The 112,831-nt window shown below is 65.9% G+C and carries 100 protein-coding genes and 1 tRNA gene (1 of these 101 cut by a window edge); 53 read left to right on the top strand and 48 right to left on the bottom strand.

The genetic code is table 11. The annotated features are described in order from the left end of the window. Window positions 1–431, top strand: the 3' portion of a protein-coding gene (locus ACYJP6_RS00505) for a substrate-binding periplasmic protein (protein ID WP_459472430.1). It extends 328 nt beyond the left edge of the window; 431 of the gene's 759 nt are visible here — the last part of the coding sequence; its start codon lies off the left edge, out of view; its stop codon occupies window positions 429–431. A gap of 50 nt (window positions 432–481) precedes the next feature. After that, complete coding sequence (locus ACYJP6_RS00500) at window positions 482–1,243, top strand: substrate-binding periplasmic protein (RefSeq protein WP_459472428.1); 762 nt, start codon at window positions 482–484, stop codon at window positions 1,241–1,243. 12 nt (window positions 1,244–1,255) lie between these two features. On the opposite strand, the gene ACYJP6_RS00495 is transcribed toward ACYJP6_RS00500, so the two are convergent. The 4 genes from ACYJP6_RS00495 to ACYJP6_RS00480 all read right to left on the bottom strand — a co-directional run bounded on the left by ACYJP6_RS00495 (window position 1,256) and on the right by ACYJP6_RS00480 (window position 5,415). Then, window positions 1,256–2,017, bottom strand: coding sequence for a divergent polysaccharide deacetylase family protein (locus ACYJP6_RS00495; RefSeq protein ID WP_459472426.1), 762 nt, complete (start codon window positions 2,015–2,017; stop codon window positions 1,256–1,258). Next, window positions 2,014–3,357, bottom strand: a complete 1,344-nt coding sequence (locus ACYJP6_RS00490) for a S41 family peptidase (protein ID WP_459472424.1) — start codon at window positions 3,355–3,357, stop codon at window positions 2,014–2,016. Before ACYJP6_RS00490 ends, ACYJP6_RS00495 begins: the two co-directional genes overlap by 4 nt. Before the next feature lie 29 nt (window positions 3,358–3,386). Beyond that, window positions 3,387–4,670 carry a murein hydrolase activator EnvC family protein gene (locus ACYJP6_RS00485; protein WP_459472422.1) on the bottom strand — a complete coding sequence of 428 codons (1,284 nt, stop codon included), beginning with the start codon at window positions 4,668–4,670 and terminating at the stop codon, window positions 3,387–3,389. Between the two features lie 133 nt (window positions 4,671–4,803). Beyond that, window positions 4,804–5,415, bottom strand: coding sequence for an NAD(P)-dependent oxidoreductase (locus ACYJP6_RS00480; RefSeq protein WP_459472420.1), 612 nt, complete (start codon window positions 5,413–5,415; stop codon window positions 4,804–4,806). Between the two features lie 180 nt (window positions 5,416–5,595). Between ACYJP6_RS00480 and ACYJP6_RS00475 the strand changes: the two genes are divergently transcribed. The 3 genes from ACYJP6_RS00475 to secB are packed head-to-tail and all read left to right on the top strand — an operon-like array spanning window position 5,596 to window position 6,802. Further along, on the top strand, window positions 5,596–6,015 hold the full coding sequence (locus ACYJP6_RS00475) for a rhodanese-like domain-containing protein (RefSeq protein WP_459472418.1): 420 nt from the start codon (window positions 5,596–5,598) through the stop codon (window positions 6,013–6,015). Window positions 6,016–6,055: 40 nt separating this feature from the next. Continuing rightward, entirely contained in the window at window positions 6,056–6,310 is a 255-nt protein-coding gene (gene grxC, locus ACYJP6_RS00470) for a glutaredoxin 3 (protein WP_140219081.1), read from the top strand. 27 nt (window positions 6,311–6,337) lie between these two features. After that, window positions 6,338–6,802, top strand: a complete 465-nt coding sequence (gene secB / locus ACYJP6_RS00465; RefSeq protein ID WP_059313278.1) for a protein-export chaperone SecB — start codon at window positions 6,338–6,340, stop codon at window positions 6,800–6,802. 228 nt (window positions 6,803–7,030) lie between these two features. Here the strand turns inward: secB and rarD are convergent, their stop codons facing one another. Then, on the bottom strand, window positions 7,031–7,951 hold the full coding sequence (gene rarD / locus ACYJP6_RS00460) for an EamA family transporter RarD (RefSeq protein ID WP_459472415.1): 921 nt from the start codon (window positions 7,949–7,951) through the stop codon (window positions 7,031–7,033). A 392-nt stretch (window positions 7,952–8,343) separates the two neighbouring features. Further along, window positions 8,344–9,318, bottom strand: coding sequence for a serine/threonine protein kinase (locus ACYJP6_RS00455; RefSeq protein ID WP_459472413.1), 975 nt, complete (start codon window positions 9,316–9,318; stop codon window positions 8,344–8,346). Window positions 9,319–9,575: 257 nt separating this feature from the next. Here ACYJP6_RS00455 and ACYJP6_RS00450 point away from each other — a divergent pair, with 257 nt between their 5' ends. From ACYJP6_RS00450 to ACYJP6_RS00440, 3 genes are all read left to right on the top strand, one after another. Further along, window positions 9,576–11,153 carry a BCCT family transporter gene (locus ACYJP6_RS00450; protein WP_459472411.1) on the top strand — a complete coding sequence of 526 codons (1,578 nt, stop codon included), beginning with the start codon at window positions 9,576–9,578 and terminating at the stop codon, window positions 11,151–11,153. 1 nt (window position 11,154) lies between these two features. Next, complete coding sequence (locus ACYJP6_RS00445; RefSeq protein WP_459472410.1) at window positions 11,155–13,164, top strand: CocE/NonD family hydrolase; 2,010 nt, start codon at window positions 11,155–11,157, stop codon at window positions 13,162–13,164. Window positions 13,165–13,234: 70 nt separating this feature from the next. Then, on the top strand, window positions 13,235–14,155 hold the full coding sequence (locus ACYJP6_RS00440) for a LysR substrate-binding domain-containing protein (RefSeq protein ID WP_459472408.1): 921 nt from the start codon (window positions 13,235–13,237) through the stop codon (window positions 14,153–14,155). Here the strand turns inward: ACYJP6_RS00440 and ACYJP6_RS00435 are convergent, their stop codons facing one another. The 3 genes from ACYJP6_RS00435 to ACYJP6_RS00425 form a co-directional block, all read right to left on the bottom strand. Then, on the bottom strand, window positions 14,156–16,045 hold the full coding sequence (locus tag ACYJP6_RS00435) for a PhoX family protein (protein WP_459472406.1): 1,890 nt from the start codon (window positions 16,043–16,045) through the stop codon (window positions 14,156–14,158). A 65-nt stretch (window positions 16,046–16,110) separates the two neighbouring features. Next, entirely contained in the window at window positions 16,111–16,848 is a 738-nt protein-coding gene (locus ACYJP6_RS00430) for a phosphoribosyltransferase family protein (protein ID WP_459472404.1), read from the bottom strand. Between the two features lie 58 nt (window positions 16,849–16,906). Beyond that, window positions 16,907–17,203 carry a hypothetical protein gene (locus tag ACYJP6_RS00425; protein WP_007159771.1) on the bottom strand — a complete coding sequence of 99 codons (297 nt, stop codon included), beginning with the start codon at window positions 17,201–17,203 and terminating at the stop codon, window positions 16,907–16,909. A gap of 112 nt (window positions 17,204–17,315) precedes the next feature. On the opposite strand from ACYJP6_RS00425, the gene ACYJP6_RS00420 reads away from it, so the two are divergent. Both ACYJP6_RS00420 and ACYJP6_RS00415 read left to right on the top strand, forming a co-directional pair. Beyond that, the gene (locus tag ACYJP6_RS00420) at window positions 17,316–18,017 is read left to right on the top strand and encodes an alpha/beta fold hydrolase (RefSeq protein ID WP_459472402.1); all 702 of its coding nucleotides are present in this window, start codon (window positions 17,316–17,318) and stop codon (window positions 18,015–18,017) included. Window positions 18,018–18,088: 71 nt separating this feature from the next. After that, window positions 18,089–18,676 (top strand): cupin domain-containing protein, encoded by a 588-nt coding sequence (locus ACYJP6_RS00415; RefSeq protein ID WP_459472400.1) that lies wholly within the window; start codon window positions 18,089–18,091, stop codon window positions 18,674–18,676. Here the strand turns inward: ACYJP6_RS00415 and ACYJP6_RS00410 are convergent. Next, on the bottom strand, window positions 18,673–19,095 hold the full coding sequence (locus ACYJP6_RS00410) for a DUF1810 domain-containing protein (RefSeq protein ID WP_459472398.1): 423 nt from the start codon (window positions 19,093–19,095) through the stop codon (window positions 18,673–18,675). The two genes, ACYJP6_RS00415 and ACYJP6_RS00410, sit on opposite strands and share 4 nt — an antisense overlap. 70 nt (window positions 19,096–19,165) lie before the next feature. Beyond that, window positions 19,166–20,500 carry an MFS transporter gene (locus tag ACYJP6_RS00405; protein WP_459472396.1) on the bottom strand — a complete coding sequence of 445 codons (1,335 nt, stop codon included), beginning with the start codon at window positions 20,498–20,500 and terminating at the stop codon, window positions 19,166–19,168. 164 nt (window positions 20,501–20,664) lie between these two features. Between ACYJP6_RS00405 and ACYJP6_RS00400 the strand changes: the two genes are divergently transcribed. The 12 genes from ACYJP6_RS00400 (at window position 20,665) to ACYJP6_RS00345 (ending at window position 35,672) form a co-directional block, all read left to right on the top strand. Then, window positions 20,665–20,988, top strand: a complete 324-nt coding sequence (locus tag ACYJP6_RS00400) for a thioredoxin family protein (protein ID WP_459472394.1) — start codon at window positions 20,665–20,667, stop codon at window positions 20,986–20,988. A 133-nt stretch (window positions 20,989–21,121) separates the two neighbouring features. After that, window positions 21,122–22,927 (top strand): phenylacyl-CoA dehydrogenase, encoded by a 1,806-nt coding sequence (locus tag ACYJP6_RS00395; protein ID WP_459472392.1) that lies wholly within the window; start codon window positions 21,122–21,124, stop codon window positions 22,925–22,927. 186 nt (window positions 22,928–23,113) lie between these two features. After that, a complete protein-coding gene (locus tag ACYJP6_RS00390; RefSeq protein WP_459472391.1) occupies window positions 23,114–24,883 on the top strand; it encodes an acyl-CoA dehydrogenase C-terminal domain-containing protein in 1,770 nt (589 codons plus the stop codon). 359 nt (window positions 24,884–25,242) lie between these two features. Next, the gene (locus tag ACYJP6_RS00385; protein ID WP_145008616.1) at window positions 25,243–25,401 is read left to right on the top strand and encodes a YqaE/Pmp3 family membrane protein; all 159 of its coding nucleotides are present in this window, start codon (window positions 25,243–25,245) and stop codon (window positions 25,399–25,401) included. A 263-nt stretch (window positions 25,402–25,664) separates the two neighbouring features. Then, a complete protein-coding gene (locus tag ACYJP6_RS00380; RefSeq protein WP_459472389.1) occupies window positions 25,665–29,201 on the top strand; it encodes a response regulator in 3,537 nt (1,178 codons plus the stop codon). Between the two features lie 3 nt (window positions 29,202–29,204). Next, the gene (locus ACYJP6_RS00375) at window positions 29,205–30,023 is read left to right on the top strand and encodes a CheR family methyltransferase (protein WP_459472387.1); all 819 of its coding nucleotides are present in this window, start codon (window positions 29,205–29,207) and stop codon (window positions 30,021–30,023) included. Window position 30,024: 1 nt separating this feature from the next. Further along, window positions 30,025–30,612, top strand: coding sequence for a chemotaxis protein CheB (locus tag ACYJP6_RS00370; protein WP_459472385.1), 588 nt, complete (start codon window positions 30,025–30,027; stop codon window positions 30,610–30,612). Continuing rightward, window positions 30,605–31,801, top strand: coding sequence for a hybrid sensor histidine kinase/response regulator (locus ACYJP6_RS00365; RefSeq protein ID WP_459472383.1), 1,197 nt, complete (start codon window positions 30,605–30,607; stop codon window positions 31,799–31,801). The genes ACYJP6_RS00370 and ACYJP6_RS00365 overlap by 8 nt, the downstream gene beginning before the upstream one ends. A gap of 97 nt (window positions 31,802–31,898) precedes the next feature. Further along, a complete protein-coding gene (locus ACYJP6_RS00360) occupies window positions 31,899–32,717 on the top strand; it encodes an NAD-dependent epimerase/dehydratase family protein (protein ID WP_459472380.1) in 819 nt (272 codons plus the stop codon). A gap of 8 nt (window positions 32,718–32,725) precedes the next feature. After that, window positions 32,726–33,604 (top strand): SMP-30/gluconolactonase/LRE family protein, encoded by an 879-nt coding sequence (locus tag ACYJP6_RS00355; protein ID WP_459472379.1) that lies wholly within the window; start codon window positions 32,726–32,728, stop codon window positions 33,602–33,604. 168 nt (window positions 33,605–33,772) lie between these two features. Then, window positions 33,773–35,032 (top strand): acyltransferase family protein, encoded by a 1,260-nt coding sequence (locus ACYJP6_RS00350; RefSeq protein WP_459472377.1) that lies wholly within the window; start codon window positions 33,773–33,775, stop codon window positions 35,030–35,032. A gap of 58 nt (window positions 35,033–35,090) precedes the next feature. Then, window positions 35,091–35,672, top strand: coding sequence for a DUF4337 domain-containing protein (locus ACYJP6_RS00345; protein ID WP_459472375.1), 582 nt, complete (start codon window positions 35,091–35,093; stop codon window positions 35,670–35,672). Window positions 35,673–35,860: 188 nt separating this feature from the next. On the opposite strand, the gene ACYJP6_RS00340 is transcribed toward ACYJP6_RS00345, so the two are convergent. From ACYJP6_RS00340 to rpsU, 6 genes are all read right to left on the bottom strand, one after another. Beyond that, window positions 35,861–36,394, bottom strand: a complete 534-nt coding sequence (locus ACYJP6_RS00340; RefSeq protein ID WP_459472373.1) for a HEPN domain-containing protein — start codon at window positions 36,392–36,394, stop codon at window positions 35,861–35,863. A gap of 1 nt (window position 36,395) precedes the next feature. After that, window positions 36,396–37,529 carry a GmrSD restriction endonuclease domain-containing protein gene (locus ACYJP6_RS00335; RefSeq protein WP_459472371.1) on the bottom strand — a complete coding sequence of 378 codons (1,134 nt, stop codon included), beginning with the start codon at window positions 37,527–37,529 and terminating at the stop codon, window positions 36,396–36,398. 425 nt (window positions 37,530–37,954) lie between these two features. Next, a tRNA-Ile gene (locus tag ACYJP6_RS00330) sits at window positions 37,955–38,031 on the bottom strand. Between the two features lie 103 nt (window positions 38,032–38,134). Next, window positions 38,135–39,991 carry an RNA polymerase sigma factor RpoD gene (gene rpoD / locus ACYJP6_RS00325; protein WP_459472369.1) on the bottom strand — a complete coding sequence of 619 codons (1,857 nt, stop codon included), beginning with the start codon at window positions 39,989–39,991 and terminating at the stop codon, window positions 38,135–38,137. Between the two features lie 78 nt (window positions 39,992–40,069). After that, window positions 40,070–41,977 (bottom strand): DNA primase, encoded by a 1,908-nt coding sequence (dnaG, locus tag ACYJP6_RS00320; RefSeq protein WP_459472367.1) that lies wholly within the window; start codon window positions 41,975–41,977, stop codon window positions 40,070–40,072. Between the two features lie 163 nt (window positions 41,978–42,140). After that, window positions 42,141–42,356 carry a 30S ribosomal protein S21 gene (gene rpsU / locus ACYJP6_RS00315; protein WP_007159750.1) on the bottom strand — a complete coding sequence of 72 codons (216 nt, stop codon included), beginning with the start codon at window positions 42,354–42,356 and terminating at the stop codon, window positions 42,141–42,143. Window positions 42,357–42,562: 206 nt separating this feature from the next. Between rpsU and tsaD the strand changes: the two genes are divergently transcribed. Further along, window positions 42,563–43,588 (top strand): tRNA (adenosine(37)-N6)-threonylcarbamoyltransferase complex transferase subunit TsaD, encoded by a 1,026-nt coding sequence (tsaD, locus tag ACYJP6_RS00310; RefSeq protein WP_459472365.1) that lies wholly within the window; start codon window positions 42,563–42,565, stop codon window positions 43,586–43,588. A 45-nt stretch (window positions 43,589–43,633) separates the two neighbouring features. Here tsaD and plsY read toward each other — a convergent pair whose 3' ends face one another. Then, entirely contained in the window at window positions 43,634–44,203 is a 570-nt protein-coding gene (gene plsY, locus ACYJP6_RS00305) for a glycerol-3-phosphate 1-O-acyltransferase PlsY (RefSeq protein WP_459472363.1), read from the bottom strand. A gap of 109 nt (window positions 44,204–44,312) precedes the next feature. Here plsY and folB point away from each other — a divergent pair, with 109 nt between their 5' ends. Both folB and folK (ACYJP6_RS00295) read left to right on the top strand, forming a co-directional pair. Then, on the top strand, window positions 44,313–44,666 hold the full coding sequence (gene folB, locus ACYJP6_RS00300; protein WP_459472361.1) for a dihydroneopterin aldolase: 354 nt from the start codon (window positions 44,313–44,315) through the stop codon (window positions 44,664–44,666). Beyond that, a complete protein-coding gene (gene folK / locus ACYJP6_RS00295) occupies window positions 44,663–45,196 on the top strand; it encodes a 2-amino-4-hydroxy-6-hydroxymethyldihydropteridine diphosphokinase (RefSeq protein ID WP_459472359.1) in 534 nt (177 codons plus the stop codon). Before folB ends, folK (ACYJP6_RS00295) begins: the two co-directional genes overlap by 4 nt. 222 nt (window positions 45,197–45,418) lie before the next feature. On the opposite strand, the gene ACYJP6_RS00290 is transcribed toward folK (ACYJP6_RS00295), so the two are convergent. The 11 genes from ACYJP6_RS00290 to ACYJP6_RS00240 all read right to left on the bottom strand — a co-directional run bounded on the left by ACYJP6_RS00290 (window position 45,419) and on the right by ACYJP6_RS00240 (window position 59,685). Further along, window positions 45,419–46,546: a multifunctional CCA tRNA nucleotidyl transferase/2'3'-cyclic phosphodiesterase/2'nucleotidase/phosphatase gene (locus tag ACYJP6_RS00290; RefSeq protein ID WP_459472357.1), complete on the bottom strand. Its 1,128-nt coding sequence runs from the start codon at window positions 46,544–46,546 to the stop codon at window positions 45,419–45,421. A 51-nt stretch (window positions 46,547–46,597) separates the two neighbouring features. After that, window positions 46,598–48,139, bottom strand: coding sequence for a SpoVR family protein (locus ACYJP6_RS00285; protein WP_459472355.1), 1,542 nt, complete (start codon window positions 48,137–48,139; stop codon window positions 46,598–46,600). Continuing rightward, window positions 48,136–49,407 carry a YeaH/YhbH family protein gene (locus tag ACYJP6_RS00280; RefSeq protein WP_459472353.1) on the bottom strand — a complete coding sequence of 424 codons (1,272 nt, stop codon included), beginning with the start codon at window positions 49,405–49,407 and terminating at the stop codon, window positions 48,136–48,138. Before ACYJP6_RS00280 ends, ACYJP6_RS00285 begins: the two co-directional genes overlap by 4 nt. A 76-nt stretch (window positions 49,408–49,483) precedes the next feature. Continuing rightward, window positions 49,484–51,406, bottom strand: a complete 1,923-nt coding sequence (locus ACYJP6_RS00275) for a PrkA family serine protein kinase (protein ID WP_145008636.1) — start codon at window positions 51,404–51,406, stop codon at window positions 49,484–49,486. Window positions 51,407–51,933: 527 nt separating this feature from the next. Further along, window positions 51,934–52,260, bottom strand: coding sequence for a thiosulfate sulfurtransferase GlpE (gene glpE / locus ACYJP6_RS00270; RefSeq protein ID WP_459472350.1), 327 nt, complete (start codon window positions 52,258–52,260; stop codon window positions 51,934–51,936). Continuing rightward, window positions 52,257–53,078 carry a symmetrical bis(5'-nucleosyl)-tetraphosphatase gene (locus ACYJP6_RS00265; RefSeq protein ID WP_459472348.1) on the bottom strand — a complete coding sequence of 274 codons (822 nt, stop codon included), beginning with the start codon at window positions 53,076–53,078 and terminating at the stop codon, window positions 52,257–52,259. The genes glpE and ACYJP6_RS00265 overlap by 4 nt, the downstream gene beginning before the upstream one ends. An 8-nt stretch (window positions 53,079–53,086) precedes the next feature. Further along, complete coding sequence (gene apaG / locus ACYJP6_RS00260; protein ID WP_459472346.1) at window positions 53,087–53,473, bottom strand: Co2+/Mg2+ efflux protein ApaG; 387 nt, start codon at window positions 53,471–53,473, stop codon at window positions 53,087–53,089. Between the two features lie 34 nt (window positions 53,474–53,507). After that, entirely contained in the window at window positions 53,508–54,299 is a 792-nt protein-coding gene (rsmA, locus tag ACYJP6_RS00255; RefSeq protein WP_459472344.1) for a 16S rRNA (adenine(1518)-N(6)/adenine(1519)-N(6))-dimethyltransferase RsmA, read from the bottom strand. Between the two features lie 334 nt (window positions 54,300–54,633). Further along, entirely contained in the window at window positions 54,634–55,629 is a 996-nt protein-coding gene (gene pdxA / locus ACYJP6_RS00250; protein WP_459472342.1) for a 4-hydroxythreonine-4-phosphate dehydrogenase PdxA, read from the bottom strand. 50 nt (window positions 55,630–55,679) lie between these two features. Beyond that, window positions 55,680–56,975 carry a peptidylprolyl isomerase gene (locus tag ACYJP6_RS00245; protein ID WP_459472340.1) on the bottom strand — a complete coding sequence of 432 codons (1,296 nt, stop codon included), beginning with the start codon at window positions 56,973–56,975 and terminating at the stop codon, window positions 55,680–55,682. Next, complete coding sequence (locus ACYJP6_RS00240) at window positions 56,956–59,685, bottom strand: LPS-assembly protein LptD (protein ID WP_459472338.1); 2,730 nt, start codon at window positions 59,683–59,685, stop codon at window positions 56,956–56,958. Before ACYJP6_RS00240 ends, ACYJP6_RS00245 begins: the two co-directional genes overlap by 20 nt. Before the next feature lie 119 nt (window positions 59,686–59,804). On the opposite strand from ACYJP6_RS00240, the gene ACYJP6_RS00235 reads away from it, so the two are divergent. The 3 genes from ACYJP6_RS00235 to ACYJP6_RS00225 are packed head-to-tail and all read left to right on the top strand — an operon-like array spanning window position 59,805 to window position 62,250. Continuing rightward, complete coding sequence (locus ACYJP6_RS00235) at window positions 59,805–60,827, top strand: aminoglycoside phosphotransferase family protein (RefSeq protein ID WP_459472336.1); 1,023 nt, start codon at window positions 59,805–59,807, stop codon at window positions 60,825–60,827. Further along, window positions 60,824–61,489, top strand: a complete 666-nt coding sequence (gene murU, locus ACYJP6_RS00230; RefSeq protein ID WP_459472334.1) for an N-acetylmuramate alpha-1-phosphate uridylyltransferase MurU — start codon at window positions 60,824–60,826, stop codon at window positions 61,487–61,489. The genes ACYJP6_RS00235 and murU overlap by 4 nt, the downstream gene beginning before the upstream one ends. Then, window positions 61,486–62,250, top strand: a complete 765-nt coding sequence (locus tag ACYJP6_RS00225) for a DnaJ domain-containing protein (protein WP_459472332.1) — start codon at window positions 61,486–61,488, stop codon at window positions 62,248–62,250. The genes murU and ACYJP6_RS00225 overlap by 4 nt, the downstream gene beginning before the upstream one ends. Here ACYJP6_RS00225 and ACYJP6_RS00220 read toward each other — a convergent pair. Then, window positions 62,225–63,238: a DUF3530 family protein gene (locus ACYJP6_RS00220; RefSeq protein ID WP_459472330.1), complete on the bottom strand. Its 1,014-nt coding sequence runs from the start codon at window positions 63,236–63,238 to the stop codon at window positions 62,225–62,227. The genes ACYJP6_RS00225 and ACYJP6_RS00220 overlap by 26 nt on opposite strands. 139 nt (window positions 63,239–63,377) lie before the next feature. Here ACYJP6_RS00220 and rpe point away from each other — a divergent pair, with 139 nt between their 5' ends. The 7 genes from rpe to ACYJP6_RS00185 all read left to right on the top strand — a co-directional run bounded on the left by rpe (window position 63,378) and on the right by ACYJP6_RS00185 (window position 70,953). Continuing rightward, window positions 63,378–64,055, top strand: a complete 678-nt coding sequence (rpe, locus tag ACYJP6_RS00215; RefSeq protein WP_027600735.1) for a ribulose-phosphate 3-epimerase — start codon at window positions 63,378–63,380, stop codon at window positions 64,053–64,055. Continuing rightward, a complete protein-coding gene (locus ACYJP6_RS00210; protein ID WP_459472328.1) occupies window positions 64,052–64,732 on the top strand; it encodes a phosphoglycolate phosphatase in 681 nt (226 codons plus the stop codon). Before rpe ends, ACYJP6_RS00210 begins: the two co-directional genes overlap by 4 nt. 241 nt (window positions 64,733–64,973) lie before the next feature. Continuing rightward, on the top strand, window positions 64,974–66,452 hold the full coding sequence (gene trpE, locus ACYJP6_RS00205) for an anthranilate synthase component I (protein WP_459472326.1): 1,479 nt from the start codon (window positions 64,974–64,976) through the stop codon (window positions 66,450–66,452). A 10-nt stretch (window positions 66,453–66,462) separates the two neighbouring features. Further along, on the top strand, window positions 66,463–67,056 hold the full coding sequence (locus tag ACYJP6_RS00200) for an anthranilate synthase component II (RefSeq protein WP_459472324.1): 594 nt from the start codon (window positions 66,463–66,465) through the stop codon (window positions 67,054–67,056). Further along, window positions 67,057–68,106 carry an anthranilate phosphoribosyltransferase gene (gene trpD / locus ACYJP6_RS00195; protein ID WP_459472322.1) on the top strand — a complete coding sequence of 350 codons (1,050 nt, stop codon included), beginning with the start codon at window positions 67,057–67,059 and terminating at the stop codon, window positions 68,104–68,106. Further along, window positions 68,103–68,927: an indole-3-glycerol phosphate synthase TrpC gene (trpC, locus tag ACYJP6_RS00190; protein ID WP_459472320.1), complete on the top strand. Its 825-nt coding sequence runs from the start codon at window positions 68,103–68,105 to the stop codon at window positions 68,925–68,927. The genes trpD and trpC overlap by 4 nt, the downstream gene beginning before the upstream one ends. 253 nt (window positions 68,928–69,180) lie before the next feature. Then, window positions 69,181–70,953, top strand: a complete 1,773-nt coding sequence (locus tag ACYJP6_RS00185) for a BCCT family transporter (RefSeq protein WP_459472318.1) — start codon at window positions 69,181–69,183, stop codon at window positions 70,951–70,953. 55 nt (window positions 70,954–71,008) lie between these two features. On the opposite strand, the gene crp is transcribed toward ACYJP6_RS00185, so the two are convergent. Next, complete coding sequence (crp, locus tag ACYJP6_RS00180) at window positions 71,009–71,653, bottom strand: cAMP-activated global transcriptional regulator CRP (protein ID WP_145008655.1); 645 nt, start codon at window positions 71,651–71,653, stop codon at window positions 71,009–71,011. Window positions 71,654–71,862: 209 nt separating this feature from the next. On the opposite strand from crp, the gene ACYJP6_RS00175 reads away from it, so the two are divergent. Continuing rightward, complete coding sequence (locus ACYJP6_RS00175) at window positions 71,863–72,285, top strand: OsmC family protein (protein ID WP_459472316.1); 423 nt, start codon at window positions 71,863–71,865, stop codon at window positions 72,283–72,285. Window positions 72,286–72,559: 274 nt separating this feature from the next. Next, complete coding sequence (gene speD / locus ACYJP6_RS00170; RefSeq protein WP_459472314.1) at window positions 72,560–73,354, top strand: adenosylmethionine decarboxylase; 795 nt, start codon at window positions 72,560–72,562, stop codon at window positions 73,352–73,354. 55 nt (window positions 73,355–73,409) lie between these two features. Here speD and ACYJP6_RS00165 read toward each other — a convergent pair whose 3' ends face one another. From ACYJP6_RS00165 to ACYJP6_RS00155, 3 genes are all read right to left on the bottom strand, one after another. Further along, window positions 73,410–74,669 (bottom strand): cation:proton antiporter, encoded by a 1,260-nt coding sequence (locus tag ACYJP6_RS00165; protein ID WP_459472312.1) that lies wholly within the window; start codon window positions 74,667–74,669, stop codon window positions 73,410–73,412. 195 nt (window positions 74,670–74,864) lie between these two features. Next, window positions 74,865–75,056 (bottom strand): hypothetical protein, encoded by a 192-nt coding sequence (locus tag ACYJP6_RS00160; RefSeq protein ID WP_459472310.1) that lies wholly within the window; start codon window positions 75,054–75,056, stop codon window positions 74,865–74,867. Window positions 75,057–75,144: 88 nt separating this feature from the next. Continuing rightward, the gene (locus tag ACYJP6_RS00155; RefSeq protein WP_459472308.1) at window positions 75,145–78,651 is read right to left on the bottom strand and encodes a bifunctional diguanylate cyclase/phosphodiesterase; all 3,507 of its coding nucleotides are present in this window, start codon (window positions 78,649–78,651) and stop codon (window positions 75,145–75,147) included. 372 nt (window positions 78,652–79,023) lie between these two features. Between ACYJP6_RS00155 and ACYJP6_RS00150 the strand changes: the two genes are divergently transcribed. After that, complete coding sequence (locus ACYJP6_RS00150; RefSeq protein ID WP_007159717.1) at window positions 79,024–79,383, top strand: BON domain-containing protein; 360 nt, start codon at window positions 79,024–79,026, stop codon at window positions 79,381–79,383. A 59-nt stretch (window positions 79,384–79,442) separates the two neighbouring features. Next, window positions 79,443–79,895, top strand: coding sequence for a PA2169 family four-helix-bundle protein (locus ACYJP6_RS00145; protein WP_459472306.1), 453 nt, complete (start codon window positions 79,443–79,445; stop codon window positions 79,893–79,895). 52 nt (window positions 79,896–79,947) lie between these two features. Here ACYJP6_RS00145 and acs read toward each other — a convergent pair whose 3' ends face one another. From acs to ACYJP6_RS00100, 9 genes are all read right to left on the bottom strand, one after another. Then, window positions 79,948–81,891, bottom strand: a complete 1,944-nt coding sequence (acs, locus tag ACYJP6_RS00140; protein ID WP_459472304.1) for an acetate--CoA ligase — start codon at window positions 81,889–81,891, stop codon at window positions 79,948–79,950. 268 nt (window positions 81,892–82,159) lie between these two features. Continuing rightward, window positions 82,160–83,824, bottom strand: coding sequence for a glucose-6-phosphate isomerase (gene pgi, locus ACYJP6_RS00135; protein ID WP_459472302.1), 1,665 nt, complete (start codon window positions 83,822–83,824; stop codon window positions 82,160–82,162). Between the two features lie 175 nt (window positions 83,825–83,999). After that, a complete protein-coding gene (gene panC, locus ACYJP6_RS00130) occupies window positions 84,000–84,851 on the bottom strand; it encodes a pantoate--beta-alanine ligase (protein ID WP_459472300.1) in 852 nt (283 codons plus the stop codon). Beyond that, entirely contained in the window at window positions 84,848–85,648 is an 801-nt protein-coding gene (gene panB / locus ACYJP6_RS00125) for a 3-methyl-2-oxobutanoate hydroxymethyltransferase (RefSeq protein ID WP_459472299.1), read from the bottom strand. Before panB ends, panC begins: the two co-directional genes overlap by 4 nt. Before the next feature lie 130 nt (window positions 85,649–85,778). After that, window positions 85,779–86,282 carry a 2-amino-4-hydroxy-6-hydroxymethyldihydropteridine diphosphokinase gene (gene folK / locus ACYJP6_RS00120; protein ID WP_459472297.1) on the bottom strand — a complete coding sequence of 168 codons (504 nt, stop codon included), beginning with the start codon at window positions 86,280–86,282 and terminating at the stop codon, window positions 85,779–85,781. Further along, a complete protein-coding gene (locus ACYJP6_RS00115) occupies window positions 86,279–87,670 on the bottom strand; it encodes a polynucleotide adenylyltransferase PcnB (RefSeq protein WP_145008665.1) in 1,392 nt (463 codons plus the stop codon). Before ACYJP6_RS00115 ends, folK (ACYJP6_RS00120) begins: the two co-directional genes overlap by 4 nt. Before the next feature lie 699 nt (window positions 87,671–88,369). Continuing rightward, complete coding sequence (locus tag ACYJP6_RS00110; protein ID WP_459472295.1) at window positions 88,370–89,785, bottom strand: sigma-54-dependent transcriptional regulator; 1,416 nt, start codon at window positions 89,783–89,785, stop codon at window positions 88,370–88,372. A gap of 115 nt (window positions 89,786–89,900) precedes the next feature. Then, window positions 89,901–92,849 carry a sensor histidine kinase gene (locus ACYJP6_RS00105; RefSeq protein ID WP_459472293.1) on the bottom strand — a complete coding sequence of 983 codons (2,949 nt, stop codon included), beginning with the start codon at window positions 92,847–92,849 and terminating at the stop codon, window positions 89,901–89,903. Continuing rightward, window positions 92,833–93,009 carry a hypothetical protein gene (locus ACYJP6_RS00100; protein ID WP_007159707.1) on the bottom strand — a complete coding sequence of 59 codons (177 nt, stop codon included), beginning with the start codon at window positions 93,007–93,009 and terminating at the stop codon, window positions 92,833–92,835. Before ACYJP6_RS00100 ends, ACYJP6_RS00105 begins: the two co-directional genes overlap by 17 nt. A 320-nt stretch (window positions 93,010–93,329) precedes the next feature. Here ACYJP6_RS00100 and ACYJP6_RS00095 point away from each other — a divergent pair, with 320 nt between their 5' ends. Next, window positions 93,330–93,530, top strand: coding sequence for a VOC family protein (locus tag ACYJP6_RS00095; RefSeq protein ID WP_459472291.1), 201 nt, complete (start codon window positions 93,330–93,332; stop codon window positions 93,528–93,530). Here ACYJP6_RS00095 and gluQRS read toward each other — a convergent pair whose 3' ends face one another. After that, a complete protein-coding gene (gluQRS, locus tag ACYJP6_RS00090) occupies window positions 93,531–94,421 on the bottom strand; it encodes a tRNA glutamyl-Q(34) synthetase GluQRS (RefSeq protein WP_459472289.1) in 891 nt (296 codons plus the stop codon). It lies immediately after the preceding gene. A gap of 68 nt (window positions 94,422–94,489) precedes the next feature. Then, window positions 94,490–94,933: an RNA polymerase-binding protein DksA gene (gene dksA / locus ACYJP6_RS00085; RefSeq protein WP_459472287.1), complete on the bottom strand. Its 444-nt coding sequence runs from the start codon at window positions 94,931–94,933 to the stop codon at window positions 94,490–94,492. Window positions 94,934–95,236: 303 nt separating this feature from the next. Here dksA and ACYJP6_RS00080 point away from each other — a divergent pair, with 303 nt between their 5' ends. The 6 genes from ACYJP6_RS00080 to deoA all read left to right on the top strand — a co-directional run bounded on the left by ACYJP6_RS00080 (window position 95,237) and on the right by deoA (window position 101,329). Next, window positions 95,237–96,412: a pyridoxal phosphate-dependent aminotransferase gene (locus ACYJP6_RS00080; protein WP_459472286.1), complete on the top strand. Its 1,176-nt coding sequence runs from the start codon at window positions 95,237–95,239 to the stop codon at window positions 96,410–96,412. Continuing rightward, window positions 96,409–97,116, top strand: a complete 708-nt coding sequence (gene sfsA, locus ACYJP6_RS00075; protein WP_459472284.1) for a DNA/RNA nuclease SfsA — start codon at window positions 96,409–96,411, stop codon at window positions 97,114–97,116. The genes ACYJP6_RS00080 and sfsA overlap by 4 nt, the downstream gene beginning before the upstream one ends. A gap of 105 nt (window positions 97,117–97,221) precedes the next feature. Further along, a complete protein-coding gene (locus ACYJP6_RS00070) occupies window positions 97,222–98,484 on the top strand; it encodes a NupC/NupG family nucleoside CNT transporter (RefSeq protein ID WP_459472282.1) in 1,263 nt (420 codons plus the stop codon). 160 nt (window positions 98,485–98,644) lie between these two features. After that, on the top strand, window positions 98,645–99,580 hold the full coding sequence (locus ACYJP6_RS00065) for a nucleoside-specific channel-forming protein Tsx (RefSeq protein WP_459472280.1): 936 nt from the start codon (window positions 98,645–98,647) through the stop codon (window positions 99,578–99,580). A gap of 13 nt (window positions 99,581–99,593) precedes the next feature. Continuing rightward, a complete protein-coding gene (locus tag ACYJP6_RS00060; protein ID WP_459472278.1) occupies window positions 99,594–100,007 on the top strand; it encodes a cytidine deaminase in 414 nt (137 codons plus the stop codon). 11 nt (window positions 100,008–100,018) lie between these two features. Further along, window positions 100,019–101,329, top strand: a complete 1,311-nt coding sequence (gene deoA / locus ACYJP6_RS00055) for a thymidine phosphorylase (protein ID WP_459472276.1) — start codon at window positions 100,019–100,021, stop codon at window positions 101,327–101,329. 180 nt (window positions 101,330–101,509) lie between these two features. Here deoA and ACYJP6_RS00050 read toward each other — a convergent pair whose 3' ends face one another. Next, entirely contained in the window at window positions 101,510–102,322 is an 813-nt protein-coding gene (locus tag ACYJP6_RS00050; protein ID WP_459472274.1) for a cyclic nucleotide-binding domain-containing protein, read from the bottom strand. 124 nt (window positions 102,323–102,446) lie between these two features. Beyond that, complete coding sequence (locus ACYJP6_RS00045) at window positions 102,447–104,000, bottom strand: bifunctional aminoglycoside phosphotransferase/ATP-binding protein (protein WP_459472272.1); 1,554 nt, start codon at window positions 103,998–104,000, stop codon at window positions 102,447–102,449. 153 nt (window positions 104,001–104,153) lie between these two features. Between ACYJP6_RS00045 and mrcB the strand changes: the two genes are divergently transcribed. Genes mrcB through ACYJP6_RS00030 form a run of 3 tightly spaced genes read left to right on the top strand, consistent with a single transcriptional unit; the run spans window position 104,154 to window position 107,607 of the window. After that, entirely contained in the window at window positions 104,154–106,496 is a 2,343-nt protein-coding gene (mrcB, locus tag ACYJP6_RS00040) for a penicillin-binding protein 1B (RefSeq protein WP_145008678.1), read from the top strand. 11 nt (window positions 106,497–106,507) lie between these two features. After that, a complete protein-coding gene (locus ACYJP6_RS00035) occupies window positions 106,508–107,281 on the top strand; it encodes a tetratricopeptide repeat protein (protein WP_459472270.1) in 774 nt (257 codons plus the stop codon). Then, the gene (locus tag ACYJP6_RS00030; protein ID WP_459472268.1) at window positions 107,281–107,607 is read left to right on the top strand and encodes a YqcC family protein; all 327 of its coding nucleotides are present in this window, start codon (window positions 107,281–107,283) and stop codon (window positions 107,605–107,607) included. The genes ACYJP6_RS00035 and ACYJP6_RS00030 overlap by 1 nt, the downstream gene beginning before the upstream one ends. A gap of 1 nt (window position 107,608) precedes the next feature. Here the strand turns inward: ACYJP6_RS00030 and ACYJP6_RS00025 are convergent, their stop codons facing one another. Beyond that, complete coding sequence (locus ACYJP6_RS00025; protein WP_459472266.1) at window positions 107,609–108,073, bottom strand: DUF4124 domain-containing protein; 465 nt, start codon at window positions 108,071–108,073, stop codon at window positions 107,609–107,611. Between the two features lie 398 nt (window positions 108,074–108,471). Here ACYJP6_RS00025 and ACYJP6_RS00020 point away from each other — a divergent pair, with 398 nt between their 5' ends. The 4 genes from ACYJP6_RS00020 (at window position 108,472) to pssA (ending at window position 112,753) form a co-directional block, all read left to right on the top strand. Further along, a complete protein-coding gene (locus tag ACYJP6_RS00020; protein ID WP_459472265.1) occupies window positions 108,472–110,196 on the top strand; it encodes an acetolactate synthase 3 large subunit in 1,725 nt (574 codons plus the stop codon). A gap of 2 nt (window positions 110,197–110,198) precedes the next feature. Further along, on the top strand, window positions 110,199–110,690 hold the full coding sequence (gene ilvN, locus ACYJP6_RS00015; protein WP_007159690.1) for an acetolactate synthase small subunit: 492 nt from the start codon (window positions 110,199–110,201) through the stop codon (window positions 110,688–110,690). 26 nt (window positions 110,691–110,716) lie between these two features. Next, window positions 110,717–111,733 (top strand): ketol-acid reductoisomerase, encoded by a 1,017-nt coding sequence (gene ilvC / locus ACYJP6_RS00010; RefSeq protein WP_007159689.1) that lies wholly within the window; start codon window positions 110,717–110,719, stop codon window positions 111,731–111,733. Window positions 111,734–111,898: 165 nt separating this feature from the next. Beyond that, complete coding sequence (gene pssA, locus ACYJP6_RS00005) at window positions 111,899–112,753, top strand: CDP-diacylglycerol--serine O-phosphatidyltransferase (protein WP_459472261.1); 855 nt, start codon at window positions 111,899–111,901, stop codon at window positions 112,751–112,753. Window positions 112,754–112,831: the final 78 nt, after the last annotated feature.

Here is a 112,831-nt window from a genome sequence, read left to right as displayed (position 1 = left end):
AGTGGGTCGGTCCCATAGGTCCGGACGACTGGGTGCTGCTCGGCCGGGCCGACAGCCATCTGCAGCTGCGCAGCCTGGACGACGTGCGCGCGCAGCAGCTCAAGATCGGCGCCTACAAGGGCGATGCCATCGCCGAGAGTCTCGCCCAGCAGGGTTTCCAGCCGGACCTCGCCCTGCGCGATCAGGAGAACGTGCAACGCCTGCTCAAGGGGCAGATCGACGTCTGGGCCACCGGGGATCCCGCCGGCCGCTACCTGGCGCGCCAGGAGAACGTGACCGGTCTCAAGACGCTGTTGCGCTTCAACACCGGCGAGCTGTTCCTGGCCCTGAACAAGCAGACACCCGACGAGGTGGTACAGAAGCTGCAAAAGGCGCTCGACGAGATGCGCCAGACCGGTGCGGTGCAGGCCATCTTCAATCGTTATCTGTGATCCTGCCCGGCCGCGTGCGCCGGGCCGGGTACCCATTCGAGGAGAGAGAGATGCGCAAGTCGTGGTTGGGGATCGCCGGTGTGCTCTTGGGTTGCGCCCTGGGCATGGGGGTGGCGCAGGCGGAATTGCCACCGGGCTATCGCGTCGTGCTGCTGACCGAGAATTTCCCGCCCTTCAACATGGCGGTCGACGACAAGAACTTCGCCCGCGATGACGCCATCGACGGCATCAGTACCGATCTGGTGCGCGAGATGTTCAAGCGCGCCGGGATCGACTACAACCTGTCGCTGCGCTTTCCCTGGGATCGCATCTACAACCTGACCCTGGAAAGCCCCAACTACGCCCTGTTTTCCGTGTCCCGCACCGAGTCGCGCGACCCGCTGTTCAAATGGGTCGGTCCCCTCGGCAAGACCCGCAAGGTGTTCATGACCCTCCCCGGCAGCACCGTCAAGGTGCCCGACCTCGCCGCCGCGGCCAAACTGCGCGTCGGCGCCTACAAGAATTCCGCGGTCAGCCAGATGCTCAAGGACAAGGGCATCATCGCCAGCGAAGCCCTGCGCGACCAGGAGAACATCGCCCGCTTGCAGAAGGGCGAGATCGACGTCTGGGCCACCACCGACGTGGTGGCGCGCTACCTGGCCAAGCAGGAGGGGGTCAGCAATCTGCAGACGCTGCTGAGCTTCCAGGAGTCCGAACTGTACCTGGCGCTGAACAAGGACACCCCCGACGAGGTGGTGACCCGGCTGCAACAGGCGCTGGACGCCATGCGCAAGGAAGGCCTGGTCGACAGCATCACCAACAACTACCTCTGAGGCTTTCCTGCGCTAGCGATAGCGACCATCACGGCCATGCCCGGGCATGGCCTGGTTGGCACGCAGGGCGATCATCTGCGGCAGGTCGATGACCTCCACCCCCTGGGCCTCGAGCTGCGGCAACTGCTGGGCCAGCACCGCCAGGGTCGCCGGGTGCGGATGGCCGATCAGCACGGCGCTACCCTGGCGCCGCGCCAGGCGGACGCCTTCGGCAAGCTGCGCGGCCACCGCCGCCGGGGTGGCGTCGTTGTCGAGAAAGACATCGCGCGAGACGCTGGCCAGGCCGATCTTCTGGGCTTCGGCCGCGGCCACGGTGGCGGCGCTGGTGCGGCTGTCGAGAAACAGCAGGTGCCGCTCCTGCAGCACCTGCATCAAGGCGGCCATGGCCGGCCGGTCCGCGGTCATGCGACTGCCTTCGTGATTGTTCACCCCATCCGCCTCCGGTACCCGCTCCAGCGCCCGGTCGAGTCGCTGCAGGCGCTCGGTCGAGGACATCTCCGGATGCCAGGCATAGGGTCCGCCAGCCGGGTCCATGGGCAGGTGCAGCAGGACCGTGCGCCCGGCACGATGGGCCAGGGCGGCCAGTTCGGCGGCGTGCTGGGTCTCGGGGATGATGGCCAGGACCACCGGCGCGGGCAGCGCCAATACCTGGCGATCCCGCTGGAGATTCTGCCCGAGGTCGTCGATGACGATGGTCAGCTGCGCCGTGGCGGCCTGGGCGAGAGCGCTGGCCAGGGCGAGTGCCCCGGCCAGCAGCCAGCGGCTGGTCCTCACGGGGTATGGGTGACGTTGAGCCCCTTGAGCAGCGACAGCGCCTGGGAGAGCTGGAAGTCGTCATCCTGCGGGCGCGGACTCTGGTTGGGCGCCTTGCTGCCGGTGGGCCGGTCGGCGCCGCCATTGCCGTTGCCCAGGTGGCCGGCGAGGTCGGCTTCGCGGAAGTACTCGTCGCCACCACTCTGGGGCGTGACCTTGGCCGGGGCCACGGCGATGTCCGGCGTGATGCCCTGGGCCTGGATGGAGCGACCGCTCGGCGTGTAGTAGAGCGCCGTGGTGAGCTTGAGCGCGCGATCGTTGTTGAGCGGCAGCACCGTCTGCACCGAACCCTTGCCGAAGCTGTCGGTGCCCATGAGGATGCCGCGCTTGGAGTCCTGCAGGGCGCCGGCGACGATCTCGGCGGCCGAGGCGCTGCCTCCGTTGATCAGCACCACCAGGGGCACCTTCTCGCTGGGATCGGCGGCATCCGCCGAGAAGCGCAGTTCGGAGTTGGGCAGGCGGCCCTTGGTGTAGACGATCAGGCCATGGGTCATGAAGGCGTCGGCCACTTCGACCGCCGACTGCAGGACCCCGCCAGGGTTGTTTCTCAGGTCGAGGATCAGGCCCTTGAGCTTGCCCTTGTTGTCCTGGCGCAGCTTGTTCAGCGCCTTGACCGTCTCTTCGCCAGTGTTGACCTGGAATTGCGAGATGCGCAGCAGGCCATAGCCGGATTCGAGCAGCTGGCTCTTGACGCTGTTGACCTTGATCACCGCTCGCGCCAGCTTGACGTCGAACGGCTGGCCGCCGCCGCGGACGATGGTCAGGGTGATGGGGCTGCCGGGCTTGCCGCGCATCTTGTCGACGGCTTCGTTGATGGCCTGGCCCTTGGTCGGCTGGCCGTCGATCTTGACGATCAGGTCGCCCGGCTGCAGGCGAGCCTTGGCGGCCGGGGTGTCGTCGATGGGCGAGACCACCTTGATGAAGCCATTGTCCTGGCCGACCTCCAGGCCCAGGCCGCCGAATTCACCGCTGGTGGTTTCCTGCAGCTCGGCGAAGTCCTTGGGTTCCAGGTAGGCGGAGTGCGGATCCAGGTTGCTGAGCATGCCCTTGATGGCGTTCTCCAGCAGGACCTTGTCCGACACAGGCTCCACGTAGGCGGCCTTGATGCGGTCGAACACCTCGGCGAAGGTGCGCAGCTCGTCCAGGGGCAGCGGCGCGCTGGCGGGGGCGGCGGGAGCGGTGCCCGGTGCGACCGGCGTCACCGCGGCCGGCGTGCTCTGCGGCGATTGCGCCTGGACGACTCCGACGCCACCGAACAACAGGGCGAGGACCAGGACGGTGGGACGAAAGCGATGCGGCATGTGCAGCTCCTAAACCGGGGTGTGTCGCGCTATCCCTGAGCACGACACCAGATGACCGGGTCCGTCGGGCGACCCTGTTGGCGGATGGCGAAGTACAAGGCGGAAGCTTCCTGACCGCCGCTGGCGCCGACGGTCGCGATGGCATCCCCGGCCTTGACCACGTCACCCGCAGACTTCAGCAGGCTCTGATTATGTCCGTACAGGCTGAGATAGCCATTCCCATGATCGATGATAACCAGTTGGCCGGCGCCTCTTAGCCAGTCGGCGAAGACCACCCGGCCATCGTGTACCGCCTTGACCCGGGTACCGGCTCCGGCCGCGATCAGGACACCGTCCCACTTCGCGCGGGGGTCGTCGCCACGCGCGCTGCCGAAGCGTGCCACCAGGCGGCCGTCGACCGGCCAGGGCAGCTTGCCACGGGCGCTGGCGAAGGCGCCGCCATAGGCAGGTGCAGCACTAGACACCGCCATCTCCGGGGCGTTCGAGGGCCGCGGGGCTTTCGTATCGCTTTGTGCCTGGCGCCGCGCCGCTTCCCGGGCCTGGGCCGCGCGAGCCTCGGCCAGCTGGCGCTGGCGGGCTTCCTCGGCTTCGCGGGCCTGGCGGGCGAGGGTTTCCTCGATGGTCTTGAGCACCTTGTTCAGCGCCGCCTGATCCTGCTCGCGGGCCTGGATCTCGCGACTCTTGTCGCGATAGTCCTCGTTGATCTTGGCCAGCGCCGCCTGCCGCTCCTTGCGCACCTCGGCCAGGTCCGCCTGGCGCTTCTCCAGGTCCTCGCGGCGGGCGACCAGCTCGCCCTGTTCCTGCTGGATGCCCTGTTCCACCTCGCGGAGTTCGCGCAGGGTGTCGTTGAAGGTGGCGAGCTGGTCCAGGCGGGTGCGATTGAGGTAGTTGTAGTAGGTCAGGGTGCGGCTGACCTTCTCGGGATGCTCCTGGTTGAGCAGCAGCTTGAGGTATTCCTGGCGACCGCTCTGGTAGGCGGCGCGGATCTGCACGGCGATCAGTTGCTGTTGCTCAGCGCGGGACTGGTCGAGCTTCTTCTTGCGCCCGTCCAGCTCTTGCAGCTTTTTTTCGCCGTTCTCCAGCTGCTTCTGCAGCGAGTCCACCTGCTTTTCCAGCTCGCCCATCTGGGTCTCGGTACCCTGCAGCTGCTTTTGCACGCCGGACTTCTCGGCCTGCACCTGCTTGAGCACCTTCTGCATTTCCTGGATTTCCCGGCGGGTCTGCTCGATCTGCCGCTGGGTTTCGGCGCGATCGTCGGCCAGGGCTGGAGCGAGAACGCTGGCGAGCAGGAGAAGGGCGAGAACACGGCGCATGCGAGGTCGTACGTTTCGAGGGCGAAGCGCCTAGTATGCCCGTCACATCCGGCAAAAAAAACGGCAAGGCACGCCGTTCAGCGTTCACAGCCCGACCAGGCGGCCAGGCTGCGAACGAGGGGGCATTTCCGGCCTAGTAGCCGACGGTGAAGCGGGTGCGGTGATGGGCAGGGCGCTCGACCTCGTCGAGCAGGGCCACGGCGAAGTCCTCGTAGGAGATCCGGCTGTCCCCGGCGGCGTCGAACAGCAGGGCGTCGTGGCCCAGGCGGAACTGGCCGGTGCGCTCGCCCGGCGCGAAGACCATCTGCGGGCTGACGAAGATCCAGTCGAGGTCGCTGACCTCGCGCAGGGCGTCCAGGGTGGCGATGCCGGCCCCGGCCTCGCTGCGATACTCGGCGGGAAAGGCCGGCGCATCGAAGAGGCGCGAGCCGTCCGGGAGCGCAAGGCTGGCGGCGCCACCGACGACCAGCAGGCGCGGGATGCCCGTGGCCCGGGCGAAGGCAATCAGGCTGGCCGGGGCGACGGTGGCGAATCTCAGGCTGCTGATCAGCACCGTGCAACCGGCCAGGGCCTGGGCGCTGGCCGGCTGGGTGACGTCGCCGGCGACTGGGCTGAGGCCGTTCCGCGCGGCGAGGCGGGCGGGATCGCGCACCAGGGCGGTGACCCTGTGGCCGCGGGACAAGGCTTCGTCGAGCAGGCGGCTGCCGACGTTGCCGGTGGCGCCGAGCAGGGCGATGGAGGTCATGGCTGGATTCCTCGGAGATGAAGGGAAGCCCAGCCTAGGCAGGCAGGCGAAAGCCGCCAAGGAGGCAGTTTCGCGTGTGCTGGTTACCCGCCGATAACCCGGGGACTGCGAGGGTATGGCGCCATCGGGGGGCTGTGTATACTGGCCGGCATTTTTAGCCCTTCTTGGATAGCTCCTTTCATGGAATTTCTCGGTCGGGTGGTCGAATTCGCCACCCATCATCCGCTGCTCGTCGCCGCCTTCCTCGCCATCGTCGCCCTGATGCTGTTCAACGAGACCCGCCGGGGCGGTCGCAGCCTGTCCACCGGCGAACTCACCACGCTGCTCAATCGCGAAGAGGGTGTCGTGGTCGACATCCGCCCGAGCAAGGACTTCGCCGCCGGGCATATCGTCGGCGCGCTGAACATCCCCCAGGAGAAAGTGGCCAGCAGCCTGTCTCTTCTGGAGAAGCACAAGGCCAAGACCCTGATCGTGGTGGACAGCGCCGGCCAGCAGGCCGGTGCCGTCTGCGGCGATCTGCAGAAGGCCGGCTTCACCGCCGCCCGGCTGAACGGCGGCATCGCCACCTGGCGTGCAGAGAATCTGCCGCTGGTGAAGTGACCCCTAGCGTGGCCGCGTCCGCGGCCACTGGAGACCGCGCATGACCGACGTCGTCATCTATACCAGCGCCTGGTGTCCCTATTGCCATCGCGCCAAGCACCTGCTCGATCGCAAGAACGTGGCCTACCGGGAAATCTCCGTCGACGGCCAGCCGGCGCTGCGCAGCGAGATGGCCCGCAAGGCCGGTCGCACCAGCGTGCCGCAGATCTGGGTCGGCACTACCCACGTCGGTGGCTGCGATGATCTCTATGCCCTAGACCGAAGCGGGCGCCTCGATCCGCTGCTGTCCGCCTGACCAACACTCATCACTCAAGGCCCTACCATGACCGATCAAGCCAATGGCGCCCAGGAAGACGGCGCTCAGTTCTCCCTCCAGCGCATCTACATCCGCGACCTGTCCTTCGAGGCCCCCAAGAGCCCCGAGATCTTCCGCCAGGAGTGGCAGCCGAACGTCAACCTGGACCTGGCCACCCGCCAGAAGACCCTGGGCGACGACTTCCACGAAGTGGTGCTGACCCTGACCGTGACGGTCAAGAACAACGAAGAGACCGCCTTTATCGCCGAAGTGCAGCAGGGTGGCATCTTCCTGATCAAGGGCCTGGACGCCGCTTCCATGGCCCACGCCCTGGGTGCCTTCTGCCCCAACATCCTGTTCCCCTACGCCCGTGAGGCGCTGGACAACATGGTGGTGCGTGGCTCCTTCCCCGCGCTGATGCTGCAGCCGGTGAACTTCGACGCCCTCTACGCCCAGGAACTGGCGCGCATGCAGACCGCCGGCGAAGCCTGATCGGCTCCTCCGCGGTACCGAACGCCCCTTGCCAGGGGCGTTCTGCTATCTGGCCTTCGGCGCCTGTTCGAGGTCTGCTGCGCCTCGGCCGAAGGGCGCTGCAAGACCCTGGATCGCCAGCCCCGCCCGGGCAGCCACGGCGCCCTGCTCATTGACCAGGCTTGGACCCGCACGCGGATCCGGTCGAGGGCGACTCCGATCCGCTTCCTCAGGTCTTTCCGCGGTCGCCTAGGCCTGGTTGGTCCCTGGCTCGCGAGCCTTGGGACAGGCTCTGAGCTTGCGGCTGGCGCGCCAGAGATCGAAGCTGAACACCGCGAGGCCGGCCCAGATGCAGAGAAAGGCGAACAGTCGCTCGCGCGGGAAGGGCTCGCCATAGAGCCAGACCGCCTGGATCAGCACCAGGGTCGGGGCGATGTACTGCAGGAAGCCCAGGGTCGAGTAGGGCAGCTTGCGCGCCGCGGCGTTGAAGCACAGCAGGGGGATCAGGGTGACGGGTCCGGCCAGCACGATCAGCAGGCCCAGGGACGACTGCCAGACCTCCGCCTGCAGGCTCACCCCCGGGGTCAGCAGCGGCAGGGCGATCAAGGCGATGGGCACCAGCATCCAGCTCTCCACCACCATGCCCGGCAGCGCGGCTACCGGTGTCTGCCGCCGCACCAGGCCATAGAAGGCGAAGGTCAGGGCTAGGGCCAGGGAGACCCAGGGCAGCTGTCCGAGGGTCCACAGCTGCTGGGCTACTCCCAGGACCGCCAGGCCTACGGCCAGCCATTGCAGTGGTCGCAGCCGTTCGCCGAGGAGCACCAGGGCGAGCAGGATGTTGACCAGCGGATTGATGTAGTAGCCCAGGCTGGCCTCGACCACGTGGGCATTGTTGACCGCCCAGATGTAGACCAGCCAGTTGCTGGCGACCAGGGTGCCGGACAGCGCCAGCCAGAGCAGCCGCCGGGGGTAAACACGCAATTCCGCCCACCAGCCACGGTGGCGCCAGACCAGCAGGAGCAGGGCACTGAACAGGGCCGACCAGAGGATGCGCTGGAACAGGATCTCGGTCGCCGGCAGGGCCGCCAGCAGCTTGAAGAACAGCGGAAACAAGCCCCACAGCCCGTAGGCGGTGAGGCCCAGGGCATAACCCTGGCGCAAGGCAGACATGAGGGATCCTTAGGCAGGCAACGTTCTTGTCCGGGCAGGATAGCTCAAGGAGCGGTGGGATGCTGGGATGAGGCGGCGCGCTGGCGATTTGCGCGTCACGACGTCAATCGCGGCCATGGCCGCGATCAGTCTTTTAGCGTGGAAAACGGCGCAGTCTTTTCCACTGAAGAGCTCATCGCTAGGCCTGCCCTCACCCCAGCCCTCTCCCAGAGGGAGAGGGGGCGTTGGAGCCCGTAGCGTGAAAACGGCGCGGCCTTTTCCACTGGAGAAGTCATCGCGAGGCTCACCCTCACCCCAGCCCTCTCCCTGCGGGAGAGGGGGTATCCGGGCCCCTGGCAGGAAGCCTGGTAGGGTGGAAAACCGCAAGGCGTTTTCCACGCGTCGCACGAAGGCTAGAACAGTCGCAACGGCGCCTCGTCCAGGGCGGCGCGCTGCTCGCGCAGGGTGAGGATCTGGTCGCCCCAATAGCGTTCGCTGCCGAACCAGGGAAAGCTCTTGGGAAAGGCCGGGTCATCCCAGCGCCGCGCCAGCCAGGCGCTGTAGTGCATCAGGCGCAGGGTGCGCAGCCCCTCGATCAGGGCCAGTTCGCGGGGCTGGAAGTCGTGGAATTCCTCGTAGCCGTCCATCAGTTCGGACAGCTGCGTCAACCGCTCCTGGCGATCGCCGGCCAGCAGCATCCACAGATCCTGCATGGCCGGGCCGTGGCGACAGTCGTCGAGGTCGACGATGTGATAGGCGTCGTCCCGGCAGAGCAGGTTGCCGGGGTGGCAATCGCCATGCAGGCGGATCACGTCGTAGCTGACGCCCTCGAAGAGTTCGTCGAGCCGCAGGAGTAGATCGCGGGCCACCGATTCATAGGCGGGCAGCAGGCTCTGGGGGATGAAGTTGCCGGTCAGCAGGGTATCCAGGGAGGCGTGGCCGTAGCCCTGGACGTCCAGCGTCTCGCGATGCTGGAAGGGTCGGCTGGCGCCCACCGCATGCAGGCGCCCGAGCAACTGGCCCAGGCGGTGCAACTGGTTGAGATCACCCGGCTCGGGCGCCCGACCACCGCGGCGGGGAAAGAGGGCGAAACGGAAGCCGGCATGGGTGAACAGCGTCTGGCCCTCACGCTGCAACGGCGCGACGACCGGTACCTCGCGTTCTTCCAGCTCGGCGGAAAAGGCGTGCTCCTCGAGGATGGCCGCGTCGGTCCAGCGATCCGGGCGATAGAACTTGGCGATCAGCGGGGTCTCGCCCTCGATGCCGATCTGATAGACGCGGTTTTCGTAGCTGTTGAGTGCCAGGACGCGAGCATCGCTGAGATAACCCAGGCTTTCGATGGCATCGATGACGAGGTCGGGGCTGAGATTTTCGAAGGGATGAGACATGGCGCGCTCCTCGGTCACGGGGACGATGGCGATTGCCACCCTGCATCCGGGAGATGCTAACGCAAGGTGACACCTTTGTGAGTTCGAGTTGGTTGCACCTCGTCCGTGCAATGGCGATCCGACCGGCGCGAAGCCGGTGCGCTATGCGTGCGCTGCATGACCTCATCCGTATTCGGCGATTGCATGGCGAGGGGACAGTCTCTTTAGTAAGGCAAGGCGTCGGCCCGGGCCGGCATGCACACGAGGGAGCGAATTCGATGCGACATCCGCTGCGTAATCTAGTGTTCTGGCCGACCTTCCTGACCCTGCTGGCTGCGGTGGTGGCCAGCTACGTCGACCTGCAGGGTTTCCTGGCCTTCACCCAGCGGCTCAACTCACTCCTGCTGGATGATTTTTCCTGGCTGTTCAGCCTGGCGGCGCTGGCCATGGTCGTCCTGACCGCCAGCGTCTATTTTTCGCCGCTGGGACAGGTACGCATCGGTGGCACCGAGGCCAAGCCGCTGCTCAACCGCTGGCGCTGGTTCGTCGTGACCCTGTGCTGCACCTTGGCAGTGGGCGTGCTGTTCTGGACCACCGCCGAACCGCTCTATCACCTGCATAGTCCGCCGACCAGCCTGGGCATCGAGCCAGGTAGCCCGGCGGCAACGCGTTTTGCCATGTCGACGATGTTCATGCACTGGACGCTGACGCCCTATGCCATCTACGTGGTGCCGTCGCTGGTGTTTGCGCTGGCCTTTCATAACCGCAAGCGGGCCTTCAGCATTGGCGCGATGCTCGAGCCGGTGCTTGGCGAGCGGTTGGCCCGGCGGTGCAGCGGTCTCATCGATACCCTGGCGATGTTCGCGCTGGTGGCGGGCATGGCCTCGTCCCTGGGCACGGGTGCTCTGACCCTGGCCGGTGGCCTGGGCCAGTACATCGGGGGCGAGACCACGCCGGCCCGGCTGGGTGTGGTCATCGCGCTGATCGTCGTCACCTACGTCGCCTCGGCCATCAGCGGCCTGCAGAAGGGCATCGTCTGGTGCTCGGTGGTCAACACCTGGCTGATGCTGGCGCTGGGCGCCTTCGTGTTGCTGTGCGGGCCGACGCTCTACATGTTCACCCTGGGCACCGAGGGCCTCGGTGACTACCTGCAGAATTTCTTCTCGCGCAGCCTGTTCACCGGTGCCTCCAGCGGCGACAAGTGGCCGCAGAGCTGGACCATCTTTTACTGGGCGGTATGGTTCGCCTGGGCTCCGGTCAGCGCCCTGTTCCTCGGCAAGATCGGGCGGGGCTACACGGTCCGGGAATTCATTCGCTATACCGCGCTCTACCCGGCGCTGTTCACCGCCCTGTGGATCTGTGTCTTCTCCGGCTTTGCCCTGCACGCCGATCTGGCCAGCGGCGGGGCGCTCAATACCCTGCTGGCGCAACGCGGTATCGAGCACCTGCTCTACGAGCTGCTCGACGAGTTGCCCGGTAGCGGTTGGCTGATCGCCCTGCTGTTGTTCGTGGCCTTCATTTCCTTCGTGACCGCCGCCGATGCCAATACCGACGTCCTGGCCAATCTCAGCGTGCACGGGGTCACCGCCGATGCGGCTGGCGGTAGTCCGCTGCTCAAGCTGCTGTGGGGCGCCATCGTCGGTATCGTCGGCTGGATAATGGTGGCCTTCGTCGGTGTGGATGGCATCAAGATGCTGAGCAACCTGGGCGGCTTTCCCGCGTTGTTCATCGTCATCGGAGCGGCCTGCGCCCTCCCGTACTGGATGAGCGATCCACGGCGCCTGGAGCCGCCGGTCGAGGTGCCCGAGGACGCCCCTGCTCATCCCTTTGGCCAAGTCCTGACGGAACCTGCCTGACATGCCTGTGAGAGAAACCTTCCCCCGGTCGATCCGGGAGATCGAGAACGCCTGGATCTCCCTGGCCGACGGTACACGCCTCGCGGCGCGGCTCTGGCTGCCGGAGGATGCCGAGACATGCCCCGTACCGGCGATCCTCGAATACCTGCCCTACCGCAAGCGCGACGGCACGGCGGTGCGTGATGCCTTGACCCATCCCTGGATGGCCGGGCACGGCTATGCCTGCATACGGGTGGACATGCGCGGCAATGGCGAGTCCGAAGGGCTGATGTTCGACGAGTACCTCAAGCAGGAGCAGGACGATGCCCTGGAGGTGATCGACTGGCTGTGCCGCCAGCCCTGGTGCGACGGCAACGTCGGCATGCAGGGCATCTCCTGGGGCGGCTTCAACAGCCTGCAGGTGGCTGCGCGCCGGCCGGCGGCGCTCAAGGCCATCATCACCCTCTGCTCCACCGACGATCGCTACGCCGACGACATCCACTACAAGGGTGGCGCCCTGCTCATGGAAAACCTGGGCTGGGCCGCCACCATGCTCAACTTTTCCGCCGCGGTGCCCGATCCACTGCTGGTCGGTGCGGCCTGGCGGGAACGCTGGCTGGAGCGCCTGGACAGGATGCCGATGCTGGCCGCCAACTGGCTGGAGCATCCGGTCAAGGATGCCTATTGGCGCCATGGCTCGATCAACGAGGACTATGCCGACATCCAGGCGGCCGTCTACTGCATCGGCGGTTGGGGCGATGCCTACCGCAATACGGTCGCCCGGATGTTCGAGCGACTGCCCGGCCCGAAAAAGGCCCTGATGGGGCCCTGGATTCACAAGTATCCCCATTTCGCCGTGCCCAATCCGGCCATCGGCTTTCTGCAGGAAGCCAAGCGCTGGTGGGATTACTGGCTCAAGGGCATCGACGACGGGATCATGGACGAAGCGGCCGGCGCCTTCTACCTGCAGGATGCTCTGCCGCCACGGCCCAGCTACGCCGAGCGTCCCGGTGCCTGGGCGCGGGTCGCTGCCTGGCCGCCGGAAGAGGGGGAGGAGCTGTGCTGGTCGCTGAGCGACACCGGCTTGGTGAGGGACCTCCGCTCCCTGGAGCAGCCGCGGACCTTCGCCTCGCCGACAACTACCGGCCTGGGTCAGGGGCGTTGGTGCGCCATCTGGTATGGCCCCGACGGCCCCACCGACCAGCGGCGCGACGATGCCCTGTCGCTGTGCTTCGACTCGCCCCCGCTGGACGAACCTCTCGATCTGCTCGGGGCGCCACGCCTGAACCTAACCCTCGCCAGCGACGGGACGGGTGGCCAACTGGTGGCGCGCCTCAATGCGGTGGCGCCCGATGGCCAGGTGCAGCAGATCACCTACGGGGTGCGCAACCTGGCGGTCAGCGATGACATGGCCGAGCAGCGCGCCTTGACCCCGGGCGCTCCCGTGACGCTCGAACTGGTCCTGGACCAGGTCGGTTACCGAGTGCCGGCGGGCTATCGCCTGAGAGTGTCGCTGTCCACCGCGAGTTTTCCGCTGCTCTGGCCCAGTCCGCGCCTGACCCGGCTGAGCCTGCAACCCGGACTGCAGACGCTGGTGTTACCCCGCTTTCATGGGGCGTTGGGTGACTCGCCCTTCGCCGAGCCGGAAAGCGCGCCGCCCGCGCGGTTGGAGGTACTGCGCCAGGCGCAGCCTGGCCGGGTGATCCGCGAGGATGTGGCCAGCGGCGAAATCCAGGTGGAAATCGACGATGATCTGGGCGCCGTGCGCTTTCTCGACCATGGGCTCGAGGTCGACCAGCGTTGCCGGGAACGGTATCGGACCTTGCCGGACGATCCCCTGGCGACCTCCGCCGAGATCCAGTGGCACTACCGTGCCGGCCGCACCGACTGGCAGGTGGAAGTGGACAGCCGCTTGGCCCTGAGCGGTGACACCGAGCACTTCCTCCTGGAGGTGGAGCAGGTCGCCCGCTGCGAGGGCGTCGAGGTCAGTCGGCGGACCTGGCAGCGCCGTCTACCACGGGGCCCCCACTGAGAAAGGAGTGGCTTGCCGCGGAGACGGTGGCGGCTTAGGGTGACTGGCTTCTCGTCCATCGAGTGCCGCCATGACGCTACGCAATGCCAACCTGCCGCCGCTGACCTGTCTGGAAGCCTTCGAGGCAGCGGCCCGGCATGGCAGCTTTACCCTGGCGGCGGCCGAGCTGAACCTGTCGCAGAGTGCCATCAGTCGGCAGATAAGGCGCCTGGAAGAGGACCTGGCCAGGCCGCTGTTCCGCCGTACCGCCCAGGGGATCGCCCTGACTCCGGGTGGCGAGCGCTATTTCGCCAGCGTGCAGCGCTGGCTGCGCGAGCTGGCTGGTGAGTCCGCGGCGCTCAGGCGCCGCAGCGGTGAGCGGCAACTCACCCTGGCCACCACTGCCACCCTGGCTGGGCATTGGCTGGCTGCCAGGCTGCCCGACCTGCAGCAGCGGCATCCGGAACTGGAGGTACGTCTGCTTTGCTGCGACGGTCCCGCGAGCCTGGAACTGAGCGAATTCGACCTGGGCCTGTTCTATCAGCTGGACGACGAACCCGCTCCTGGCGGGCTGACGTCGCTGCCATTGTTTGATCACGAAGGGGTGATCTGTGTCTGCGCGCCTGCCTATCGCCAGCGCCATGGTCTGCCGCGCGATGCTGCGCACCTGCTCGATGGCCACCGACTGCTGGTGCTGGAGGATCACTACCACGACTGGATGACCTGGTCGGACTGGTATCAGGCGCTGGGTCAGGTCTATAAGCCGCCGGCCCATAGCCTCAGAAGTAACAGCTATCAGCTGCTGCTACAGGGAGCCCTGTGCGGCCAGGGCGTGGTGCTTGGCTGGGAGCACCTGTTGCAGGCCGAGCTGGGCGAAGGGCGTCTGTGTCTGGCCCTGCCGGAGCGGGTGCCGAGCCGCGGCCGCTTGAATCTCATGCAGCCGCGCCATCGGCATGCCACCCCGGCCATGCGCCTGTTCCAAACCTGGCTGCTGGAGCAGGCGCAGGACTGATCAGGCGCCGATCACCCCGCCATCCTCGCGGGTGATGACCATCACCGAGGAGCGTGGCTGGCCGTTCGGCTGTTGTTCCGGGAACTGGGAGCCGCCTTCTTCGCCCGGGTGCTGGATGCCGACGAACATCGTCCTGTAGTCCGGCGAGAAGGCCAGGCCGGTGACCTCGCAACCCACCGGGCCGACCAGGAAGCGGCGCATCTCGCCACTGCGCGGATCGGCGCAGAGCATCTGGTTGTTGCCCATGCCCTCGTAGTCGCCCTTGTTGCTGTACTTGCCGTCGGTGAGCACCCAGAGCCGGCCGGCGGCGTCGAAGCCCAGGCCGTCCGGGCTGTTGAACATGTTCTCGGCGTTGATCTGCTGGGAGCCGGCCTCGGGCTTGCCGGCATGCACCTTGGGATTGCCGGCGATGACGAAGAGGTCCCAGTCGAAGGCCAGGGCGCCGGCGTCGTCGCCGTCTTCCCGCCAGCGCACGATCTGGCCATAGAGGTTGTTGGCGCGGGGGTTGGGGCCACCCACCGGCTGGCCGTCCTCGCCGCGCTTGGTGTTGTTGGTCAGGGTGCAATAGACCTGGCCGTCCTTGGGGCTGACGGCGATCCACTCGGGCCGGTCCATGCGCGTGGCGCCGACCTGGCTGCCGGCCTGGCGGGCATGGATGAGTACCTCGGCCTGACCGGCGAAGCCGTTGGCGGGGGTCAGGCCATTCTCGCCGTGGACCAGCGGCAACCACTGGCCGCGGCCCTTGGGGCGGTTCGGGTCGCGATCGCCCTCGTCGAAGCGGGCGACATAGAGGGTGCCCTGGTCGAGCAGGTTGCGATTGGCCTTGGGCTCGGCCTGGATAGGGTCGCGGCTGACGAACTTGTAGATGAATTCGCCGCGCTCGTCGTCGCCCATGTACACCACCGCGCGCCCATCCCGGGTGCGGGTGAGGGCGGCGTTCTCGTGCTTGAAGCGGCCCAGGGCGGTGCGCTTGACCGGCTTGCCCTCGGGATCGAAGGGGTCGATCTCGGTGATCCAGCCATGGCGGTTGAGTTCGTTGGGGTTCTGCGCCAGGTCGAAGCGGTCGTCGTGCAGGTGCCAGTCGTTCTCCACGCTGGCGTGCTTGACGCTATAGCGCTTCTGGGCGGCGTCGAACTTCAAGTTGGCGTCGCGGCTGCCGAAGACGTCGGTGAAGTTCTCTTCGCAGGTCAGATAGGTGTGCCAGGGCGTGGCGCCGCTGGAGCAATTCTGGAAGGTACCCAGGACCTCGCGTCCGGCCGGATCGGCCGCGGTCTTCAGCAGCTCATGGCCGGCGGCCGGACCGCTGACGGCGATGGGCGTATTGCCGTGCACCCGACGGTTGTAGGGCGAGCCCTGGACGAAGTGCCACTGGCCGTCCTTACGCCGTACCTCGATCACCGAGACGCCCTCGGCGGCCTGGGCCTTGCGGGTGTCTTCCAGCGACTTGGGCGGGGTGCCGTGGCTGAGCAGATAGCGGTAGTTGGTGTATTCGTTGTTGATCGCCATCAGCGCCCGCTCCGCATCGTCCGGGAAGGGGAAGAAGGCCATGCCGTCGTTGTTGTCGCCGAACTGCAGCGCCTGATCGGCGGCGCTCGGGCTGCCGTCGGGGCGGAAGGCCGGGCCATCGGTGTGCAGCGGCTGGCCCCAGCTGATGAGCACGCTGGCGCGATAGCCGGGCGGCACCACCAGGGTGTCGGCGGTGGAGGCGGGGATGTTGGCGAAGCCGATCAGCGGATTGCCACTGGCTTCGCTCACGGCATCGGCCAGGGCGCTGCGACCGAGCAGGCCGCCGCCAAGGAACAGGGCGGCACCGGCCAGGGCCCCGGCGCCGATGAAGCGGCGGCGGCTGAGATGGACGAGGCGTTCGAGATCGGTCTGTTCGCTGTGCATGCTGGAGGCTTCCTTACGGTGTGCAGGCGAGGCTAGTCAGACTGAATGACGTTTTGGTGACAAGGCTAGTCGCCGGGCGGCGGCGTTCGGGCCAGGCAATAGACATCGACCCGCCGGGCACCGGCGCGCTTGAGCAGGCGCGCCAGGCTGTCCGCGGTGGCGCCGGTGGTCAGGACGTCGTCCACCAGGGCCACGTGCCTGCCGGCCAGCGCCGCCTCGTCCAGCAGGGCGAAGGCCTGCCGGAGATTGCGCTGGCGTTCGCTGGCACTCAGCCCTTGCTGACTGTGCTGTTCCTGCACACGTTGTAACACTTTCGCGTTCACCGGCAATTGCACGGCCTTGCCGAGCCAGTCGGCCAGCAGGCCAGCCTGGTTGAATCCACGCTGACGCAGGCGTTGCGGTGAGAGAGGCACCGGCAACAGCAACTCCGGGCGTGGCTGCCCCTCGTCGAACAGGTGCTGCAGGTGCCGCGCCAGCAGGGTACCGGCCAGCCGGCCGAGACTGCCCTGGTCGCGGTGCTTGAACCTGTTGATCACGGCGTCGACCGGAAAGGCATAGCGCCAGGGCGCCAGCACCTGGTCGAAGGCCGGTGGCCTGGCCAGGCAGGCGCCACAGAGCAGGCCATCCACCGGCAGGGGCAGGGCGCAGCACGAGCAATGGGCGCCCAGCCAGGGCAACTCGCTGTCGCAGCCCTCGCAGAGGGGCAGGCCTGCGGGCAGCCAGGCGGCGCACAGAGCGCAACTGGTGCCCGGGCGCAGGCGCTGCCACTGGCGCTGCAGGACATGGCGGAGGGGTGGGGACATGGCGGCATCCGTGCCGTGGGAGATCCCTACTGTGCCAGGCCGGGCGCCTGGCCACCAGTCAGCCGCGGATCAGCCAGCTCATCACCATCAGCCCGAGGATCAGCCAGATCACGCCGCCCACCACCGAGCGGGCCATGAAGGCGCGCACCGCGGCATAGAGCAGCAGCAGGCCGATGGCCAGGACCACGAAGCTGATGTAGGAGTCGTCCATGCCGATGGAGCGAGCCATGCCATGGAGAAAGTCGTGCACGGCGTCGGCCAGGCCGCCCAGAACCGAGCCGAACAGATCGATTATGAAACGGATGACCTGGCCGAGCGCCGCGCCGAGCCAATCGAAGAAGCCTTCAGTACGCATGGGTGTTTCCGAGTCCTTGGCAATGTCCCTTGGAACCTGCGAAGCCCGCCGGGTTCGCCAGCGATCCGCGCTACACTGCGCGTTTTCCGCAATGTCCCTCAAGTCCCCCGTGATGATTGTTGCCGATTCGCTTCCCCTGGTCCTCTTGCCCGGCCTGCTGTGCGACGAGCGCCTCTGGACCACCCAGGCCGCCGACCTGGCCGATACCTGCGCTGTACACATCCCCGATCTCACCCGGGATGTCGGTATCGCCGCCATGGCTCGCCGGGTGCTGGCCGAGGCGCCGCCGCGTTTCGCCCTGGGTGCGCTGTCCATGGGCGGCTACGTCGCCTTCGAGATCCTGCGCCAGGCCCCGGAGCGGGTGGCGCGGCTGGCCCTGTTCGACACCATGGCCAGCCCGGACGCCCCCGAGCGCGCCGCCCAGCGCCGCGCCATGCTCGAGCTGGCGGAGCGCGGGCGCTTCCTCGGCATCAGTCCGCAGCTGCTGCCGCGGCTGATCCATGCCTCGCGCCTGGGCACGCCGGTCGCCGACACCGTACTGGCCATGGGCAAGGCGGTGGGCAAGGAGGCCTTCCTGCGCCAGCAGCGGTCGATCATCGAGCGGGTCGACTCGCGCCCGACCCTGGCGCAGATCCAGATACCGACGCTGATCGTGGTCGGCGCTCAGGACCAGCTCACCCCTCCGCCTGAGGCCGAGCTCATGCACGCCGGCATCCAGGATTCACGCCTGGTGGTGCTGGACGACTGCGGCCACCTGCCGCCGCTGGAGCTGCCGGAACGGACCACGGCGCTGTTGCGGGAGTGGCTGGCTTAGCCACCTGGTAGGCGCTACTGAACCCCGCCGCCAGGCGGGCCTCCATTGGCAAAGCCCTGGAGAAGCGCGCCATGTCCCGTCGCCTACCCCTGTCGATCCTGTCCCTGCTGCTGGGCCTGGCTCCTGCCGCCGTGGCCCTGGCCGCGCCGGTCGACGCGGGCCAGCCCGAACAACTGCACTTCGCCGATGACGGCGTCATCCCCAACAGTCGCCTGCCGGTGCTGCTCTATCGCCAGGTGCCCCTGGACGGCGCCGACCGCGCAGCGGCCTTGGAACGCCTGTTCGCCCGCCATGACTGGCCGCCGCAGTGGCGCTATGGCGTCTACGACTACCATCACTACCACCCCAATGCTCATGAGGTACTCGGGGTGGCGCGGGGTCAGGCGAAGCTGCGCCTGGGCGGCGAGCGGGGCCAGGACGTGAGCGTGGCGGCGGGTGACGTGGTGGTGCTACCCGCGGGCACCGGCCACCGCAGCCTGGAGTCCAGCGCGGACTTCCTGGTGGTGGGAGCCTATCCGCCGGGCCAGGAAGATTTCATCACCCAACGCGCCGATCCCGCGGCCCATGCCCGCGCGCTGGCGCTGATCGGCCAGGTACCCCGCCCGCTGACCGATCCGGTCACCGGGCAAGATGGTGCGCTACCCGACCTCTGGCGCTAGCAGAGCCGCGCCAGGGTGGCCTCATCCGGCTGGCCGGCGAAGAAGGTCTTCAGCGCCTGGCGGAAGGGTTCGGGATCCTCGGCCACGGCGGCGAAGAGGGTGAGGCTGGAGTGGAACTTGAGATCGTCCGGTTGCCCGAACAGGGCGGTAGGTGAGAGGTCGGGGTGCTCCAGCGCCGCCGCCGTGATCTCGCGCAGCCGCGGCCCCAACAGGGGATGCGCCACGTAGGCGCTGGCTTCGTCGCGCGAGGCGATGGCATAGCGCTGCGCAGTCTCACTCCGGCCGAGCCCGGCGATCTGCGGGAAGACGAACCACATCCAGTGGCTGCGTTTGCGCCCGGCACTGATCTCCGCCAGGGCGCTGGCATAGGTCGTCGCCTGGGCATCGACGAAGCGTTGCAAGTCGGGGGCGGTGGGCATGGGAAAACTCCGGGCCTTTTGCCTATCGGCAGGCTGGCCCGGAGGAAGTGCCGGCCATGAGACGAGCGGTCTAGCCGCGTACCGTCCGGTAGCCGGTCTCGCCGCCTTCGGGGATCTCGTCCAAATCGATCCGCGAGGTCTCGGGCAGGCTCAGGCCACCGACCAGGCCGAGCAGGGCGATCAGGATCAGGTAGAGCGCCGGGGAAAGATTGCTGCCGGTGGTGCCGATCAGCCAGGTGGCCATCAGCGGGGCGGTGCCGCCGAAGATGGTGTAGGCCAGGTTATAGGTGATGGCGCCCGCGGTGTAGCGGGTACGGGTCGGAAAGACCTCGCTGAGCAGGGGTGCCGTCACCACGTTGCACAGCACCGCGCCGGCGCCCAGCAGCAGCGAGCCCAGCAGGGCGCTGCCGAACTGGCCGCTACTGGCCAGCAGCAGCGCCGGATAGACGCCCACCGCCAGTACCAGGCTGGCCAGCACCGTGGTCATGCGCCGCCCGATGCGGTCGGTGACGCGCCCGAGTACCGGGCAGGCGGCCGCGGCGGCGAACAGGGTGATCAGGCTGATGGCCAGGGCCGCGGCCCGGTCGAAGCCGCCGGCCAGCTGCAGGTAGGTGGAGAAGTAGGTGGTGAACATATAGAAGGACAGCGCCGTCAGCGAGATGAAGGCGCCCAGGCGCAGGATGGAGCGACCCTGCAGCCGCAGCGTCTCGCCCAGCGGCGAGTGGCTGACCTCGTGGTCGGCCTCCAGCGCCTGGAAGGCCGGGGTCTCGTCCAGCTTGAGCCGCAGGTAGAGGCCGATCAGGCCCAGCGGCGCGGCGGCCAGGAAGGGGATGCGCCAGCCCCAGTCGGCCATGGCCGCGGCGCCCAGCAGCCGTTCCAGGCCCCAGGCGGTCAGCGCCGCACTGGCGAAGGCCAGGAAGGTGGAAACCGGCACGAAGCTGCCATAGCGCCCGCGGCGATCGCGCGGCGAGTGCTCCATCACGTAGGCGCAGGCACCGGCGTATTCACCACCGGCGGAAAAGCCCTGGGCGCAGCGGATCAGCGTCAGCAGGATCGGCGCCCAGATGCCGATGGTGGCGTAGCTGGGCAGGATGCCGATCAGCGCGGTGGCGCCGGCCATGATCAGGATGGTCAGCGCCAGGGTGCGCTTGCGGCCGATGCGATCGCCGAGCAGGCCGAAGACGATGCCGCCCAGCGGCCGGAAGGCGAAGGCCACGGCGAACACGGCGAAGGTCTTGAGCAGGCCGGCGGTCGCGTCGCCACTGGGAAAGAAGTGGGCGGCGAGCAGGGTGGCGAGAAAGCCGTACAGGGCGAAATCGAACCATTCGACGAAGTTGCCGATGGACGCGGCGGAGATGACCTTGCGCAGGGTGGCGGGTGAAACGGACGTCGCTGTCTGGCTCATGGCGGGCCTCAGGAAAAGGGAGGGGGCGGAGGCAGAAATGAAGCGCCTTGTCTTATCGTGTTGGAGTCGGGGCGTACCGCAGGTCGACGCTAGTCCTTTTCGCCTGACCGAGCAGTCCCGGCAGCGACTTGTCCACCGTTGGAACCGACTTCAGGAGTCTCGCGATGCCCATGACCCACGACTACGCCGCCCAGGAGCCCGCCCGGGCCGACGTCGATGCCCTGCCAGGGGTGACCCTGCTGGAATTCGGCGCGCCCTGGTGTGGCCATTGCCGCGCTGCCCAACCGATGCTCGCCCAGGCCCTGGAGGAGTATCCCGGCGTGCGCCACCTGAAGATCGAGGATGGCGCCGGGCGACGCCTGGGGCGCTCCTTTCGGGTCAAGCTTTGGCCCACGCTGATCCTGCTCAAGGACGGCCAGGAATTGGCGCGGCTGGTGCGCCCGAGCGCCGTGGCAGCGCTGAGCGAAGCCCTGGTCTTGACGGACTGACCGGTCGCTCCGCTCGTCTCCGCCCCGCTTGACAAGGACAGGGCTAGAACATAAGTTTCAAACAACTGTTTAAACGCTCGCGGGCAGCGGCCCGCCTTCCTCGACAACAAGCATTCGCAAAGAGGTAACAGTCATGCCCGATTACAAGGCCCCCCTGCGGGACATCCGCTTCGTTCGCGACGAACTGCTGGGTTATGACGCGCACTACCAGAGCCTGCCCGGTTGCGGCGATGCCACTCCCGACATGGTCTCCGCCATCCTCGAAGAAGGCGCCAAGTTCTGCGAGCAGGTGCTGGCGCCGCTCAATCGCATCGGCGATCAGCAGGGCTGCACCTGGAGCGAGGAGGGTGTGAAGACCCCCGACGGCTTCAAGGAAGCCTATGCCCAGTTCGTCGAAGGCGGCTGGCCGAGCCTGGCGCACAGCCCGGCCCACGGTGGTCAGGGCCTGCCCGAGTCGCTCGGCATCTCGCTGTCGGAAATGGTCGGCCAGGCCAACTGGTCCTGGGGCATGTACCCCGGCCTGTCCCACGGTGCCATGAACACCCTGGAACAGCACGGCACCGACGAGCAGAAGCACACCTACCTGGAAAAGCTGGTGACCGGCGAGTGGACCGGCACCATGTGCCTGACCGAACCCCACTGCGGTTCCGACCTGGGCATGCTGCGCACCAAGGCCGAGCCGCGCGCGGATGGCAGCTACGCCATCACCGGCACCAAGATCTTCATCTCCGCCGGTGAGCACGACATGGCCGAGAACATCGTGCACATCGTGCTGGCCCGCCTGCCCGACGCCCCCGCCGGCACCAAGGGCATCTCGCTGTTCATCGTTCCCAAGCGTCTGCCCGACGCCAGCGGCGCCGCCGGCGAGCGCAACGCCGTGCATTGCGGTTCCCTCGAACATAAGATGGGCATCCACGGCAACGCCACCTGCGTGATGAACTTCGACGGCGCCACCGGCTTCCTGATCGGCCCGCCGAATCGCGGCCTGAACTGCATGTTCACCTTCATGAACTTCGCCCGCATCGGTACCGCCCTGCAGGGCCTGGCCCATGCCGAGGTGGCCTTCCAGGGTGGCCTGAAGTACGCCCGCGAGCGGCTGCAGATGAGATCCCTGACCGGCCCCAAGGCGCCGGAAAAGCCCGCCGATCCCATCATCGTCCACCCCGACGTGCGCCGCATGCTGCTGACCATGAAGGCCTTCGCCGAAGGCAGCCGGGCGATGATCTACTACACCGCCAAGCTGGTGGACGTCCTCAAGTACAGCCAGGACGAGGAGCAGAAGCAGCAGGTCGAGACCCAGCTGGCCTTCCTCACCCCCATCGCCAAGGCCTTCATGACCGAGGTCGGCTTCGAGGCGGCCAGCCACGGCGTGCAGATCTACGGCGGCCATGGCTACATCGCCGAGTGGGGCATGGAGCAGAACCTGCGCGATGCCCGCATCGCCATGCTCTACGAGGGCACCACCGGCATCCAGGCCATCGACCTGCTGGGTCGCAAGGTGCTGATGACCCAGGGTGAGTCGCTCAAGGCGTTCACCAAGGTGGTGCACAAGTTCTGCCAGGCCAATGCCGAGAACGCCGAACTCAAGGCCTTCGTCGAGCCGCTTGCCAAGCTGAACAAGGAGTGGGGCGAGATCACCCTCAAGGTCGGCATGGCTGCCATGAAGGATCGCGAGGAAGTGGGCGCCGCCGCCGTCGACTACCTGATGTACTCCGGCTACTGCTGCCTGGCCTACTTCTGGGCCGACATGGCCCGGGTCGCCGCCGAGAAGCTGGCCGCCGGTACCGACGAAGCCGCCTTCTACCAGGCTAAGCTGGCCACCGCGCGCTTCTACTACCAGCGCCTGCTGCCCCGTACCCGCGCCCATGCTGAGGCGCTGCTGGCCGGCGCCGGCAGCCTGATGGCCCTGGCCGAGGAAGACTTCGCCCTCGGTTACTAAGCCGTCGCAGCTCCGCTGAAAACCCCGCCCTGGCGGGGTTTTTGCCTTTTCGCGGGGGCGAAAATCCGACACTGGGAGACCTCTGATCGGCTGACCGAAGGGTCAGATCATGAACCTATGTCTCCCTTCCGGTTCGGTCTTACACTCGAGTCATACCGACAAGAACACCTTCCGAGGAGACTCGACATGGCCGACTATACCCCGCCGCTTCGCGATATCCGTTTCGTGCTGGATGCCGTCCTCAAGGTCAAGGAACGCTGGAGCCAGTGGCCCGCGCTGGCCGAGGTGGTCGACGGCGAGACCGCCGATGCCATCCTCGAAGAAGCCGGCAAGCTGTGCGCCCAGGAACTGGCGCCGCTCAATCGCAATTCCGATGAAGAAGGCTGCCACTGGCAAGACGGCGAAGTGACCACGCCCCAGGGCTTCCGCCAGGCCTACCAGGCCTTCGCCGAGGGCGGCTGGGTCGGCGTCGGCGGTGATCCCGAATACGGCGGCATGGGCATGCCCAAGGTGCTCACCGCCCAGGTCGAGGAGATGATGCACGCCAGCTGCCTGGCCTTCGGCCTCTACCCGATGCTCAGCGCCGGTGCCTGCCTGGCGCTGCATGCCCATGGCAGCGAAGCGCTGAAGCAGGCCTACCTGCCCAATCTCTACAGCGGCCAGTGGGCCGGCTCCATGTGCCTGACCGAGCCCCATGCCGGTACCGACCTGGGGCTGATCCGCACCCGCGCCGAACCCCAGGCCGACGGCAGCTACCGGGTCACCGGCACCAAAATCTTCATCACCGCCGGCGAGCACGACCTCACCGAGAACATCATCCACCTGGTGCTGGCCAAGCTGCCCGACGCCCCGGCCGGTTCCAAGGGCATCTCGCTGTTCCTGGTACCCAAGATCCGGGTGGACGAGGCGGACAACCTGGGCGAGCGCAATGCCGTGGCCTGTGGCTCCCTGGAGCACAAGATGGGCATCAAGGGCGCTGCCACCTGCGTGATGAATTTCGACGGGGCGGTCGGTTACCTGGTGGGCGAGGTCAACAAGGGCCTGGCGGCCATGTTCACCATGATGAACTACGAGCGCCTGGGCGTCGGCATCCAGGGCCTGGGCTCGAGCGAGCGCTCCTACCAGAACGCCCTGGCCTATGCCCGCGAACGTCTGCAGAGCCGCTCGCCGGCTGGCATCCAGCAGGCCGCCAAGAATGCCGATCCGATAATCGTGCACCCCGATGTACGGCGCATGTTGCTGACCATGAAGGCGCTCAACGAGGGCGGCCGGCTGTTCTCCAGCTACGTCGCCCTGCAGCTGGACACCGCCAAGTACAGCCCGGAGCCGGTCGAGCGCGAGCGCGCCGAGGCCCTGGTGGCGCTGCTCACCCCGGTGGCCAAGGGCTTCCTCACCGATCTCGGCCTGGAGCTGTGCGTGCATGGCCAGCAGGTGTTCGGCGGCCATGGCTACATCCGCGAATGGGGCCAGGAGCAACTGGTGCGCGACGTGCGCATCACCCAGATCTACGAAGGCACCAATGGCATCCAGGCCCTCGACCTGGTCGGCCGCAAGCTGGCCGGCAGTCGTGGCGCCCTCTATCGGCCCTTCAGCGAAGAGATCCATGGCTATCTCGCCAGCCTGCCGGCGGACAGCGAATTCGCCGCGCCCCTGCGCCAGGCGCTGGATCAGCTGGACGGCGTGACCGAGTGGCTGCTGCAGGCCGGTGCCGCCGATCCTCACCAGCTCGGCGCGGCCTCGGTGGACTACCTGCACCTGTTCGGCTACGTCGCCTATGGCTATCTCTGGACGCGGGCCGCCGTGGCCGCCGCGGAGCAGGAAGCCAGCTTCGCCGAGGCCAAGCTGGCCACCGCGCGCTTCTATTTTGCCCGCCTGCTGCCGCGCACCCTGAGCCTGGCTGCCGCCGTGCGCAGTGGCGCGCAGCCGCTCTACGCCCTGGCCGAGGAGGCGTTCTAAGCGACTGAGCGGCAAGGTGATTAGCCATTCCGTGTAAGCCTTGGCTTACACGACGTCGCCGCGATAAGCCATCGCCCGGGCTCGGGGAGCTGCGTAATCTACACCCATCGGATCGCGGTACAGGATGTACCCAGCGCTCCAGGTGATTTCAAGGAAATGTGGCCAGGATGGCCCCCCGGCAAGGATGTCGGGCAGAGACTCTCAAGGATAGATGGCTAAGGATTGGCGGCCCGACACGGAAGTCGGGTTAAGTCTGCGAAACCCCGCTTCGGCGGGGTTTTTTATTGCCCGCCGGAACCTGATTCAGGGCCTGCCAGTCTTAGCAGCATCTTCTTGCCTGCCCTGTACTGGAGCCCGATATGGACCTCGTCCGCCTCATCTTCGCCATCATCCTGCCTCCGGTAGGCGTCTTCCTGCAGGTCGGCTTTGGCGGCGCCTTTTGGCTGAACATCCTGCTGACGCTGCTGGGCTATATTCCGGGTATCATCCATGCCGTCTGGGTGATTGCCCGTCGCTGATCGGTGCCCTGGGCGCGCCTCGCGCGTCCACTGTCGCTTAGCTGGCCGACAGGCCAGCGCCAACCGGGACGAAGGGGCCAGCGTGCACGACGTCCGCGCTAGGCGAAGGCACGCTGCGCAGCACCGTTCGAGGCAGTCCGGCCAATGGCTGGCAGGCGCCTCGACCGACTGCCGGTCGTGCTTCGGTCAGTGACGCCACCCCTCCGCAGGCAGAGGCTTCGCCGTCGCCGACCGTTTTGTCCCGTACAAGGCTTTCAGACCTTATGAATCGCGAGTCGCCCCTGGATCAGAAGCACTTCAGCCAGATCCTCAAACGCAACCTCACGCTGCCTCTAAGTATCGGCGTCTTCAGCGCGATCTTCTTCATCGCCATCATCTATTACCTGCTGAAGGTCACCCAGTGGGTCGAGCACACCGATCGCGTCATCAGCGAGGCCAATGCCAATTTCCGCCTGGTCGTGGACCTGGAAACCGGCATGCGCGGCTACCTGCTGAGCGGCAACACCGGCTTCCTGCAGCCCTATGAGCGGGCGCTGCCCAACGTCGAGCCGCAGCTCGACGAGCTGAAGAACCTAGTCAGCGACAGCGCCGTGCAGATTCGCCGTCTCGAACGCATCGAGGCGGTGCACCGCGAGTGGCGCCAGTACGCGAGCCAGGTGATCGAGGCGCGGCGAGTCGGCGGCGACTTCCAGACCCCGCTGAACGATGGCCAGGGCAAGAACCGCATCGACAGCATCCGCCGCGATTACACCGACTTCATCGCCTACGAAGAGCAGATGCGTGCCGAGCGCACCGAGACGGCCAGCCGGATGACGGTGATCTTCGTCGCGGCCTTCCTCATCGTCAGCCTGCTGCTCTCGGCCATCATGGCCTTCTTCGGTCGCCGCGAACTCATGCGGCTCTCCGCGACCTACACCCGGCTGCTCGACCAGCAGGCCGATCACACCGAGAACCTGGAGCGGCAGAGCTGGTTCCGTTCGGGCCAGAATCAGCTGTCCGAAGCCGTCATCGGCCAGGCGGCGCTGGCGCCCCTGGGGCAGAGCATCCTGCAATTCCTGGCGCGCTACCTGGGTGCCGCGGCGGGTGCCCTCTATGTGCGTCTCGACGACGGTTCCCTGGAACGGGTCGCGGATTACGCCCTGGACGATGAAGGTCGGCGCCGCCGCCAGCGCCTGGCTCCGGGCGAAGGCCTGGCCGGGCAGGCGGTACTGGAAGGTCGCAGCCTGGCACTGGAGCAACTGCCAGTCGACTACCTCAAGGTCAATTCCGCATTGGGCGAGCGTGAAGCCAGCGCGGCGCTCATCGTGCCCATCGAGAACGATGGCCGGGTGAACGGCGTGGTCGAGCTGGGCTTCCTGCGCGCCCTGCGCCCGCAGGACCAGGAGTTGCTGACGCTGATCGCCGACTCCATCGGTTCCTCGGTGGAGGCCGCGCGCTATCGCCAGCGGCTGCAGCAGGTACTGGCGGAAACCCAGCAGCTCAACGAGGAGCTGCAGGTCCAGCAGGAAGAGCTGCGCACCGCCAACGAGGAGCTGGAAGAGCAATCCCAGGCCCTCAAGGAGTCCCAGGTCAACCTGGAACAGCAGCAGGCGGAGCTGGAGCAGACCAACGAGCAGCTGTCCGAGCAGGCCCAGGAGCTGCTGCAGCAGCGCGACGTGCTGGACGACCGCAACAATCGCCTCAACGAAGCCCAGCAGCTGCTGGAGGACCGCGCGCGGGAGCTGGAGCGGGCCAGCCAGTACAAGTCGGAATTCCTGGCCAACATGTCCCATGAGCTGCGCACCCCGCTGAACAGCTCGCTGATCCTCTCCAAGCTGCTGGCGGACAACCCCGTCGGCAATCTCAGCGACGAGCAGGTGCGCTACGCCGAGTCCATCTATTCGGCGGGCAACGACCTGCTCACCCTGATCAACGACATCCTCGACATCTCCAAGGTCGAGGCCGGCATGCTGGAGATCCGCCCGGAGCAGATGTCGATGCGTCGCCTGGTGGAGAGTCTCAAGGTCGCCTTCGAGCCGGTGGCCCAGAACAAGGGCGTCGCCTTCGTGGTGGAGCTGGATGCGCGGATGCCGCCGGCCTTCTTCAGCGATCGCCAGCGGGTCGAGCAGATCCTCAAGAACCTGCTATCCAACGCCTTCAAGTTCACCGAGCACGGCCAGGTGACGCTGCGGCTGTCCCTGGAGGACGGCCAGCCCAGTTTCGCGGTGAGCGACACCGGTATCGGTATCGCTGCCGAGCAGCAGGAGCTGATCTTCGAGGCCTTCCGCCAGGCGGACGGCGCCATCACCCGGCGCTATGGCGGGACCGGGCTGGGGTTGTCGATCTCCCGCGACCTGGCGCTGTTGCTGGGTGGCACCCTGACCGTCACCAGCCAGCCGGGCGAGGGCAGCACCTTCACCCTGCGCCTGCCGCTGGAGTACCAGGAAGCCGCCGCGCCGACCCTGCCGGTGACGCCGGTCACCGCGCCGGCCGCGGCCAGCGCCCCGGCTGCGGCGTCCGTCGCCATGCCGGCCCTGGCCGCCACGGCGCGGCCGCAGTCGGCGCCGCCAGTCACCGAGGCCGCGGCCCCGGTGGGCAATGCCTTCACCGACGACCGCGACAGCTGGCCCTATCCGGATCGCCGGGTGCTGGTGATCGAGGACGAGGTGCCCTTCGCCCAGATCCTCTACGACCTGGCCCATGAGCTGAAGTACAGCTGCCTGGTCACCCATCGCGCCGAAGAAGGCTTCGCCGCCGCCCTGGAATACCGCCCGGACGCCATCCTGCTGGACATGGGCCTGCCGGACCACTCCGGCCTGACGGTGCTGGAGCGGCTCAAGGAAAACCCGCTGACCCGGCACATCCCGGTGCACGTGGTCTCGGCCTCGGATCGCATCGAGACCGCCATGCACATGGGTGCGGTCGGCTACGCCATCAAGCCCACCACCCGCGACGAACTCAAGGAGGCCTTCGGCCGCCTGGAAGCCAAGTTCGCCGCCGGTATCAAGCGGGTGCTGCTGGTGGAAGACGACGCCCTGCAGCGGGACAGCATCGCCAAGCTGATCGGCGACGTGGACGTGGAGATCACCGCGGTGGAGATGGGCAGCCAGGCACTGGAACTGCTGCGTGCGGAGGTCTACGACTGCATGGTCATCGACCTCAAGCTGCCCGACATGGAAGGCGGCGAGTTGCTCGAACGCATGGCCAGCGAGGACATCTGCTCCTTCCCGCCAGTGATCGTCTATACCGGCCGCAGCCTGTCGCGCGACGAAGAAGCCGCGCTGCTCAAGTATTCGCGCTCCATCATCATCAAGGGTGCCCGTTCACCGGAGCGCCTGCTCGACGAGGTGACGCTGTTCCTGCACAAGATCGAGGCCGACATGCCGCTGGATCGCCAGCGCATGCTGGAGAGCGCCCGCAGCCGCGAGAAGGCCTTCGACGGCCGCACCCTGTTGCTGGTGGACGACGACGTGCGCAACATCTTCGCCCTCACCAGCGCCCTGGAGCAGAAGGGTGCCAAGGTGGAGATCGCCCGAAACGGCCTGGAAGCCTTGGAGAAGCTCGACAACAGCGACACCATCGACCTGGTGCTGATGGACATCATGATGCCGATGATGGACGGCTACGAAGCCATGCGCGAGATCCGCAAGCGGCCGCACATGAAGAAGCTGCCGATCATCGCCATCACCGCCAAGGCCATGAAGGACGACCAGGAGCGCTGCCTCGCCGCCGGCGCCAGCGACTACCTGGCCAAGCCCATCGACCTGGACCGACTGTTCTCGCTGATCCGCGTCTGGATGCCCTCGCTGGAGCGCCTCTAGGTCATGAGCGAGCGGCTGCAGGACATCGAGCTGAGGTTGCTGCTGGAAGGCATCTTCCTCAGGTACAGCCACGACTTCCGCAACTACTCCAAGGCCTCGCTCAAGCGCCGGGTGCTGCAGGCGCTGGCGCGCTTCGAGTGCCCGAGCATCTCGGCGCTGCAGGACCGGGTGCTGCGCGATCCGGCGCTGTTCGCCGAGCTGCTGCAATTCATCACCATCCCGGTGAGCGAGATGTTCCGCGATCCGGGCTACTTCCTCGCCCTGCGCCAGCAGGTGGTGCCGGTGCTGCGCACCTATCCCTCGCTCAAGGTGTGGATCGCCGGTTGCAGTACCGGCGAGGAAGTCTTCTCGATGGCTATCCTGTTCCAGGAAGAGGGGCTGCTGGACCGCACCCTGTTCTATGCCACCGACATCAATCCGCGCTCCATGGACAAGGCCCGCCAGGGCATCTTCCCGCTGGAGCGGATGCGTGCCTACACCGCCAGCTACCAGAAAGCCGGCGGCACCCGGGCCTTCTCCGACTACTACACCGCGGCCTACGACGGCGCCTTGTTCGACAAGTCGCTGATCGCCAACGTGACCTTCGCCGACCACAGCCTGGCCACCGACAGCGTCTTTTCCGAGACGCAGCTGGTGTCCTGCCGCAACGTGCTCATCTACTTCAACAAGAATCTGCAGAATCGGGCGCTCGGGCTGTTCCACGAGTCCCTGAGTCACCGCGGCTTTCTCGGCCTGGGCAGCAAGGAGTCGCTGGACTTCTCCGCCTATGCCAGCCACTTCGAGCCGGTGGTGAAGCAGGAACGGCTGTTCCGCAGGCTCTAGCATGTTCCCGCCCGTCAAGCCGTTGCGCCTGATCGTCATCGGAGCCTCTGCCGGCGGGCTGCAGGTGCTGCTGCGCCTGCTCACCGCGCTGCCGGCCAGTTATCGCCTGCCGCTGGCGGTGGTGCTGCACCTGCCCGACGACCGCACCTCGCGGCTGGCCGAATTGTTCCAGACCCGTCTGGCACTGCGGGTGCGCGAGGCCGAGGACAAGGACGCTATACTGCCGGGCACCCTGTATTTTGCGCCGCCGGGCTATCACTTGCTGGTAGAGGACGACTTCACCCTGTCGTTGTCGCGCGACGAGCCGGTGCAATTCTCCCGGCCGTCCATCGACGTGCTGTTCGAAAGCGCGTCCGATGCCCTGGGCGGACAGGTCTGCGGCATCCTGCTGACCGGTGCCAACCAGGACGGTGCCAGCGGGCTGCACACCCTGAGCCAGAACGGTGGCGTCACGGTCGTCCAAGCGCCGAGTTCGGCCGAGGTCCCGACCATGCCCGAGGCGGCGCTGAAGAGATTCCACCCGGATTTCGTGCTGGATGTGCCGGGCATCCATCTATTGCTCACCGAGCTGGAACGCGACCATGGCTGATGTACCCGTCGAGCAGGCGAAGATCCTGCTCGTAGACGACCTGCCGGAGAACCTTCTGGCACTGGAAGCCTTGCTGCGTAGCGAGGAGCTGGAGATCTTCCAGGCCACCTCCGCCGAGGCGGCGCTGGAGCTGTTGCTGATGCACGAGTTCGCCCTGGCGATCCTCGACGTGCAGATGCCGGGCATGAATGGCTTCGAACTGGCGGAGATGATGCGGGGCCTGGAAAAGACCCGGCACATCCCCATCGTCTTCGTCAGCGCCGCCGGCCGCGACCTGAACTATGCCTTCAAGGGCTACGAGAGCGGTGCGGTGGACTTCCTGCACAAGCCCCTCGACGTCCATGCGGTGAAGAGCAAGACCCGGGTGTTCGTCGACCTCTACTGGCACCGCAAGCGCCTCGCCGAGCAGCTCGTGGCCCTGGAACAGAGCCGCCAGGAGCAGGAGGTCCTGCTCGCCGAGCTGCGCCAGACCCAGGTGGAGCTGCAGCAGGCGGTACGCACCCGCGACGACTTCATGTCCATGGTCTCCCATGAACTCAAGACGCCGCTCAACACCCTGATGCTCGAAGCCCAGCTGCGCCGCATGTACCTGGACAAGGGCAAGCTGGAGGCCTTCACCCCCGACAAGCTGGCCGGCATGGCCGAGCGTGACGAGCGGCAGATCCAGCGGCTGGTACACCTGATCGACGACATGCTCGACATCTCGCGCATCCGTACCGGCAAGCTGTCGATCCGTCCGTCCCAGTGCGACCTCGCCGCCCTGGTGAACACCGTGGTGGACAGCTTCGCCTCGCAATTCGCCGCCGCCGGCTGCGCGGTGGAGCTGCACGCCGAAGGCTCGGCCCCGGGCTACTGGGACGAATTCCGCATCGAGCAGGTGATCACCAACCTGCTGACCAACGCCATGAGATACGGTGCCGGGCGGCCGGTGGAAATCTCCCTGCGCAGCGATGGGGCCGACGTCGAGCTGAGCGTCAAGGACCATGGCATCGGCATCCCGGTGGAACACCAGGCGCTGATCTTCCGCCAGTTCGAGCGCGCCAGCGGCACCGAGAATATCGCCGGCCTGGGCCTGGGACTCTATATCGCCGACCAGATCGTCAAGGCCCACCGCGGCAGCCTGCACGTGGAAAGCAGCGCCGGGCAGGGGGCGACCTTCCGACTACGGCTGCCTTGCCTGGCGGCCTAGGGAGCATTGACAGGACCCCGGGGCGCCCGCGAGAATCAGGTAAAGAGGTGGGATGTCATACCTCTTGCCAGATAACTCCATAAGAAGGCGCCCGTCCATGTCCGAAGTCCGCTCGACCCGCTTCCATCGTCTGCTGCTGACCGGCGCTGCCGGCGGCCTCGGCAAGGAGCTGCGCCAGCGGCTCAAGTCCCATGCCGAGATCCTGCGGCTGTCCGACATCGCGCCGATGGAACCCGCTCAAGGCCCAGCGGAGGAGGTGGTGACCTGCGACTTGGCGGACAAGGCCGGCGTCCATGCCCTCGTCGAAGGCGTCGATGCCATCCTGCACTTCGGTGGCATCTCCACCGAGCATGCCTTCGAACCCATCCTCGAAGCCAACATCCGCGGCACCTTCAACCTCTACGAGGCGGCGCGCCGCCATGGCGTGAAGCGCATCGTCTTCGCCAGCTCCAACCATGTCATCGGCTTCTACCGCCAGGACCAGCGCATCGACGCCAGCGTGCCTCAGCGCCCGGACAGCTACTACGGCCTGTCCAAGGCCTTCGGCGAAGACCTGGCCAGCTTCTACTTCGACCGCCACGGCATCGAGACGGTGAGCATCCGCATCGGCTCCTCCTTCCCCGAGGCGCAGAACCGCCGCATGCTCGCCACCTGGCTGAGCTACGCGGACCTCACCGACCTCATCCTGCGCAGCCTGACCACGCCGGAAGTCGGCCACACCATCGTCTACGGCGCCTCCAACAACCGCGACAGCTGGTGGGACAACCGCCTGGCCGCGCACCTGGGCTTCCAGCCCAAGGACAGCTCCGAGCCATTCCGCGCCAAGGTCGAGGCCCAGCCGCTGCCGGCGGCGGACGATCCGTCGCTGGTCTACCAGGGTGGTGCCTTCGTCGCCACCGGCCCCTTCGACGACTGAGGCCGGCCATGACTGCCGAATTGCTGGTCGATGCCCGCAACGCCACCGGCGAGTGCCCGGTCTGGCACGTCGCCGAAGGGGCACTCTACTGGGTCGATATCCCCGCCCAACGCCTGCACCGCTGGACCCCGGGCGGAGCCCTGGACAGCTGGACCGCACCGGAAATGCTGGCCTGCATCGCTGTCCGTGAGAGCGGCGGCTGGCTGGCCGGCCTGGAAAGCGGTCTCTTCGCCCTGCAGACCCAGGCCACCGGTCAATTGACCGGCGAACGCCTGGTCACCCTCGACCACGCCCAGCCGGCGATGCGATGCAACGATGGTCGCTGCGATCGTCAGGGCCGCTTCCTGGTGGGCACCATGGTGCAGGACATGGCCCAGGGCGCCGCGGCGGGGCGTCTCTACAGCCACACGGCGGGCGAGGGCGCCCGGTTGCTGCTGGATGACCTCATCGTGCCCAATGGCCTGGCCCTGAGCCCCGATGGCCGCACCCTCTACCTTTCCGACTCCCATCCCAGCCGCCAGCTGATCTGGGCCTTCGACTACGACCCGGAGACCGGTACGCCCAGCAACCGGCGGCTGTTCGTCGACATGAACGCCCATCCCGGCCGACCCGATGGCGCCGCGGTGGACGTCGACGGCTGCTACTGGATCTGCGGCAACGACGCCGGCCTGATCCATCGCTTCACCCCCGACGGCCGCCTGGATCGCTCCCTGGCTGTTCCGGTCAAGAAGCCGGCCATGTGCGCCTTTGGCGGGCGCAACCTGGATACCCTGTTCGTGACTTCCATCCGTCCGGGTGGCGATCTGAGCGACCAGCCGCTCGCCGGTGGGCTGTTCGCCCTGGATCCCGGAGTACAGGGCCTGCCCGAACCCGCGTTCGCGGGCTGAGCGGCCGTCCGGTCAGGCGCGGTAGAGCGTCCTGCCAAGGGCGCGCCTGCGCCTCAACGAGTACACGGCCATGGCAGGACACCGGTTGTCATGCTTTTGTCATGATCGGCGCCGAGTCGGGAGCCTGGGCGACCTATAATGGGGCTTTAGTCGTCGTCCGCCGCCGTCATGACCACCTCGCCCGCGTTGCGCCCCACCACCCGTTACTACGGCCTGGAATGGTTGAGATTCCTCATGGCGCTGTACATGGTCGTCTACCACCTGGGCGGGCTCTACAGCGATCTGCCGGACGCCTTCCGCCGCCTGGCCGGCATGGGCTTCTTCGCCACCAGTACCTTCTTCCTGCTTTCCGGCTTCCTGCTGGCCCATGTCAGCCTGGATCGCCAGGGCGCGCTCAAGGGCAGCTCGCGCGGCTTCGTGCTGCGCCGCCTGTGCAACCTCTACCCCATCCACCTGCTCACCCTGCTGGTGGCCCTGGGCCTGGCCTACGGGCTGTCCCAGGACTCCTGGCTGGAACACGGGGTGCCGGTCTACTACAACCAGCACCCCTATCTGCAGCTGGAGGAGGGCAGCCAGCTGGACGAGCTGCTGCCGCTGTCCTGGCTGGCCGCGACCACCCATGTGCTCCTGCAACTGCTCCTGCTGCAATCCTGGGAGCCACGCTTTCTCTGGCTCAACGGCGCCGCCTGGTCGATCTCGGCGCTGCTGTTCTTCTACCTGCTGTTCCCGCTGCTCGGCCCGCGACTGATGCGCCTGCGCCGCTGGGCCCTGGCCGCCGCCGCGCTCTGGGGGCTCTATCTGCTCGGCCCGCTGCTGGCCACCTGGGCCCAGGCCTTCGATACCGTCACCGTGGGCGTCATCCACCGCAACCCGCTGATTCGCCTGCCGGAATTCCTGCTCGGCATCCTGCTCTATCGCGCGGTACAGGAGCCCTGGGTGGCCGCGACGACCCAGTGCCTGCGCCTGCCGCTACTGCTGTTCGGCCTCACCGGCCTCTGGCTCGGCGCCCTGCTGCTGGAGGGCGATGGCCGCCGCTGGTTCTACCTGGTCCACAACGGTCTGCTGACGCCCTTCCAGGCGGCGGTGCTGCTCGCCTGCGCCACCTTCGGCGAACCCGGGCGTGCCGGCGTACGCCGCCTGGCCCAGCGTCTTGGCGAAGCCTCGCTGTGCATCTTCGCCGTCCATACGCCCCTGATCGGCGTGCTCGAGCCCTGGACCCGCACCCTGCTGGGCTGGCTGCACCTGGCCGGCGACAGCCTCGAAGACCTGGCCGAAGACGTCGGCGAGGCGCTGGCACTGCCCATCCCCATTCCCGGCTGGATGCTGCCGCTGCACCTGGCGCTCATCGTCCTCCTTGGCCTGGCGATGCAGCGCTGGGTGGCCGGCCCGCTGCGGCGTTGGTTGCAGGCGCGGCTGCCCAAGTCTTAAGAGATCCTTAAGCCACCCTGGCTAGCCTCGCCGCAGGAATCCGCAGCGGAGCTGAGCCTTGTCCAGCGAATACGAAGTCCACGGCCCCCACGACCACGAGGTGGAACACGCCGCCCACGGCGCCCATCGCCGCGATAGCCTCACCGGTCGCATCGCCGTCACCACCGCCATCCTCGCCACCCTGGGTGCGCTCTGCGCCTACCAGGGCGGCAACGCCGAGAGCCTGGCGCTCTACTACAAGAACGAAGAAGCCATCGCCAAGACCGAAGCCGCTAACCAGTGGGGCTACTACCAGGCCAAGGGCGAAAAACAGAACCTTGCCGACCTCGGCGCCGCGCTCGCGACCAACCCCGACACCGCCCAGCGCTTCACCCAGGACAGCCAACGCTACGCCCAGCAGAAAGCCGAGATCCGTACCAAGGCCGAAGCCCTGGAAGCCAAGGTCGACGCCAACGAAGCCCTGAGCGAAACCCAGCTCCACCGCCACCACCGCTGGGCCCAGGCCACCATGCTGATGCAGGTCGCCATCTCCCTGGCCGCCATCACCCTGCTGACCCGGCGGCGGTGGTTGCAGGCGGCGGTCTATGGAGTGGCGGGGGCAGGGGTGGTAGTTGGGATACTAGCTTTACTACGGATCTGATAACTTTTGAGATTTATGTCGATGCTCTAAAATATTCAGTTCCTCTAGGGGGGGCTAAAAATGCTGGTGTGTGATCGTGGTTTTTGAAGGCTTGCTTGCCGTCTGTTTATAGACGGCAAGTCCAATCTAGGAAGGTTCGAAGCTGCTTGCATTCGGAAGACGAAAATTGCGAACTTAGGCCGGCTTGATTAGGAAATTTCGTCTGTGGGCTCGTCTTCTCCTTCTTCAAATTCGTGATGAACAACGTAGTCTAGTATTCGTAAAACTTCGCATCCTCCCTCGAAATAGCTTATGGTGTCGCAAATGTCTATATTTGGTGAGCCTCCATGCGCAAATTCATTACGCGCACCTACAAGTTTGGTCAGCGCTGTAACTAATTTAGGTTTGTCTCCTAGGCTAACTTGCTCTTCAAATTTTTTTCTCCACCGTATATCAAATTCAGATAGCACATTTTCTATTTGACCCATTTTAGGGTTTAACGAACTGTCCCTTATTTTCTTTTTGATAAAGCTTCGTACTTGGCTTGCGCATCCGGTATCTACTTTGTCGGCTATAATTTTTTTAAATCCGACTTCTATTGCTCCTGAGGCGCGTATTACTGCGTATCTGCGCATGTACGGTGTGGGGTTGGCGCCGTCGCCCATTCCAATAAGAAGTTGTCGAATTACTTGCAGTTCTTGGTTGCAGGTTTCTAATTGGGCTGATACCTCGCGGTTATTCATTTCAAATCTCCGCGAATAAGGCGCGATACATGCCTGAGACCCGGCTTCGGATTGAGTCAGTTCGCATTGTTTCGGAAGATAGGTAACGCTGAAATTCTTTTTCTTTTAATATCTTTTTTCTGCGCTCAGAAAGACCTTCTAAGTTTTTTTCCGCTATACGATTTTTGATTGCTAGGTCAATTGCTATTAATACCGAGTCAAATACAGTGGCGCTAAAAGAGGATACCAGTCTATCTGGATTCGTTGGGGATACATTGTGGAATGCATCTTTGCCTAAATGGTCGTGTACAAAGTGGATGGATTTCAAAAATCGATTTCTGAATCCATCACACAGGTTCTCATGATTGTTCAGGCCCATATACTGATTAAGATACTTCTTTAATGAAACTCTTGATGGGGATTTCTCAGGATCCTCATTAGCAAGATCTGCTAGCGCGAAGAATCTTAATATGCATTCTAGATCTCGCATGCGCGGATCAGGATTTCCTTGCCCCCATAATTCTCGCCATTTAGGATCTTTATTAAGCTCAAAAAGTAGAGAATTAAGAGGGCCCTGATATACGCAGTTTCTTATTTCCTGTGCCAGCAAAGATCTTCCGCCGGAGTTGATTCTCTCGAACACTTGAAACAGGCTTGTATCTTTCTCAGCGGGATGCTTCTGCATGAAAACTATGGCGTGAATAGTAGTGTTGCGGATTTTACGTTGATCTTCTGCGTTTAACTCAATGAAAGCTTTGCCCTTCCAGCGATCATGGATTTTTTCGCTTTTAGATAGTTTAAATACATTCCCATCTTTGCTAAATACCCCTTTCACATAGTCGCGTACAGTCATTAGTCTCTGATATCCATCTATTATCAGCAACTTTTCATCAGCGGTCTTAGCAAGGAATATACTCGGGATTGGAAGTCCGAGGAGTATGGAGTCTATGAATCTAGAGGCCTCCGATTTGTCCCAGACATAGTTTCTTTGTAGCTCTGGCTTTACTAATTCATCATCGTCATAGCGGCTGATTAGCTCTCTAAAGCTTAAGTCTGCACCCCAGGTCGATATTTCAAAAAGGTCATCGTCGCTATAATAATCTTCCGACTCGTCTTCAGGTATTACTATGTCAACGCTGTTTTGCTCTTCATTCATATTGGATCTCCTTATCTGGTGATGCGATCGGCATGCTTAAGTCTTTATTATGGGTTTTAAAATTTCTTCTCGTGCTTTAAGAATAAGGCTCTATATGAGCGCGCTGTTAATTTTGTTCTCCAGGTTCGTTGGTTTTGAATTGCTGATAGGGGTTTATGAAGGTGTTTTGACTTGCAGAAGGGGTTCAAGTAGTCAGGGAGAGCGTCTGGAAGACGATCTCAGAGAGAGGGGATGGGAGAGAGAAGAGGGGGGGATAGTGAAAACGAGCATGTCCCGATCCTTGGGCAACCCATAGGGTTAACGAACATTAGGCTAGCTTGATCTGGTGGCCAACATAACGCCGCTCAGGTAGTAATTTACTACCGGTCTTCAGATTGATTTTGATATCGGGCATAAAAAAGCCGCGCAGTGCGCGGCTTTGAAGGTGGTGGGCCCACACGGACTCGAACCGTGGACCAAAGGATTATGAGTCCTCTGCTCTAACCGACTGAGCTATAGGCCCTATAGCGCGGTGGAGTATACCGGGGTGGCGGGGGATCGCCAAACCCTTGTCAGGCATAAAAAACCGGAGCCTGGGCTCCGGTTTCTGGTGCAGCTATTGCGCCTTACTCGTCGAGGAAGGAGCGCAGGTGTTCGCTGCGGGAGGGGTGGCGCAGCTTGCGCAGGGCCTTGGCTTCGATCTGGCGGATACGCTCGCGGGTGACATCGAACTGTTTGCCCACTTCCTCGAGGGTGTGGTCGGTGTTCATGTCGATGCCGAAACGCATGCGCAGCACCTTGGCTTCACGGGCGGTAAGGCCGGAGAGCACATCGCGGGTGGCTTCCTTGAGGCTTTCGCTGGTGGCCACTTCGATCGGGGACTGCATGGTGCTGTCCTCGATGAAATCGCCCAGGTGCGAATCCTCGTCGTCGCCGATGGGCGTCTCCATGGAGATCGGTTCCTTGGCGATCTTGAGCACCTTGCGGATCTTGTCCTCGGGCATCTCCATGCGCTCGCCCAGCTCTTCCGGAGTCGGCTCGCGGCCCATCTCCTGCAGCATCTGGCGAGAGATCCGGTTCAGCTTGTTGATCGTCTCGATCATGTGCACCGGAATCCGGATGGTGCGCGCCTGGTCGGCGATGGAGCGGGTGATGGCCTGACGAATCCACCAGGTGGCATAGGTGGAGAACTTGTAGCCACGGCGGTATTCGAACTTGTCCACCGCCTTCATCAGACCGATGTTGCCTTCCTGGATCAGATCGAGGAATTGCAGACCGCGGTTGGTGTACTTCTTGGCGATGGAGATCACCAGGCGCAGGTTGGCCTCGACCATTTCCTTCTTGGCACGGCGGGCCTTGGCCTCGCCGATGGACATGGCGCGGTTGATGTCCTTGATCTGCGAGACTTTCAGCTCGTAGTCACGCTCCAGCTCGGCCAGCTGGGCCTGCTTGGCCTGGATGTCGGCCTGGAAGCGCTCGAGACCCTCGGCGTACTTGGGCTTGCCCTTGAGCAGGCCGGCGGTCCACTCGGTGTTGGTCTCGTTACCCGGGAAGTGACGCAGGAAGTCGGCACGCGGCATGCGGGCATCGCGCACGGCCAGCTGCATGATGGCGCGTTCCAGGCCACGCACGCGGTCCAGGGACTCGCGCACGCGGGTCACCAAGGCTTCGTACTGCTTGGGTACCAGCTTGATCGGCGAGAACAGCACGGCCAGGGCGACGAATTCTTCCACGGCGCGATCGTCGTCGCGGCCGTGCTTCTTCAGCACCTTCTGGGTCTTTTCCAGCTGCTCCGCCACGGCGCCGAAGCGCAGGCGGGCTTCTTCCGGATCCGGACCGCCGTCGCCTTCTTCCTCGGCGTCGTCGCCGTCGCTTTCTTCCTCGTCGTCCTTCTCGTCGTCCACGGCCTTGGCATCGGTGGCCTTGTTCGGGACGGGCAGGACATCGCTCTCGTTCGGCAGGGTGCCGTCGTCGGGATCGATGTAGCCGGCCAGGACGTCGGACAGGCGACCGCCCTCGGTGGTGACGCGGGTATATTCGCTGAGGATGTAGTCGACGGTACCCGGGAACTGGGCGATGGCGCCCATGACTTCGCGGATGCCTTCCTCAATGCGCTTGGCGATCTCGATCTCGCCTTCGCGGGTCAGCAGTTCCACGGTACCCATTTCACGCATGTACATGCGCACCGGGTCGGTGGTACGGCCGACATCGCTCTCCACCGCGGCCAGGGCGGCAGCGGCTTCTTCGGCGGCGGCTTCGTCGGTATCGGTCTCCGCCAGCAGCAGGGCATCGGCGTCCGGCGCGGTCTCGAATACGTTGATCCCCATGTCATTGATCATGCGGATGATGTCTTCCACCTGTTCCGGATCTGAAATATCCTCCGGTAGGTGGTCATTGACCTCCGCGTAAGTCAGGTAACCCTGCTCACGACCACGGGCGATCAATTCTTTCAGACGGGATTGCTGTTGCGCTTTTCCGGACATAGGTACCCTTCCACTGAAGGCATAGGCGGGCAAAAAATAAGCTGAACATTATAGCCGGTTAGACGGCGGCCGTGCCAGTTAGGTCACGGAGCCCGCCGGACGGCTGAGGAGTTCGCGTAGGCGGTCCTTGTCTTCGGAGCTCAGCTCGCTCTGTCGCGCCTTGCGTAGGAGTTGCTCCAGCGAGCGATCACGCTGGCTGGCGGCTAACCTCGTTATGGTGTCGAAAAACTGTTGTTCAAGGTTGTCGCCGGCAATCAGCCATTCTTTTTCCGCCAGGGCGCGTAGCAACCGCCCCTGTTCGGTGCCGTGCCAGCGGGCGATGAGTTGCAGGGTGCTCTGCCCGGGCTTCTTCTGCAGTGCCTCGACCAGGGCCACCAGCAGCTGGGCGTACTGGTCGCTTTCCTCGGCCAGGTTGCGGGCGTCCTGTACCGCCTGGGCCAGGGTAGGGTGATGCAGCAGGCTGCGCAGTGCGGCCAGCACCGGGGTTTCCACCTTGACCGGCGGCTGGCGCGGGATGCGTTCGCCGCCCCCCTTGCCGTTGAAGTCCTTTTTCCAGCCCTTGCCGTCGCGCCCGCCCTTGCCTTCGCGGCGTGGCGTCCACTGCTGCTGCGCCGGGACTTCCTCGGCCTGGGCATAAGCGTAGTCGCCATAGTCGGGCGGTGGCGCGTCCTGCGGCGGTGCGGCCGGTGCCAGCTGGCTCAGGGCCTCGTTACCGAGGCCGGTGAGTTCGCTCAGGCGCTGGCGCATCAGCAGGCGCAGGTTGTTGCCCGGGATCTTCTCGATCAGCGGCGCCGCCAGGGTGGCCAGGTGCGCCTTGCCTTCCAGGGTGGTCGGGTCCGCCTCGATCATCAGTTGCTGGAAGAAATACTCGGCCAGCGGCTGGGCCTGCTGGACGAAGCGTGCCTGGAAGGCATCCGCCCCCTCGGCACGCACCAGGGTGTCCGGGTCCTCGCCTTCGGGCAGGAACAGGAAGCGCACCCGGAAGCCGTCCTTGAGCACCGGTAAAGCCGATTCCAGGGCGCGCCAGGCGGCGCTGCGGCCGGCCTGGTCGCCGTCGAAACAGAACAGGATGCTCGGCACCAGGCGGAACAGCCGCTTGATGTGCTCTTCGCTGGTGGCGGTACCCAGGGTGGCCACGGCATTGCGGATGCCTTGCTGGGCCAGGGCGATGACGTCCATGTAGCCTTCCACGACGAGGATCTCGTCCAGGTCGCGGTTGTTCTTGCGCGCCTCGAACAGGCCGTAGAGTTCCTGGCCCTTGTGGAACACCGGGGTTTCCGGCGAGTTGAGGTACTTGGGCTTGTCGTCGCCCAGCACCCGGCCGCCGAAGGCGATGACCCGGCCGCGGCTGTCGCGGATGGGGAAGATCACCCGGTCGCGGAAGCGGTCGTAGCGTTTGCCGCTCTCGGCGTTCTCCACCAGCAGGCCGGCGTCGAGCATGGCCTTCTGCTGCAGGTCGTCGCCACCCAGGTGCTTGCCCAGGTTGTCCCAGCCTGGCGGGGCGAAGCCCAGGCCGAAGTCCCGGGCGATCTCGCCGGTGAGGCCACGCTTCTTCAGGTAGTCCACCGCCGCCTGGCGCTTGGGGTGATTGCGCAGCGCCAGGCGATAGAATTCGGCGGCGGCGGCCAGCAGCGGGTAGAGCGGGGAATCCGTGGGTTGCCGTGGCTTGCGTCGACCGCCGCTTTCTTCCCGTGGCACTTCCACGCCGGCGCGCTTGGCCAGCTCCTCGACCGCCTCGGGGAATTCGAGGTTGTCGTGGTCCATGATGAAGCCCAGGGCGTTGCCGCCGGCGCCGCAACCGAAGCAGTAGTAAAACTGCTTGTCGGGGCTGACGCTGAAGGAGGGCGTCTTCTCGTTGTGGAAGGGGCAGCAGGCCATCCAGTTCTTGCCGGCCTTCTTGAGCTTCACCCGCGCGCCCACCACTTCGACGATGTCGGTGCGGTTGAGCAGGTCGTCGATGAAGCCTTGCGGGATGAGTCCGGCCATGGTCAGCGTCTGGATAGGAGGGCGAAAAGCGGAGGATGAAGCAGGCCGGGTGGCCAGGAGGGCAGTCTAGCGCCAGAGGGCGCCAGGGCGAAGCAGGACTGTCAGAAACGAACAACCCGACCAGAGGTCGGGTTGTTTGATGACGCCAGAGGAGCGCTGTAACTCAGTACAGGCGCTCGCGACGGCGCTGCTCGCGCTGTACTTTCTTGGCGTGGCGCTTGACCGCGGCGGCAGCCTTACGCTTGCGCTCGGCGGTGGGCTTTTCGTAGAACTCGCGGCTACGAACTTCGGCCAGTACACCGGCCTTCTCGCAAGAACGCTTGAAACGACGCAGCGCTACGTCGAAGGGTTCGTTTTCTTTGACTTTGACGTTGGGCATCCAGGTCGTACCTTCAAAATTTACCGTGGTTTAATCCAACGCTAGCGGCAAAAGGGCACGGGAAGCGTCGGTTTTTAAGGGTTGCGGATAGTAACGCTTCAACTGCCCTGCTGCCAAGCCCCGGCGGACGAAAAGCGCTGGCCGGTGCTGGAAGCGGCGCTTATCATGCGCAGCCTGACATTCTATACCCTCGAAGGCTTATCTCCATGCGTGTTCTGGGACTGGAAACGTCCTGCGATGAAACCGGCGTCGCCCTCTACGACAGCGAGCGCGGCCTGCTGGCCGATGCGCTGTTCAGCCAGATCGATCTGCATCGCGTCTACGGTGGCGTGGTGCCGGAGCTGGCCTCGCGCGATCACGTCAAGCGCATGCTGCCGCTGATCCGCGAAGTGCTGGACGCGGCGGGCAGCCGCCCCGACGAGGTGGACGCCATCGCCTACACCGCCGGCCCCGGCCTGGTCGGCGCCCTGCTGGTGGGTGCGGCCTGTGCCCAGGCGCTGGCGCTGGCCTGGGGCGTGCCGGCCCTCGGCGTCCACCATATGGAAGGCCATCTGCTGGCGCCCATGCTCGAAGAGACACCGCCGCAGTTTCCCTTCGTCGCCCTGCTGGTCTCCGGTGGTCACACCCAGCTGGTGCAGGTCGATGGCATCGGCCGCTACACCGTGCTGGGCGAGTCCCTGGACGACGCCGCCGGCGAGGCCTTCGACAAGACCGCCAAGCTGCTGGGCCTGAGCTATCCGGGCGGGCCGGAGATCGCCCGCCTGGCCGAGCGCGGCGTGGCGGGACGCTTCGTCTTCCCGCGGCCCATGACCGATCGGCCGGGCCTGGAATTCAGCTTCAGCGGTCTGAAGACCTTCACCCTCACCACCTGGCAGCGTTGCCAGGCGGCCGGTGACGACAGCGAGCAGACCCGTTGCGACATCGCCCTGGCGTTCCAGACGGCGGTGGTCGAGACCCTGGCGATCAAGTGCAAGCGCGCGCTGAAGCAGGCCGGTCTCAAGTCGCTGGTGATCGCCGGTGGCGTCAGCGCCAACCGCGCGCTGCGCGAGAACCTGGAGCAGATGCTCGGCGAACTGGGTGGCCAGGTTTTCTACGCGCGGCCGCGCTTCTGCACCGATAACGGCGCCATGATCGCCTATGCCGGTTGCCAGCGCCTGCTGGCCGGCCAGCAGGAAGGCCCGGGCATCGCCGTCAAGGCGCGCTGGCCGATGGAGCAACTGGCGGCGCTCTGAGACGGGCGGGCGACGTCGCCGGGCAATCCTCGCCGGACCACAGGGTCAAAAATGACGCTCGGTGCCTTGGCGCAGGGCGCGCAGATTGTGTCTATGGCGGATCAGGATGAGGGCGGCGAGCAGCAGCATGGGCGCCAGTAGGTCCGGGCGCTGCCAGGCGAACAGCGGCAGGATGCCGAGCACGGCGACCAGAGAGGCCAAAGAGGCGATGCGCAGGCTGGCGAACACCCCGGCCCAGAGGGCCAGGCCCAGCAGGGCCGCGGGGGGATAGAGCCCCAGCAGCAGGCCGGCAGCCGTAGCCACGCCCTTGCCGCCGCGGAAGTGGAAATACAGGGGATAGAGGTGGCCGACCACGGCGGCGAGGCCGATCCAGGCCTGCTGCAGGGGCGCAAGCCCCACCTGCTGGGCGATCAGTACCGGGACCAGGCTCTTGGCCAGGTCACCGGCCAGGGTCAGCAGCGCCAGCTTGCGTCCGGCCAGGCGCAGCATGTTGCTGGCGCCGGGGTTGCCGGAGCCGTCGTGACGCGGATCGCGGGTGCCGAACAGGCGACTGAGCAGCACGGCGAAGGACAGCGAGCCCAGCAGATAGGCCAGCAGGAGCAGCAGCCAGAACATGGTAGGGTTCCGCGCCAGGAGAAGGCTCGATTCTACCGACAGCCCGCCGCCCGACGATAGGCCGGCGGTGACGAACACACAGAGCACGGCAAGGTGCGAGGCAAAGGCAGTGGACAAGGTTTTCATCGAGGGGCTCGAGGTCGACACCGTGATAGGGGTGTACGACTGGGAGCGTGACATCCGCCAGTGCCTGCGCATCGATCTCACCATGGGCTGGGATATCCGCGCGGCTGCCGAGAACGACGAGCTCGAACACACCCTCAATTACGCGGCGGTGGCCGAGCGCATCACCACCTTCGCCCACGAGACCGCCTTCGCGCTGGTCGAGACCTTCGCCGAGCGCCTGGCTGCCCTGCTGCAGGCGGAATTCAAGCTGCCCTGGCTGCGCCTGCGCATCACCAAGCCCGGTGCGGTGCCGACCGCCCGCGGCGTGGGCGTGGAGATCGAGCGGGGGCAGGCGTGACCAGGGTCTATCTGGGGCTGGGCAGCAACATCCAGCGTGAGCGGCACCTGGGCATGGCCCTCAATGAACTCGCGACGCTGCTGACCGATCTGCACTGCTCGCCGGTGTTCGAAAGCGAGGCCGTGGGCATTCGCAGTGCGCCCTTCCTCAATCTGGTGGTAGGGGGCGAGACTAATCTCGATCCCGCGGCGCTGAGCCAGCAGCTCAAGGCCATCGAAACCCGTAGTGGACGCTATGCGCCGGATCGCCAGGGCCTGCCGCTGGACATCGACATCCTGCTCTATGGCGACCTGACCGGCGAGATCGCCGGCCTGACCCTGCCCCGCGCCGAGATCCTGCGCAATGCCTTCGTGCTCTGGCCATTGGCGCTGCTGACCGGTGAGCGGCGGCATCCCGGCAACGGCCGGAGCTTCGACGAGCTATGGCAGGAGATGCGTGGCCAGACGACCCAGGTGCTGCGGCCGGTGGCGTTCCGCTGGAAGGAGGTCGAGCTGACACCGACGACGCTGCTCAACGCCGATCGAGTGTAGCGCGGCGGTCGATGGGCTTCGCTGCGCTCAGCCCAACCTACGGGAGCTCTTCCCTCTCTCCCTTTGGGAGAGGCTGGGGTGAGGGCCACTCGAGTGCATGGGGCTTCGCTACGCTTAGCCCGAGCCTACTAGTATAGGTTGGGTTGAGGCAGTTCTATCGTCGAAGCCCAACAAGAGGCTTCAACCTTGGGCAATGTTGGGCTTCGCTGCGCTCAACCCAACCTACGAAAGCTGCGCCAGGGCATCGATGCGGGCCTGCTTGAGGGCTTCGCCCAGGGCGGCACCCTTGAAGCCCTGGGCGACCAGCGGCTGGACCTCGACTCCGCGCACTACCTCGGCCGCCTGCCGCAGCAACGCCAGCGGCGGCTCGCCCTCGGCGGGCCTGACCGCTGCGGCGCAGGCGCAGGCCTGGAGGAACTCCTCGAAGCGCGCCGGGCGGCGCAGCACGTCGAAGCCCTGCAGCAGCTCGAACCAGGCCTCCGGTGTCAGCTGCGGAGCCTGCAGCGCCGTGGGCCAGTGGCGCGCCAGCAGCAAGGCCAGCTCGGCGGGATCGCGCGGTACCTTGAAGCGGGCGTTGAGGGCGGCGTGCTGCTCTTCCGGTACGTCCAGCAGCAGGCAGGCCCAGCGCACGTTCAGCGAGGCCTGGACTTCGGCGGTCTGGCGCAGGATGGCATGGACCCGGGCACCCGGCTCGGGCTGCTCGTCAGCGAACCCGGCAGCCACCTCCGGCAGCAGCACGGCCAGGGCACCGCAGTCGTGCAGTACGCGGATGAAGATATCGGGTCGCTCTTCGAGCAGGGCGCGGGAGATCTCCTTCCACAGCCGCTCAGCCGTCAAGGCATCGAGTTCGCCACTGGCGACCATTTCCCGCATCAGCAACAGCGTCTCGGGCGCCACCTGGAAGCCCAGGGCGCTATAGCGAGCGGCGAAGCGGGCGACCCGCAGCACGCGCAGGGGGTCTTCGGCGAAGGCCGGCGAGACGTGGCGCAACAGGCGCGCCTGGAGATCGGCACGACCGCCATAGGGGTCTATGACGTTGCCCTCAGCGTCCTCGGCCATGGCGTTGACGGTCAGGTCGCGACGGATCAGGTCCTGTTCGAGGGTGACGTCGGGCGCCGCGTGGAAGGTGAAGCCGCCGTAGCCGCGGCCGCTCTTGCGTTCGGTGCGGGCCAGGGCGTACTCCTCGCCGGTCTGCGGATGCAGGAAGACCGGGAAGTCCGCCCCGACCGGACGATAGCCCTGGGCGGCCAGGGCTTCAGCGCTGGCACCGACCACGACCCAGTCGACCTCGGTGACGGGGCGACCGAGCAGGCGATCACGGACGGCGCCGCCCACCTTGTAGATTTGCATAGAAAAAGACCTCCTTGCGGAGGTCTAGGATAGCCTGAAAGCACGGCCGGCTCAGATCGGCGAGGCCAGATCCAGCCGCCGGTCGTGGTCACGGCTCTCATGACGGGGCGGCACCTGGAAGCTCTGGGCGACATCTTCGCCTCTCATGCTTTCCAGGCGGATGTCGAAACCCCATAGCCGATGCAGGTGCCGGAGCACCTCTTCCGTCGAGTTGCCCAGCGGCTTGCGGTCGTGCTGGAAGTGGCGAAGGGTGAGGGAGCGATCGCCGCGCCGGTCGACGTTCCAGATCTGCACGTTGGGCTCGCGGTTGCCCAGGTTGTATTGGGCGGCGAGCTGTTCGCGGATCAGGCGATAGCCGCCGTCGTCGTGGATGGCCGCTACCTCCAGTTCGTCGCGCTGGTCGTCATCGAGGATGCTGAACAGCTTGAGGTCGCGGATCACCTTGGGCGAAAGGAACTGCAGGATGAAGCTCTCGTCCTTGAAGCTCTTCATGGCGAAGGTGACGGTGGCCAGCCAGTCGCTGCCGGCGATATCGGGGAACCAGCGACGGTCTTCCTCCGTGGGATCCTCACAGATCCGCCGGATGTCGCGGAACATGGCAAAACCCAGGGTGTAGGGATTGATGCCACTGTAGTAGGGGCTGTCGAAGCCCGGCTGGTAGATCACCCCGGCGTGGGACTGCAGGAACTCGAACATGAAGCCGTCGGTGACCAGGCCCTCGTCGTAGAGGTCGTTGAGCAGGGTGTAGTGCCAGAAGGTGGCCCAGCCTTCGTTCATCACCTGGGTCTGGCGCTGCGGATAGAAGTACTGGGCGATCTTGCGCACGATGCGGATCACCTCGCGCTGCCAGGGCTCCAGCAGGGGCGCGTGCTTTTCCAGGAAATAGAGGATGTTTTCCTGGGGCTCGGCGGGGAAGCGTGCGCCTTCCTCCAGCGCTTCCTTGCCGGCGATCTTGGGAATGGTGCGCCAGAGGTCGTTGACCTGGCGCTGCAGCTGTTCCTCGCGCTCCTTCTGCCGCTGGCGCTCCTCGGCGGCGGAGATGGGGTAGGGCCGCTTGTAGCGATCCACGCCGTAATTCATCAGGGCATGGCAGGAGTCCAGCAGGTCTTCCACGGCATCGATGCCATGGCGCTCCTCGCACTGGGTGATGTACTGCTTGGCGAACACCAGGTAGTCGATGATGGAGCTGGCATCGGTCCAGGTGCGGAACAGGTAGTTGCCCTTGAAGAAGCTGTTGTGGCCATAGCAGGCGTGAGCGATCACCAGGGCCTGCATGGTCACCGTGTTCTCTTCCATGAGGTAGGCGATACAGGGATCGGAGTTGATCACGATCTCGTAGGCCAGGCCCATCTGGCCACGGCTGTAGTGCTTCTCGGTGTGCAGGAAGTGCTTGCCGTAGGACCAGTGGTTGTAGCCGATGGGCATGCCGACGGAGGCATAGGCATCCATCATCTGCTCGGCGGTGATCACCTCGATCTGGTTGGGATAGGTGTCCAGCGCATAGCGCTTGGCGATCCGGGCAATCTCCCGGTCGTAGGTCTGGATCAGCTCGAAGGTCCACTCCGAGCCGGTGGAGATGGGCTCACGTTTCATGACACGAGTCTCCGCTGGAACAGTTCGCGGAACACGGGATAGATATCCCCCGCCGAGACGATCTGCTGCTGCGAGAAGGAATCCGGGAAGGCACCGCGGACGTTCTCGTATTCGTACCACAGCGCCTGGTGCTCGCGTGGGGTGATCTCCACGTAGGTGTAGTACTGCATGAACGGCAGGATCTGCTTGGTCAGGATCTCCCGGCAGATGGGCGAGTCGTCGTTCCAGTTGTCGCCGTCGGAGGCCTGAGCGGCATAGAGATTCCACTCGTTGACCGGATAGCGCTCGGCCATGACCTCCTGCATCAGCTTGAGGGCGCTGGAGACGATGGTGCCGCCGGTTTCGCGGGAGTAGAAGAACTCTTCCTCATCCACTTCCTTGGCGCTGGTGTGGTGGCGGATGAACACCACCTCGATGTGCTCGTAGTTCCGCTTGAGGAACAGGTAGAGCAGGATGTAGAAGCGCTTGGCGATGTCCTTGGTCGCCTGGGTCATAGAGCCGGAGACGTCCATCAGGCAGAACATCACCGCCTTGGAGCTGGGGCTGGGCTGCTTGGACAGCAGGTTGTACTTGAGGTCGAAGGTGTCGAGGAAGGGCACCTTGTCGATGCGCGCGCGCAGCCGCTCGATCTCGGCTTCCAGCGCCTGGATGTCGCCCAGGTTGTCGGGTTCTTCCACCCGCAGCCGTACCAGTTCGGCCTTGGCTTCGCGCAGCTTGTTGCGACTGCCGCCGGACAGGGCGATGCGCCGGGCATGGGAGGCGCGCAGGGTGCGGATGATGTTGATGCGGGCGGGGTTGCCCTCGTTGCTGATGCCGGCGCGTACCGTCTTGAAGGTGTCGGTACCGGTCAGCTGCTTCTTGACCAGGTTGGGCAACTCCAGGTCCTCGAACATGAAGTCGAGGAATTCGTCCTGGGTGATCTGGAAGGCGAATTCGTCCATGCCTTCGCCACTGTTGCTGGCCTTGCCCTGACCCTGGCCGCCACCGCCGCCCTGGGGGCGCGGGATGCGTTCGCCGCTGACGAATTCCTTGTTGCCCGGGTGGACGATGGTCTGGCGGCCGCCCTTGCCCTGGTAGAGGGCGGGCTCGTCGATGTCGCGGGCGGGAATGCTGATCTGCTCGCCATGCTCCATGTCGGTGATGGAGCGCCGACTCACGGCTTCCTCGACCGCCTTCTTGATGTGCTCACGGTACCGCCGCAAGAAGCGCGTACGGTTCACCGTGCTCTTGTTCTTGCCGTTTAGACGCCGGTCGATGACATAACTCATACAGGCCCTCCGGGCTATTGCAGGACACCGCGACGGCGCGTCTGGCGCGCCGTCGCGGGTTCAGCCTCAGGCTGCCTTACTGCGACTTGCGTACCCGTGAATACCACTCGGACAACAGCCGTACCTGCTTCTCGGTGTACCCGCGCTGGACCATGCGGGTGACGAAGTCGCTGTGCTTCTGTTGGTCTTCCTTGCTGGCCTTGGCGTTGAAGCTGATGACGGGCAGGAGCTCCTCGGTGTTGGAGAACATCTTCTTCTCGATCACCGCGCGCAGCTTCTCGTAGGACAGCCAGCTCGGGTTCTTGCCGTTATTGTTGGCACGAGCGCGTAACACGAAGTTGACGATTTCGTTGCGGAAATCCTTCGGGTTGCTGATGCCAGCCGGCTTCTCGATCTTCTCCAGTTCCTCGTTGAGGGAGGCGCGATTGAGGATCTCGCCGGTTTCCGGATCGCGGTATTCCTGGTCCTGGATCCAGAAGTCGGCGTAGAGCACATAGCGGTCGAAGATGTTCTGGCCGTATTCGCTGTAGGACTCGAGGTAGGCGGTCTGGATCTCCTTGCCGATGAATTCCACGTAGCGCGGCGCCAGGTACTCCTTGATGAATCTCATGTAGCGCTCGCGGGTCTCGGCCGGGAATTGCTCGGCTTCGATCTGCTGCTCCAGTACATAGAGCAGGTGCACCGGGTTGGCCGCCACCTCGTTGGCGTCGAAGTTGAACACCCGCGAGAGGATCTTGAAGGCGAAGCGGGTGGACAGGCCATTCATGCCTTCGTCGACGCCGGCACTGTCGCGGTATTCCTGGATCGACTTGGCCTTGGGATCGGTGTCCTTGAGGTTCTCGCCGTCGTAGACGCGCATCTTCGAATAGATATTGGAGTTCTCCGGCTCCTTGAGCCGCGAGAGCACCGAGAACTGCGCCAGCATCTTCAGGGTATCGGGCGCGCAGTGGGCATTGGCCAGGGAGCTGTTGACCAGCAGCTTGTCGTAGATGTGGATCTCGTCTGAGACGCGCAGGCAGTAGGGCACCTTGACGATGTAGATCCGGTCGATGAAGGCCTCGTTGTTCTTGTTGTTGCGGAAGGTGTGCCACTCGGATTCGTTGGAGTGGGCCAGGATGATGCCGCTGTAGGGCAGGGCGCCGAGGCCTTCGGTGCTGTTGTAGTTGCCTTCCTGGGTCGCGGTGAGCAGGGGGTGGAGGACCTTGATCGGGGCCTTGAACATCTCCACGAATTCCATCAGGCCCTGGTTCGCCCGGCACAGGGCGCCGGAGTAGCTGTAGGCGTCCGCGTCGTTCTGCGGGTATTCCTCCAGCTTGCGGATGTCCACCTTGCCGACCAGGGCGGAGATGTCCTGGTTGTTCTCGTCACCCGGCTCGGTCTTGGCGATGGCGACCTGGTTGAGGATCGAGGGGTAGAGCTTGACCACCTTGAACTTGCTGATGTCGCCGCCGAATTCCTGCAGGCGTTTGGCTGCCCAGGGCGACATGATGCTGCGCAGGTAGTGGCGCGGGATGCCGTAGTCCTCTTCGAGGATCTGGCCGTCTTCGTCCGGATTGAACAGCCCGAGGGGCGATTCGAACACCGGCGAACCCTTGATGGCGTAGAAGGGGACCTTCTCGATCAGGTGCTTGAGTTTCTCCGCGAGGGACGACTTGCCGCCACCCACCGGGCCGAGCAGATAGAGGATCTGCTTCTTCTCTTCCAGGCCCTGCGCCGCATGGCGGAAATAGGACACGATCTGCTCGATGCAGTCTTCCATGCCATGGAAGTCGGCAAAGGCGGGATAGCGACGGATGACCTTGTTGGAAAAGATGCGCGATAGACGTGAGTCACTGGCGGTGTCCACCAGTTCGGGTTCGCCGATGGCCATGAGCATGCGCTCAGCGGCACTGGCAAAGGCGGTACGATCCTTCTTGCAGATCTCAAGGTATTCCTGAAGGGAATACTCTTCCTGGCGAGTCGCTTCGAAACGCTCCTGGAAGTGACTGAAAATGCTCATGACGTCTCCTCGCTGGATACCCTGGACCAGCTTGGAATCGATGCCTGGAGCCTTGCCTTGCTACCGGTAGGGAGCGGTCATGCCGGGCGACGAAAGATAACGTCTGCAATACCTTCGCTGTCGTCTTGCCTAATCGATCCTTACACGCCTGCAGGTTAGGGTTGGGTTTCGAGAGACGCACGAAGGAGACCGATGGAGACGGTCCCCCTGGAATTCCCCCGAATCTCCAGTGGTTACACCGATGGTCCAAAGCCGGTTGTCGAACCCACCGTTTCCGGAGGGCCTGATCCCAGAATAGTCCTATCTGCGAGATGTGGAAGAGCCAATTCGGTTTATTCTTGTAACCACAGCGTCAATCGTCTGTGTTAAGGACGCGCCCGCTGGCTTGGAGCCCGTTCCGAGGCTCACGAGTCGAAGCGGAACAAGGCGAAAGGCCTGGGGAGGCGGAGTCCACGAGAGCTAGTGAGGACGCTCCAGGTCTGTTCGAGTCTGCTTGGCCGACCTGTAGCACCGCTTCGAGCGGACGCTCAGGCCTGGCCGCTCGCGGTCTCGTCGGGGTATTGGCTGCGCCAGTGTTCGAAGCCGCCATCGACGCTGTAGACCTGGCTGAAGCCCTGGCCGGCGAAGTAGGCCGCGGCGCTCTGGCTGGAATGGCCGTGGTAACAGAACACCAGCAGTGGCTCGTCGAGATCGGCGGCGGCGATGAAGTCGTGGATGTTCTGGTTGTCGACGCGCTGGGCGCCGGCGACGTGCAGGGTGGCGTAGCTGTGCGGATCGCGGATATCGACGATCCGAGCGCCCTGGCTACGCAGTTCCAGGGCCCGTTCGGGGGAGATACAGGTGAATTCGCTCATTTCTTCTCCTTGCAACTGCAGAGATGACGGCGGTTGCCGTCGACGTCGAGCAGGGTCATGTCGCCACCCCAGACGCAGCCGCTGTCGAGGGCCTCGACGTTGGGCGCCGCGCAGCGACCCTTGAGCGCGGCCCAGTGGCCGAACAGGATCCGCACGTCGCGGGTCAGCCGGTGGGCGTGGCTGAACCAGGGGGCGAAGCCGGCCGGGGCGCTGTCCAGGCCCTCCTTGCTCTTGAATTCCAGGCGCCCTTCGGGACTGCAGAATCTCATGCGCGTCAGGTAGTTGGTGATCAGGCGCAGGCGTTCCTGGCCCTGCAACTCATCTTGCCAGAGCGCCGGCTCGTTGCCATACATCTGCTCGAGAAAGGGCACATGGGCCTGGTCATCGCGCAGCACGGCTTCCACCTCGCCGGCCAGGCTCAGCGCCTGCTCCAGCGTCCACTGCGGCGGCAGGCCGGCATGGACCAGCACGCAATTGCGCTCGGCATCGTGCTGGATCAGCGGCAGATGGCGCAGCCAGTGCAACAGTTCGTCGCGGTCGGGTGCGGCGAGGATGTCGCTCAGGGTGTCCTGTTTCTTCAGTTTGGCGCCGCCGAAGGCCACCGCCAGCAGGTGCAGGTCGTGGTTGCCCAGCACGCTGACCACCGAATCACGCAAGGCGTACAGGTATCTCAGGGTTTCCAGCGACTGCGGGCCGCGATTGACCAGGTCGCCCACCAGCCAGAGGCGGTCCTGCGCGGGATCGAAGCAGACCTCGTCGAGGAGGCATTTGAGCGGGTCGAGGCAACCCTGGAGGTCGCCCACGGCGTACAGCGTCATCGGGACTCCTAGTGCAGCGAGCCGGGTACGGCCAGGCGGAAGGTGGGGATGGCGGCTTCGAAGCCATGGCCGTCGCTGGCGACCATCTGGTAGCTGCCACTCATGCTGCCCACCTGGGTCGGCATCAGGGTGCCGCTGGAATAGCTGTGGGTCTCGCCCGGGGCGATCAAGGGTTGCTCGCCCACCACGCCGGGTCCCCGTACCTCCTGCACCTCGCCATTGCCATCGGTGATGATCCAATGACGGCTGAGCAGTTGCGCCGGCAGACGGCCATCGTTGCGGATGCTCACGTCGTAGGCGAAGGCGTAGCGCTCCTGGCTGGCGCTGGATTGTTCGGGCAGGTAGCGGGTGGTGACCTGCACGGTGATGAGGTAGCGCGGATCGGGCTCGGTCACGGCGGGAGTCTCGGCGAGTAAGGGGAGAAAGGGCCTACTGGGCTGCCAGCTGATTGGCCAGGCGCACATAGGCGGCTAGGTCCAGTTGCTCGGGGCGTAGCCCCGGATCGACGTCGGCGGCCTCGATGGCGGCGCTGTCGAGGGTGCCCTTGAGGGTATTCCTGAGGGTCTTGCGGCGCTGGCCGAAGGCTTCGCGGACGACGCGTTCGAGCAGGGCCGGATCCCGGGCCACATGGGGCCGCTCGCTATGGGGCACCAGGCGCACGATGGCCGAGTCCACCTTGGGCGGCGGATTGAAGGCACCCGGGCCGACGTTGAACAGATGCTCCACGCGGCAGTGGTACTGCACCATGATCGACAGCCGTCCCCAGTCGCCATTGCCGGGCACCGCGGCCAGGCGCTCCACCACTTCCTTCTGCAGCATGAAGTGCATGTCGGCGATGACGTCGGCGAAGCTGAGCAGGTGGAAGATCAGCGGTGTGGAGATGTTGTAGGGCAGATTGCCCACCACCCGCAGCCGATCACTGCCGGCGATGCTGGCGAGGTCGTACTTCATGGCGTCACCCTGGTGCAGGGTGAACAGCGGATTGAGGCCGAACTTGAGCCTGAGCAGCGGGATCAGGTCCTGGTCCAGCTCGATGACATCGAGCTGGGCGCCACTGCTCAGCAGGCCCTCGGTCAGGGCGCCCTGGCCCGGCCCGATCTCCAGCAGCCGCTCGCCGGGTCGCCCATGGATGGCGCGCAGGATGCGATGGATCACCCCGGCATCGTGCAGGAAGTTCTGGCCGAACCTCTTGCGGGCGCGGTGTTGGTAGAGCTCGGTCATCAGGTGCTCCGGCGCAGGCGGCGGGCCTGCGATTTCAAGACGGCAAAGACCTGCCAGTTTAGCAGACCCTTGGCCGCCCCCGGAGCGCCCAGAGCCTAATCATAACCTGCTGCGCGTCGGCCAAACTGCGTTGAAAAGACCCTGGAAGGCCAGCCCCGCCTAGGCGGCCCCGTCGCAATGCTCATTTACCGTTTGTAAACTCGCGCGCGAGCCCGGTCCGCTTCCTCAGGTCTCTGATTCGCTGGCGCTCACCCTTCGGGCCAGCCTCTGGCTGTTACTCCCGTTGGTCGTTGCGCCTTGTTTGGCTCTAGCTCGCGAGGTTATGAATAGCCTCTTAAGTCGCCGAACGGCGATGGGTCGCCATGCTGTAGGCGGTATCGAGGGCGACCCTGAGGCTGCCGGTATCGATCTTTCCACTGCCGGCCAGGTCGAGGGCGGTGCCGTGGTCGACCGAGGTGCGGATGATTGGCAGGCCGAGGGTCACGTTGACCGCGGCACCGAAGCCCTTGTGCTTGAGCACCGGCAGGCCCTGGTCGTGATACATGGCCAGCACCGCATCGCAGTGGTCGAGGTGCTTGGGGGTGAAGAGGGTGTCGGCGGGCAGCGGCCCGACGAGGTCCAGCCCCTCGGCGCGCAGGGCGTCCAGGGCAGGTTCTATGACGTCGATCTCTTCGCGTCCGAGGTGCCCGCCTTCGCCGGCATGGGGGTTGAGGCCGCAGACCAGGATGCGCGGATGCTCGACGCCGAAGTAGCGTTGCAGGTCGCCATGGAGGATGCGGGTCACGTCCAGCAGGGTCTGGCGGTCGATGGCATCGGCCACGTCGCGCAGCGGCAGGTGGGTGGTGACCAGGGCGACCCTCAGGCCCGCAGTGGCCAGCAGCATCACCACCTGCGGAGTGTTGGTCAGCTCGGCGAGGAATTCGGTATGGCCGGAGAAGGCCACGCCGCCGTCGTTGATCACGCCCTTGTGCACCGGGGCGGTGATCATGCCGGCGAAGGTGCCATCCAGGCAGCCCTGGCCGGCGCGTGTCAGGGTCTGCAGGACATAGGCGGCATTGGCCTTGTCGAGCTGGCCCGGGGTGACGGCGGCACCCAATGGCGTATCCCAGACGTAGAGGGTGCCCGCTGGCGCTGGGCTGTCCGGCCAGGCGTTCGGTGCCACCTTGATCAGCTGGATGGTGAGGCCCAGCTCGGCGGCGCGCGCCGCCAGCAGGTCCTGGCTGGCGATGGCGATCAGGGCGTGGGGCTGGGATTCGCGGGCCAGCAGCAGGCAGAGGTCGGGACCTATGCCGGCGGGTTCACCGGGGGTGAGGGCGAAGCGCAGGACCATGCACAGCTCCTGAAACGAAAAGGCCGCAGGGATTGCCTGCGGCCTGGAGATTACGGCTTGATCTCGACGTAGGCTTCGTCGCGGATCTGGCGTAACCAGGTCTGCAGTTCCTGGTCGTACTTGCGGTTGCGCAGGAGGTTGAGCGCCTGCTGCTCGCGCGCTTGCTGGGTGTTGTCGGTGGCCCGACGCCCCAGGACTTCCAGGATGTGCCAGCCGAAAGAGGTGCGGAACGGCTGCGACAGCTGGTTAACCGGCGCACTGTTCATGACTTCGCGGAATTCCGGGACCAGGGACTCCGGATTGATCCAACCTAGGTCGCCGCCATTGAGTGCGGAGCCGGGATCTTCCGAGAAGCTCTTGGCCAGGGTGGCGAAGTTTTCACCGTTGAGGATGCGCTCGCGCAGTCGCGCCGCCAGGCGCTGGGTCTCGGCGTCGCTACGCACGGCATTGGGCTTGAGCAGGATGTGGCGCACATGCACCTCATCGACGATGCTGGCCTCGCCGCCACGCTTCTCTTCCACCTTGAGGATGACGAAGCCACCCGGTACGCGCACCGGTTGGGTGATTCCGCCCACGCCGACACTGCCGATCAGGCGGTCGAAGGGCGGCGGCAGCTGGGCCGCCTTGCGCCAGCCGATCTCGCCGCCGTCCAGGGCGTTGTCACCCGCCGAGCGGGCGATGGCCAGCTGGTTGAAGTCAGCGCCCTGGCGCAGCTGGTTGTAGGTGTCCTGGGCCTGGCGCGCGGCGGCGTCCAGACCGGCGGTACCGGCGTTGTCCGCCACCGGGATCAGGATATTGGCCAGGCGATACTCCTCGGACAGCTGCAGCTTGCCCAGGTCGGAGGCGAGGAAGTTCTGCACCTCCTGCTGGGTGACCTGCACGCGCTGACCGACCTGGCGCTGACGCACCCGGCTGATCATCATTTCGCGGCGGACCTGCTCGCGGGCGGCATCGTAGGAGAGACCGTCGCGGGCCAGGGCCTGGCGGAATTCGGCGACGCTCAGGCCATTGCGCTGGGCGATGGTGGCCACGGCCTGGTTGAGCTCATCGTCGGAGATCTTCACGCCCATGCGCCCGGCCAGCTGCAGCTGGATGTCTTCCAGGATCAGGCGCTCGAGCACCTGCTGACGCAGCTCGCCTTCCGGCGGCGCGGCAGCGCCCCGCCGGGTGATGTTCTGCTTGACCTCGTTGAGACGCTGATCGAGCTGGCTCTGCATGACCACGTCGTTGTCGACGATGGCCACGACCTTGTCCAGCGGTACCACGGCGGCCTGAGCCAAAGGGGTGAGGGCGAGCGCCGCGCCCAGGGCGAGCGGGCGCAGGGCGTTACATAGCTTGGTCTTCACGTTCACGATAGCCTTGAATGCCTCTGTCCAGGAAGCCTTCGGTCTTGCCGCCGAAGACGTTGCCGAGTCCCTTGAGCACGATCTGCAGGAAGATCCCGCGGTCGGCTTCGGAGCTCTGCGATGTGTAATAGACGTCGTCTTCGCTCTTGAGCCAGTAGCGGCTGATCAGACGCAGTTTCCAGCAGCAGTTGTCGTACTCGAAGCCACCGAAGGCTTCCAGGGTGCGGCTCTTGTTGTAGTCGAACTGCCAGCGGGCGATGGCGGACCACTGCGGCACGATGGGCCAGATGAAGGAGATGTCGTGCTGGTCGATCTTGTAGTCGTCGCTGTTGTAGGTGAAACGACCGAGGTTCGGATCGTAGACCCGCACGTTGTCACGATAGCGATAGCCGAGGTTCACGATCTTGCCCGGCTCGGCTTCCGGCTGGTAGTGGAACATGACGCTGCCGGAATCGGTGCGGTGCAGCACCGGATCCCAGTTGTACTCGCCATTCACCCGCCAGTCGCGGTTGAAGCGATACATGCCGGCCAGGGCATAGGGCGAACGCGAGGTGGTGGCATCGTCGGGCAGGTCGTCTTCCAGACCTGGCAGCTGGACCTCGCGGTCGCGGAAGTAGAACAGCTCGCCGAGACTGACGTTGGCGCGCTCGAAGCCGTTGGGCTCGATGAAGCGACTGGTGACGCCCAGCGCAACCTGGTTGGCGTCGCCGATGCGGTCGGCGCCGGTGAAGCGGTTGTCGCGCCACAGCGAGCTGTAGCTGAAGGTGTATTCGCCGGTATCGAAAACCGGGATATCGCTCTGGTCGCGGTAGGGTACGTACAGATACTTGGCGCGAGGCTCCAGAGTCTGTTTGCCACCCTCGCCGAACAGATTGGACGTACGGTCGAAGTAGAGGCCGCTGTCCAGGCTGAACAGCGGGACGCTACGACTGGGGCTGCTGTCGTAATTGCCACCCGACTGCGCGATCTGGTTCTCGCCCTGGGTATCCAGGTCCAGGTCGTACTGGGTGTAGTAGTAACGCACCGCCGGCGTCAGGAAGCCCCAGCTCTGGGTCATGGGCAACGCGATACCCGGCGCCAGGTTGTAGCGATTGCCGTTGGCGCGGGCCAGGCCGAAGATGTTGACGTCGGGACGGGTACGGAAGTTGGTCTGGTTGCCGTTATCGTCGATGTCGAAATAGGTGTTGTCGTCGAAGCTGCGTTCGAAGCGCACCGCCTCGGTGTCGTAGGTGAAGTCCAGGCCGCCCGGGTGGTAGGGCAAGGCGCCATTGACGGTCAGCTGCGGCAGGCGGTTGTAGGGCGTCACGTCGGAGACGGTCGCCAGCTGGTAGGCCTGCATGTTCAGCGCCGCGGTGAAGTCATCGCCACGGTAGGTCAGGCGGCCCTGCTGGTTCACGTAGGTCGGCTTGTTGATGCCGAGGTCGGTGTCCAGGTCCTGGAAGTAGTAGGGGTCGCTGATGCGGGTGTAGTCCACCTCGGCCATCAGGCGCGAATCCAGGCCGCTGCGGTTCTTCCAGCCGTACAGCCAGCGGTTGTCGGTGGCCTCCGGTTCGCCCTCGTGCTCCGGATCGGTGTCCTTGAGGTAGGAACCATAGACCTGGCCTTCGCTGCTGCGGGTCAGGTAGCGGAACTCGCCCTCGGTCTGCAGGCCGTGCTTGGCCATGTAGCGCGGATAGAGGGTGGCGTCGTAGTTGGGCGCCAGGTTGAAGTAGTAGGGCGTGGTGATCGCGAAGCCGGTATCGCTGGAGGTGCTGATCGAGGGCGCCAGGAAGCCGGACTGCCGACGGTCATCGATCGGGAAATAGATGAACGGCGTGTAGAGGACCGGAATGTCCTTGACTCTCAGGGTGGCGTTGGTCGCGTAGCCCAGGCCGGTAGCCGGGTTCAGGGTGACGGTATTGCCCTTGACCTGCCAGGCGTTGCTGCCCGGTTCGCAGGTGGTATAGGTGCCATCCTTGAGGCGGATGATGGCGTCGTCGCCGCGCTTGGCATAGAGCGCACTGCCGCGGGCATGGCTCTGGTGCATGACGAATTCGGCGTTGTCGACCTGGACCTGGCCGTTGTCCAGTTGCAGGTCGGCCTTGTCGCCGACCATCAGCAGGCCGTTGTCGCGGAATCTGACATTGCCCTTGAGCTCGCCGCGGTTCTCCAGCTGGTGCAGGTTGGCTTCCTGGGACTCCACCTGCATGCCGCCCTGGCGCAGCACCACGTCGCCGGCGAGGGTGGCCACCTGCTGCTCCTGCTCGTAGCGCGAGGCCTTGGCGGAGACGTAGGTCGGCGCCTTGGACGTCGGGGTGTCGTCGTTCATGCCCGGACGCTGCGGCTCGACATAGGCGCCGCTGCAGTAGGGGCCGGTCTCGGCCAACTGGGCCGGGGTCAGCTGGTCGCGCGGGACCCAGTCCAGGTGGCTGTAGTCGGCGCTGCGGGACTTCAGGGCGCGGCCCTTGCTCTCCGTCACCAGCACGGCATCGTCGCCCTTGCGCGCGGCGGGCTCCGCCGCGACGCCCTGGGTCTCACCCTTGCTGGGGCGGGGTGGAATGGCCGTGGTCGGTGCCTGGGTGTTGCACGACCAGCCACCGCCGGCCCCGGCGCTGCAGCTGAACTGCTCGGCAGGCGCGGCGATGAGGGCGGTGACGGGCTGCATGGCGAGCAGGCTGCCGGTTACCAAGAGGGGGAATTTTCTGCGAAACGCGGGGGTTTTCACGGCCATCCTTAAAGTCGTCCTGCACGCCGGCCATTAAGGGGCCGCGGCCTCTCGATGGGCTCAAAAAGATAGCGGATAATAAAACATGACCTGCGCATCGGCTAGGGCCGGGGGATCCGCTGTAAATGACTGAAGATGTTCGCTTAAACCAGATAGAAGACTGGCTGACCACCGTTCTACCGGAAATTTTCCGGGAGCAGGCCTGGGGCGAGGTGCCAGTCGGCAGCCTGACCGCGGCCAGCAGCGATGCCAGCTTCCGCCGCTATTTCCGCTGGGCCGGCGAGGGCCGCAGCCTGATCGTGATGGATGCACCGCCGCCGCAGGAGGACTGTCGTCCGTTCGTTCAGGTGGCGGCGCTGCTGGCCGAGGCCGGGGTGCATGTGCCGCGCATCCTGGCCCAGGATCTGGAGCGTGGCTTCCTGCTGCTGAGCGACCTCGGCACCCTGACCTACCTGGAGGTAATCAATCCGGCCAATGCCGACGATTATTTCCAGGCCGCCATCGAGGCGCTGCTGGCCTTCCAGGTCAAGCAACCGACGAACGGCAGTCTGCCGCTCTACGATGAGGCTCTGCTCGCCCGCGAGCTGAGCCTGTTCCCGGAATGGTACGTCGGCCGGGAACTTGATACGGCCTTGAGCGCCACGCAACGCGAACGCTGGCAGGCCATGTGCCGCCTGCTGATCGACAGTGCCCTGGCCCAGCCGCAGGTGCTGGTGCACCGGGACTTCATGCCGCGCAACCTGATGCTCAGCACGCCCAACCCGGGCGTGCTGGACTTCCAGGATGCGGTCATCGGCCCGGTGACCTACGACATCACCAGCCTGTTCAAGGATGCCTTCCTCAGCTGGCCGGAGCCGTTGGTACAGCGCTGGCTGCTGGGCTACTGGGAGCAGGCGCGCGCTGCCGGGGTGCCGGTGCAGGAAGACTTCGCCGACTTCCAGCGCGCCTCGGACCTGATGGGTGTGCAGCGGCATCTCAAGGTGCTGGGCATCTTCGCCCGCATCTGGCATCGCGACGGCAAGCCGCGCTACGTCGCCGACACCCCGCGCTTTCTCGCCTATATCCGCACCGTGGTGGCGCGACGACCGGAGCTGGCCGACCTGGAAGCGCTGCTGGACGAGTTGCACGCCGAGCGAGTCGACCCATGAAGGCCATGATCCTGGCGGCGGGCAAGGGCGAGCGGATGCGCCCGCTGACCCTGACTCTGCCCAAGCCGCTGATCGTGGTGAACGATCTGCCGCTCATCGAGCATCACATCCGGGCGCTGGTCGCCGCCGGCATCACCGAGCTGGTGATCAACCACGCCTGGCTGGGGGAGCAGCTGGAAGCTGCCCTGGGCGATGGCAGCCGCTTCGGTGCCGCCATCCGCTTCTCCGCCGAGCGGGAGCCGCTGGAAACCGGTGGGGGCATCTTCCAGGCGCTGCCGTTGCTTGGTAGCGAGCCCTTCGTGCTGGTCAATGGCGACATCCGTACCGACTTCGACTTTTCCACCCTGGCGCTGCCAGCCGGCTGCCTGGCGCATCTGGTGCTGGCCGATAACCCCCTGCATCACCCGCTCGGCGACTTCGGCCTAGTGGAGGGACGGGTCATCCTGGAGGGCGTGGGCAAGCGCACCTACAGCGGGATCGCCGTCTTGCATCCCCGGTTGTTCGAAGGCTGCACCGCCGGGGCTTTCAAGCTGGTCGATGTGCTGCGCCCCGCCATCGTCGCCGGGAAGGTATCTGGCGAGCGCCTCCACGATCGCTGGGTGGACGTGGGCACCGTGGAGCGTCTGGCCGAGGCGGAGCTGCTGTTCGGGTTCGCCCCGTGAGACTCTGGTTCTGGCCATTGACGCTGCTGGGCTTCCTGGCCGGCTGGGCGGTGGCCAGCATTCCCGGTGCGCTGCTGGTGGCGCTGCTCGCCCACGCCGCGGAGCGCCAGCTGGGGCTGACCTCCCTGGCCGGTTGGAAGGCGCGCTGGCAGGGGCGCCCTGGTCGCTTCGAGCACCAGGCGCAATTCCAGATGCTCGGCCGTCTGGCCAAGCGCGGCGGCCGGGTGCTTACCGCGCACATCCGCCAGGCGGAGGGGGAAATCGAGCGCCTGGGGCTGGATGGCGGTGAGCGCAAGCGTGCCATCGCCGCCTTCGAAGAGGGCAAGGGCGGCACGCTGCCGTCGACGGCCGAGCTGCAGCGGCTCAGCGAGCGCAGTGACACCATCCTGCGCGCCTGTTGGCGGATGGTCTGGATCAGCGGCAGCGTCCGCCCGGGCGATCGCGACGAGATAATCGGCTGGGGCCAGGCGATGGGGCTGGGCGAAGCCCAGGTCCTGGCGCTGCAACCGCCGGTGCAGACGCCGCCGCGGCAGCCGAGCAACGAGGAAACCTATCGCAAGGCCCTGCAACTGCTCGGCGTCACCGACGATGCCGATGCCGCTACCGTGAAGCAGGCCTATCGCCGGCTGCTCTCGCGCCATCACCCCGACAAGAAGGCCGGCGCCGGGGCTGGCCAGTCGGCGGTCTATGCCGCCGCCCAGCGCACCGCCGAGCTGCACGCCGCCTACCAGCTGATCAAGACGCGTCGGGGCTTCCGCTAGCGGCCGGGGGCAGGCGCTCCAGCCAGGCACGCAGGCGACGGAGGGTCTGCTCCTGCTCCGCGGCCCGGTCGCCGGAGATGACCGGCAGGTCGATCTGCCGATAGCCCTGGTTGGCCTTTTGCGCCGCGCGCTCCTTGCGCCGCTGGGCGGCCGCACCGGGCGCATGCACCAGGTCGGCGATCTGCAGGTCGGTCTTGCCCATGGTGGCCTCCAGCCGCGGCGGCAGGCCCTGGGGCTCACGACCGTCGATGAGCGCCAGTTGCTTGACCTCGGCCGGCTCCTTTTCCGCCAGGTAACGCGCCGCCCAGTAGGCACCGGTGCCGTGACCCACCAGCACGATGTGCCCGGCGCCCTGCTGCAGGGCCAGATCGATACCGGCGGCGATGCGTGCCAGCACTCGCGTTGCCTGGGCATTGGCCGCGGCCTCGGGATCGCTGGGGGCGACCGCCGCCTGGGCCGGCTCGCCACTGCCGGCTTCGGCCACCGACGGGGCCGCCGGCGCCGTACCGCTGCCACCGGTCACGGGTGGAGGAGTCTGCTCGCTGGTGGCCTGGGCGTCGGTGTCCGCCGGCGCGGTGGTACGCGCAATGGCCACCAGGGAGTCATAGGGATCGGGCAGGCTCAGGCTGATGGTCTGCCAGCCGTAGGTGGGCAACGCCTGGCGCAGGGGCGCGACCACGTTGGGCCAGTCGGCCGACTCGCCATCGCCCGGGACCAGCACCACCGTCCCGGCCGCCTTGGCGCGCCCGGCCGGCAACAGCAGGGCGAGAAAGGACTCGTCGCCGGCCTGCAGGGTCTTCTGCTGCTCGGCGGGCAGTTGCCGCATCAGCGCCTGCTGCTGTTCCTGGCTGCGCTCCAGCGCCGGCGCCACGGCAGCCGCCGGAGCCGTGGGCGCTTCCGGCGCCGGGGTAGGCGCCTCTTCGGCCAGGACCGGCGCGGCGAGGCCGAGCAGCAGGAGACAGAGCGGCAAGCGGGCAGGAGACGACATCGGGCGGAATCCTCGGCAAGGGGACGGTTGACCCCGGCGAGCCTACCGCCGTTCGCCCGGTCGGGGCAGTGGGAACGCCCTAGCCGCGGGCGGATCTCCGTTACAATAAGCGCCTTAACCTTCGCCGAGGCTATCCCCCATGCAACCCTTCGCCATCGCCCCCTCGATCTTGTCCGCCGATTTCGCCCGTCTCGGCGAGGAGGTCGACAAGGTCCTCGCCGCCGGTGCCGACATGGTCCATTTCGACGTGATGGACAACCACTATGTGCCCAACCTCACCATCGGGCCCATGGTCTGCAAGGCACTGCGCAACTACGGGGTGACCGCGCCCATCGACGTGCACCTGATGGTCAAGCCGGTGGATCGCATCATCGGCGACTTCATCGAGGCCGGGGCCACCGACATCACCTTCCACCCGGAAGCCTCCGAGCACATCGACCGCTCGCTGCAGCTGATCAAGGATGGCGGCTGCCGCGCCGGCCTGGTGTTCAACCCGGCCACCTCGCTGGATGCCCTCAAGTACGTGATGGACAAGATCGACATGGTGCTGCTGATGAGCGTCAACCCCGGCTTCGGCGGCCAGAAGTTCATCCCCGGCACCCTCGACAAGCTGCGCGAGGCGCGCGCCCTGATCGATGCCTCGGGCCGGCCGATCCGCCTGGAGATCGATGGGGGCGTCAACGTCAAGAACATCGGCGAGATCGCCCGCGCCGGGGCGGATACCTTCGTCGCCGGTTCCGCCATTTTCGGCCAGCCGGACTACGCCGCGGTGATCCAGGCGATGCGCGCCGAGCTGGCCAAGGCCCGTTCGGTATGAGTGCCCTGGTGCGACTCGGCGGAGGGCATCCCCCCGCCCTGGTGATGTTCGATCTCGATGGCACCCTGCTGGATTCCGCGCCGGACCTGGCGGCGGCGGTGGATGCCATGCTCGACCGCCTGGGCCGCCCGCCGGCCGGCCTGGCCAAGGTGCGGCTGTGGATCGGCAACGGCGCCCGGGTGCTGGTGCGCCGGGCCCTGGCGGATGACATGCGGCATGACGCCGTGGACGATGCTGCCGCTGACGAGGCCCTGGCGCTGTTCATGGAGCTCTATGGTGGCAGCCATGCCCTGACCCGCGTCTATCCCGGCGTGCTCGACAGCCTGGCGCTGTTGCGCACGATGGGCGTACGCCTGGCGGTGATCACCAACAAGCCGGAGCGCTTCGTCGCGCCACTGCTGGCCGACATGGGCCTGGGTGAATTCGACTGGATCGTCGGCGGCGATACCCTGCCGCAGCAGAAGCCCGATCCGGCTGGCCTGCTGCACGTGATGCGGCAGGCCGGCGTGTCGGCCGCGCAGGCGCTGTTCATCGGCGACTCGCGCAACGACATCCGCGCCGCCCGCGCCGCGGGGGTCGGCTGCGTGGCCCTGAGCTACGGCTACAACCATGGCGAGCCCATCGCCAGCGAGCAGCCGGACCTGGTCGTCGACGATCTGCGCGAGCTGTTCATCTAGCACGCCGAAGTGGCCGGCCGGTTGCCATGCCGCGCCGGCTAGGCTAACGTGGCCCTTCAACCCCGCCCCAAGAGCAAGAGATCGCATCGTGGTGGTCACCCGCACAGGCTCCTCGCGAGCATGGATGAAAGTCATCAAGGCCCTGGCCCGTTGGCGCTGGCGCGCCTGATTTCGTCCTGGCCGGTATCGGACCGGCACGCTGTGCACCCGACCTTTCGTTTTCCTCGCCACGAGGCTGATCATGACCCGCGACGACTTCCTGCGCCTGGCCGCTCAAGGCTATAACCGCATTCCCCTGGCCTTCGAAACCCTGGCCGACTTCGACACCCCACTGTCCCTCTATCTCAAGCTGGCCGATGCCCCTAACTCCTATCTGCTGGAGTCGGTGCAGGGCGGCGAGAAATGGGGCCGCTACTCGATCATCGGCCTGCCCTGCCGGACCCTGCTGCGCGCCCGCGGTTACCAGGTCACCGTGCACGAGGGCGAGCAACAGCTCGAGGCCGCTACCGTTGAGGATCCGCTGGCCTTCGTCGAGGCCTTCAAGGCGCGCTATCGTGTGCCGGTCGTCCCCAACCTGCCGAAATTCGATGGCGGCTTGGTGGGATACTTCGGCTATGACTGCGTGCGCTACGTGGAAAAGCGCCTGGGTGCCAGTCCCAATCCCGATCCGCTGGGTACCCCGGACATCCTGCTGATGGTGTCGGACGAGGTGGTGGTCTTCGACAACCTCGCCGGCAAGCTGCACTGCATCGTCCTCGTCGATCCTAGCCAGCCCGAGGCTTACGAACAGGGCCAGGCCCGCCTGGCCGCACTGCGCGAGCGCATTCGCCAGCCCATCGCCCCGCGCCTGGGCCTGGATTTCGCCGCGGTGGGCACCGGTAGCGAGCCGGCGTTTCGCTCCAGCTACAGCCGCGCCGACTATGAAAACGCCGTGGAGCGGATCAAGGACTACATCCTGGCCGGCGACTGCATGCAGGTGGTGCCCTCGCAGCGCATGACCATCGATTTCCAGGCGGCGCCCATCGATCTCTATCGGGCGCTGCGCTGCTTCAATCCCACGCCCTACATGTACTTCTTCAACTTCGGCGACTTCCATGTGGTCGGCAGTTCGCCCGAGGTGCTGGTGCGGGTGGAGGATGGCGAGATCACCGTGCGCCCCATCGCCGGTACCCGTCCGCGCGGTGCGACCGAAGAAGCCGACCTGGCGCTGGAGCGTGATCTCCTGGCCGATGCCAAGGAGCTGGCCGAACACCTGATGCTGATCGACCTGGGCCGCAACGACGTGGGCCGGGTGTCGGCCACCGGCAGCGTGACCCTGACCGAGAAGATGGTCATCGAGCGCTATTCCAACGTGATGCACATCGTCAGCAACGTCACCGGTCGGCTCAAGCCCGAGCTGAGCGCCATGGACGCCCTGCGCGCCATCCTGCCGGCCGGCACCCTGTCCGGGGCGCCGAAGATCCGTGCCATGGAGATCATCGACGAACTGGAACCGGTCAAGCGCGGCATCTACGGCGGCGCCGTGGGCTACCTGGCCTGGAACGGCAACATGGACACCGCCATCGCCATCCGCACCGCGGTGATCAAGGATGGCGAACTGCACGTCCAGGCGGGCGGCGGGATCGTCGCCGACTCCCAGCCGGCCGCGGAGTGGGAAGAGACCCTCAACAAGCGTCGCGCCATGTTCCGCGCCGTCGCCCTTGCCGAACAGTCCGTCTGAGGAGCCTGCCATGTTGCTGATGCTGGATAACTACGATTCCTTCACCTACAACCTGGTGCAGTACCTGGGCGAACTGGGCGCCGAGGTCAAGGTGGTACGTAACGACGAGGTCCCGGTCGAGGCGATCGAGGCACTGGCGCCGGAGCGCATCGTCGTCTCCCCCGGTCCCTGCACGCCCAACGAGGCGGGCATCTCCCTGGCCACCCTGGAGCGCTTCGCCGGCAAGCTGCCGGTGCTGGGCGTCTGCCTCGGCCACCAGAGTCTGGGCCAGGCCTTCGGCGGCGAGGTGGTGCGGGCGCGCGAGCCGATGCACGGCAAGACCAGCCCGGTCTACCACAACGGCGAGGGCGTCTTCGCCGGCCTGCCCAATCCCTTCACCGTGACCCGCTACCACTCGCTGGTGGTCAAGCGCGAGACCCTGCCCGAGTGCCTGGAGATCACCGCCTGGACTCAGCACCCGGACGGCAGCATGGACGAGATCATGGGCCTGCGGCACCGCGAGTTCATGATCGAAGGGGTGCAGTTCCATCCCGAGTCCATCCTCACCGAGCACGGCCACGACCTGCTGGCCAACTTTCTCCAGCAGCAGGGAGGGCACCGCTAGATGGACATCAAGCAGGCCCTGAACCGCATCAGCGGGCAACTCGACCTCAATGTGGCCGAGATGCAGGCGGTGATGCGCCAGATCATGACCGGCGGCGCCGACGAGGCGCAGATTGGTGCCTTCCTCATGGGCATGCGGATCAAGAGCGAGACCATCGACGAGATCTGCGGCGCGGTGAGCGTGATGCGCGAACTGGCCACCCCGGTGGTGCTGCCGAGCCTCGACCATGTGGTCGACGTGGTGGGCACTGGCGGCGACGGTGCCAACATCTTCAACGTCTCCTCGGCCTCGGTGTTCGTGGTGGCGGCGGCGGGTGGCAAGGTCGCCAAGCACGGCAACCGCGCGGTGTCCGGCAAGAGCGGCAGTGCCGACCTGCTGGAAGCCGCCGGCATCTACCTGGAGCTGACGCCCGAGCAGATCGCGCGCTGCGTCGAGCAGGTGGGGGTGGGCTTCATGTTCGCCCAGTCGCACCACAGCGCCATGCGCCATGCCGCCGGGCCGCGGCGGTCCCTGGGGCTGCGTACCCTGTTCAACATGCTCGGCCCCCTGACCAACCCGGCCGGCGTACGCCACCAGGTAGTCGGGGTGTTCAGCGCCGCCCTATGCCGGCCGCTGGCCGAGGTGCTGCAGCGCCTGGGCAGCCAGCACGTGCTGGTGGTGCATTCCCGCGATGGCCTGGACGAATTCAGCCTGGCCGCCGCCACCCAGGTGGCGGAACTCAAGGACGGCGGCATCACCGAGTACCAGGTGCTGCCGGAAGACCTGGGCATCAAGAGCCAGACCCTGGTGGGTCTGACCGTGGATGGCCCGGAGGCCTCCCTGGCGTTGATCCGCGATGCCCTGGGGCGGCGCAAGACCGAAGCCGGGCAGAAGGCCGCCGACATGATCGTGCTCAACGCCGGCGCGGCGCTCTATGCCGCCGATCTCGCCCATAGCCTGCACGAGGGTGTGCTGCTGGCCCACGATGCGCTATACAGCGGCCTGGCGCGGGAGAAACTGGACGAGCTCGCCCATTTCACATCCGTCTATCGCGAGGAGGGTCGCCTGTGAGTGTGCCAACCGTGTTGCAGAAGATCCTGGCCCGCAAGGCCGAGGAAATCGCCCAGCTGAAGGCCCGGACCACCCTGGCCGAGCTCGAGGCCCAGGCCCGTGCCGCCGACGCCCCCCGTGGCTTCGCCCGGGCGCTGCAGGCCCAGGTGGCGCGCAAGGAAGCGGCGATCATCGCCGAGGTGAAGAAGGCCTCGCCGAGCAAGGGCGTGATCCGCGAACACTTCGTGCCGGCCGAGATCGCCCGCAGCTACGCCCAGGGTGGCGCCACCTGCCTGAGCGTGCTCACCGACGTCGACTTCTTCCAGGGCGGCAACGCCTACCTGCAGGAGGCGCGCGCCGCCTGCAGCCTGCCGGTGATCCGCAAGGATTTCCTCGTCGATCCCTTCCAGGTGGTGGAAGCCCGCGCCATCGGCGCCGACTGCATCCTGCTGATCGTCGCGGCGCTCGACGATGGCCTGATGGGGGAACTGGCTGCCACCGCCAAGGACGTCGGGCTGGACGTGCTGGTCGAGGTGCATGACGGCGCCGAGCTGGAGCGGGCGCTGAACGTGCTGGATACCCCGCTGGTGGGCGTCAACAATCGCAACCTGCACACCTTCGAGGTCAGCCTGGAGGCTACCCTCGATCTCTTGCCGCGCATCCCCCAGGACCGCCTGGTGATCACCGAGAGCGGCATCCTCAACCGGGCCGACGTCGAGCTGATGGAAATCAACGAGGTCCGGGCCTTCCTGGTCGGCGAGGCCTTCATGCGCGCCGACGAGCCCGGCCAGGAGTTGCAGCGGCTGTTCTTCCCGGAGCGGCGTTTCCCGCTCGACGCCTGATCCTGGCGCGTGCCCAGCCGAGGCCCTGGTGAAGACACTGGGGCCTTGTCCATTCCGTCGGCTGACCCAGGTCGACCGCTGCCCACCCCGGACGGCGGGAGCGACCTCCGTGTGTCCACAGCCGACGCAGGGCTTTGTTCTACCGGCATAAACCCCGTTAATGACGTCCGATTCGCTGAACCCTGGCGAATCCGGAGCAGTCTGGCCGTCGCTCCTGAGCATCAGGCCATCCAACACTGGGGCATGTAGAACCATGGCAACGGAAGAAAAGAGCGCAACGCTCGACATCAGCATCACCGATCCCTCCCGAACCGAGGAGGCCCGGCGCGACAGGCGCCTGGCCGGCACCACGGACTGGGTCGTCTTCGGCGTGACCAGCATCGCCGCGCTCGCCTTCGTCATCTGGGGCTTCGTCAGCCAGGCGAGCCTGGCGGCGAGCGCCTCCGTCGCCCAGGGCTGGGTCATCACCCGCTTCGGCTGGCTGTTCGTGCTGACCTCCACCGGCTTCGTGGTCTTCGTCATCTGGCTGGCCGCCAGTCGCTATGGGCGCATACCCCTGGGGCGGGACGACGAGCAGCCGGAATTCCGCACGCTGTCCTGGGTGGCGATGATGTTCAGCGCCGGCATGGGCATCGGCCTGATGTTCTTCGGCGTGGCCGAGCCGCTGTCGCACTATCTCAATCCGCCCCCCGGCTCGGCGCCGGGGCAGACCAGTGCCGCGCTGCAGGTGGCCATGGCCACCACGCTGTTCCACTGGACCCTGCACCCCTGGGCCATCTATGCGGTGGTTGGCCTGGCCATCGCCTATGGCACCTATCGCCGGGGGCGCTCGCAGCTCATCTCGGTGGCCTTCCGCCCGCTGATCGGCGAGCACGCCAACGGTCCCTTGGGGCGCGTCATCGACATGATGGCGATCTTCGCCACCCTGTTCGGCTCGGCGGCGTCCCTGGGGCTGGGCGCCCTGCAGATCGCCGGTGGCCTCGAGCACAACGGCTGGATCGAGCAACCGGGCAAGCTGCTCTACATCGGCATCATCACGGTGCTGACCATCGCCTTCATCGTCTCCGCCGTGTCCGGCGTCGAGAAGGGCATCCAGTGGCTGTCCAACACCAACATGGTGCTGGCGGTGGTGCTGGCGCTGTTCGTCTTCGTCGCCGGTCCCACCCTGCTGATGCTCAACCTGTTGCCGACCGCCATCGGCGACTACATCAACCTGCTGCCGGAAATGATGGCGCGGACCAGCGCCAGCGGTGGCGAGGCCATGGGCAACTGGCTATCCAGCTGGACGGTGTTCTACTGGGCCTGGTGGATCTCCTGGACGCCCTTCGTCGGCATGTTCATCGCCCGCATCAGCCGTGGCCGCACCATCCGCCAGTTCGTCAGCGGGGTGCTGCTGGTCCCGAGCCTGGTCAGCGTGGTCTGGTTCGTCATCTTCGGCGGCGCCGCGGTCGACGCCATGCGCCTGGGCGCCTTCACCCTGGTCGATGGCGCGGTGAACAGCAACTTCGCGCTCTATGACCTGCTGGCCAGCTATCCCTGGGCGTCCGTGACCTCGGTACTGGTCATGGTGCTGGTGGCGATCTTCTTCGTCTCCGGCGCCGATGCCGCGTCCCTGGTGATGGGTACCCTGTCCGAGCGCGGCACCACCGAGCCCTCGCGGCGCACGGTGATCTTCTGGGGCGCCCTGACCGGGGCCGTGGCGGCGATCATGCTGGCCATCGGCGACCCGGGCAATCCGGGCGCCGCGCTCAATGGCCTGCAGAACCTGACCATCGTCGTGGCGCTGCCCTTCGTGGTGGTCATGGCGTTGCTCTGCCTGGCCCTCTATCGCGACCTGCGCTGCGATCCGCTGATGCTGCGCCACCTGCGCGGCACCGAGCTGATCGAGAAGGCGGTGCTCTATGGCGCGGCCAAGCACGGCGAGGAATTCCACTTCGTGGTGGGCGAGCCGAAGTCGGCCCAGGCCAAGGAAGCGGAGGCTGGCGGCAAGGTCACGGTGAAGGTGGAGAAGGAGGTCAAGGCCTGATGCCGTGACGGGTAGGGCGGCCCCCGCCGGCTGGCAGGGGCGCGTCGGGCAGGGCTCAGCGGGTGCCGAACACCACCATGGTCTTGCCCTTGACGTGGACCAGACCCTGCTCTTCCAGGGATTTCAGGACGCGGCCGACCATCTCGCGCGAGCAGCCGACGATACGACCGATCTCCTGGCGGGTGATCTTGATCTGCATGCCATCCGGATGGGTCATGGCATCGGGCTGCTTGCACAGGTCGAGCAGGGTGCGGGCCACGCGGCCGGTGACGTCGAGGAAAGCCAGGTCGCCCACCTTGCGGGTGGTCTGCCGCAGCCGCTCGGCCATCTGGCGGCCCAGGGAGAACAGCATGTCCGGATCCTGCTGGCTCAGTTCGCGGAACTGGCCGTAGCTGATCTCGGCGACTTCGCACTCGGTACGGGCGCGGACCCAGGCACTGCGCTCGGGCTCGCTGCCTTCCTTGGAAAACAGCCCCATCTCGCCGAAGAAATCGCCGGCGTTCAGGTAGGCGATGATCATCTCGCGGCCTTCATCGTCCTCGATGAGGATGGTGACCGAACCCTTGAGGATGAAGAACAGGCTTTCGCTGTTGTCGCCAGCGTAGATGATGGTGGTTTTTGCCGTGTAGCGGCGACGCGAGCAGTGCGCTAGCAGCTTGTCGATGTGCTGTAACTTCGCGGGTGGGATGATAGCGGCCATGCTGATTCCTGAGGTTGAAAGCTAACCTGAGTCGGGGGCACCGAGGTCCGAACCGGTGCATGCACAGGCTGCGCCGGTTCCGATTCAAAGACCGGATGAGAACATGCGCAGCTTAAATGCGAGCTGAATAACCCTACACTGCCAGCCAGTTTACGCCATTCAGCATGTTAAGCTGATCACCATTTGCATATATAAGTAGGACGAAAGCGATGAAAGCGCGCATTCAGTGGACGGGCGAGGCGATGTTCCTCGGCGAATCCGGCAGTGGCCACGTGGTGGTCATGGATGGTCCTCCGGAGAGTGGTGGTCGCAACCTCGGCGTGCGGCCGATGGAGACCGTGCTGATCGGCCTGGGCGGCTGCGCCAGCTACGACGTGGTCAGCATCCTGCGCAAGGCCCGGCAGCCGGTGGAAAGCTGCGAGGCCTTCCTCGACGCCGAGCGCGCCGAGACCGAGCCCAAGGTGTTCACCAAAATCCACCTGAAATTCGTGGTCAAGGGCCGTGGCCTCAAGGAAGCCCAGGTCAAGCGCGCCATCGAATTGTCTGCAGAAAAGTACTGCTCCGCGTCCATCATGCTCGGTCGGGCCGGTGTCGAGATCAGCCACAGCTACGAACTGGTCGAGCTCGGCTGAAGCCTTATCCCGCCTGCGACGCCCATCCGGGCGTCGCGCCTGGCGCGCCCGCGCCGCTGCCGTCGACATCAATTCATCACCTGGGCCCGGCAGACTCTGGCCCCAGCCGCTGCCGATCTGCATAATGCGCCGCTCTTAAGGGGCCCCAGCCCCGACAAGTACAGCCAATCGCCATCGCGAAGAGGTGTTCGTCGCCCTACGCAGCTTGCGCCAGCCGCAACTGACGGGCATTCAGGACCGCGGTCAGAGACCGCACGACGGGAGCTTTACCACCGTGAAAAGCAAACTCAGGCTCCATGGTTTCAACAACCTGACCAAGACCTTGAGCTTCAACATCTACGACATCTGCTACGCCGAGACGTCGGAAGATCAACAGGCCTATGTCCAGTACATCGATGAGGAGTACGACGCCGAGCGTCTGACCCAGATCCTGACCGACGTGGTCGACATCATCGGGGCCAACATCCTCAACATCGCCCGCCAGGACTACGATCCCCAGGGTGCCAGCGTGACCATCCTGATCTCCGAGCAACCGGTCGAGCCGACCGAGAGCCAGATCGAGGAGTCGCCCGGTCCGTTGCGCGAGACCATCCTCGGCCACCTGGACAAGAGCCACATCACGGTGCACACCTATCCGGAGATCCATCCGGACGACGGCATCGCCACCTTCCGCGTCGACATCGACGTCTCCACCTGTGGCGTGATCTCCCCGCTGAAGGCGCTGAACTACCTGATCCACCAGTTCGACTCGGACATCGTCACCGTGGACTACCGGGTGCGCGGCTTCACCCGCGACATCGAGGGGCGCAAGCACTTCATCGACCACGAGATCAATTCGATCCAGAACTACCTGTCCGAGGACACCCGCGCGGCCTACCAGATGACCGACGTGAACGTGTACCAGGACAACCTGTTCCACACCAAGATGCTGCTCAAGGAGTTCGAGCTGGACAACTACCTGTTCGGCGACGCCTCCCGCAGCCTCTCCACGGAGCAGCGCCAGCAGGTCACCCAGCGTCTCAAGCACGAGATGCGCGAGATCTTCTCCGGGCGCAACCTGCCGCGCTGATCGCTCGGCTGTTGCGCAGAGAACCCCGCCACGGCGGGGTTCTCTCGTTTTGGGATCAGTGGTGGTCGTCGCGGACGACCGGGGCGCCGCCGGTGACGCTCTTGACTACCCGGCCGATGGTCAGGCCCTGGCCGAGGATGGAAACCAGCACCACGATGTAGGTCAGCGCCAGGATCAGGTCCCGCTCGGGGCCGGCGGGCAGGCTCAGCGCCAGGGCGACCGAGACGCCACCGCGCAGGGCGCCCCAGGTGAGGATGCGCGCCGTGCCGCGGGTCATGTTGCGCCAGTGCGGACTGAGCAGTACCACCGGCGCCACGCTGATCCAGCGGGCGAAGAGGATCGCCAGGGTGACCATGAAGGCCGCGCCGAGGTGGGTCCAGCTGAACGGCAGCACCAGCAGCTCCATGCCGATCAGGGCGAACAGCAGGGCATTGAGGATCTCGTCGATCAGTTCCCAGAAACCATCCAGGTAGCGCCGGGTGAAGTCGTTCATGGCCTTGGTGCGGCCCAGGTTGCCGATGATCAGGCCGGCGACCACCATGGCGATGGGACCGGAGACGTGCAGGTGGCTGGCCAGGGTCGAGCCGCCGATCACCAGGGCCAGGGACAGCATCACCTCGATTTGGTGCTGCTCGATGCTCAGCATCAGCCAGTAGCAGAGGAAGCCGATCACCAGGCCGAACAGGATGCCGCCACCGGCCTCTTCAAGAAACAGCCAGAGCGCGGCATTGACCGTAGGCGCCTCACCTAGCTGGATCACCCCCAGCAGCACCGAATAGACCACCACGGCCACGCCGTCGTTGAACAGCGCCTCGCCGACGATGGTGGTCTCCAGCGATTTGGGCGCGCCAGCCGAGCGCAGGATGCCGAGCACGGCGATGGGGTCGGTGGGCGAGATCAGGGCGCCGAAGATCAGGCAGTAGAGCAGGTCGATGTGCCAGCCCAGCCAGCCGAAGATCCAGAAGGTCAGGTAGCCGATCAGCACCGTGGAGATGACCACGCCGAGGGTGGCCAGGCCGCCGATGGCCCACTTGTAGTCGCGCAGGTCCTTGAGATTGACGTGCAGGGCCCCGGCGAACAGCAGGAAGCCGAGCATCCAGTTCATCAGCAGGTCGTTGAAGTCGATCTGCCCGAGCAGCTCGCCGATGCGGTGCTCGAGGCCGGGAAAGCCCAGCCAGGACAGGCTCTGCAGGCCGACCGAGAAGATCAGCGCGATGACCATGACGCCGATGGTGGGCGGCAGGCCGACGAAGCGGAAATTGAGGTAGGTGAGCAGCGAGGTGAAGCAGATGAAGGCAGCAGCGAGTTCGAGCATGGGCGTTCCAGATCCATCAGACAACGAGACCCCGCGAGCGCGGGACCTAGGGGTAGGATGGGGCTGGGGCAGCAAAAGTTACATCATCGATAGCCGGCTATCCGATTACCTGGAGAAAACCAGCGTGGATCGTCGCTGCCCTGGCATTCGCCGCTGACGCCGGGACGATCCACCTGGACCAAGGGCGGCGGCTGGCTAGAGCGGCGCCGCTACGGCTGGCGCGGCCTCGCGCAGGGGCAGCGGATGGGGCGCGGCGATACGGGCTTCCAGGGTCGCCACGTAGCTACGGGCGTCGGCTTCGCTGAGAAAGGTGATGGCCTGCTTGTCGAGGCACACCTGCCAGGCACTGGTGGTGGACTTGCGCAAAGGACGAACCACGATCTTCATGCTGGTACCCTCGGGGACAGACGGAAAGTGGAGTTCCGATTCTAGAGGGGTTTTGATTGCAGGACAGTGACATTCGTCGGTCTGGACGCTAGGCGCGTGCCCTCTGCCGTTCGGCATACCAGGCTTCGAAGTCCTTGGGCGCCAGGGGCGGGCTGAACAGGAAGCCCTGGCACTGCTGGCAACCCAGCTTGCGCAGGATGTCCCACTGCTCGGTGGTCTCCACCCCCTCGGCCAGCACGTTCAGGTCCAGGCCATGGCCCAGGGCGACGATGGCTGCGGCGATGGCCTGGGTACCGTGGGTGCCACTGTCGCTGCGCAATTCGTGCATGAAGCTCTGGTCGATCTTCAGCTTGTCGAGGGGGAAGCGCCGCAGATAGGCCAGCGAGGAGTAGCCGGTGCCGAAGTCGTCCACGGCAATGCGTACCCCCAGCGTCTTGAGGGTGGCCAGGGACATCAGCGCCTCTTCGACGTTGTCCATCAGGGTGCCCTCGGTGATCTCCAGCTCCAGATGCTCGGCCGGGAGGCGGCTGCGCGCCAGGGCGCGGGAGATGGTGCTGGCCAGGTCGCGCTTGGCGAACTGGCGCGGCGAGATGTTGATCGCCAGGGTGCCCAGCTCGAATCCCAACTCCAGCCAGCTGTGCATCTGCTGGCAGGCCGTCTCGATGATCCAGTCGCCCAGCGGCACGATGAGTCCGGTTTCCTCGGCCAGCGGGATGAATTCGGTGGGCGGGATGAGACCCAGCTCGGGATCCTGCCAGCGCACCAGGGCTTCCACGCCGATGGCCTGGGCCGTGCTCACGCTCATCAGCGGCTGGTAGTGCAGGACGAAATCGCCCCGCTTGAGCGCCGTGCGCAGCCGTGACTCCAGGTTGAGGCGGCGCCGCGACTGCTCGGTGAGGGCCTGGGTATAGAAGCGGAAGGTGTCGCGTCCCTGGTCCTTGGCCTGGTGCATGGCGGTGTCGGCATTGCGGATGAGGTCGTCGGCGCTGTTGCCATCGTCGGGAAAGAGGCTGATGCCGATGCTGGCGCTGAGATAGATGTCGTGATCGCCCAGGGGGAAGGGCTGCTCCAGCTTGCTAAGCATCGCCTGGGCGATCTGGGCGGCGAACTCCGGGCGGTCCACCCGTTCGATGATGACCAGGTATTCGTCGCCGCCGAGGCGGGCCAGGGTGATGTCCTCGCTGAGCAGGGCGCGCAGGCGCGCGGCGAATTCCACCAGCAGTTCGTCGCCGAGGGCGTGGCCGTGGCTTTCGTTCACGGTGCGGAAATGGTCGAAGTCGAGGATCAGGACCGCGACCAGGTGCTCCTGGGATTCGGCGAGGGCCAGCGCGTGCTCGAGATGGGTACGCGCCAGCAGGCGATTGGGCAGGTCGGTCAGCGGATCGTGGTGCGCCAGGTGGCTCAGGCGCGCCTCGCTTTCCCGCAGTCGGGTGGTATCGCTGACCGTGACCGTGTACTGCCGGGTTTCCCGAGGATAGAGGGTGTCGATGGCGGTCCAGGCGGGGAAGGTGCTGCCATCGACCCGTGGCCAGAGCAGTTCGCCTTCCCAGCGCCCCTCGCGGCGCACCGTCCGCCATAGCTCGCGATAGAAGCGCGGGTCCTGTCGCCCGCCGCCGGGCAGGCCCAGGCGCTGCCCGAGCAGGGCGCCCTCCTGGGTACCCAGCAGCCGGGCGAAGGCCGGATTCACGGCCAAGACCCAGCGGCGCTGATCGAGCAACAGCAGGCCATCGCGGCTGTTCTGGAACATCGCCGCGGCCTGGCGCAGGCTTTCTTCCTGCTGCTTGCGCAGGGTGATGTCCTGGGCGGTGCTGATGAAGTATTGGGGCACGCCGTGGTCGTCGCGGATCAACCGGGTGGTGACATTGGCCCAGACCGGCTGGCCGCTACGGTGCAGATAGCGTTTCTCCAGGGTGTAGCGATCCTGGCCGGTGTCGATCAGCTGTTTGCGCAGGGCGGCGCCCAGGCCGCGTTCGTCCGGATGGGTAACCGCGGCAGCATCCTTTTGCAGCAATTCCGGTTGCGAGTAGCCGAGCATCTGGCAGAAGTGATGATTGACGCTCAGCCAGCGGCCTTCCAGGTCGCTGAGCATGATGCCGGTGTAGGCCTGCTCGAAGATGCCGCGGTAGCGCGCCTCGCTGGCGCGCTGGGCCTGGACGACGCGCTGTTGGCGGATCGCCAGCACCGCCAGGCGGGTGAATTCGGTGATCAGCGCCTGGGTTTCCGGTTCGGGCAGGCGCGCCTCGCCGTAGTAGATGCCGAGGGCGCCGACGGCACGTTGCTGCTCGTCCTGCAACGGCAAGGCCCAGGCGCCACGGATGCCGGCCGCCAGGGCCGCCGGCAACAGCGGCTGCCAGGCGGGATCCAGCTCGACATCGATGGTGAACACCGGCGCATTGCTGGTGACGGCGCTGCAGCAGCCCTGGTCGTGACGCTGCCGGGGTACGCTTTCCAGGGCTGCCTGGAAGGCCGGTGGCAGGCTGGGCGCAGCGGCCACCCGGAGGTGCTCGTCCTGGTCATCCAGCAGCAGGGCGACGCGCATCTCGGGATAGATCCGCTCCAGCCGCAAGGCGATGCCCTGCTGGATTTCCGCCAGCGGCAGGCCGCTGAGCAGATCATCGAGGACGTCGCTCCGCGCCTGCTGCAGCTGCTGGGCCTGGTAGTCGTGGTGGATGTCGGTCAGGGTGCCCTGGATCTCGCCGTCCAGTCCCGCCCGCAGTTCCATCTGCATCCAGCGATGACTTTCCACCGACAGTCGCAGCCGTACCACGCCATTCCAGTGCAGGCGTTGGGCCGCGGCGAAGTCGGCCACCAGCTGGCGCAGCCGGGCGCCATCCTGGGGGTGGAAGGCCTGGTGCAGCGGCTGGTTGAGTTGCTGGGTCGCGGCTTGGCCGGTGAGGCTCTCCCAGGCCGGGTTGAGAAACTGCCAGCGCCCGCGGTGATCGCTGGCGAACACCACCAGCGGTAGGTGCTGGACCAGCTCGCGATAACGCCGCTGGCTGTCCTGCAGCGCCTGCTCGGCCAGCTTGTGGCTGGTGATGTCGACCAGGGCGCCGCGGGTAATCCCGGCTTCGTCGAAGTCACTCTGCCAGTTGAGCCAGCGCCAGCTGCCCGCGCCGTCGGCGAAGTGCGCGGAGAAGTTCAGCGGGCCCTGCATGTGCTGCAGGCGTTCGAGCATGCTGCGCACATGGTCGCGGTCATCGGCGCGCGCGCAGGCGACGATGGTGGCGAAATCGAGAGGTCCACTGGTCAGCGGCTGGTGGAGCATCACCAGGCTGCGATCGGAGCAGAGCAGGCGGCCATTCGCTAGCAGCTGCCAGTCACCGGTGTTGGTCAGCCGCTGAATGAAGTCCTGGGTTTCGCGCTGCCGTTGCAGCGCTTGAATGACGCCTTCCCGGTGCTTGAGCTGGCGCTGCATCAGCACATAGAGCACCAGCGCTATGAGACTGACGAAGCCCAGGCCCTTGAAGGTCTGCCAGGGATAGTGACTGGCCCGCTCGCCGATCAGGGTCTGCAACAGGACATCGCTGCCGATCACCCAGAGGGCGCTCAGCACCAGGTACGTCAGGGCAATGCGCGCGGGGGAGGGGAGCCGCATCCCGGATCCTCGATGGCCCGATCGTAGCTGTCGGGTTCAGTTCAACTCTGACCTGTTAACGGTGCCGCAGTTCTGGTTCAGCCCAGCAGAATTGCTGCTCGTCGGAAGCCTCGTCCTGCACCGCGGGAACCTGGGTGAAGAGGGCATTCCAGACAGCCCCGGCAGGGTCGTCCGATCTCGTGCAAATTACCAGGCGGTTTTACCACTACCTTGCAATTTGCCCGCTGGTTGGTTCCGCTGTTTTTATATAAGTCATTGATTTGAAACGTCTTTAATTGTCTTTGGAATTCGGCGCAAGCGTTGCGCTCTACATCTAGGTCGCTGCTGCCAGGACCTGGGCGCAGTACAACCAAGGAAAACAGGAGTCATCTCATGAAAAAGACTTTCGGTACCTTTGCCCTCGCTGCCGTCACCGCTTCCGTACTGAGCCTGCCGCTGGCCGGCGGTGCTTTCGCTGCCACCAGCCAGAACATGACCCTGGCGGCCAACAACACCGTGGACAAGACCGAAGAAGCCGCGTCCGACACCTGGATCACCAGCAAGGTGAAGGCGTCCTTCCTGGCTGACGAACACATCAAGGGCACTGCCATCAAGGTCGAGACCAACAAAGGCGTCGTCTCCCTGTCCGGCACCGTGGCCACCGAAGCCCAGCGCGACCTGGCGATCAAGGAAGCCAAGGCTATCAAGGGCGTCAAGGCCGTCTCGGCTGATGCGCTGAAAGCCGCTCAGTAACACCCGAGGACGATGGCGGCGCCGGTCGCTGCCATCTCCCTTCACCCCGGAGAACCGTCATGACCAGCACGACCGAAACCCTCAACGATCTGATCGAGATCGCCCGTGATGGCAAGAATTTCTATGAGCACGCCCTCACCGAAGTGAAGAACCCCGAATTGAAGGCGCTCTTCACCGAGATCGCCCAGAGCAAGGCCGAGATCATCAGCGCCTTGAGCAGCCAGGTATCGGCTGCAGGTGACAAGCCTGCCGAGCAGGGTACCTTCGCCGGCAGCTTCCGCAAGTACTACACAGACGTCAAAACCTCCTTCGCCAGCAAGGAGCGGGAAGAGGTCACCTACGTCAGTGAACTGGAAGAGCAGGAAGACCGCCTGCTGCATGCCCTGGAACGCGCCGTCAACGAACACGCCACGCCGGATGCCCAGACCAGTCTGCGCAGCCAGCTGGAAAAGGCCCGTGCGACCCATGATCGCATGCGTGACCTGAAGCACCGGATGCAGGCCGCCCACTAAGGCAACCGGTACGAAAAAGCCCCGCCAAGCGGGGCTTTTTTTCGCCCTGGGTTCAGCCGTTGGTCGCGCGGTTGAGGCGTGCCTCGATCAGGCTGTCGACCACCGAGGGGTCGGCCAGGGTCGAGGTATCGCCCAGGCTGTCCAGTTCGTCGCAGGCGATCTTGCGCAGGATGCGTCGCATGATCTTGCCGGAGCGGGTCTTGGGCAGGGCGGGGGCCCACTGCAGGAATTCCGGCTTGGCGAAGCTGCCGATCTGGTCGGCCACCTGCTGGCGCAGCTGCGCCTTGAGTTCATCGCTCGGCGTCACCCCACCCTTGGTGGTGACGAAGGCGTAGACCGCCTGGCCCTTGACCTCGTGGGGGCAACCCACCACCGCCGCCTCGGCCACGTCGGGATGCTCGGTGAGCACGCTCTCCACCTCGGCGGTGCCGATGCGATGGCCGGAGACGTTGAGGACGTCGTCCACGCGGCCGGTGATCCAGTAGTAGCCGTCCTCGTCCCGCCGGGCACCGTCGCCGGTGAAGTAATACCCCGGATAGGCGCTGAAGTAGGTATCGATCAGCCGCTGGTGATCGCCGTACACGGTACGGATCTGGCTCGGCCAACTGGCCTTGATCGCCAGCACGCCGCTGCCAGGCCCCTCGATCTCCTGGCCCTGCTCGTCGAGCAGCACCGGCTGCACGCCGAAGAAGGGCAGGGTGGCCGAGCCGGGCTTCAGCGCCAGGGCGCCGGGTGGCGGGGCGATGAGGATGCTGCCGGTCTCGGTTTGCCACCAGGTGTCGACGATGGGGCAGCGACCCTCGCCCACCACCCGGTGATACCACTCCCAGGCCTCCGGGTTGATCGGCTCGCCGACACTACCCAGCAGCTGTAGGCTCTGCCGCGAGGTGCGCTGCACCGGCGTATCGCCTTCGCGCATGAGGGCGCGCAGCGCGGTCGGCGCGGTGTAGAAGATGTTGACCTGGTGCTTGTCCACCACCTGCCACAGGCGACTGGCATCCGGGTAGCTCGGCACTCCTTCGAACATCAGGGTGGTGGCGCCATTGGCCAGCGGGCCGTAGACGATATAGCTGTGGCCAGTCACCCAGCCGACGTCGGCGGTACACCAGAAGACCTGGCCTTCGTGATAGTCGAACAGGTACTTGAAACTCAAGGTGGCGCCCAGCAGGTAGCCCCCGGTGGTGTGCAGCACTCCCTTGGGCTTGCCGGTGGAGCCCGAGGTGTAGAGGATGAACAGCGGGTCCTCGGCATCCATGGGCTCCGCCGGGCAATCGGCCGCTGCCTCGGCCACCGCCTGGGCATAGGGCAGGTCACGGCCCGGCTGGCGGGCGACCTCGGCGCCGGTGCGCTCGACCAGTACTACGGTATGGACGTCGGGGCATCTGGCCAGGGCCTTGTCGACATTGGCCTTGAGCGGGATACGCTTGCCGCCGCGGACGCCCTCGTCGGCGGTGATCACCACCCGGCAGTCGGAATCGAGGATGCGATCGCGCAGCGCCTCCGGCGAGAAGCCACCGAACACCACCGAATGCACCGCACCGATGCGCGCGCAGGCCAGCATGGCATAGGCCGCCTCGGGAATCATCGGTAGATAGAGACAGACCCGGTCGCCCTTCTCGACGCCGCGAGCCTTGAGCACGTTGGCCAGCCGGCAGACCTGTTCGTGCAGCTGGCGATAGGTGATGGCCTGGCTGTCGGCGGGATCGTCGCCTTCCCAGAGGATGGCGGTCTGGTCGCCACGGGCGGCCAGGTGGCGGTCGATGCAGTTGTAGGCGACGTTGAGCTGGCCGCCGCTGAACCAGCGGGTGCGACCCTGGCGCAGGTCACCGCTATGGACCTCGTCCCAGGTGCGGAACCAGTCGAGCAGGGCGCTGGCCTGTTCGCTCCAGAAGCGCTCCGGCTGCTCCACCGAGCGCTGGTAGAGTTCGCGGTAACGGGCTTCGTCCAGATGGGTACGGGCGCTCAGGCGCTCAGGCACGGGGTAGCGTTGGCTCATGGCCGGCTCCTTCTTGGTGTTGTTGTGCTCCTAGTTTAGGCCGCGGAAGACGAGGCGGGGTTCAGCCAGACGACAAAACGAAAAAAGCGCCGCAGGGCGGCGCTTTTGGGGATGGGCGAGCATGAATAGAAGCTGTTCACGATCTCGCGAGCTAGAGCCAAACAAGGCGAAAATGCCTGAGGAAGCGGAGTTTACACAGAGTAAATGAGCATTCCGAAGGCATTTTCAACGCAGTTTGGCCGACGCGCAGCAGATCGTGGATAGCTTCTTAGCCGCGGTGGCGACCGCGGAAGTAATCGATCAGGCCCTGGGTCGAACCATCGTCGGCCTTGCCTTCGCTACGACCGATGATGTGCTGGTAGACGTCCTTGCCCAGCTCCTTGCCCAGCTCGACGCCCCACTGGTCGAAGCAGTTGATGCCCCAGATGACGCTCTGCACGAACACCTTGTGCTCGTACAGGGCCACCAGCGCCCCCAGGCGCCGCGGCGAGATGCGTTCCAGCACCAGGGTGTTGCTCGGGCGGTTGCCCGGGATCACCTTGTGCGGCGCCAGCTTGGCGATCTCGGCCTCGCCCAGGCCCTTCTCGCGCAGTTCGGTCTCGGCTTCTTCGCGGGTCTTGCCCAGCATCAGCGCCTGGCTCTGCGACAGGCAGTTGGCATACAGCCACTGCTGGTGATCGGCCACCGGGTTGTGGCTCACCACCGGGACGATGAAGTCGCCGGGGATCAGTTGGGTGCCCTGGTGCAGCAACTGGTGATAGGCGTGCTGACCGTTGCAGCCGACGCCACCCCAGATCACCGGGCCGGTCTCCATGCTCACCGGCGAGCCGTCCTGGCGCACGCTCTTGCCGTTGGACTCCATGTCCAGCTGCTGCAGGTGCTTCACGAAGTTACGCAGGTGGTGGTCGTAGGGCAGGATGGCGTGGCTGGTGGCGCCCCAGAAGTTGCCGTACCAGACTCCCAGCAGGCCCAGCAGCACCGGCATGTTCTCCTCGAAGGGCGCGCTGGTGAAGTGCTGGTCCATGGCGTAGGCGCCGGCCAGCAGGTCCTTGAAGTTGGACATGCCGATGGCCAGGGCGATGGGCAGGCCGATGGCCGACCACAGCGAATAGCGGCCGCCGACCCAGTCCCACATGGGGAAGATGTTCTCTTCGGCGATACCGAATTCCACCGCCACCTTGACGTTGCTGGAGACCGCGATGAAGTGCTTGTGCAGCTCCGGCTCGGGGCAGCCCTGGGCCAGGCACCAGGCCCGTGCGGCCTGGGCGTTCTTCAGCGTTTCCAGGGTACCGAAGGACTTGGAGGAAACGATGAACAGGGTGGTGTCGGCGGCCAGCTTGGAGGTGACCTCGCGGAATTCGCTGCCGTCGATGTTGGCCAGGTAATGGCAGCGTACGCCGCGCTGGGTGAAGGGTACCAGCGCCTCGGACACCAGTTGCGGGCCGAGGAAGGAGCCACCGATGCCGATGTTCACCACGTCGGTGATGGGCTTCTCGGTGTAGCCGCGCCAGAGACCGTTGTGGATGCGGGTGACCAGCTCGGTCATCTGGTTCAGGACCCGATGCACCTCGGGCATGATGTCCTGGCCATCGATCTGGACGCTGTCGCCCACCGGACGGCGCAGCGCGGTGTGCAGGGCCGGACGCTGCTCGGACGAGTTGACGTAGGCGCCGCTGAACAGGGTATGGATGGCCCCTTCGAGACCCGCTTCACGGGCCAGGTTGACCAGCAGTTCGCGGGTCTGCTCGGTGATGAGGTTCTTGGAGTAGTCGAGGAACAGACCGCTGGTGCTCAGGGAGAAATGCTTGAAACGCTGCGGATCGGCGGCGAAGGCATCGCGCATGCGGAAGTTCTGCATGGCCTTGCGGTGATCCTGCAGCGCTTTCCAGGAGGCGAGCTGGGTCACATCGAGGGGCTGTTGATAGTACTCCATGGGTCGGCTTTTCCTTGGTGGCTCTTGTTTGCTGTTGTGCCCCACAAGCCGGCGGCTTGCAAGGGAAAATCGGACGCGGCGCGGCGATGCGCTTCGAGCATGAAAAAGCCCGGTATGTTCCGGGCTTCCAGGGTGCGGGCAGGCTTGGGTGCGCTAACCTTCGGTTGCGTCACATTCAGGGCCTGCGGCGAAAGCTCAGATTGTCGATCAGGCGGGTCTGGCCGAGATAGGCGGCCACCAGCAGGACCAGGTCGCGATCCTCCGCGCCAGCGGGTTGCAGGCTAGCCTGTCGACGCAGCTCCAGATAGTCGACCTTAAGCCCCTGATCTTGCAATTCGGCGACACCGGCGGCCAGGGTCGGCTCGACCGGGGCGCCGCTGGCGAGTTGGTCGGCCAGGCGTTTCAACAGGCCGTACAGGCAGGGCGCGCTGGCCCTCTGGCTGTCATCGAGATAGCCATTGCGCGACGACAGCGCCAGGCCGTCGGTGGCCCTCACGGTCGGCTGGGCGACGATCTCGATGGGCATGTCCAGGTCCTGGACCAGCTTGCGGATCACCGCCAGCTGCTGGTAGTCCTTCTCGCCGAACACCGCCACGTCCGGCTGGGCCATCTGGAACAGCTTGGTGACCACCGTCGCCACGCCTTCGAAATGGCCCGGGCGTCGCGCGCCACAGAGACCCTCGGACACCAGAGGTACGTTGACCCGGGTCAGGCCGTCCATGCCCTGCGGATACATCTCCGTTACCGCCGGGGCGAAGAGCAGATCGCAATGGGCCTCACTGAGCTGTCGGCTGTCCTCGGCGAGGGTGCGCGGATATTTGTCCAGATCCTCGCTCGGGCCGAATTGCAGCGGATTGACGAAGATGCTCGCCACGACGAAGTCGGCGTGGCGGCGGGCCGTTTCCACCAGGGCGATATGACCGGCGTGCAGGTTGCCCATGGTGGGTACCAGGCCGATGCGCAAGCCCTGGCGGCGCGCGGCGGCAACGGCGACGCGCAATTCGCGGACGCTATGGACCGTCTTCATGCGGAGAATCCATGTTCGGGGGCGGGGAAGCTGCCGTCCTTGACGGCGGCGACGTAGGCCGAAAGGGCTGCCTGGATGCTGTCCTGGCCGGCCATGAAATTGCGCACGAACTTGGGCGTGCGACCGCGCAGTGCCAGACCTAGCATGTCGTGCAGCACCAGTACCTGGCCATCGGTGGCGGCCCCGGCGCCGATGCCGATCACCGGTACGCGGGCAGCCCGGGTGATCTCTTCGGCCAGCGCCGAAGGCACGCATTCGAGCAACAGCATGGCGGCGCCGGCCTCTTCCAGTTCCTTGGCTGCGTCGCGCAGCTGCTGGGCGCGCTGCGGATCGCGACCCTGCACCTTGAAGCCGCCGAAGACGTTGACCGACTGGGGCGTCAGGCCCAGGTGGGCACAGACCGGCACGCCATTGGCGGCCAGACGCCGTATCGGTTCGGCCAGCCAGGCGTCGCCTTCGAGCTTGACCATCTGGGCACCGGCCTGCATCAGCCGGCCGGCGCTGGTCAGGGTCTGCTCCAGGGTGGCGTAGGTCATGAACGACAGGTCGGCGACGATGAAGGCCCCGGCGTGGCCGCGTTTGACGCAGGCGGTGTGGTAGACCATGTCATCCAGGGTCACCGGCAGAGTGCTGTCGTGGCCCTGCAGCACCATGCCCAGCGAATCGCCGATGAGCAGCATCTCGACGCCGGCCTGGCTGGCAGCCTGGGCGAAGGTGGCATCGTAGGCGGTCAGCATGGCGATCTTCTCGCCGCGCTGCTTGAGACCCTGAAGGGTCGTGAGGCTGATATCAGGCATGAAAAAGGGTCCTCGTGGGACGGCGCTATGGTTATTGTCTGGGCGCCGCGGGCGCGGGATGGCCGCGCGAAAGCGGCTGCTATAGTCCTGGCGCATCCGGCACAAGTCAATGACCGTTGTTACCGCCGTGTTACCGGCTGGGTAACAGTGGGGCCAGGCGTTCCAGGCCCGCGAAGGGGCAGGCGGCCAGCAGGTCGGGCAGCCGACGGCCGTCGGGCAGCTGTAGCTCGGGCGCGAGATCGGCCAGCGGATAGAGCACGAAGGCTCGCGCCTGCAGGTGGTAGTGGGGGACCTGCAGGCGCGGCTCGTCGATCAGTCGCTCGCCAAACAGCAGGATGTCGATGTCTAGGGTGCGGGGTCCCCAGCGTTCGTCCTTGCGCACCCGGCCCTGCTGTAGCTCGATCGCCTGGGTGGCGTCGAGCAGTGCCAGGGGTGCCAGGCAGGTATCCAGGGCGGCCACGGCATTGACGTAGCGCGGCTGGTCGGGCGGGCCCAGGGGGTCGCTGGCGTAGAAGGACGAGACCGCCACCAGCTGGCTGTCAGCCAAGCTGGCCAGGGCCTGCAGGGCCGCTTCCAGTTGCTGCCGCGGCTCGGCCAGGTTGCTGCCCAGGCCGAGATAGACCCGCTCCATCATTCGTCGCCGGAGGTGGGCGCATCCGAGGTGCGCCGCTTGCGATTGCTGCCCCCGCGACGCCGACGCTTGGCCGGTGCGCCCTCGTCTCGGCTGAGGTTCTTGATCATCTCGCGCCGCTGGCTGTCGCCGACTTCCTGGTAGCGCGTCCACCATTCGCCCAGCCCGCCAGTCTCCTCGCCCGCGCTCTCGCGCAGCAACAGGAAGTCGTAGCCGGCGCGGAAACGCGGATTTTCCAGCAACTGGTCGGCGCGGCGGCCCTGACGACGGGGCAGGCGTTCCTGCATGTCCCAGATCTCGCGCATGGGCATGGTGAAACGCTTGGGAACGGCGGTGCGCTGGCACTGTTGCTGGGTCAGTTCGTGGGCGGCTTCCTGCATGGCCGGAATCGGCGGCAGGCCCAGGTCCTGGTGATGACGGACGCGCTCGGGCAAGGCGGGCCACAGCAGGGCGGCGAAGAGGAAGGCCGGGGTGACCGGCTTGCCTTCGCGGATGCGTGCATCGGTATTGGCCAGCGCCTGGCGGATCAGGGTGCCGGCGTACTCGGGATCCCGCTCCAGGGCCTCGCCACTGGCGGGGAAGAGCGGCGCGAACAGGCCGTACTGGCAGAGCAGCTCGAAGGTGCGCTCGGCCTTGCCGCCCAGCAGCAGCTTGATGACCTCGTCGAACAGGCGCGACGCCGGGATATCGCGCAGCAGCGGGGCCAGGCGACTGATGGGCTCGGCGGTGGCCGCCTCGATCTGGAAGTCCAGCTTGGCCGCGAAGCGCACGGCGCGCAGCATCCGCACCGGATCTTCCAGGTAGCGTTGCTCGGGATCGCCGATCAGGCGGATCTGCCGCAGGCGGATGTCCTGGGTGCCATTGGCGTAGTCGAGGATGCGCTCGCCGCTGGCATCGTAATAGAGGGCGTTGATGGTGAAGTCACGCCGCTGGGCATCCTGTTCCTGGTTACCATAGATGTTGTCGCGCAGGATCCGCCCGCTTTCGTGGCGCGAGCCCTGGGATTCGTCCTCGGCTTCCCCGGTGGGGTGATTGGCGCGGAAGGTCGCGACCTCGATGATCTCGCGGCCGAAATGCACATGGACCAGCTTGAAGCGCCGCCCGATGACCCGGGCATTGCGGAATTCGGCACGGACCTGTTCGGGCGTGGCGCTGGTGGCCACGTCGAAATCCTTGGGTTCGAGGCCCAGCAGCAGGTCTCGCACGCAACCGCCTACCAGGTAGGCCTGATAGCCCGCCTTTTCCAGCCGGTCGACGACGCTCAGGGCGTGGCGGCTGATGCGCTCTCGTTCCAGAGCATGCTGACTGCGGGGCAGTTCGATGGGCAAGGTGGGCGCGGGCGCAGGACGCCGCAGGGGCGAGCGCAGGGTCTGGATCAGCTTCTTCAGCATGCGAGTTTCTGTTCGGGAAGACGGCTATACGCAGTCTGGACCATAGCTTGGGCCATTGCGCAATAGATAAGGAGGGGATCTTGAACGAGGGAGGGGAGGCTGTCAAAGGCACTGGGGGAGCCGAAGCTCCCCCCCAAAGTGGTACGTGCTTTGTTTTTATTGTCTATCCAGACCTCTTGTTTTTCTTGTGTGGTCTGTCCCGTGCGGATACCGGCCGCCGGAAAGGCTCTGAAGTCTAGAGCCAAGAGCAAACGGATTACTTTGGAAGCTGATGCCGTCAGGATCATTCCTGCTCTGCCTGGTACGGGTGCTGCCTCGGGGCAGTTTTGTTGTTCTCTGTCCTGGCATCGCGCGAAACATCCCGCGGGACGACTCTTCTCCAAAATGATCAGTTAGCTACGCCTCCGCCTGCTTGTTCTTATTGTGCTGGAGTCGCTACGTCTTGTTTTTGTTATGGCGTGGGTACGTTTTTATTGTTGTTGTGCCAGAACATAAAGCAGATGCCGTGCCAGTTTTTAAAATTGCTTGTATTTCAATGGCTTGCGAAAAATGTAGCCTTTTTGCTGCTGGGCTACAGAGGCTATTTCGTTACCGCTGAACCCGCTCCCTGTTACGGCGGTAACACATTGCAACGGCTGTGGTGGCGGGGGAGGGGGTGTTACCTCCGGAGCGTGAAGAGGTTCCACGCACCGGATCCTGTCAGCTGGCGTCGCTGCTGGCGCTGGCCTTGCGGCGGGGGATGCCCAGGCGCTGACGGCGTTCCCACAGGCACTTGCGACTGACGCCGAGCTTGCGGGCGAGTTCGGTCTCGGTCATGTGGTCCTGGTGTTCGAGCACGAAATGCTGGAAGTAGTCTTCCAGGGACAGATCCTCGGTGGGCTCGTGGGCACCGTTGCCATTACCCAGCCCGGTAGCGGGCAGCGGATCGAGGTAGCTGTCGGCCAGGTCCAGCTCGCCCAGCTCGACGTCGATACCCAGCTGGTCGGCATTGATCTCCTGGCCTTCGCTGAGGATCACCGAGCGCTCGATGGCGTTCTCCAGCTCACGCACGTTACCCGGCCAGCTGTAGTGACGGATGGCCGCCTCGGCCTCGGCGCCGAACTTGAGCCCGGGGCGGCTCATGCGCGCCGACTGGCGGGCGAGGAACACCCGGGCGATCTCCATCACGTCACCGCCGCGCTCGCGCAGGGCCGGCAGGCGCAGGGAGATCACATTGAGGCGATAGAAGAGGTCTTCGCGGAACTGGCCGATCTTGGCCAGGCCCTTGAGGTCGCGATGGGTAGCGGCGATCAGGCGCACGTCGACCTTCTGCGACTGCACCGAGCCGACCCGGCGGATCTCGCCCTCCTGCAGCACGCGCAGGAGCCGCGCCTGGGCTTCCAGGGGCAGTTCGCCGATCTCGTCGAGGAACAGGGTGCCGCCGTCGGCCGCTTCCACCAGGCCGGTACGGCTGGCGCTGGCGCCGGTGAAGGCGCCCTTCTCGTGGCCGAACAGCTCGGATTCGATCAGCGTCTCGGGGATGGCCGCGCAATTGACCGAGATCAGCGGCGCCTTGGCCCGGCGCGACAGGTTGTGCAGCGCCCGCGCCACCAATTCCTTGCCGGTGCCCGACTCGCCCTGGATGAGCACGGTGGAGTCGGTGGGCGCGACCTTGCGGATCTTGCCGAAGAGGTCCTGCATCGGCGCGCAGTTGCCGATGATGCCGATCTCGCCGGTGGCGGGCGGCGGGGCGACGCTTTCCTCGGCCACGGCGGTCGGGCGCTGCTCGCGCTCCACCAGGATGCGCGCCACGGCCTGCAGCATCTCGTCATGATCGAAGGGCTTGGCGATGTAGTCCACCGCACCCTGCTTCATGGAGTCGACCGCCGATCTCAGGCTGGCGTAGCTGGTCATGATGAGTACCGGCTTGCCCTTGGCGAGGTCGATCATCTCGGTACCGGGGGCGCCGGGCAGGCGCAGATCGCTGATGACGAGATCGAAGCTCGGCACGTCATACAGATCCTGGGCTTCCTGGACGGAGCCGGCTTCGCTGACGCGGAACTGGTTGCGCTCCAGCAGGCGCCGTAACGCCGAGCGGATGATCTTCTCGTCTTCGACAATCAGGATATGGGCCATCAAGTGCGCTCTCTTACGGGAAGGCAGCACGACCCACGCCAGGCAGCGTGTCTTGTTGCGGTCGTCTGGACTTCCGAATGCTTTAGCAGAGCCATCCAGCAGGCGGATGGCCCCGTCACGGCGCCTCCGGCAACCCGAGATAGCGCGGCAGCAGCACCCGAATGCGAGTGCCTTGGCCGGTCACGGGGTCGGTAGGACTATCGATCATTATCTGACCATAATGCTCTTCTACGATCGAATAGACCAGAGCCAAGCCGAGCCCCGTCCCCTTGCCCGGATCCTTGGTGGTGAAGAAGGGTTCGAACAGGCGGCTGACGATGGCCTTGGGAATCCCGCTGCCTTCGTCCTCGACGCTCAAGGTCACGGTCTGGCCCTGGGCTTCGCTGCGTACCCGGATCGGCGCGCCGGCGGGCGAGGCGTCGCGGGCGTTGGACAGCAGGTTGATCATGACCTGCACCAGGCGCTGCGGATCGCCCTGCACCAGGTGCTCGGGATCGCAGAGGTTGAAGAAGTCGACGTCCACGCTCTGGCGGTTGAGCGAGAGCAGGGCGATGGCTTCCTGGGCGGCCTCGGCCACGCACACCGGTTCGTGGGCCTGCTGGCGGCCGCCGGCATGGGCGAAGCTCATCAGCGACTGGACGATGCGGGTGATGCGCCGGGTCTGCTCGATGATCTGGCTGCTGATCTCGTCGATCTCTTCATCCGCCTCGCGCTCTTCGCGCAGGTTCTGCGCCAGGCAGGCGATGCCGGTGACCGGGTTGCCGATCTCGTGGGCCACCCCCGCGGCCAGCCGCCCGATGGAAGCCAGGCGTTCGGAGTGGATCAGGCGGTCCTCCAGCAACTGGGTCTCGCTGATGTCCTCCACCACCAGCACGGTGCCGTTGCTGCCTACCGCCAGGGGTTCGTCGATGGTCGCCTTGTGCAGGTTGAGCCAGCGCTGCTCGTGTTCCTGGGGCAGGCGTTGCTTATAGAGGTGCTGCTGGGCCGGTTCGGCGAGGAAACGCTCGAACAGGTCCTGCCAGGGATCGGGCAGGGCGTTCAGGCGCGAGCCCACCACCCGCGCGCCGTCGATGCCGGTGAGCTCCTCCATGGCGCGGTTCCACATCAGGATCTCGCGGTCCCGCGCCAGGGAGCAGACGCCCATGGGCAATTCCTGCAGGGTCTGGCGGTGATAGCGACGCAGGGCGTCCAGCTCGGCGGCGAGACCGGTCAGGCGCGACTGGTAGTCTTCCAGGCGATTCTCGATGAAGTGGATGTCCTCGGTGGCATAGGCCTCGCTCTCCGCCTTGAACGGCAGGAAGGTCTCGACGATGTCCTGGGCGACCCGCGGCCCCATCAGGCCGGAAAGGTTGGCCTCGATGCGGTCGCGCAGGCGGCGCAGGGCATAGGGGCGGCGTTCGTCGTAGGGCAGCAGCAGGTCGGCCAGGGCCCGCTCGACCTCCTTCTGCGCGGTCTTGGCGCCGAGCGGCTTGGCCAGCTGGGCGGCGAAATCCTGCGGCGAACTGGCCGCCAGTTCGCGGCGCTGGGGACGGCGCACGTTGTCCACCGCGCAGGCTTCGGCGGCGCTCTTCTCTTCTTCGCTGGCTTCGGTGAACAGCGAGACCAGGGCGAACACCAGCACGTTGACCGTCAGCGAGGCCACCGCGGCGAGGTGCCAGTTGCTGGCACTGATGCGGTAGCCGAAGGCGCCGATCTGTAGTGGATTGATGTCGGCCACCAGCGGCATCAGCATGCTCAGGAACCAGAGGCCCAGGCCGCACAGCAGGCCGGCGATGAAGCCCTTGCGGTTGGCCGTCTGCCAGTAGAGCACCGACAGCGCGCCGGGCAGGAATTGCACGGTGGCGACGAAGGAGACGATGCCCAGGCTGGAAAGGTCGCCATGGCCCTGCAGCAACCGGTAGAAACCGTAGCTGCCGAGGATGATGGCGGCGATCAGCATGCGCCGGGTCATGCGCAGCCAGCGATAGATGTTGCCATCGGTGGGCGGCTGGTAGAGCGGCAGCACGATGTGGTTGAGCAGCATGCCCGATAGCGCCATGGTCACCACGATGATCAGGCCGCTGGCCGCCGACAGGCCGCCGACGAAGGCCACCAGCGCCAGCAGCGGATTGTCCAGTGCCAGGCCGACGCCCAGGGTGAAGTACTCCGGTGGCGTCGGCGAGCCCAGCGCCAGGCCGCCCCAGAGGATCGGCGGCACCGCCAGGCTGATCAGCAGCAGGAACAGCGGCAGGCCCCAGCTGGCGCTGACCAGCGCCTGGGGGCTGAGATTCTCGGTGAAGGCCATGTGGTACATGTGCGGGGTGACGATGGCCGCGGCGAAGAACACCAGCAGCAGGATCCGCCAGGGGCCTTCCTGCAGGGGGGTATGCAGGGTGGAGAGGGCGCTCTGGTTCTGCTGCAGCCAGGTCTCCAGGCCATTGGGTCCGCCGAACACGGTATAGAGGGTGACGCCGCCGACGATGCCCAGGGCCAGCAGCTTGACCAGGGACTCGAAGGCGATGGCCACCACCAGGCCTTCATGGCGCTCCTTGGAGTTGATCTGGCGCGCGCCGAAGAGCATGGCGAACAATGTGATCAACAGGCAGAAGCCCAGCGCCGGGGCGTCCTGAGCCCGGGCCTGCACCAGGATGCCGGTGCTGGTGGCCACCGCCTGGATCTGCAGCGCCAGCAGCGGCAGCACGGCGATCAGCATGCCCAGGCTGGTGAGGGCCCCGGCCCAGGTGCTGCGGAAACGGAAGGCGAAGAGGTCGGCCAGGGAGGCCAGCTGGTAGGCGCGGGTCAGCCGCAGGATCGGATAGAGCAGCACCGGCGCCAGCAGGAAGGCGCCGCACAGCCCCAGGTAGTAGGCGAGGAAGCCGTAGCCGTAGTCGTAGGCCAGGCCCACGGTGCCATAGAAGGCCCAGGCGCTGGCGTAGACGCCCAGCGACAGGGTGTAGATCAGCGGGTGGCGCACCAGCCGGCGCGGCACCCAGCCCTTTTCGGTCATCCAGGCGACGCCGAAGAAGATCAGCAGATAGCCGGCGCTGATCAGCACCAGGTGGGACAGGCTAAAGCTCGTCGGCATCGCGTTGGCTCTGCAGGATGAAGGTCACCACGATGAGGATGAGCCACAGCAGGTAAGGGCGGTACCAGGCGCCGCTGGGGGCGATCCACCAATCCATGATGGCGGGGGAGAACAGATAGATGCCTACCACAAGGAGCAGGACCAGCCGATAGATGTACATGCGCGGTTCCCGAACGGCGATGGCGCCATGGTAATGCAAAAGCGGTGTACCCCGGCGAACCCCCGCTCTACCTTGAAGGCTTCTTTGCCGTTGGAGATCGCCGATGACCACGCCCCGGCTCCAGGCCGTCCTGGAAACCGCGCTCTACGCCGCCGACCTGGCCAGGGCGAGGCGCTTCTACGAGGAGGTGCTGGGCCTTGCGCCGATGTTCGCCGATGGGCGCCTGGCCGCCTACGCCTTGGGTACCAGCGTGTTGTTGCTGTTCCAGCGGGGCACTACCGAACAGCCGGTAAGACTGCCGGGCGGCAGCATTCCAGCCCATGGCGCCCGGGGGCTGCCAGCACCTGGCCCTGGCGATCACGGCGGCCGAGCTGGACGACTGGGCGACCCATCTGGCCGGCGCCGGGGTGGCCATCGAAGAGCGAACCCAGTGGCCGCGCGGCGCCACCAGCCTGTATTTCCGCGATCCGGATGGGCATCTGCTGGAGTTGGTCACGCCGGGGCTGTGGCCCAACTACTAGTCAAGCGGGTAGCTGGGCCTCGGCCAGGTGCAGCACCCGCGGGATCAGTCCGGCATCCCAGTGGGCGACGCCCCAGGCGAGGACGCTGGCTGGAGGCTCTTGGGCCAGCTCCTGGTAGGTCGGCTGGCCCAGGGTACGCAGGGCGCGTACCAGCAGCGCCCCGGCCTGTTCCGGCGGCAAGGGTGGCGAGCGATAGCGCTTGCCCAGTTTGTGGCCGTCGGGCTGGATCAGCAGCGGCACGTGCAGATAGCGCGGTGCCGGATGGCCGAGCAGTTCTTGCAGATAGAGCTGGCGCGGCGTCGAGTCCAGCAGGTCGGCGCCGCGTACCACGTCGGTCATGCCCTGCAAGGCGTCGTCCATCACCACGGCGAGCTGATAGGCGATCAGGCCGTCACGCCGCTGGATGACGAAGTCGCCCACCTCGCGGCCCAGGTGCTGGCGGAATTCGCCCTGCACCCGGTCGACGAAGCGGTATTCCAGCTCCGGGACCCGGATGCGGATGGCGGCGTCAGCGACCGGCAGGCCCCGATTGCGGCAGTAGCCAGGATAGAGACCGCCACTGCCTTCGAGCTGCTTGCGCGAGCAGTCGCAGGCGTAGGCCAGGCCGCTGGCCAGCCACTGCCCGATGATCGCGCGGTAGGCGTCCAGGCGCTCGCTCTGGCGCAGCACCGGGCCATCCCATTCGAAGCCATAGGCGTCCAGGGTGGCGAGGATGGCCGCCTGGGCGCCGGGGACCTCGCGCGGCGGGTCCAGGTCTTCCATGCGCACCAGCCAGCGACCACCCGCGGCACGGGCGTCCAGGTAGGAGGCGAGGGCGGCGACCAGGGAGCCGAAGTGCAGGTAACCGCTGGGGGTGGGGGCGAAACGGCCGACATAGGGGCGCCTGGACATAGCTCATCCTGTGAATGCCGGATAGAACAAAGGGCGCCGTAGCGCCCTCGTCGAAGAGGCAGGAGAACTCAGGTCCCGGTCTGCTTTTCGCGGATCTCGGCCAGCGTCTTGCAATCGATGCACAGACTGGCGGTCGGCCGGGCTTCCAGGCGGCGGATACCGATTTCCACGCCGCAGGAGTCGCACCAGCCGTATTCGTTGTCTTCGATCAGCTGCAGCGTCTCGTCGATCTTCTTGATCAGCTTGCGCTCGCGGTCGCGGGCGCGCAGTTCCAGGCTGAATTCCTCTTCCTGGGTGGCGCGATCGGCCGGATCGGCGAAGTTGGCTGCTTCTTCCTTCATGTGGTGTACGGTGCGATCGACTTCCTCGCGCAGTTCCTGCTTCCACTTGTTCAGAATGGCGGTGAAGTGGGCGCGCATGCGCTCACTCATGTATTCCTCGGCCTTGGCAGGCTGGTAGGGTTCGTAGCCACGGGCCAGATGATTGTTCTGCTGATTTGCTTCGCTGGGCATGATTGACCCTCTCACTTTCGCTGATCCTGTCCACAGGCTGGATGCGTTTCCAGGCCTCTCCATGATGGAACGCCCGGGGGCTGTGGCTGCCGATGACGTCCCGCGCAATGCCGACGCCAGGCTGAATATGTTCTCGACTGGCCAGTCGCCCTGCGGATGCAAGCGGGCGAACTTACCAGAAGCTTCCGGGGGGCGCTACTACTGGCCTCCCGCTCCGTGCTGGTGCTCCACCGGACGCGGCGGATGCCGGCCTGCGAAGCCTTGGTTAGAATCCCGCCTTCGCCACAAGTTCGGACCCCGTCCATGTCCAATTCCTACAGCGCGCGCAGCCAGGCCATCGAGCCCTTCCATGTGATGGCCCTGCTGGAGCGCGCCAACCAGCTCCAGGCCGCCGGGCACGACGTCATCCACCTGGAGATCGGCGAGCCCGACTTCACGACCGCCGCCCCCGTGGTGGCCGCCGGCCAGGCCGCCCTGGCGGCGGGCCAGACGCATTACACCGCGGCGCGCGGCCTGCCGGAACTGCGCCGCGCCATCGCCTCCTTTTATGGCGAACGCTATGGCGTCGACCTGGACCCGGAGCGGGTCTTGATCACCCCTGGCGGCTCCGGTGCGCTGCTGCTGGCCAGCGCCCTGCTGGTCGATCCGGGCCGCCACTGGTTGCTGGCCGATCCCGGCTATCCCTGCAATCGCCACTTCCTGCGGCTGGTGGAGGGGGCTGCCCAGTTGATCCCGGTCGGCGCCGATACCCGCTACCAGCTCACGCCCGAACTGGTCGAACGACACTGGCAGCCGGAGAGCGTGGGCGCCCTGGTGGCCTCGCCGGCCAACCCGACCGGGACCCTGCTCGACCGCGACGAGCTCGCGGCCCTGTCGGCCAGCCTCCAGGCGCGGGGTGGCCATCTGGTGGTGGACGAGATCTACCACGGCCTGACCTATGGCCTGGACGCCCCCAGCGTGCTGGAGGTGGACGACTCGGCCTTCGTGCTCAACAGCTTCTCCAAGTACTTCGGCATGACCGGCTGGCGCCTCGGCTGGCTGGTGGCGCCGCGCGCCGCCGTACCGGAGCTGGAAAAGCTGGCGCAGAATCTCTACATCAGCGCCTCCACCGTCGCCCAGCAGGCCGCCCTGGCCTGCTTCACCCCGGCGGCCATGGTCATCTTCGAGGAGCGCCGCGCCGAGTTCGCCCGTCGGCGTGACTATCTGCTGCCGGCGCTGCGCGGGCTGGGCTTCGAGATCGCCGTCGAGCCCCAGGGCGCCTTCTATCTCTATGCCGATATCTCGGCCTTTGGCGGCGATGCCTACGCCTTCTGCCAGTTCCTGCTGGAGACCGAGCACGTGGCCATCACCCCGGGGCTGGATTTCGGTCGCCACCGCGCCGATACCCATGTGCGCTTCGCCTACACCCAGTCGCTGCCGCGCCTGGAGGAGGCGGTCGCCCGTATCGCCCAGGGACTGCAACGCTGGAGCGCCCGGTGAAATTCGATCCGCCGCTGGAAGAAGGTCGCCTGCTGCGCCGCTACAAGCGCTTTCTCGCCGACGTCGAGACCGCCAGTGGCGAGGTGCTCACCCTGCACTGTCCCAACACCGGCTCCATGCTGCATTGCCAGTCGCCCGGCGCCCGCGTCTGGTTCAGCCGGGCCAGCGGACCCAAGCGCAAGTTGCCCGGCACCTGGGAATTGGTGGAGACGGACCACGGGCGGCTGGCCTGCATCAACACCGCCCGCGCCAACCGCCTGGTGGAGGAAGCCCTGCTGGCCGGTGCCATCCCGGAGTTGGCCGGCTTCACCGCCCTGCGCCGCGAGGTGGCCTACGGCCTGGAGAACAGCCGCGCCGATTTCCGCCTGGAGTACCCGGAAGGACCGCTGTACCTGGAGGTGAAGAGCGTCACCCTGGGCTTCGCCGGTTCAGGCGTCGCCGCGTTTCCCGACGCCGTGACTGCCCGCGGTGCCCGCCACCTGCGCGAACTGGCGGCGCTGGCCGCGGCAGGGCAGCGCGCCGTGCTGCTCTATTGCGTGCTGCTCGACGGCATGGAAGCGGTACGCCCGGCGGCCGAGATCGATGCCGCCTATGCCGTGGCCCTGGGCGAGGCCCGGCGCCAGGGCGTGCAGGTGCTGGCCTATGCTGCGCGGCTCTCGCCCACGGGTCTGCAGTTGGAGCGACCGCTGCGCCTCGCTGACTGAGCAGTCACAAAAAGCTGATCGTCCGGACAAGATCTGGCAGGCGCCTTGCTTACGGTTGTCGCCCATCGATCGCCGCAAACGGCGATCCCGCTGAGGAGTCCGTCGATGATCTCTGTGTTGGGCATGCTGTTGCTGGTGGCGATCGCCATCCTCTTCTCCCGTCAGCGACGCGCCATTCGGCTGCGTACCGTGCTCGCGGCCTTCCTGTTGCAAGCCGGTCTCGGCCTGTTCGTGCTCTATATTCCCTGGGGCCAGCAGGTGCTTGGCCGCGTCTCCGGTGCCGTCGCCTCCTTGCAGCTCTATGCCGACAAGGGCATCGAGTTCCTCTTCGGCGGCCTCGCCGGTCCGCGGATGTTCGAGTACTTCGGAAACGGCGGCTTCGTCTTCGCCGTGCGGGTGCTACCCCTGATCGTCTTCTTCGGCAGCTTGATCGCGGTGCTCTATTACCTGGGCATCATGGGCTGGATCATTCGCCTGGTCGGTGGCGCCCTGCACGCCCTGCTCGGCACCAGCCGGGTGGAGTCCACCACCGTGACCGCCACCCTGTTCCTCGGGCAGTCGGAAATGCCCCTGGTGGTGCGGCCCTTCATCGCCGAGCTCACCCGCTCGGAGTTGTTCGCCATCATGGTCGGCGGCTTCGCCGCGGTGGCCGGCTCGGTGCTGCTGGGCTACGCCGGCATGGGCGTGGACCTGAAATACCTGATCGCCGCCAGCTTCATGGCCGCGCCGGGTGGGCTGCTGATGGCCAAGCTGATGGAGCCCGAGACCGAGCAGCCGCGCGACCAGACCATGAAGACCCTGGGGGAGGGCGAGGAGCGCCCGGCCAACGTCATAGACGCGGCGGCCGAGGGTGCCCAGGTCGGCTTGCGCATCGCCCTGGCGGTCGGCGCCATGCTGCTGGCCTTCATCGCCCTGATCGCCCTGCTCAATGGCCTCCTCGGCTGGTGCGGCGCCTGGTTCGGCATGCCGCAGCTGAGCATGCAACTGGTACTGGGCTATCTGCTGGCGCCGGTCGCCTTCCTCATCGGCGTGCCCTGGAGCGAGGCGGTGCAGGCCGGCGGCTTCATCGGCCAGAAGCTGGTGCTCAACGAATTCGTCGCCTATGCCGACCTGTCGACCTACCTGGATCCGGTCAAGGCGGCGGCAGCGGGCGTCCAGCCGCTGTCGGCACACGCCCAGGTCATCGTCACCTTCGCCCTCTGTGGCTTCGCCAATTTCTCCTCCATCGCCATCCAGCTCGGCGGCCTGGGCGGTATCGCCCCGCAACGCCGCCACGAGCTGGCCAAGTTGGGCTTGCGCGCCATGCTCGGCGGCACCCTGGCCAACCTGATGAGCGCGGCGCTGGCCGGCTTCTTCGTCGGCCTCTAGGCCCCAGGCATTCGGACCAATCGGTCCACTTTGTGGTGCACGGCGGTGCCGCGTGCGCCAAAACGTAACAGCGGATGACCGTGGCTCGCCCCCGCTTTGCGGTCACGGACCCTCCGCCTGCTTTTCCGGCTTCTCGGGATCTCTCGTTCAGGAACTCTCCATGACTCTGTTCAGCCTCCGTCGCGCTCCCCTTTCACTGCTGCCACTGCTGTTCTGCTGCAGTGCGCCCCTGTTCGCCGCCCCAGCGGCAGCTACCGATAGCGCCCAGGGCGAGACCGTCAGTCCCGCCGCCCAGCCGGAGGAAGATCGCTCGCCCTATCTATCGTCCTGGTACAACCAGGACCTGACCCTGATCGGTAGCAAGGACATCAGCTTCGGCCCGCAGCCCGTGGACGACGTCTATCTGGAGTACGAGTACTTCGGCCGCAAGGGCCCCTTCGAACTCTATGGCTACATCGATGTGCCCAGGGTGCTGGGTATCGGCAACAGCCATGACTCCGGGGTCTGGGATCGCGGCTCGCCGCTGTTCATGGAGCACGAGCCGCGGATTTCCATCGACCAGGTGCTGGGTCGCTCGCTGGCCTTCGGCCCGTTCAAGGAATGGTACCTGGCGTTCGACTGGATCTATGATCATGGCAGCAGCCGCGCCAGCCGGCAGAACACCCTCTATGCCGGCTTCGGCACCGACCTCGAGACCCATACCCCGGTGTTGCTGTCGGCCAACCTGTACGGACGGCGCCAGTGGGAAAACTACGGCGCCGCCAACGAGGATTCCTGGGACGGCTATCGGGCGCAGCTCAAGTACATCTGGCCGCTGGCCAAGTTCGACAATGGCGCCTCCCTGACCTACGTCGGCTTCACCAACTTCGATTTCGGCTCCAAGCTGGGCGACGAGCCGGGGCGTACGGCCAACGCCACCGTATCCACCAACGTGCTGCTGTATGCCTTCACCCACCTGCGCTTCATGTTCGCCGCCCGGCATTTCCACAATGGTGGCAACTGGAGCGACGGCACCGAGCTGAACTTTGGCGACGGCGCCTTCGAAGGCCGGTCCGACGGCTGGGGCTACTATCTGGGGGTGGGCTATCAATTCTGATCTGGAGACCGTCATGAACACCAATTTGCCCGCGCACCTTGCTGCGCTCCTGCCGGAAGCGGTGGCCGCCGCCCGGCGCGCCTACTGCCCGCATTCCGAATTTCCCGTGGGGGCCGCCCTGCTCACCGCCGAAGGCGCGGTCGTCCATGGCTGCAACGTGGAGAACATCTCCTACGGCCTGACCAACTGCGCCGAGCGCAGTGCGTTGTTCGCCGCCATCAGCCAGGGGCTACCGCCGCGCAGCTTCACCGCCATGGCCATCCATGCGCCCGGCGTGCCCCTGATCAGCCCCTGCGGTGCCTGTCGCCAGGTGCTGCTGGAGCTGATGGCGCCGGACGCCACCATCGTCTGCAGCGGCAGCGAACCGGGGCTGACCCGTACCTGGACCCTGGCCGAGCTGCTGCCCGGGGCCTTCGACGACTTTTAAGGAGTCCGCCCATGTGGCTCGCCCAGGAAGTGATCCGCCAGAAGCGCGATGGCTTGGAGCTGTCGGCGGCGGACCTGCAACGTTTCGTCCAGGGCATCGCCGATGACAGCCTCAGCGAAGGTCAGGTCGCCGCCTTCGCCATGGCCACCCTGCTACGCGGCATGACCCTCGCGGAACGTACCGCCCTGACCCTGGCCATGCGCGACAGCGGCCAGGTATTGCACTGGGACCTGCCCGGTCCGGTGGTGGACAAGCATTCCACCGGCGGGGTGGGTGATCTCACCAGCCTGGTGCTGGCGCCCCTGCTCGCGGCCTGTGGCTGCCATGTGCCGATGATCTCCGGGCGCGGCCTGGGCCACACCGGTGGCACCCTGGACAAGCTGGAGAGCATTCCCGGCTACCTCATCCGCCCCGGGCTGGCGCGCTTTCGTCAGGTGGTGGCCGAGGTGGGCTGCGCCATTGTCGGTCCCGACGCCGATCTGGCCCCGGCCGATCGCCGGCTCTACGCCATCCGGGACGTCACCGCCACAGTGGAATCCCTGGACCTGATCACCGCCTCCATCCTGGCGAAGAAACTCGCTGCCGGGCTGGATGTGCTGGTCATGGACGTCAAGACCGGTGGTGGCGCCTTCATGGCGGAGGAGGGGGACGCCTTTCGCCTGGCCCGCAGCATCGTCGAGGTCGCCGAGGCGGCAGGGGTCCGGACCCGCGCCCTGGTGACCGACATGGACCAGCCCCTGGCCCGAAGCGCCGGCAATGCCCTGGAGGTGGAGGAGGCCATCGCCCTGCTGGCCGGCGAGGTCCGCAGCGAGCGTCTCTGGCAGGTGGTCCAGGCCCTGGCCGTAGAGGCGCTGCAGCTGGCTGGCCTGGCCCACGATGCGCTGGCCGCCCGCCAACAGGTGCTGCAGGCCTGGCGCAGCGGCGCGGCCCTGCAGCGCTTCGCGGCCATGAACCTGGCCCTGGGCGGTCCGGCCACCCTGACCAGCCAGCCTTGGCAGCACCTGCCCCGGGCACCGCGGGTGCACGCCGTCTATCCACCGCGGCCTGGCTGGGTACGGCGGGTCGATACCCGCGCTCTCGGGCTACTGGTGGTGGAGCTGGGCGGCGGGCGGCGACGCCCGGAGGAGGCCATCGATCACGCCGTGGGCCTGGCTGAACTGGCGTTGCCCGGCGAACGGGTGGACGAGCACCGGCCGCTGGCGGTGATCCATGCGCGGGATGCGGCCAGTGCGGAGTGGGCGGCGACCCGCCTGGGCGCGGCCTATGAACTCGGCGCGGAGCCGTCGGCCAGCAGTGCTTCGCCGGTGCTGGAGCGGCCTTAGCCACGGAATTCCGGACAAAAAAAGACCCGGCAGAGCCGGGTCCAAAACCGTGATTAGCCTGATGAGGAGATAACCCGAAAGACCAACTGCTGGACCTTCAGTTATCGACCGATCTCGCGACCGGCTGAGTTGAATAATAACAATTCTCATTCCATCGTCAAGCGTATTCGAGAATATTTCTTAACTACCGACGGGAGGCTGTTCGTGGAGGCCCCGCAGGCGGGTGACTTCCTTGTTCAGGGTGTCGATATGGCGCGCCATGTTCTCGATCAGGCTATGGGCGATGCGCGGAGTGGTCTCCATCAGCGAGACGAACTGGTCCTGCGGGATCACCAGCACCGTGCAGGCGGTCTTGGCGATGACGCTGGCGGTGCGCGCGGTCTGGGTGAAGACCGCCAGGGCGCCGACGATCTCGTCCTGGCAGACCTCGCCGACCTTGCAACCATCCACCCAGGCCTCGGCGTGCCCCTCGGTGATGACGAAGACATGCTCGGCGGAGTCGCCTTGGCGAATGATGACCTCACCGGCGGCATAGCGCCGGAAGCCCGTCGCCGGCTGGGTGACCGGTGGCTTGAGGCGGATCAGCGCCTGTGCCAGCAGCGATTGCTGACCGAGCAGGTAGCGCAGCAGGGCATCCCGCTGGCCGGGGCTGGCGGTCGCGGCCGCGAGGAAGGTCTCGCGGTCGTAGGGCTGCACCAGGACCTCGGCCTCGCTCTCGTAATCCAGCGTCGGCAGGTCCAGCGTGCGTCCCAGGCCGATCAGGTCGCCCTCGTCGAGCTGGAACAGCGCGCGCTGGTCCAGGACCACCCGCAGCGGTCCGCGCTGGATCAGATAGACCTCATCGTTGCGCATCCAGTCCTGCAGCAGTGCGGCAGGACTCAGGTGCAGGGCCTGCCGGCTCGGTGCCACACCACTGAGCAGTCGCGCGGGAATGGCTTGCAAGGCCTGGCGCAACTGATCGACATAAGGAGGCTGATCGCCAATGAGGTACATGCTGCCAATTCCTTCTTGTTACGCAGAGGTTGTGACGTGGGTCGCACGATAAGCCGCTCGTCGGCGACCGTAAATCCACAACTCTACGAGCTGTGACGGAACGCGTGTTCTGTCTTCCGGGAGGTCATGCTGACGTCGGCGTCCGGCCCAGACGGCGGCTGATGCGCGCAGGCAAGGCTGCCAGCTGGCCTGCCTGGCCCACCTCCACGATCAGTGCCCGGTCCTGCTCGGCCGGCAGCAGGGGATCCTGCGCCTGGCGCTGTGCGGCCACTACCGCGAGGGTGGCTTCCGACGGATCGGTGCCTTCGGCCTGGCGCTCCTGCAACCAGCGGGCGATGAGGTCGTCATCGGCCTGGCAATCGATGATCAGCGAGGGCATGCCCTGATCCTCGGCCAGCGCCTGGGCGGCGGCGCGCTGGGCCTGCTTGAGATAGGTGGCGTCGAGTACCAGCGGATAGCCGGCGGCCAGTACCTGGGCGCCGATCTCGTGCAGGCGCGTATAGGTGGCTTCGCCCGCCGCCGCGCTGTAACGGGTGGCTTCGTCGCTGTCGGCATAGAGTCGCTGGCGCTCCACATCCGATCTCAGGCGAATGGCACCGAGCGCCTCCACCAGGGCCAGGGCCACGGTGCTCTTGCCGATCCCCGAGACGCCATGCATCACCGCCGCGAAGGGCTGGGGCACCTGGGTGTAGCCTTCGGCCAGCGCCGTGTAGCTGCGGTAGCCGGCGAGGATCTCGGCGCGCAGTTCCGGCGCCTCCGCCTGGCCCAGGCGGAAGAGGGCGATCTTGGCCCGCACCATGGCGCGGTAGGCCTTGTAGAAGTCGAGCAGGGCCAGGCCCGCGTAGTCGCCGGTCGCCTCGAAGTAGGCGTTGACGAAACGCTGGCTCAGCGCCTTGAGTCCGCGATCCTCCAGGTCCATGGCCAGGAAGCCGGCATCGCCCATGGTGTCGGTCAGGCGGAAGGGCTCGTTGAACTCGATGCAGTCGAACAGCACCACCTCGCCATCGAGCAGGGTGGCGTTGGCCAGATGGATGTCGCCATGGCATTCGCGGATGTAGCCATCACGGCAGCGCGCCTCGAACAGCGGCAGCAGGCGGGCATAGCTGGCTTCGGCCCAGGCTTCGAGCTGGTCGAGCTGCCTGAGGTCGGCCGCCTCGCTGAGCATGGCGCGGATCTGCTCGAAATTCTGCCGTACCGGCGCCATGGCGGCGTCCGGCGTGCACAGCGGGTGCTCGGGCGCGACCTGGGGCGCCGCCAGGTGGAAGCGGGCGATCTGCTCGGCCAGGGCGTCGATGTGCGCGGCGCTCAGTTCGCCGCGCTTCTGGACTTCGCTGAGCAGCTGGCTCTGGGGGAATTCGCGCATGCGCAGGGCGTATTCGATCACCGGGCCGCTGCCGTTCAGTTCCGGCGCGGTCTCGCTGCCGGTGATGGCCACCACGTCCTGGTAGAGGTCGCGGGTCAGGCGCTGATTGAGCCGCAGCTCTTCCCGGCAGAAGTGGCCCCGCGCCTCGAGGTCGGTGAAGTCCAGGAAGCCGAAGTTGACCGGCTTCTTCAGCTTGTAGGCAACTTCGCCGGTCAGCACGACCCAGGAAATGTGGGTTTCGATGACCCTGAACGCCGACGTCGGATGGGGATAGAGCGCCGGGTTCTGCAGGGCGGAAATCAGGAGCTGGCTCACGGGCGGTCCTTGTAGGGAATGGATGCCGGCATTATCGCTGTCAGGGCTGCCCGCGCAAGCGACGATCCCGCGGGCAAGCGCCCCTGAATCTCGGCTGACGAAGCGCTGGCCGGCCTGTGTCGGCTGCCGGGCAAGTGCGTATAATGCGCCGCCATGAAGCGACCCCGATCCTCTCGTTCCCGCAAGCGCAAGACCTTCGATTGGCGCCGTCTGTCCGGTTGGGCAGTCAAGCTCGGTCTGGTCGCGCTGGTAGCCCTGGCTGGCGTATGCATCTATCTGGATGCCGTGGTCCAGGAAAAATTCTCCGGCAAGCGCTGGACCATCCCGGCCAAGGTCTATGCCCGGCCGCTGGAATTGTTCAATGGCGTCAAGCTCAGCCGTGACGACTTCCTCACCGAACTCGATGCTCTCGGCTATCGCCGCGAGAAGACTGTGGACGGCCCCGGCAGCGTTTCCGTGGGCGCCTCCACGGTCGAGCTCAACACCCGCGGCTTCCAGTTCTACGAAGGCGTCGAGCCGGCCCGGGCGATCCGCGTGCGCTTCGCCGGCGGCACCGTGTCCGGCGTCAGTGCCCTGGATGGCAGCAACCTCGCCGTGGCCCGCCTCGAGCCGCTGCTGATCGGCGGCATCTATCCGGCGCACAACGAGGATCGCATCCTCATCAAGCTCGACCAGGCGCCGCCGCACCTGGTCGATGGCCTGGTGGCCGTCGAGGACCGTGAGTTCTGGCATCATCACGGCGTCTCGCCCAAATCCATCGCCCGCGCCGTCTGGGTCAACGCCACCAGCGGCCAGGTGCGCCAGGGCGGCAGTACCCTGACCCAGCAGCTGGTGAAGAACTTCTACCTCACCAACGAGCGCAGCATCACCCGCAAGGGCACCGAAGCCCTCATGGCGCTGCTGCTGGAGCTGCACTACAGCAAGCAGGAGATTCTCGAGGCCTACCTCAACGAGGTGTTCCTCGGTCAGGACGGTTCGCGCGCCATCCACGGCTTCGGCCTGGCGGCGCAGTACTTCTTCGGCCAGCCCTTCAGCGAGCTGAAACTGCACCAGGTCGCCCTGCTGGTCGGCCTGGTCAAGGGGCCGTCCTACTATAATCCGCGGCGCTATCCCGAGCGCGCCATGGCCCGCCGCAATCTGGTGCTCGACCTCATGGCCGAGCAGGGCGTGGTCAGCGCCACCGAGGCCGAGGCTGCCAAGGCCCGGCCGCTGGGCATCACCAAGGCCGGCAGCCTGACCAACAGCTCCTTCCCGGCATTCGTCGATCTGGTCAAGCGCCAGCTCAAGCAGGACTACCGCGACGAAGACCTCACCGAGGAAGGCCTGCGCATCTTCACCAGCTTCGATCCCATCCTGCAGACCAAGGCCGAGGCGGCCATGGGCGAGACCATGAAGCGCATCGACGGCCGCAAGGGCGCGGAAAACGTCGAGTCGGCCATGGTGGTGACCAATCCGGAAACCGGCGAGGTCCAGGCCCTGCTGGGCGGGCGCGATCCGCGCTTCGCCGGCTACAACCGGGCGCTGGATGCGGTCCGCCAGGTCGGCTCGCTGATCAAGCCGGCGGTCTATCTCACCGCGCTGGAGCGACCCAGCAAGTACACCCTGACCACCCTGATCCAGGACGAGCCCTTCTCGGTCAAGGGCGCCGATGGCCAGGTCTGGCGGCCGCAGAACTACGAGCACAAGGCCCACGGCACCATCTTCCTCTACCAGGGCCTGGCGCACTCCTACAACCTGTCCACGGCACGCCTGGGTCTGGACCTGGGCGTGCCCGAGGTGCTCAAGACCGTCGAGCGCCTGGGCGTGAGCCGCGCCCTGCCGCCTTACCCGGCAACCCTGCTCGGCGCTGGCGCCCTGACGCCCATGGAAGTGGCGACCATGTACCAGACGCTGGCCAATGGTGGCTTCAACACCCCGCTGCGCAGCATCCGCAGCGTGCTCGACGCCAATGGCGAGCCGCTCAAGCGCTATCCCTTCCAGATCGAGCAGCGCTTCGATACCGGCGCCATCTACCTGGTGCAGTACGCCATGCAGAGGGTCATGCGCGAGGGTACCGGTCGCTCGGTCTACAACCAGATTCCCACCAGCGTGAACCTGGCGGGCAAGACCGGCACCACCAACGATTCCCGCGACAGCTGGTTCTCCGGCTTCAGCCAGGATCTGCTGGCGGTGGTCTGGCTGGGGCGCGACGACAACGGCAAGACACCGCTGACCGGCGCCACCGGCGCGCTGCAGGTGTGGAGCAACTTCATGCGCCGCGCCGATCCGGTCTCGCTGGACATGCCGGTGCCGGACAACATCACCCAGGCCTGGGTGGATGCCACCACGGGCCGCGGCACCGATCCCTCGTGTCCCAACGCCGTGCAGATGCCTTATATTCGCGGCAGTGAACCGCCGGCGGGGGCCTCCTGTGGCGCGCCGGCCGCGCCCGCCGCCGGCGGGAACGGCAACGGCGGCAATCCGGTCATGGACTGGGTCAAGGGTTGGTTGAATTGAGAGGTCGCAAGGTGACGAAAGCAGTCTGGCCGGTGGTGATCGCCGGTGTTCTCCTCGCCGGTTGCGCCGCGCCGCAGCGTGGTGCCATCCCGGTGGTCGATTCCGGCGGCCCGGTATCCAATGGCGAACTCTATCGCCAGGGCAACAACCGGCCGCTGCCGGTCCAGCGCCAGGCCCCGGTGGCTGCGGCGCCCGCGACGCCGGCGGACTCCGGCGTGACCGTCATGGTGCCGGGCGGCAGCTCTGCGCCGCTGGAGACCTTTGCCGCGCCCGCCGCCTCCGCGCCGCTGATCACCTCGTCCAGCACCAGTGCACCGGCTGCCCAGGCGCCGCTGCAGTCCAGCTACTCGCAGCCGGTCTATCCGCCTGCCAGCCAGGGCGGAGCTGCAGCCAGTACCGCGCCGACTGGCATCCCGTCCACGGGCGGTTCCGCCGGTTCCGGCCTGGCCGCCGACGAACAGCTCGACGGCCCGGTCCTGTCCCTGTTGACCACCGCGCAGCAACAGCAGACAGGGGGTGACCTCAACGGCGCCTCCTCGAGTCTGGAACGGGCCATGCGCATCGCTCCTCGCGAGCCCCAGGTGCTCTATCGCCTGGCCCAGGTCCGCCTGGCGCAGAACGATCCCGCCCAGGGTGAGCAGCTGGCCCGTCGCGCCCTGACCTATGCGGGTGGCCGCCCTGCACTGCAGGCCAGTCTCTGGCAGCTGATCGCCCAGGCCCGCGAGGCCCAGGGCGATGCCTCCGGCGCCGCGCTGGCCCGCCAGAAGGCCCAGGTGGGTACCTGATGGACGAGCGCCTGCCTGCCCTGGCCGATCAGTTGCTGCGGATCGAGCGCGAACTGCGCCTGCTCGGCTGGTGGTCGCCCCAGGCGCCCAGCGCCGAGGCCCTGGCCAGCCAGGAGCCCTTCTGCGTGGATACCCTGAGTTTCGCCCAGTGGCTGCAGTGGATCTTCCTGCCGCGGATGAAGCTGATCATCGAGAGCGATGCGGTCCTGCCGGCGCGCTCGGGCATCCGCCCGATGGCCGAAGTGGTCTACCAGGGCAACCTCGATCCCGTGTTGCCCTTGCTCGCCTCCCTGGCCGAGTTCGATCGGCTCATCGAAAGCCCCTGAGCTACTTGCCACAATTCTGCTCGATCGACAGCTGGGTGTCGGCCAGGCGCTGCTGACGCTCTTCCTCGGTCAGCCGGCGCGTCTCGCCCCGGCCGGACTGGACCAGGATGCGCGGATTGTTTCTCAGCTGCGCCAGGTTGTTGCGCGCCTGGTTACACTGCTCCTTGAGCTTGGCCTGGTCTTCCCGCACCTGCGCCTTCACCTGGCGATCCAGCTCCTGTTGCTGAGCATCGTTGGACACCGAGGGCTGCTGGGCGCCATTGGGCATCTTGTAGGTGGGCGCACTGCCACTGCCGTTGATCTGCGGCGCCGTCTTCACGTCCACTTCATTGGCCTTCTGCCCCTCGGGCGGCTGGGCGCTGAAGTGGGTGACGCCCTTGTCGTCGGTCCATTTGTAGACCTGGGCGGCCTGGGCGGACAGGCTGCAAGCGAAAGCCAGGGCGGAAAGCCAGAAGATCGAGCGCATGGGAATCCTGGGAGGAGGGAAGGACAGGACTTCACTATAAGAGGTGCCGCCGACCTTTTCATCCCAGCCGATCGCCGACGATCTATTGCGTCTGCCCACACCTTTCGGCTTGACTTGCACCGGTCGAATGCGAACAATCCAAAGTTCGCTGTAGCGAATCGGCCCAAAGCTGACTCCTCGGCAGACCATGAGGTGCCTACCCGCGCCGCCACAGTCAAATACCCTGCACCGCGTTACCTCGCGTCGGGTGGAAGCTCCAGCATTCATCGGAACCTTCCAACAAGGCTTTCTAGGCAGCTGAATCGTCGGTGATCACCGTCGCCCGTGCTCTGCCTTGCAGTCAACCGAACCTTGAACGTCCCTGATGGGCGTTCGCCACGCGTGGAATGAGGTGATACGTGGAGCTATTAACTGGCGCTGAGATGGTCGTCCGCTTCTTGCGCGACGAGGGCGTGAAACACATCTACGGGTACCCGGGCGGTGCCCTGCTGCACATCTACGACGCCCTGTTCAAGGAACCGGCGCTCAACCACATTCTGGTTCGCCACGAGCAGGCCGCCACCCACATGGCCGACGGCTATGCCCGCGCCACCGGCAAGGCCGGCGTGGTGCTGGTGACCTCCGGTCCCGGTGCGACCAACGCCATCACCGGTATCGCCACCGCCTACATGGACTCCATCCCCATGGTGGTCCTGTCCGGCCAGGTGCCGAGCAACATGGTCGGTACCGACGCCTTCCAGGAAACCGACATGGTCGGTATCTCGAGGCCGATCGTGAAGCACAGCTTCATCATCAAGCATCCCTCCGAGATCCCCGAGGTCCTGAAGAAGGCCTTCTACCTCGCCGAATCCGGTCGTCCCGGTCCGGTGGTGGTGGACATCCCCAAGGACATGGGCGATCCGACCAAGAAGTACGAATACGTCTATCCGAAGAAGATCAAGCTGCGCTCCTACAATCCGGCGCAGCGCGGCCACTCCGGGCAGATCCGCAAGGCCGTCGAGATGCTGGTGGCCGCCAAGCGGCCGATCCTCTACGCCGGTGGCGGCGTCATCCTCGGCGGCGCCTCCGGTGCCCTCACCGAGCTGGCCCGGTTGCTCAACCTGCCGGTCACCAACACCCTGATGGGCCTCGGCGCCTACCCGGGCAGCGATCGTCAGTTCCTCGGCATGCTCGGCATGCACGGCAGCTACCCGGCCAACCTGGCCATGCACCACAGCGACGTCATCCTCGCCGTGGGTGCGCGCTTCGATGACCGCGTCATCAACGGTGCCAAGCGCTTCTGCCCCAACGCCAAGATCATCCACGTCGACATCGATCCGGCCTCCATCTCCAAGACCATCAAGGCCGACGTGCCCATCGTCGGTCCGGTGGACAGCGTCCTCGCCGAGATGGTCGCCGTGGTCCGCGAGCTGAACGAGAAGCCCCATGCCGAAAGCCAGGCCACCTGGTGGAAGCAGATCGAGGAATGGCGCGGCAATCGCGGCCTGTTCCCCTATGACAAGGGCGACGGCAGCATCATCAAGCCGCAGACCGTCATCGAGACCCTCTACGACGTCACCGCAGGCGATGCCTATGTCACCTCCGACGTGGGCCAGCACCAGATGTTCGCCGCCCAGTACTACCTGTACGACAAGCCCAATCGCTGGATCAACTCCGGTGGCCTCGGCACCATGGGCTTCGGCTTCCCGGCGGCCATGGGCGTCAAGCTCAACTTCCCCGACGCCGACGTCGCCTGCGTGACCGGCGAAGGCAGCGTGCAGATGAACATCCAGGAGCTCTCCACCTGCCTGCAGTACGACCTGCCGGTGAAGATCGTCTGCCTCAACAACGGCGCCCTGGGCATGGTCCGCCAGTGGCAGGACATGCAGTACAGCAGCCGCTACTCCCACTCCTACATGGAATCCCTGCCGGACTTCGTCAAGCTGGCCGAGGCCTACGGCCACGTCGGCATGCGCATCCAGCGTCTGGAAGACCTCAAGCCGATGATGGCCGAGGCCTTCGCCATGAAGGATCGCCTGGTCTTCCTCGACATCGCCGTGGACAACACCGAGCACGTCTATCCGATGCAGATCAAGGATGGCGCGATGCGCGACATGTGGCTGAGCAAGACGGAGCGGACCTGAACATGAGACACATCATCTCCCTGCTGCTGGAAAACGAGCCCGGCGCCCTGTCCCGCGTGGTCGGCCTGTTCTCCCAGCGCAACTACAACATCGAAAGCCTCACGGTCGCCGCGACCGAGGATCCGACCCTGTCGCGCCTGACGCTGACCACCATCGGTCAGGAAGAGACGGTCGAGCAGATCACCAAGAACCTCAACAAGCTCATCGAGGTGGTGAAACTGGTCAACCTGTCCGAGAGCGCCCACATCGAGCGCGAACTCCTGCTGATCAAGGTCAAGGCCACCGGCGCCCAGCGCGCCGAGGTCAAGCGCACCACCGACATCTTCCGCGGCCAGATCGTGGACGTCGGCAGCAGCGTGTATACCATTCAGCTGGCGGGCACCAGCGAGAAGATCGACAGCTTCATCCAGGCGATCGGCGCCGCGTCCATCCTCGAGGTGGTGCGTAGCGGCGTGACCGGAATTTCCCGTGGCGACAAAGCCCTGAGCATCTGATACCCCCTTTTCCAGGAGAACCTGCAATGCGCGTTTACTACGACAAAGACTGTGACCTTTCCATCATCCAGGGCAAGAAGGTCGCCATCATCGGCTACGGCTCCCAGGGCCACGCCCACGCCTGCAACCTGAAGGACTCCGGCGTCGACGTCGTCGTCGGTCTGCGCAGCGGCTCCGCCACCGTGGCCAAGGCCGAAGCCCATGGCCTGACCGTCAAGCCGGTGAAGGACGCCGTCGCTTCCGCCGACGTGGTCATGATCCTGACCCCCGACGAATTCCAGTCCAAGCTGTACAAGGACGAGATCGAGCCGAACCTGAAGCAGGGCGCCACCCTGGCCTTCGCCCACGGCTTCGCCATTCACTACAACCAGGTCGTACCCCGCGCTGACCTGGACGTCATCATGATCGCCCCCAAGGCCCCGGGCCACACCGTGCGCTCCGAGTTCGTCAAGGGCGGCGGCATCCCCGACCTGGTCGCCGTCCACCAGGACGCTTCCGGCAACGCCAAGAACGTCGCCCTGTCCTACGCCTGCGGCGTCGGCGGCGGCCGTACCGGCATCATCGAAACCACCTTCAAGGACGAGACCGAAACCGACCTGTTCGGCGAACAGGCCGTGCTGTGCGGTGGTGCGGTCGAGCTGGTCAAGGCCGGTTTCGAAACCCTGGTCGAAGCCGGCTATGCCCCGGAAATGGCCTACTTCGAGTGCCTGCACGAGCTGAAGCTGATCGTCGACCTCATGTACGAAGGCGGCATCGCCAACATGAACTACTCGATCTCCAACAATGCCGAGTACGGCGAGTACGTGACCGGCCCCGAGGTGATCAACGCCGAGTCGCGCGCCGCCATGAAGAATGCGCTCAAGCGCATCCAGAACGGCGAGTACGCCAAGATGTTCGTGGCCGAGGGCGCGTCCAACTACGCCTCCATGACCGCCTACCGTCGCAACAACGCCGCTCACCCCATCGAGCAGGTGGGCGAGAAGCTGCGCGCCATGATGCCCTGGATCGCGTCGAACAAGATCGTCGACAAGACCAAGAACTGATCGGGCAGGGCGCCTGCCCTGTAACGACCGGTAAAAGACGCGGCCTCGGCCGCGTTTTTTATTGCACTGCCCACGACCCCGGCAATGCCTTAGCATGGGAGGTTAGGCTGAACCCTAGCCTTAAGGGGTCAGTCCAATCCGTCAGGTAATGCCCAAGGAAAATCCATGAGCGAGCGTCCCGAAGAAACCCCGTCCACTACCAACACCGACGGCCTCATCCCCGTGGATGAGCACATCGAGGAGACGCAGGACGCCCAGGGTCGCAAGATCAGACGCCGGGGCGTGTACCTGCTGCCCAACCTCTTCACCACCGCGGCGCTGTTCGCCGGTCTCTATTCCATCATCAAGGGGGTCGCCGCCCAGACCGCCTTCATCCAGGGCCAGTACGAGATCGCCTCCGCCGGCTTCTCCGCGGCTGCCGCGGCCATCTTCATCGCCATGGTGCTCGACGGTCTGGATGGCCGGGTCGCGCGCATGACCAATACCCAGAGTGCCTTCGGCGAACAATACGATTCGCTCTCCGACATGGTCGCCTTCGGCGTCGCCCCGGCCATCCTGGCCTTCCAGTGGGCCCTGAGCGGCCTGGGTAATGTCGGCTGGGCCGTCGCCTTCATCTATGTGGCGGGTGCCGCCTTGCGCCTGGCTCGTTTCAACACCCAGATCGGTTCGGTGGACAAGCGCTACTTCATTGGCCTGGCCAGTCCTTCCGCGGCTGCCCTGGTCGCCGGTACCGTCTGGTGCTTCAGTGACTTCGGCATCCAGGGCTCCAAGCTGTCGCTTCTGGTCGCCCTGATGGTGGCCGCGGCCGGCATGCTCATGGTCAGCAACTTCAAGTACTGGAGCTTCAAGACCCTGGGTCTCAAGGGGCGGGTACCCTTCGTGGTCATCCTGATCGCCGTACTGGTCTTCGCCGTGGTCTTCACCGATCCGCCGCGTGTCCTGCTGCTGGGCTTCCTGGCCTACGCCGTCTCCGGACCCTTCACCACCCTCTGGCGCAACCGCCGTATCGGCCGGACCTAAGAGGCGATAAGAGAAGGGGCTGCGCAAGCAGCCCCTTCTTTTTTGCCTTTTTGAAAAATAACCTGTTGACGCCCTCTG

The organism is Pseudomonas sp. No.117, assembly GCF_054558395.1.
This window is presented reverse-complemented; position numbering and strand designations above follow the sequence as displayed.

Bases quoted from the DNA above. Each gene is read 5' to 3' on its own strand.
- ACYJP6_RS00235 (WP_459472336.1), top strand. From the start codon at position 59,805: ATGACTGAAGATGTTCGCTTAAACCAGATAGAAGACTGGCTGACCACC.
- pgi (WP_459472302.1), bottom strand. From the start codon at position 83,824: ATGGAGTACTATCAACAGCCCCTCGATGTGACCCAGCTCGCCTCCTGG.
- dnaG (WP_459472367.1), bottom strand. From the start codon at position 41,977: ATGGCCGGACTCATCCCGCAAGGCTTCATCGACGACCTGCTCAACCGC.
- ACYJP6_RS00420 (WP_459472402.1), top strand. From the start codon at position 17,316: ATGATTGTTGCCGATTCGCTTCCCCTGGTCCTCTTGCCCGGCCTGCTG.
- ACYJP6_RS00425 (WP_007159771.1), bottom strand. From the start codon at position 17,203: ATGCGTACTGAAGGCTTCTTCGATTGGCTCGGCGCGGCGCTCGGCCAG.
- acs (WP_459472304.1), bottom strand. From the start codon at position 81,891: ATGAGCCAACGCTACCCCGTGCCTGAGCGCCTGAGCGCCCGTACCCAT.
- ACYJP6_RS00430 (WP_459472404.1), bottom strand. From the start codon at position 16,848: ATGTCCCCACCCCTCCGCCATGTCCTGCAGCGCCAGTGGCAGCGCCTG.
- ACYJP6_RS00390 (WP_459472391.1), top strand. From the start codon at position 23,114: ATGGCCGACTATACCCCGCCGCTTCGCGATATCCGTTTCGTGCTGGAT.
- ACYJP6_RS00165 (WP_459472312.1), bottom strand. From the start codon at position 74,669: ATGCTCGAACTCGCTGCTGCCTTCATCTGCTTCACCTCGCTGCTCACC.
- ACYJP6_RS00350 (WP_459472377.1), top strand. From the start codon at position 33,773: ATGACCACCTCGCCCGCGTTGCGCCCCACCACCCGTTACTACGGCCTG.
- pssA (WP_459472261.1), top strand. From the start codon at position 111,899: ATGAGCGAGCGTCCCGAAGAAACCCCGTCCACTACCAACACCGACGGC.
- panC (WP_459472300.1), bottom strand. From the start codon at position 84,851: ATGAAGACGGTCCATAGCGTCCGCGAATTGCGCGTCGCCGTTGCCGCC.
- ACYJP6_RS00440 (WP_459472408.1), top strand. From the start codon at position 13,235: ATGACGCTACGCAATGCCAACCTGCCGCCGCTGACCTGTCTGGAAGCC.
- ACYJP6_RS00480 (WP_459472420.1), bottom strand. From the start codon at position 5,415: ATGACCTCCATCGCCCTGCTCGGCGCCACCGGCAACGTCGGCAGCCGC.
- ACYJP6_RS00265 (WP_459472348.1), bottom strand. From the start codon at position 53,078: ATGACGCTGTACGCCGTGGGCGACCTCCAGGGTTGCCTCGACCCGCTC.
- ACYJP6_RS00070 (WP_459472282.1), top strand. From the start codon at position 97,222: ATGATCTCTGTGTTGGGCATGCTGTTGCTGGTGGCGATCGCCATCCTC.
- ACYJP6_RS00375 (WP_459472387.1), top strand. From the start codon at position 29,205: ATGAGCGAGCGGCTGCAGGACATCGAGCTGAGGTTGCTGCTGGAAGGC.
- glpE (WP_459472350.1), bottom strand. From the start codon at position 52,260: ATGAGCGAATTCACCTGTATCTCCCCCGAACGGGCCCTGGAACTGCGT.
- rsmA (WP_459472344.1), bottom strand. From the start codon at position 54,299: ATGACCGAGCTCTACCAACACCGCGCCCGCAAGAGGTTCGGCCAGAAC.
- ACYJP6_RS00500 (WP_459472428.1), top strand. From the start codon at position 482: ATGCGCAAGTCGTGGTTGGGGATCGCCGGTGTGCTCTTGGGTTGCGCC.
- rarD (WP_459472415.1), bottom strand. From the start codon at position 7,951: ATGTCTGCCTTGCGCCAGGGTTATGCCCTGGGCCTCACCGCCTACGGG.
- ACYJP6_RS00410 (WP_459472398.1), bottom strand. From the start codon at position 19,095: ATGCCCACCGCCCCCGACTTGCAACGCTTCGTCGATGCCCAGGCGACG.
- trpE (WP_459472326.1), top strand. From the start codon at position 64,974: ATGACCCGCGACGACTTCCTGCGCCTGGCCGCTCAAGGCTATAACCGC.
- ACYJP6_RS00340 (WP_459472373.1), bottom strand. From the start codon at position 36,394: ATGAATAACCGCGAGGTATCAGCCCAATTAGAAACCTGCAACCAAGAA.
- rpoD (WP_459472369.1), bottom strand. From the start codon at position 39,991: ATGTCCGGAAAAGCGCAACAGCAATCCCGTCTGAAAGAATTGATCGCC.
- ilvC (WP_007159689.1), top strand. From the start codon at position 110,717: ATGCGCGTTTACTACGACAAAGACTGTGACCTTTCCATCATCCAGGGC.
- trpD (WP_459472322.1), top strand. From the start codon at position 67,057: ATGGACATCAAGCAGGCCCTGAACCGCATCAGCGGGCAACTCGACCTC.
- ACYJP6_RS00475 (WP_459472418.1), top strand. From the start codon at position 5,596: ATGGAATTTCTCGGTCGGGTGGTCGAATTCGCCACCCATCATCCGCTG.
- ACYJP6_RS00360 (WP_459472380.1), top strand. From the start codon at position 31,899: ATGTCCGAAGTCCGCTCGACCCGCTTCCATCGTCTGCTGCTGACCGGC.
- ACYJP6_RS00490 (WP_459472424.1), bottom strand. From the start codon at position 3,357: ATGCCGCATCGCTTTCGTCCCACCGTCCTGGTCCTCGCCCTGTTGTTC.
- ACYJP6_RS00285 (WP_459472355.1), bottom strand. From the start codon at position 48,139: ATGAAACGTGAGCCCATCTCCACCGGCTCGGAGTGGACCTTCGAGCTG.
- ACYJP6_RS00405 (WP_459472396.1), bottom strand. From the start codon at position 20,500: ATGAGCCAGACAGCGACGTCCGTTTCACCCGCCACCCTGCGCAAGGTC.
- murU (WP_459472334.1), top strand. From the start codon at position 60,824: ATGAAGGCCATGATCCTGGCGGCGGGCAAGGGCGAGCGGATGCGCCCG.
- ACYJP6_RS00220 (WP_459472330.1), bottom strand. From the start codon at position 63,238: ATGTCGTCTCCTGCCCGCTTGCCGCTCTGTCTCCTGCTGCTCGGCCTC.
- mrcB (WP_145008678.1), top strand. From the start codon at position 104,154: ATGAAGCGACCCCGATCCTCTCGTTCCCGCAAGCGCAAGACCTTCGAT.
- ACYJP6_RS00445 (WP_459472410.1), top strand. From the start codon at position 11,155: ATGCCTGTGAGAGAAACCTTCCCCCGGTCGATCCGGGAGATCGAGAAC.
- ACYJP6_RS00100 (WP_007159707.1), bottom strand. From the start codon at position 93,009: ATGTACATCTATCGGCTGGTCCTGCTCCTTGTGGTAGGCATCTATCTG.
- panB (WP_459472299.1), bottom strand. From the start codon at position 85,648: ATGCCTGATATCAGCCTCACGACCCTTCAGGGTCTCAAGCAGCGCGGC.
- ACYJP6_RS00080 (WP_459472286.1), top strand. From the start codon at position 95,237: ATGTCCAATTCCTACAGCGCGCGCAGCCAGGCCATCGAGCCCTTCCAT.
- ACYJP6_RS00110 (WP_459472295.1), bottom strand. From the start codon at position 89,785: ATGGCCCATATCCTGATTGTCGAAGACGAGAAGATCATCCGCTCGGCG.
- ACYJP6_RS00175 (WP_459472316.1), top strand. From the start codon at position 71,863: ATGAAAGCGCGCATTCAGTGGACGGGCGAGGCGATGTTCCTCGGCGAA.
- ACYJP6_RS00385 (WP_145008616.1), top strand. From the start codon at position 25,243: ATGGACCTCGTCCGCCTCATCTTCGCCATCATCCTGCCTCCGGTAGGC.
- ACYJP6_RS00290 (WP_459472357.1), bottom strand. From the start codon at position 46,546: ATGCAAATCTACAAGGTGGGCGGCGCCGTCCGTGATCGCCTGCTCGGT.
- ACYJP6_RS00280 (WP_459472353.1), bottom strand. From the start codon at position 49,407: ATGAGTTATGTCATCGACCGGCGTCTAAACGGCAAGAACAAGAGCACG.
- ACYJP6_RS00450 (WP_459472411.1), top strand. From the start codon at position 9,576: ATGCGACATCCGCTGCGTAATCTAGTGTTCTGGCCGACCTTCCTGACC.
- ACYJP6_RS00415 (WP_459472400.1), top strand. From the start codon at position 18,089: ATGTCCCGTCGCCTACCCCTGTCGATCCTGTCCCTGCTGCTGGGCCTG.
- ACYJP6_RS00210 (WP_459472328.1), top strand. From the start codon at position 64,052: ATGAGTGCCCTGGTGCGACTCGGCGGAGGGCATCCCCCCGCCCTGGTG.
- ACYJP6_RS00060 (WP_459472278.1), top strand. From the start codon at position 99,594: ATGAACACCAATTTGCCCGCGCACCTTGCTGCGCTCCTGCCGGAAGCG.
- gluQRS (WP_459472289.1), bottom strand. From the start codon at position 94,421: ATGTCCAGGCGCCCCTATGTCGGCCGTTTCGCCCCCACCCCCAGCGGT.
- plsY (WP_459472363.1), bottom strand. From the start codon at position 44,203: ATGTTCTGGCTGCTGCTCCTGCTGGCCTATCTGCTGGGCTCGCTGTCC.
- rpe (WP_027600735.1), top strand. From the start codon at position 63,378: ATGCAACCCTTCGCCATCGCCCCCTCGATCTTGTCCGCCGATTTCGCC.
- ACYJP6_RS00025 (WP_459472266.1), bottom strand. From the start codon at position 108,073: ATGCGCTCGATCTTCTGGCTTTCCGCCCTGGCTTTCGCTTGCAGCCTG.
- pdxA (WP_459472342.1), bottom strand. From the start codon at position 55,629: ATGGTCCTGCGCTTCGCCCTCACCCCCGGTGAACCCGCCGGCATAGGT.
- ACYJP6_RS00435 (WP_459472406.1), bottom strand. From the start codon at position 16,045: ATGCACAGCGAACAGACCGATCTCGAACGCCTCGTCCATCTCAGCCGC.
- ACYJP6_RS00455 (WP_459472413.1), bottom strand. From the start codon at position 9,318: ATGTCTCATCCCTTCGAAAATCTCAGCCCCGACCTCGTCATCGATGCC.
- tsaD (WP_459472365.1), top strand. From the start codon at position 42,563: ATGCGTGTTCTGGGACTGGAAACGTCCTGCGATGAAACCGGCGTCGCC.
- ACYJP6_RS00065 (WP_459472280.1), top strand. From the start codon at position 98,645: ATGACTCTGTTCAGCCTCCGTCGCGCTCCCCTTTCACTGCTGCCACTG.
- ACYJP6_RS00335 (WP_459472371.1), bottom strand. From the start codon at position 37,529: ATGAATGAAGAGCAAAACAGCGTTGACATAGTAATACCTGAAGACGAG.
- crp (WP_145008655.1), bottom strand. From the start codon at position 71,653: ATGGCCGCTATCATCCCACCCGCGAAGTTACAGCACATCGACAAGCTG.
- ACYJP6_RS00160 (WP_459472310.1), bottom strand. From the start codon at position 75,056: ATGAAGATCGTGGTTCGTCCTTTGCGCAAGTCCACCACCAGTGCCTGG.
- ACYJP6_RS00185 (WP_459472318.1), top strand. From the start codon at position 69,181: ATGGCAACGGAAGAAAAGAGCGCAACGCTCGACATCAGCATCACCGAT.
- ACYJP6_RS00105 (WP_459472293.1), bottom strand. From the start codon at position 92,849: ATGCCGACGAGCTTTAGCCTGTCCCACCTGGTGCTGATCAGCGCCGGC.
- ACYJP6_RS00115 (WP_145008665.1), bottom strand. From the start codon at position 87,670: ATGCTGAAGAAGCTGATCCAGACCCTGCGCTCGCCCCTGCGGCGTCCT.
- ACYJP6_RS00145 (WP_459472306.1), top strand. From the start codon at position 79,443: ATGACCAGCACGACCGAAACCCTCAACGATCTGATCGAGATCGCCCGT.
- grxC (WP_140219081.1), top strand. From the start codon at position 6,056: ATGACCGACGTCGTCATCTATACCAGCGCCTGGTGTCCCTATTGCCAT.
- ACYJP6_RS00370 (WP_459472385.1), top strand. From the start codon at position 30,025: ATGTTCCCGCCCGTCAAGCCGTTGCGCCTGATCGTCATCGGAGCCTCT.
- ACYJP6_RS00150 (WP_007159717.1), top strand. From the start codon at position 79,024: ATGAAAAAGACTTTCGGTACCTTTGCCCTCGCTGCCGTCACCGCTTCC.
- ACYJP6_RS00275 (WP_145008636.1), bottom strand. From the start codon at position 51,406: ATGAGCATTTTCAGTCACTTCCAGGAGCGTTTCGAAGCGACTCGCCAG.
- ACYJP6_RS00030 (WP_459472268.1), top strand. From the start codon at position 107,281: ATGGACGAGCGCCTGCCTGCCCTGGCCGATCAGTTGCTGCGGATCGAG.
- dksA (WP_459472287.1), bottom strand. From the start codon at position 94,933: ATGCCCAGCGAAGCAAATCAGCAGAACAATCATCTGGCCCGTGGCTAC.
- ACYJP6_RS00155 (WP_459472308.1), bottom strand. From the start codon at position 78,651: ATGCGGCTCCCCTCCCCCGCGCGCATTGCCCTGACGTACCTGGTGCTG.
- ACYJP6_RS00240 (WP_459472338.1), bottom strand. From the start codon at position 59,685: ATGGCCGTGAAAACCCCCGCGTTTCGCAGAAAATTCCCCCTCTTGGTA.
- ACYJP6_RS00400 (WP_459472394.1), top strand. From the start codon at position 20,665: ATGCCCATGACCCACGACTACGCCGCCCAGGAGCCCGCCCGGGCCGAC.
- ACYJP6_RS00095 (WP_459472291.1), top strand. From the start codon at position 93,330: ATGGCGCCCGGGGGCTGCCAGCACCTGGCCCTGGCGATCACGGCGGCC.
- ilvN (WP_007159690.1), top strand. From the start codon at position 110,199: ATGAGACACATCATCTCCCTGCTGCTGGAAAACGAGCCCGGCGCCCTG.
- secB (WP_059313278.1), top strand. From the start codon at position 6,338: ATGACCGATCAAGCCAATGGCGCCCAGGAAGACGGCGCTCAGTTCTCC.
- ACYJP6_RS00200 (WP_459472324.1), top strand. From the start codon at position 66,463: ATGTTGCTGATGCTGGATAACTACGATTCCTTCACCTACAACCTGGTG.
- rpsU (WP_007159750.1), bottom strand. From the start codon at position 42,356: ATGCCCAACGTCAAAGTCAAAGAAAACGAACCCTTCGACGTAGCGCTG.
- ACYJP6_RS00365 (WP_459472383.1), top strand. From the start codon at position 30,605: ATGGCTGATGTACCCGTCGAGCAGGCGAAGATCCTGCTCGTAGACGAC.
- ACYJP6_RS00380 (WP_459472389.1), top strand. From the start codon at position 25,665: ATGAATCGCGAGTCGCCCCTGGATCAGAAGCACTTCAGCCAGATCCTC.
- ACYJP6_RS00395 (WP_459472392.1), top strand. From the start codon at position 21,122: ATGCCCGATTACAAGGCCCCCCTGCGGGACATCCGCTTCGTTCGCGAC.
- ACYJP6_RS00050 (WP_459472274.1), bottom strand. From the start codon at position 102,322: ATGTACCTCATTGGCGATCAGCCTCCTTATGTCGATCAGTTGCGCCAG.
- ACYJP6_RS00485 (WP_459472422.1), bottom strand. From the start codon at position 4,670: ATGCGCCGTGTTCTCGCCCTTCTCCTGCTCGCCAGCGTTCTCGCTCCA.
- folK (WP_459472297.1), bottom strand. From the start codon at position 86,282: ATGATGGAGCGGGTCTATCTCGGCCTGGGCAGCAACCTGGCCGAGCCG.
- deoA (WP_459472276.1), top strand. From the start codon at position 100,019: ATGTGGCTCGCCCAGGAAGTGATCCGCCAGAAGCGCGATGGCTTGGAG.
- ACYJP6_RS00355 (WP_459472379.1), top strand. From the start codon at position 32,726: ATGACTGCCGAATTGCTGGTCGATGCCCGCAACGCCACCGGCGAGTGC.